This window comes from Alteromonas nitratireducens, from assembly GCF_040812025.1.
Lineage (GTDB): Bacteria > Pseudomonadota > Gammaproteobacteria > Enterobacterales > Alteromonadaceae > Alteromonas > Alteromonas nitratireducens.
In genome coordinates this window covers 115,158-230,500 of the sequence record NZ_JBFNPK010000002.1, presented here as the reverse complement: position 1 = coordinate 230,500, position 115,343 = coordinate 115,158, and the positions used below count along the sequence as shown (strand labels likewise).

The following is a 115,343-nucleotide window of genomic DNA, read 5'->3' as shown; positions in this document are numbered from 1 at the left end:
GCCAGATTTGCTTGGTTCTGATCTTGTCCATGGCCAGCGCAGAGCCGAGTACACCGCTACCGGTGTAGGGTATTCCCAGTTGCTGAAGCGTACCCTGCATGACGCCATCTTCACCACCGCGCCCATGCAGCATAATCAGCACCCGGTCGGTGCCCTTGTCCAGCAGATCAGTAATGCGGTGTTCCGCGGGGTCAAAGGCGAATGCATCCACGCCCTGTCGCAACAGCGCCTGCAGTACGGCATTACCCGACTTCAGTGATACTGCTCGCTCTGCCGAGCTGCCGCCGAACATCACTGCCACGCGGCCGAACGCATCTGGCGAATTCATTTTCATCACGCATCACTCCTGCGCTTCAATGCCTCTGGCTCCATACCGGCCGCTGCCAGTACTTTAGCCACCTGACCAATATTGCCGGCGCCCTGGGTCATCACAATATCACCGGCTTCGATGATATTTGCCAGAATGCCCGGCAGCGCGTCCGGTCCACCGGCATAAATAGGTTCCAGCTCACCCCGCTGACGGATTGAGCGACACAGCGCTTTACTGTCGACCCCATCAATGGGCGGTTCGCTGGCCGGGTAGATATCCAGCAATAACAGCACATCCACTTTTGAAAGGACATCTACAAAATCTTCATACAGGTCACGCGTTCGCGTGTACCGGTGTGGCTGATACACCATGACAATGCGGTTTTCCGGCCAGTTGGCGCGTGCGGCGGCAATGGTGGCTGCCACTTCGGTAGGGTGATGCCCGTAATCATCAACCAGCACAACCTGACCGACACTGGTGTTAAAGTCGCCGAGCATTTCAAACCGGCGTCCGATGCCACCAAACCCGGCCAGCGCGGCAACAATTGCGTCATCGTCAATGCCTTCATCCGTAGCCACACTGATTGCCGCCAGCGCGTTGAGCACATTATGTCGCCCGGTCAGATTCAGCGTCACGTCCAGCGGCGCATGATCAGGCCGGTGAACGGTAAACGACGCTTTTCCGAATGACAGGGTGACATTATCCGCCCACACGTCGTTATCAGGGTTAAAGCCATAGGTGATCACGTTACGCCCGATACGCGGACGGATAGACTGAATATTTTCATCATCGCCGCACACAATTGCTGTGCCGTAAAACGGCAGGTTATGCAAAAAATCGACGAACGTGTCTTTGACCCTGGAAAAATCACCGCCATAGGTATCCATGTGATCCGCTTCAATGTTGGTCACAATAGACACCATCGGCTGAAGGTGCAGAAACGAGGCATCGCTTTCGTCTGCTTCTGCAATCAGATACCGGCTTTTTCCAAGCCGTGCATTGGTCCCGGCGCTGTTCAGCAAGCCGCCAATGACAAACGTGGGATCGTACTCTGCCTGGGCGAATATGGTCGCCAGCAGACTGGTCGTGGTTGTCTTACCGTGGGTACCTGCAACCGCAATACCGTGACGGAAGCGCATCAGCTCCGCAAGCATCTCGGCGCGGCGAATAATCGGAATACGGGAATTCCGGGCAGCCTGAATTTCCGGGTTGGTTTCGTCAATCGCACTGGAGACGACCACCACGTCAGCGTCACTCACATTCTCAGCCCGGTGGCCTATAGTGATTGTCGCGCCGCGCTCACGCAGGCGTCCCGTCATACTGCTTTCCTGAATATCTGAACCTGAAATGCGATACCCTTCGTTCAGCAGGACTTCGGCGATGCCGCCCATGCCGGCACCACCAATACCAATAAAAAAGATATGTTTTACTTTCCGCATCTGCGGACTTTCAAACGGGGTTTTCAATACCATCAGTCCCCTGCTCCTGTCAGCGCTTCGCACTGATTTACTACATGTTCTGTCGCGTGCTCCTGCATCGCGTCTTTCGCTAAGCGCCCCATTTTCGCACAGGCTTGCGGGTCCTGCAGCCATTGCCTGATGGCCTGGCCCAGATTTTCATTAAGCACCGGCTGTGCAATCAGCAAAGCGGCTTGCTTATTCACCAGCGACATCGCATTTTTGGTCTGATGATCATCCACCGCATGCGGCAGCGGGACAAAAATGGCAGCCCGGCCGGCCGCCGCCACCTCAGCAACGGTCAGCGCCCCGGCGCGACAAACCACGAAATCTGCCCACGCGTACGCCGCCGCCATATTGTCGATAAATTCATCCACATGAACGTCGAAGCGTGCGCCGGCATACGCCGCACGGACCGCCTCAAGGTTGCCCTTGCCACACTGATGGCGCACTTCAAGGCCTTCCATCTGACTGCATACGCCAGGCACTATCTCGTTGAGCGGACGCGCGCCAAGACTGCCACCCACCACCAGCATTTTCAGCGGTTTTTCACACTGCGCTTTAGGGGAAAGTTGCATGACCGCGTTGCGTACCGGATTGCCAACCACCTCGACCTTCGGATTCGTCTCTCCAAACTGGGCTTTGGCATCAGCAAATCCCAGCAAAATACGACGTGCAAATTTTGCCAGCAACCGGTTGGTCAGTCCGGCAACCGCGTTTTGTTCATGGATGATAAGCGGAATACCGGCCAGCCAGGCCGCCACACCGCCCGGGCCACTGGCATAGCCGCCCATACCTATCACCACATCCGGCCTGATCTCTTTGACCAGTCGGCGTGCCGCAATCAGGCTCTTTAACAGGCCAAAGACACCTTTCAGCCGGGCCATCCCACTTTTGCCGCGCAGTCCCGAGACCGGAATAAAGTGAATCGGATAGCCAGCGTCCGGCACCACGTGCGCCTCCATCCGGTCTGCGGTGCCCAGCCAGTCGATGTGCCAGCCTTTTGCCCTGAGCGCATCGGCTACGGCGAGCCCCGGAAAAACGTGCCCGCCAGTACCACCAGCCATAATCAGACAGCGTTTAGTCATCGCTGGCCTCCCTGGCAACATCATCAAGCAGTTTGTTTACTGACGCTTTTGCCTGTGCATCGTCACCGGCTTTTGGCCTTGCCAGCCTGCGACGGGATGACTGCTTCATCGCCTGCATACCATCAACCCGCAATTCAAAATCAATACGCAATAGCAGTCCGACGGCCACGGCCATCACAATCAGGCTGGAGCCTCCGTAGCTGACCAGCGGCAGTGTCAGCCCTTTGGTTGGCAGGATCCCCGCGCTGGCACCAATATTAACGGCCGTCTGAAATGAGAACCAGATGCCAATGCTGTAGGCCAGATACCCGTCGAACGGGCGTCCGTTCACCAGCGCTTTGTTGCCAATACCCAGTGCACGAATGACCATCCACAGGATCAGTACCAGTACTGTACTGACACCAACAAACCCGAGTTCTTCTGCCAGAATTGCCATCACGAAGTCCGTATGCGCCTCAGGCAAAAACTCAAGCTTCTGCAGACTGTTCCCCAGCCCCTGACCAAACCAGTTACCGCGACCATACGCCATCAGTGATTGTGTCAGCTGGTAGCCTGAACCGAAGGGATCTGCCCATGGATCAAGAAACGATGTTACCCGTTTTAAGCGGTATTCTTCGAACACAATCAGCGCGACCACGGCAAGCAGCCCGACGAAAACCAGTGCAAAGAACTGCCACAATCGGGCGCCTGCCAGAAACAGCAGGCCAATTGTGGTAGCAAACATGACCACCACCGTCCCCAGATCCGGCTGTAAAAGCAGCAGCATGGCCAGCACAAAGAACACGACCAGCGGTTTAATAAAGCCTTTCAGGTTCTCGGTCACCTCTTCATAACGGCGCACCAGATACCCGGCCAGATAGGCAAAAAAGAAAAGCTTTGCCGGCTCTGCGGCCTGAACCGTAATCGGCCCCAGCACCAGCCAGCGGGTACTCCCGTTAACAGTCCGGCCAATCAGCAGCACTGCCACCAGCAGGCCTATCGCCGCCAGCAGCAAATACGGGTTGGATACCCGCCAGAAATTCATTGGCAACTGCACCACCACCATAGCGGCAATAGTGGCACCAATCAGATAAATGCCGTGGCGAATGGCGAAATAAAACGGGTTGTCAAACAGCCGATCTGCGACGGGCATAGAGGCAGACGTCACGATGACCAGCCCAATACTCATGAGCGCGACTGACAGCAGAATAAGAGACTTATCATAGTGCCCGTTATCACGGCTTTCACCATGACGCAGCGCGAACAGGGCGGAGAGGGTCTGATTTGCACTCATGCGGCCATGACCTCCTCGATAGCGTCAGCAAATACCCGCGCACGGTGTGCATAGTTATCAAACATGTCAAGACTGGCGCAGGCCGGAGACAGCAACACGATGTCATTCTCCCGGGCAGCCTCTACCGCCAGCGTAACCGCCTGTTTCATTGACGCCACCCCGACGGCTTTATCGGTCATTGCGAGAAACTGGCCGGCGTCTTTACCCATCGCGAATACCGCACTGACGTGCCGGTCGATGGCCGCTTTCAGTACGCTTAAATCGGCGCCTTTCGCATCGCCGCCGGCAATCAGAATAATCCGGCCGGTTGCCGTGGACGACAAGCCTTCGATGGCAGCGAGGGTTGCACCTGCATTGGTGGCTTTGGAGTCATCAATAAAAATCACCCCCCGGTGGCGGGCAATTTCAACACACCGGTGCGGCGCAGGCATAAACGTACTCACGGCATCCGCCGCAGCCTGAACCGACACGCCCAGTTCAACGGCCAGGGCAATCGCCGCCTGCACATTCAGCACATTATGCCCGCCCTTAAGCGGGATACGTTCCAGGCGTAACAGTGGGTGACCGTCGAGCGTAATCGCATTGTCTGCAACACCATAGCCCGCACTGACCTCATCAAGCCCGATACTGATCTGCCTCAGTCCTGAATAGTACGGTCGGGTTTCTGCCTGCCCGCGCCAGACGATAGCCACACTGGCATGATCATAAATGCGCTGTTTTGCCGCTATATAGGCCTCCATCGACCCATGACGGTCGAGATGGTCATCACTGATATTAAGAATTGTGGCGGCCTGAAGTCTGAGCGAGGACGTCATCTCAAGCTGAAAGCTCGATAGCTCGAGGACAACCGCATCCAGTGGCATCGAAAGCGTATCGAGTACCGGCAGGCCAACGTTACCGGCTTCGGTCACGCGCAAACCGGCCTGCCTGAGAATATGCGTGGTCAGTAGCGTAACCGTGGTTTTACCGTTAGAGCCGGTGATCCCGACGGCCGGTACCGACAAATACCGGGCAAACAGTTCTACATCGCCAATTACCTCGCAGCCTTTGCGTCCTGCCTGCGCCAGTACAGGGTGCTGTGGCGATATGCCCGGGCTGACCACAATCAGCGCAACGTCATCAAAGTAGTCTGCGGGCACACTGCCACGCGCCACATCGACCCGCGTGTCGGCGGGTACCGTCAGATTGTCACGGCTATCCCAGACCTTCACGAGTGCCTGTTTCGTTTCAAGGAAGCGAACGCAGGCCTGCCCGGTCAGACCGAGCCCTGCAACAACCACCTTTTTGTCGCGCAGTGTGTCATTCATTAACGTAACTTCAGTGTCGCCAGTCCTATCAGCACCAGGATGATAGAAATAATCCAGAACCGCACAATAACCCGGGGTTCAGGCCAGCCTTTTAATTCGTAATGGTGATGAATCGGTGCCATCCGGAAGATCCGCTGGCCACGCAGTTTGTATGACCCAACCTGCAGGATGACTGACAACGTTTCCATCACGAACACGCCACCCATAATAATCAGCACCAGTTCCTGACGAACCAGTACCGCCAACACGCCCAGCGTACCGCCCAGTGCCAGTGAGCCGACATCGCCCATAAAGACCTGTGCCGGGTAGGTGTTAAACCACAGAAAGCCCAGCCCCGCGCCAACAATGGCGGTACACACCACAACCAGTTCACTGGTCAGCGGTATATGGGGAATATTCAGGTATTCGGCAAAGTTTACGTTGCCGGTAACATAAGCAAAAATCGCAAACGCGCCCGCCACCAGAATGGTCGGCACAATCGCCAGACCATCCAGCCCGTCGGTCAGGTTAACGGCATTACTGGTGCCTACAATGGCGAAGTAGGTAATAACCAAAAACAAACCGCCAAGCTGTGGCATCACTTCCTTGAAGAAGGGTACCAGGAGCGATGTTTCCTGCGGCAGGGTGGCCGAACTGTAAAGGTACAGAGCCACCACAATGGCGATGGCCGATTGCCAGAAATACTTCCAGCGGGCTATCAGCCCTTTGGCATCTTTGCGGATCACTTTGCGGTAATCATCCACAAAACCAATGATGCCGTAGCCTGTTACAATGCTCAGTGTTACCCACACGTAGCGGTTCGTCAGGTCTGCCCACAACAACACACTGATGACAATGGCGGCAAGAATAAGCAGTCCGCCCATGGTCGGCGTGCCCGCTTTGGACAAATGGCTTTGCGGACCGTCATCTCTGACCGTCTGACCAATCTGCATGGTCTGTAACCAGCGGATCATTTTCGGACCAATCACGATGGCAATGACCAGCGCGGTCAGCGTACTTAAAATGGCCCGCAGCGTAAGATAAGAAAATACGTTAAACCCGGCATCAAACTGGGTCAGCCACTCGGAAAGCCAGATCAGCATGCGATTCGCTCCCGACGCCGTTCAAGCTTTCCCAGCGCAGAGGCCTCGATTGCCTCTACCACACGCTCCATTCTGGAGCTGCGGGAACCTTTAATGAGAATAGAAATATCACGCTGTTCACTCAATAGTCTGTCCTGCAGCGCATCCATAAGGCTGTCGATGTCACTAAAATGCGCCCCGTTATGCTGGTATACCGAGCTGGCTGACTGGCTCAGCACGCCCAGTGTAAAGAGCATATCGATGCCCTTCGCCTGTGCATATTTGCCGACCTGTTCGTGATAATAGCGGGACTTTTCGCCCAGCTCTTTCATGTCACCAAGCACCAGTACCTTGATACCCGAGAGGCTCGCCAGCGTGTCGATCGCCGCGTTGACTGACGCGACATTGGCGTTGTAGGTGTCATCCAGCAGCGTCACCTGAGAGCTTAAACGTTTCACGTTCAGTCGCCCTGATACCTGTTGCATCGCCATCAGACCATCACGCACATCTTCCAGTGTCGCGCCGACCTGCATGGTCAGTGCCGCTGCCACCAGCGCATTCCCGACGTTGTGAGCACCAGGAATAGACAAGTGAATATTCACTTCTCCTTCAGGACACAGCAACTGGAACGACGCACAGCCATTTAAATCCAGGGTAATGTCTTCGGCACGAAAGTCAGCATCGGCGTTTTTCTGTTCGGGTGAGAACGTCAGGGTATTCTGATAACGCAGTTTGCCCTGCCAGAATTGAGTAAACTGACTGTCCGCGTTGACAATCGCAGTGCCGTGCTCTCCCAGTCCTTTAAATATCTCGCTTTTGGCACGAGCCACGCCCAGCAGACTGCCAAACCCTTCAAGATGTGACGCCGCCGCATTCACAATGGTCGCCACATCTGGCTTAACCAATTCAGTGGTATAGGCTATCTCACCTAAGTGGTTGGCACCCAGTTCCATCACCGCGAACTCATGGTCCGGCTCAAGACGAAGCAGGGTCAGCGGCACACCGATATCATTATTGAAGTTACCGGCTGTTGCCAGCACCTTGCCACGGCGGGCAAGGATCGCGGCGCACATTTCTTTCACCGTGGTTTTACCGCTGCTGCCGGTTATCGCGACGGTCTTCGGTGCAACAACACGTTTTACTGCCGCCCCCAGTGCCCCAAGCGCCTGTTTGGTATCGTCGACATAAATCACTGGCAGCGACGTGTCCACCTGTTTGCTGGCGATCACCGCGCTGGCACCGGCTTCCTGAGCAACCTTCACAAACTCATGACCATCAAAATTTGGCCCCTGCAGCGCCAGGTAAACGGCGCCCTTGGTCAGGGTTCGCGTGTCAGTGCTGACCGCGTCCACAGTCGCATCCTCTCCGGTCAGGCGACCGCCGGTTTGCTCGGCGATCCATGTCAGAGTTGTTTTGATCATTCGCTGTGCTCCCCTTGCAAACGCGCTACGACGGCGCGCTCATTATAATTTGTTGTTGTATTTCCAATAATCTGATACGCCTCGTGGCCCTTGCCTGCCAGCACAATCAGGTCATCCGGTGCGGCATGCGACAGGCAATACCGAATTGCTTTTTCTCTGTCCGGCTCAATGACCGCGTCGTCAGGCTTAGCCAGACCGGCGAGAATATCCCGGGCAATAGCCTCAGGTGCCTCTGAGCGGCTGTTATCCGTGGTGATCACAATGTGATCGGCGTCTTTTTCTGCGGCTTTGCCCATTAGCGGACGCTTGCCTTTATCCCGGTCACCACCGCAGCCAAACACGCACCAGACCTGCGCCGTGGTATGCGCTCTGGCCGCTTCCAGTACTTTATGCAGTGCATCTGGCGTATGCGCATAATCCACAATGACATTGGCGTGACGGGCAAACGGGAAGACTTCCATGCGACCGGCCACCGGCCTTAGCTGACCGACAGCCGCAATGACATCATTGAAGCGCTCTCCCTGTGCCAGCAGCGTTGCGATGGCGCTCAATACATTGCGAACGTTAAACGGACCAAGCAAAGCCAATGCCACCCGGGCTTCTCCCCAGCTTGATATTAATGAAAACTCACACCCTGCCTGATGATATGTGACGTTTGTGGCGAAACAGTGGCGATCTGCGGGCTTCTCAGAGGCATCTCCGACAACGCCGGTCCAGACAATATCCACATGAGAGGGCGTATGCGCGGCCCAGTTCTGGCTCTCCGGATCGTCGCCATTTAGCACCACTGTCGATAATCCAGGCTGTGCCAGCAGGCGGCGCTTGGCCTCCGCATATGCTTCCATGGTGCCGTGATAATCGAGGTGGTCGCGGGTAAGGTTGGTAAACACCGCAACATCGGTTTTCACCTGTGCCAGCCTGCCCTGCACCAGGGCATGCGAACTCGCTTCAAAGGCGACATGGGCGACATCCTGCTGGGCAAAATCAGCCAGCAGATATTGCATACGAATAGCATCGGGCGTTGTCATGGAGGCGGGCGTCGGCTGCCATTGTGTATCGGCCTCTTCATAGATTCCACTGCCCAGCGTGCCAATCGCGGCACTACGTGTACCCAGGGCATGTTTGAGTTGCGAGATCAGCTGAACAACCGAGGTTTTTCCGTTGGTACCGGTCACCGCCACCGACATCATTTTCTGGGCCGGATAATCATAAAACGCAGCGGCCAGCGACGACAGCATGGCTGGCAAATCATGCAGCCAGATGATCACCGTGCTGCCGCGCATCTCGAGTTCACCATGACGCGCCGCGTCATCGGCCTGTGCCATGATAATTCTGGCGCCAAGACTGATGGCCTGGGGGATGAAATCACGGCCGTCACGTTCGTGCCCTTTAATGGCCAGAAACGCCAGCTTGGTATTTACTTCACGGCTGTCCAGCGTCAGTCCTTCAATACGAATATCCGGCGCATCCACACCGAATTTTGCCAGCAGCGCGCGCGTGCTCTGAATAAAGGCACTAACTACCACTGTTACCTCCTTTCAGCCACAGGGTTGACGTGACCTGTTTATCATCCGGGGCGATGTTCATCATCTGCAGAGCGCCGCCCATGATTGCCGAGAACACCGGTGCAGCGGTGTCGCCGGCATGGTACAAATCACCGCCCGGCTCATTAATCAGCACCACGGTAACCAGTTGCGGATCAGACACCGGCGCAACGCCGGCAAAAATATTCACGTACTCCTCACCGTAGCCGCCCGCCACCGCCTTGCGGCTGGTACCGGTTTTACCGGCCACACGGTAACCGGCAATGGCAGCCTTAACCGCCGTGCCGTCGGGCTGCGTAACACTTTCCATCATCTGCACGACCGCACGGGCATTTGCCTCACTGACAACGCGCTCTTCCCCTGACTGCCAGCCGGTTGTTTTGGGGTTTTTAATGATGGTCAGCGGGCGTTTAACACCGCCGTTCGCCAAGGTGGCGTACATGCGAGCCAGTTGCGCGGTGGTGACCGAAATACCGTACCCGAACGACAGGGTTGCCAGTTCAAACTCAGACCAGCGGCTGCGCTCGTGGAAGATACCCGCGCTCTCGCCCGGCATATTGGAGCCAGTGTCTGACATCAGCCCCATGTTGTAATAGGTATCGAGCAAAAACTGCTTGGGGACCGACAGCGCCAGTTTCGATGTCCCCATGTTACTGGAGTGCTGAATGATTTCTTCGAGCGTCAGTTCGCCGTAATTACGGAAATCTTTTACCAGACTGCCTCCCAGACGCATCCAGCCCGGATTGGTATCAATCACTTCCCCCACCTTAACGTTGCCGAATTCCAGGGCAGTCAGCACAGCCAGCGGTTTCAGAGACGAACCTGGCTCGAAGGCATCGGTGATCACACGGTTACGCATCCGGTGCGGCGACGCGTCACTGCGATCGTTCGGATTGAAGGAGGGTGCATTCACCATGGCCAGCACCTCACCGGTATGCACGTCCACCACGATGGCCGAGGCCGAGCTGGCTTTGTAATACAGCATGGCCTCTTTGATTTCTTTGTAAGCCAGTGCCTGAATACGCTGATCAATGGTCAGTGTCAGATTGCCGGCTTCTTCTCCCGAGGTAGTTTCCAGAATTTCAACCTGACGTCCTTTGGCATCACGACGAATTTTTCTGGACCCGGGCGTCCCTGTCAGCCAGTCGTTGTACATGCGCTCAAGCCCTTCGATCCCCTTATCATCCACATCGGTGATACCAATCAGCTGAGCAGCCACTTCGCCGGTCGGATAATAACGGCGGCTTTCGCGGCGCAGGTAAATACCGGGAATATCCAGCTCGTCAACATACTGGGCCATTGCCGGGGACACCTGGCGCTGCAGATAGACAAAGCGGCGTTTCGGGTTACTGACCTTTTCGCGCAGTTCATTGACGTCCTGACCCAGCACGTCAGCCAGCGCCTGCCAGCGCCGGGTCTCTGCAAAACCGTCATTGTCATGGATGACTTTTGGATCGGCATAAATGGCGCGGACCGGCACACTTACCGCCAGCTCTACCCCGTTTCGGTCGGTAATCAGGCCACGATACGCTGGCATGTTGCGGGTACGCAGCGTACGGCTGTCGCCCTGTTCAATCAGATCATCCGGCTCGATAACCTGAATATACGCGGCACGAAATGCGAGCACGGCAAATACCAGCATGACCACGGCCAGTACTACCACAAAGCGCCACTGCACCAGGCTGGGCGTGACATTCTGGCGTGCCCCTGAGCGGCCACGACGTGGTTTGTTCTGCTTCATGGTCATCGTTGTCATTTCAGCCTTACCACCACTTCTTCATCAGCCTGAGGGCGGTGCATATCCAGCTGTTTCTGAACCAGGGTTTCAATTCGGTTGTGCTCGGTTAACGCACGCTGTTCAAGCACCAGGTTTCGCCACTCCACATCGAGCTGGTCTTTCTCTTCCATCAGGTCTTCCAGCGCGATGATCTGCTGACGATTGTGGTGGGTGCTCAGGGTGACTGCCATGGCACTCCCCATAACCATTAAATACAACAAAACCCGCAGCTTGTTGCGGGTTAAATCGGAGACCAGGATTAGCAATAAGCTAAAGCTGGTTGTCTTACTCTTGCCGGCACTCATAACTTTTCGGCCACCCTGAGTACTGAGCTGCGGGCACGCACATTGTGCGCTATTTCCTCCTGCGTAGGTTTGATTGCCTTACCAATTGCTTTGAGTACCTTGTCTGCGTCTATTTCTGCCTGGGTCACCGGCAAATTATGGGGTATCGCCTTGCCCCGGCTCTGTTCACGAATAAACCGTTTTACCAGACGATCTTCCAGCGAATGGAATGAAATGACGGCAAGCCGACCACCTGGCTTTAGTACCGATACCGCGGCTTTCAGTCCGTCGCGCAATTGGTCGAGCTCCGCGTTGATGTAAATCCGGATCCCCTGAAAGGCACGTGTTGCCGGGTGCTTAAATTTGTCTTTAACCGGCACCGCATCGTCAATAATGCTGGCGAGCTGTGCTGTTCGGGCAATGGGTGTGTGCGCACGGGTACTGACAATGGCATGCGCGATACGCTTACCAAATTTTTCTTCACCGAACTCTTTGATGACCTGGGCAATATCCTGCTCTTCCGCATTCGCCAGCCATTCGGCTGCGCTCATCCCTCGCGTGGTATCCATGCGCATATCAAGTGGGCCATCCCGCAAAAAACTGAAACCACGTTCAGCGTCATCCAGTTGCGGTGACGACACCCCTAAATCCATCAGTACCCCATCAATGCAGCCGGCCAGATCACGGTCAGCCAGTTCTGTCGCCATATCGGCGAACGGCGCATGAATGATCTGAAAGCGGGCATCATCAGCGAGTGCGTTAGCTGACGCAATTGCCTGAGGATCACGATCAAACGCAATCAGTCTTCCGTTGGGGCCCAGCGCATCAAGAATCGCGCGGCTATGGCCACCACGACCAAACGTGGCGTCTACATAGAGGCCATCAGGACGGATGTCGAGTGCATCAACACACTCCTGAAGAAGGACAGAGGTGTGTTTGAAGGCCGTCTGCGTCATAGCGAGAAATCCTGCAGACGTTCAGTGAGTTCGAAGTTACCGGTGCGTTCGGTTTCCATATCAGCTTCAATCTGCTCTGCCCAGACAGCCGCATCCCAGATTTCAAATTTATTTAACTGACCGACCAGCATAACCTCTTTTGACAGTCCGGCATGCTGACGCAATGGTGGTGGAATGAGAATACGGCCGCTTTTATCCATTTCACCCTCTGTGGCATAACCCAACAGCAGGCGTTGCATACGGCGTTCAGCCGGCACCATACTCGAAAATTTACTGAGTTTTAATTCAATTTCTTCCCATTCGGGAAGTGGGTAAAGCAGCAAACAACTTTGTTGTGTATCTACCGTGCAGACCAGCTGTCCGTCACAATCATCCAGCAGGCTTTGACGATACCGGGTAGGTATAGCCAGTCTCCCTTTTGTATCCAGATTGATTGCATTAGCGCCGCGGAACATTCCCCTAGCCTTTTATTATTTTTGCTTTTCTTGTTGTTTGAGTGCTTGGTCTGCAAAACGTTGATGACTTGATCCACAATTTGCCACTTTTACCCACTGTTTGACAGTTTAGGTACCATCGATCCCCACTGTCAAGCAAAAAAGGTCGTCAAACCCGCGTCATTACTGGCTTAAACACTGTTTATATAAACAGGTGTTGATGAGAAGTCGCTGAATTTAGGATCAAAAACCGTCAGGAAAGCGAAGAAAAGAAAATGCGGAAAAATCAGAATCAGTGAAATTAACGGTGAGCAGAGACAGCACTGCGTCCTGACATTACCGGCAGCGGACGCTGCCGGATAGTCACCATGTGATTAAAAGCGGTAGGTTGCCAGCAGTGTTGCAGATCCCAGGCCGTCGTTGTCGCCGAGTTCGACCCCGAGACCGGCGCGCAGGGAGAACCCGTTGGCAAACCAGTAATCAACATCCAGCTCCAGTACATCCTGATCTGTCCCGCGTGAGCCGTTGACGTGGGTGTAAGTTGCGCCCGCACTAACCCGTGGCGAGAAGAAATACCGGCTGCTAAGCTCAAGTGATTCCCTGTCACCCACCGTCACCTCAGCACCAACGTCCCAGCCCTGGCCATTGTCCAGTTGGGTGTAACGCGCAAAGATACCAGGCGAAACTTCGTTATCGGAATAGTCTACCTGCCCGTCAAAGGTGGTATAGCTGACCTCATCACGCTGGTAAAATGCACCTGCACCAAATTGCCACTGACGGTTGACGTTATAACCGACTTTTACATCCAGTGCCTTGTCATCCCGATCACCAAGGTTTTCGTCATAATCCACATAGGTGACATCAGCTGACACCATCCACTGGCTATCCGCATACCAGGTAGCCCCAAGGTTATAGAGGTGTGTGTTATTCACGGTAAAGTACTGCCCGGAGACACTTGATACACGCTGAAGATACGGCGCAATCAACCAGGCGCTGTTATCAGCATCAAGCTCCTGCAGGTAATGGCGGTATTGCACACCAATAAAATTATCATTCTGATCTTTGAGATCACTAAAGCCCACATTCACCTCATGTCGGGGGGCAGCGATTGCGCCGGCCGATAATAGCGATAAAAAGATAATGGCTTTGTTCATACAATGTCTTCCTTGAAGAAATGGGGTAGCGTCACAAGGCGCTACCGTTTAACGACCTGACGAAGGGTAACGTATGGAAACTTAACGGAATATGAATAAAAAAAGCGATGGCAGAGCCATCGCTTTTTTCAGGACAGAAGCGCTCGCATTACTGTGCGGCAGCCTGCTCCTGTGCAGCAGCATTAGCTGCACTCAGCTGCATATTCTGAATTGGCTTGTCCGTGCTGTTAGACAATTCAACCAAACGGTTGAGCTGACCCAGTGACAACATCAGTGCATACATTGCACCCAGGAAACCGTTTTTGTGCAGTTCCAGCACCACCTCGTCAGACAGTTCAAGCAGCTTTCTTTCATTGATGCTGAACATACCAGTGACGTTGCGGGCGCTGCCGTCAACATAAGTCAGACGAATCTGAATAGGATCCAGCAGGTCCAGTTCTACCACTTTCTCTACGAAGCGCTTGGTTACCATTTCACTGTTCGCAAGCTCGCCCAACAGGTTCTGACGGTTTTGCAGGAATTCTGATGGTTCACCGGATTCAGTGAACAGACGCTCGCCCTCATCACCGAACATGTCACAGTTCTCATCGATGAATACGCCCAGCTTATCGCCGTCAGGACGCACATCAAACGGATAACGCAGGATGTTCATTGGAACATGCGGCGCTTTCCATTTGTCACCTTCGATATACATATTCTGGTTTGCTTCCATACCCAGCATAGCGACAACGTGGTAACGCTCCGCCTTAGGATCCTGAATGAAAACAATTGGCATACAGCTGCCCAATTGTGCGAATTCTCTGATAGAAGCTGCTGCCAGGTGAGTGCCACCGGCGTATTTAAAAGAGTTTTGGACCGCGATTTTTAGATCTTTATGTTTTTCTTTATCAAGCGGTACGTAGTTGATCGCCATAATACTTTCTCATATTTATTTTTTTGTGTGGAAGAAGAGTAAGGGTTTCACCTGCACATGCGTCAACAGTTGGAATCGCGATGTCGGATGTCAACTCAGAATACTTCAGTTCCACAGGTTAACAACACAGGCCGGGGAAGAAATTCCGGCGCGGCACGCAGTATCCCGTATTTGCGCGAACAAGTCACGCCCGAACGCCAACTCTGTCGGCAACTACGCCTAACCGCTTGCCTTACACCGTATTTTTTCACGCAGGCATTGTCGTTAATTGTGCATTTGCGTAGGCTGTAACCCTTGACGTTTATACCACTCTCATGGCTTAACCTATTGAGGAATCCATTTTTATGAATATGCCCCGCTCATTTACTTCACTCAGTCTGGCACTGTCAGCAGCGCTGCTGTTTACGTCACCGTTACAGGCCGCTGTGTCAGATCAGGCAATGACAATTGCGCAGGACACCATCATTGTCGACGGACATATTGATGTTCCTTATCGTGTTAATGAAAAGTGGGTAGACGTGACAAACGCGACGGAGGATGGCGATTTTGATTACCCCCGCGCTAAAGCGGGCGGACTGAACGCGCCCTTTATGTCAATTTATGTACCGGCCAGTCTCGACAACTCGCCAGCCTCAACCCAGCTCGCACATACCCTGATTGATTCGGTTGAAGCCATTGTTTCCCGAGCGCCGGATAAGTTTGCGATTGCCCGTTCGGTGGCAGATGTAAAAGCACAGTTTGAGAAAGGCCTGATTTCCCTGCCAATGGGCATGGAAAACGGTTCGCCCATTCAGGGCAGTCTGGATAATCTGAAAACCTTCTATGACCGCGGCATTCGCTACATCACGCTGGCCCATTCTCAGTCGAATCATATCTCCGACTCGTCCTACGATCTTCGTCGTCAGTGGAAAGGCCTGAGTCCGTTTGGTAAACAGCTGGTTACAGAGATGAACAACATCGGCATGCTAATCGACATATCACATGTGTCTGATGATGCGTTTTATCAGGTGATTGCACTGACCAAAACCCCGGTCATCGCGTCTCACTCCTCGTTACGGCGGTTTACCCCGGGTTTCGAGCGCAACATGAATGACGACATGCTCAAAGCACTCGCGGATAACGGCGGCGTGATCATGATTAACTTTGGCTCAGGGTTTGTCAGTCGTGAAGCACGCGAGTGGCGCAACGGGCTCACCCAGGCCCGCAACGCGTTTATCAAAAAAAACGGGGATGATGAAAAGGCACTTGAGGCATTTGAAAAGCAGTACCGTGAAACCAACCCTTACCCCTATTCCAGCCTGAGCCAGGTGCTTGATCATATCGATCATGTGGTCGAGGTCGCAGGCATCGACCATGTCGGTATTGGTTCGGATTTTGACGGTGTCGGCGATTCACTGCCAACCGGACTGAAAGACGTATCGGCTTTCCCGAACCTGGTGCAGGGTTTGCTGGACAGAGGCTATCAGCGTAACGACATTGAAAAGATCCTGAGCGGCAACGTATTACGCGTATGGTCGCAGGTTGAGGCATACGCAGACGCTCACTAAGGTTCGGCGTCGGCAGCCAGCATACGCTGGTTGCCCGTGTGTTACAGGTTACTGTCCAGAAAACTCTGCAACATCATGATCATCTGCCCGAACAGGGGGTTAGCCTGGGGCATCGCGCAGGGTTCCGATGTATTGTACAGCGACTTATTCAGCCCCATGTCATGCAACAAAAGCGTATTTACCACCAGGTCGGCATGACAAAGTGCATAGGATGCGTCAACAATAAACGACACATTGCGGCCTTCACTGTGGGCAAGCAGCGTCTCGACGCCATGCAGAGGGGTGGTGAAGTCTGCCGCTGAATGCGCCACAAACACCGGTACCGTTATCTGCTTCCCCTCTTCAAACTTCGCTCTGATCCCACTAATCATGTCCATCAGCTGCAGCCCGGCATAGCCAGCGACAGACGGGTATTTATAGGGGTTAGGGCCATGCGAGACATAGTCACCATCAACAAGCCGTGCCAGCCACTTTATTCCCCAAATTCCCGCCATGCCCTCGGCATTATCCGATAACGCCAGCGCACCGGAAAACAACAAAATACCGTCAATATCGTCAGGATGATTAAGGTAGTGGTTAACAACAAGCGTGCCACCCGCGGAAAAGCCACCGGCCACCACCTGGTCTGACAGTGAGGTCGCTATTGCCATGACATCGCTGACATGGGCCTGCCAGCGGGCTGCAAGCTCACTGTCTTTCATATCCTCATCGGCATCTCTGAGACCATGTCCTGGCAGCAAAGGCACTATCACGGTAAAGCCCTTGTCATGTAAAACCCGGGCAATTTCACGCAGATAAAAGGGAGAATCACTCAGCCCATGGACCAGCACGGCGACCCTGTCAGTGGCTTTACCGTGATGCAGGATAAACGGTGCATTGCCTTCATTACGTAACACGTCGGCACATACCGCTGTGCGGTTAAGGGAGGTTTTTGTGCAGCGTGTCAGTTGCCCGAACTCGGTCTCATAAAGTTGCCTGAATGCCGATTCTGCCTCTGACAGCGTAGCGGCCAATAACGACGATGGAAGCAACAGGAAACACAGGCTGACCAGGGTAATAATTCGCACAACGACACCTCTTTAAAACATAGCGACCGACTGCGAAACGAACTTTCGCACCAGGCGCGATCATAAAGAAAGCGGTCCGGTTGTGCCAGAGCCAGTCGTGATTCATGCCTCCCTGACAAAACGTATGAATTTTCATCCGTTAATATTATTCCCGATGCCGACACCCCGATGACGGATTACTAGGATGAAGTGGTGGTGATGCTCTCCGGGTAGCCAGTCTCCCGCTGCAACCGGCAGACATGACAACATGAGAAGGAAAATTCAATTCGTCCATAAACCAGCGTGAAAGCATGGTCTGTGGGCCACCGGTGGTGATGCCTCATCACCACGGTATTTTTTCCTTTTGTGTGCTTTTATCAACAACGACCGGTAACCCGGATTATGGACAGTGAGAGGTTGAGGACGGCATTATGATTATTCTTGTTGGTGGAGAAAAAGGCGGCAGCGGAAAAAGCTGTCTGGCACAAAACATCGCCGTTTATCTGCGCACCGAAAGGCAGGCTTCGGTACTGATGGTTGACTGCGATCCTCAGCGCACGACCTCAGACTGGATCCAGGAACGCAAAAGTAACGAGGCGCTCCCCGACATAAACTGTGTTCAGCTCTATGGAAAAATTCGTAATGAGCTGCTCAGCCTCCGGCAGTATTACGATTATGTGGTGATTGACTGCGGCGGTCAGGACAACCTGGCGTTACGCTCGTCAATGGCGGTGGCCGACCATATCCTCATCCCCCTGCGCCCCAAACGCCGCGATCTGAAAACGGTTGGCCACATGGAAGACATCCTGTCGACCTGCAAAATGGTCAACCCGGGCATGAATGCCGCCTTTGTTATCACCCAGTGTCCTTCTCTGCCCAGTCTGGCGAATCGGATCCTGGAAGCCAAAGAAGTCTGCCGTTCCTTCGACATTCCCGTTCTCAATTCCGTGACATTCAGCCGTAACATGTACGATGACTCGGAAGAGTCCGGCCAGTCGGTGATAGAAAGTGAGCCGGACGGTAAGGCCGCGCTTGAGATCCGCAGTATTATCGAAGAACTGCTCGCCAGAGGTAAGGGAGAGTCTTATGAGCCTGCTGAGTCTCAGAAAATCCACGCCGTCAGTTAGCGCACGCCGGGTTTCTGTCGACACATTTATTGATGATGCGCTGCGCTATGCGACGGGGCAGACGCAGCGTCCACCCTGCACGCAGTCCGCTATCGGCCAGGCACTGCCAGCGCGCGAACACCATTGCGCCGATGCAACATCAGCGATGCGCAGGGCAACCTTTACTCTCAGCGATGACACCATTCGGGCGTTGACATCGTTGTCCGAACAAACCGGTATATCACGGTCACGACTGATTCGGATTTGGGTCAGTGAGCAACAAGGCAGGGACTGTGAAAACCTTCTGCATGCGTCGGTACCATAACGTCACCACTGGCCGCTGGCCGCTTTTCGGCGTCAGAGTCATGCTATCTCCTGGCATGGGCGTGCTTTGTTTTTTGCTCTGCATCAGCCTGCCTGCTTACGTCACAGCACAGGACGTGTCCGGCGACGCCCTTACCACGCAACAGCACAGCACCTACCAGCTCATTATCGGACAGCGACAAAAGGGTGATCTGAATACCGCGAAAGCCACCGCTATCAGACTGCTGGAGGAGGCTCGTCAGGATGACAACCCGGTCGCGATGGCAATTGCCTACGAGCAATTGGGCCAGATACTGGATGAGCAAAATCTCTATGAGCAGGCGTTTCTTGCTTACAACAACGCGCTGGCACAATACACTCAGCTACAACAATTGCCACAACTTACCCGGGTGCTCGCGAGTATTGGCGAGAACTACCGCTATCGCGGACGATATCAGCAGGCCTTTGACTATCTGCGTCGCGCAAAAGATCTGTATATCTCACTCGACGATGATGTTGGGATGGCGCGTCAGACCATGGCTATCGGGCTGGTGTATAAAGCAGTTGGTCAGTATGACAATGCACTTCAGTCACTCAGGGACGCATTGGATATTCTGCGCGAAAATGGCCAAGTTGGCGCTATCAGTCGCTGCCTGTCACACATTGGCGATATCTATATGGAAATCGGTGATGATGAAAGCGCCCTGGTCATTCTGAATGATGCGCTTGCGATTAATCAGCAGGCTGCATTTACTGCCCAGACCGCGAAAACCAATCGCAAGCTCGGTGAACTCTATCTTCAGATGCAGCGTTACAGCGAGGCAAAATCCCACCTTGAGAAGGCCATCTCGCAGTTTTCCAGACTGGATGCGACGCTGGATAAAGAACAGGCCAACGTGGTGCTGGCCAGACTGGAACTGGCAACCGGCGATGCGGATGCGGGCTTAAACCGGCTGAACCAGGCGCTTATCAACGTACGTAAGACCGGCGAACCTCCACTTGTAACCCATATCCACCTGGCCATTGCTCAGTCATACCTGTCGCTGAACGATCCGGATACGGCGATATCACATGCGCGAGCCGGATTAACACAGGCGTCAGACAGGCAGGAACTGGGCGTACAACTGCAACTGCTGAGCGTGCTGGTAGATGCCTTTAAACAACGTGGGCAATACGCACTGGCCCTTTACGCCCTCGAACAACGTGTCGCGGTCCAGCGCGAAATAGAGACCAGCAATCATGCGATGTCGCTGCAGGATATCCAGACTGAAATTGAACTTAGCCGTCAGGCGACATCAATTGAAATGCTCAAAAAAGATCGGGCGATCTCACTGGCAAAAGCCAGAGAACGTAACCTGCAGACCTCTATGCTGCTTGGCGGCGCAATTGCATTTCTACTGGTGTTGTTTTTGTTATGGAGCCGCTTTAAGGAACGCCAGTTGACAATCACACTGCAGCGTGAAGTCAACCGCCGCACACTGGAACTCAAAACCAAGAACGAGGAACTCGAACAGGCCTATCATTCACTTGAGAAAGCCAGCCTGCGTGATCCCTTAACCGGCCTGTTTAACCGCCATTACCTGGAATCCCAGTTACCGGGTGAAATCAAGCGTTGCCAGCATACGTACGCACTGGATAAGGACCACGCCGGCGATGCCGACCTTCTCTGTTTTTTAATTGATATTGACCATTTTAAAGCGATTAACGATACCTACGGACACCTGGCTGGCGATCGCTTTCTGGTGCAGTTCGCCGACATTATTCGCGGCGTTTTTCGACAGCATGACTTGATGATCCGTTGGGGTGGTGAGGAGTTTCTGGTCATTTGCCGCCATGGACAACGCGGTACCATGCAAACCCTGGCGAGGCGTCTTCTGAGCGAAGTCAGGGCATGTACCTTTGATCTTGGTGACAACAGACATTGCAAAGCGACCTGCAGCATCGGTCTGGCACCGTTGCCGCTTGACCGGCATTACCCTTTTGAGCATGACTGGAACGCAGTATTTTCGGTGATCGATTTTTGCCTCTATGCCGCCAAATCGTCCGGGCGCGATAACTATGTCGGCCTTACCGATATCGACACCCAGGGCGAGGCGATTGGCGCTAACACCAGACTGTCCGCTATGCTGAAGCGCCAGGCAATGGTCGTCACCTCACTGAATAATCTGGCTGGCATTCACTGGCCTGATGAAGATAGCAATAATAAGACACAGGGAGAAACGCATGTTTAAACGCCAGTGCGCCTGCGGCGCGGTAACTGTCTGGATAGAAGATACTCATTGCAGCACCTTATGCCATCACGGAGCGTCGTCAGACATGCGCCCATTGTCTGACGTTACCATTGCCGAACAGGCTACCTTTGTGCTTTATGCGGACAGCCAGGCGTTGACAGTGGATGCTGATATCGGTGAACTGCACTGTCTGGATGGGGCGCCCGGCGAGCGTTATGTTATCTGCAGCCAGTGTGCTGATCCGCTGTATACGCTTGACGACGCTGGCACGGCCAGCCTGACCGCACGCTTTTATGGACACAACACACTGACCACGCAAACCCGAACGGCCTGCGCGGCACTGTGACAGAGGCATTACGCCCCTGTCTTGATATCCTCAAGATGATACTTATCGATGAGTGAATAAAGCGTAGGTCGGGTTACACCCAGTAATTCTGCCGTTTTGGAGATGTTTTTCTCTGCAGTAATAAACGCCTTACGGATAGCCCGGCTCTCGGCCAGTTCCCTGACTTCCCGCAGGTTGAACGTTTCCGGTTCGTCACTTGCTTCTACTTCACGCAGGCCAAGGTCATCAGCCTGCACTACCGTCCCCTCCGCCATGATCACAGCCGATTTCAGTTTGTTCTGCATCTCGCGGATGTTACCCGGCCAGTTATGTGCAAGCATCGCGCGTACCGCCCCTTCAGAGAAGGTTTTCACCTTGGCGTTGAACTCTTCGCGATACATATTCAAAAAGGTTTTGGCCAGCAGGATGATGTCCTGGTCGCGCTCACGCAGTGGCGGGATATGAATAGGGATCTCACCAATCCGGTAGTAGAGGTCTTCCCGGAACGTTTCACTGGCTACCATATCCTGCAGGTTCCTGTGCGTCGCACAAATCACGCGGATATCCACCGGAATTTCTGTGCGGCCACCAACGCGCTCTATCACGCGCTCCTGTAAAAATCGCAGCATCTTGGCCTGAAGTCCAATCGGCATGTCACCAATTTCATCGAGAAACAGCGTGCCTCCCTGTGCTGTTTCAATTTTACCCAGCGTGGTTTTGTTGGCCCCGGTGAATGCGCCTTTTTCGTAGCCGAATAATTCACTTTCCAGCAGGTTTTCCGGAATAGAGGCACAGTTGATAGCCACAAAAGGCTTGTCTTTACGGGGACTGTGTTCATGAATGCTGCGAGCAAAAACCTCTTTACCCGTGCCACTCTCTCCCAGCAACAGCGTGCTGATATCGGTACCGGCAATTTTTTCTGCTCTGCGCACAACCGCCTGGATGGCCTCACTGTTACCGACAATGCGTGCCATGCCCGAACGACGTTTCGCCAGAATGCGGTTTTCATGTTCCAGTTGCGCCAGGTTTTGCGCGCGCTGAACCAGCAGTTTGATGGTATCGGAGTCAATCGGCTTCTGGTAGAAGTCGTAGGCCCCCATTTCTATCGCTTTGAGCGCATTCTGTTTGTCGTTATTGCCGGTAACCACTATCACCTTGGTATTTGGCGCCAGCGACAAAATTTCTTCCAGCGTTGCCAGCCCCTCAGACGCATTGGCAGGATCCGGCGGCAACCCAAGATCCAGGGTCACCACCCGGGGTTCGTGACGGCGCAGTTGCGCAATTGCGGAGGTGCGATCATCGGCAAATGCCAGTTCAAAATCTGTCAGGCTCCACTTCAGCTGCTTCTGAATACCCAAATCATCATCAATGATGAGTACTGTATCGGTCATTGTCCCCGTCCTTACTACCCGTGATACAGGTTATTATTATGATTAATCGAGGGGAAAAGCCAGCGTAAAACAGCTGCCCTTACCCGGTTGACTCTGAACACTGAGCTTACCACCAATTGATGTCATGTAATTCTTGGCATCGTAAGCGCCTATGCCCATCCCCGCATTGCCCTTCGTGGTATCGAACGGTGTAAACAGGCGTTGTTCAATAAACGTTTCATCCATTCCGCAGCCGGTATCCTCAATCAGCACCAGCTGGCGGTTATGCACGTGATCTTTCATCAGTACAATTTCGACGCTGCCGTCGTCCGGCGTTGCCTGCTGTGCGTTGCTGATAAGGTGATACAGCACATTAGACAGTTTTTCGGGGTCGACCACCACTTCAGACTCTTCGACCAGATGGACAACCGGCGCGGGCTTATACTGCTGACAGCGGGTTTCGATAACTTTCCGGGCAAGCACGGACAACAGGTATGCCGCATCCTCGCCCCGCTCTTCCATATTTTTGTCACTCAGCTGGCGTAGCATCTTGTCCATCCGGGCCTTGGTGTGACGCAGCGTTTCGAAGGTGTCGTCGATAAATTCAGGATTGTCTTTGTGCTGCTCGGCATTGGCCAGAATCAGATCAATCTGTGCAAGCACGTTCTTCAGATCATGCAGTACGAAGGCGGACATTCTGCTGAACGCCGCAAACTGCGCATTTTCCGCAACCGCCTCAGCCGCTTCATGGTGAAAAATAAAATTCCCTACCTGATCGCGTACGGCATTCAGGTAATCGCGCACTTCCCAGTCCAGTTTCACATGTTCTGCACCAGCGGCGGCCAGCAACGCCAGTCCCCAGATTTTTTCATTCTGAAACAGCGGAATAACCAACTGGAATTCACAGCGTTTGAGTGCATCGCGATTAAGCTGAAGCCCGTTGTAGTTAAACGGGGTTATCTGGTACTCATCGATATCGACGAGCCAGCCCGTCTTCTGGCAGTACGCAGTCAGGTCTCCGAGCACGGCCTCTTCATCGTCATTAAGTGGTGATGCCTGCTCACGTGCCACCAGTTCAGCGTCATCGTTCACCATTTTTATAAGGCGGCCCGACTTGTAGTTTACAGCGCCTAACATACCGTTCAGCGCACACCGGTAGACGGTCGCATCATCGCTGCTGGTCAGCGACAGGGCTTTGGTCAGCTTGACCCATTCCACCCGGTAATCATACTGGTTGGCAAAAAAATGTTTGGTGATAAACACCTTACAACGGGTTCTGAACGCATTCGACAAAAACAGTGTTGCCAGCAGCGCCAGCGACAGCACCACCAGAATAATCTGTACCGTTGCGCCCCAACTCCCTTCTGTCAGATTAACGGCGTAACCGACAACGGCCATCAGAAACAGGTAGCCGCCGGCCACCAGCAGCAGCGAGCTGTGCAACACCACGTCCCGTGAAATAAAAATATCCACGCCCCAGTGTTTAATTCGCCGTATTGCCATTACCAGCAGTGGCATCATGGCGACATAAATATAGCCCCGCGCCGCAATATAAAGTGGCGGAACCTGACTGACCATGGTGGCATTGGCGTAAGTGACAAATTCAAAAAGATGGGTCGCCCCAAGATAGAGGACCAGCGGTTTATAGGGCCACTGATTTTCCCCTGCCTGGCGATACAGCACCTCAAGCAGAATGAGTACTTCCAGTGCGAGCACGGTCTGGAACAGAAAGCGCCAGGTGTTATCGAGCGCAACAAACTGTGGCAACAGGAGTGCAATAACCGGGGGGAGCAGGATCATGACCGTCGCGGGACGTCGCAATACCTGCCAGATATCCTGGAAATCGTCCTTGAGACAGCTGGCAATAAACAACAGCCAGATAAGTTGTTTCGACGCGTCCAGTATCAGCAAGCGGTCTACAGTCAGCGAGCCGAACAGCGCATTAATGAGCCCTAACGACCATGCCAGCGTAGCCAGGGTGGCAAGCAACAGCAGGTGTTTTGCCAGCCCGGCCTTGCGGACCGTAAACAGCAGCAGTAATAAAACCAGGTAGGCAACACTGTTTAGTCCATATCCGATATCTGAAATCATAACATCCTGCTACCTACTGCCTGTTGCTGTTGCCCGTCCGGTAATTAGCGCTTTTTAAGGATCAGTGAACCTATCGAATACCCGGCGCCAAACGAGCACAATACGCCAATATCTCCGGCTTTCAGATCAGTATGATGTTTGCCGAATGCAATGACAGAGCCTGCTGATGCGGTGTTGGCAAATTCATCCAGTACAATAGGCGCTTCCTCTGCGCTGGCCTCACGTCCAAGCAGGCGCTTGCAAATCAGGGTATTCATATTAATGTTGGCCTGATGCAACCACCAGCGCGTCACGTCCGCCGGCGTCATATTGTGGCGGGCCAGATGCTGCTCAAGGTGATCTGCGGCCATTGGGCACACTTCCTTGAATACCTTTCGGCCTGCCTGATGAAACAGCTTGTCAGGCCCGTAAGGATCGACATCCTCGGCACGTGTCATATACCCGAAATTAGACCGGATGTTATTCGAAAACTTGGTCAGCGCCTTGGTGCTCAGCACATCATACATGTGTGCCGATGAGGCGGTTTCAGCCTGTTCGAGAACCGTCGCAGTGGCCACGTCGCCAAAGATGAAGTGACTGTCTCTGTCGGCATAATTGATTTGTGGCGAGACCAGTTCCGGATTGATTACCAGCACGCAGCCGGCATTGCCCGCTGCAATCATTTCATAGGCACGGTGCATACCGAAGGTAGCCGCTGAACACGCTACCAGCATATCGAAGCCAAAGCCGTCGATACCCAGCGCTTCCTGTACCTCAATGGCGATGGCCGGATACGCCCGCTGGGTATAAGCACAGGACACAATCACCGCATCCACATCGGCGGGTGACTTGTTCGCCGCAGCAAGTGCCAGTTTGGCTGCCTCGACCGCTATTTCAGCCTGATGGGAGAGTTCATCGTCATCACGCGGCGCAATCTTCGGACGCATACGTTCAACGTCGAGTGCCCCCTCTTTCTGATAAATATAGCGCTGCCTGATACCCGAAGCCTTTTCAATAAATTCGGCACTACTGTGCGGCATCGCTTCAACAGTCCCGGCCTCAATGTCAGCCTGGTGTTTTGCATTGAATGCGTCCGCATACCGGTTGTAGCTGTCAACCAGCTCTTCGTTGGTAATACTGTGTTCGGGGTGCCATACACCCACTCCGCTTATCACGATTTGTTGCGACATCTCAGTACTCTTTATCTGTAGTTGCAGACCCCGCTACCATCGACCCGCCAGTAGTCTGGAAGGCGCAGTGGTCCGGGCGGCTGTATGCACATGTCCTGACTGAAAAAAAGCAGAAAAATAATGAAGACAAGGGCATACAGAAGTTTGCCCTAGCTTAGCGCGTTGTCGGCAAAAAGTCATGAAACAAAAACGGCGCCAATGAGGCGCCGTTTTGTCTTTTCATACTGTCTTAGTTTGGCGTAATCTGCCAGACACTGACCGTGCCGCTGACTTCATTGCCTACCAGTAACAGCGGGCTGCCGGTCGGGCTGTCTTCAGCACTGACAAACACCAGGCTTTCCGGGGCCAAATCACCAATCACATCACTCACCGTCAGGCCATCGGTCAGGTCACGGTTAATCACGTAATCGGCAAACTGGACGTCATACGGGTTGGTCACGTCATAGACAAAGATTCCGCCCATACGCTCGGTGCCAATAAAGGCATACGTACGATCACCAATCTGACCGACTGTCAGCGCCTCTGGCTCAGGACCTTTGTTCTCAGACCGTGAGTCGCCGGCATTCTCGTCATCGCCGTTGTTAAACTGCGCGCCATGCACCGACGCAGTGATGCGTTCAAGGTCATCACCCGAATCATAAACCACCAGACCATTCTGATCCCAAATGGTGAATGAGCGTGCACCATAGCTGTATGCCGCGTCGTATTCACCGTCGCCATCGGCATCTCCCATGGCCACAGTAACGCGCAGTTCATCGGCTTCACCGCCGGCCTGCAAAGTTTCCAATGCAGAGCCTGCCTCAGCAGTCAGATCTGCTATGGTGACCTCGTCAGTGTATGCCAGACAGCCGTCATCCGCGTCATAGTCCTGTCCGCCTGCAGCAGTACAGGCAGCCTCATCGGCAACGTCAAAGAAATACTCGCGGGCATCACCCTCATTGGCAGTCACCAGGAAGGTGGCACCTTTCCAGCTGTAGTTGGCAATAGTATCCGGCATGTAGACCCCGTACAGGCCATCATACTGACCAAAGCTGACCGCGTCGTTTTCCTGAACATCAATGTTCAGACCAGACCAGTTTTTAACCCCCAACCCAATGACCTCAACCGTCATTTCTTCCAGGTCAACTACGGCAACACCGTTATTTTCCTGCAACGTGACGTAAGCAAGGTCATTCTGCGCAGTAATGTATTCTGGCTCGAGATCCTGAGCAACGGTCGACGCAATAAGGTTACCGTTAATTGTGCGGCCATTCGGGTTAGGGAACATCATACCCTGCGCCATCAGCTCTGCTTCCATGCCATTGTAGGCAGTGAAGTCCAGAATTGTCGCGGTTTCTTCGGGTTCGTTGTTGGCAAGAATATTGATCACGGCAATGGAGCCTTCCGGATCAACACTGTAGTCGTTATTGGGCTCACCTTCGTTCGCCACCAGTACCTTTCCGCCGTCCGGCGTGAAGGTCACCATATCCGGTAATGCACCAACTTCAACAGCATCCAGAAATGCTGGCGCACTGTTTTCCAGCCCGTTATAGAAAAGCACATAGCCATTATCTGTCTTGGTTGCAGCCGGTACCGCAACCGCCATCAGGTTACCGCTAATGGCAATGCTGGTCAGTCCGCCCAGTGCAACACCATCGATATCCGCAGGAATATCTACCGACGCCACGGTCAGTGATACCTGGTTAATCGGATCCTCCATGACGTCTCCGCTAATGCCGTCAGCCGCAATCACAGCAATCGTGTTTGATGCGCTGTTCGTTGCGTAAATAGTTTGTGTTTCTGCGTGATACTGCACGATTTCAGCGGCGCCCTGGCTTCCCAGGAAAGCGCGGCCAACAATATCCATTGTTACGCCCAGCGATGCGTCCTGACCATCAGCGCCAGCCTGACCGTCTGCACCATCCTGACCAGCTTCACCCTGCGGTCCCTGTGCACCCTGTTCGCCTGTTGCACCGTCATCACCATCCAGTCCACAACCTGACATCGCTGCGGAAACCAGTAGGGCAAGAAGTCCGTATTTAAATTTGCTTGAGGTGACCATGTATGTTCCCTTCTTTTTTTTGATTTTTAATTCTTATTGGTTCAGGCGAGCTAAACCACTGGCAGAACAACGCAATACTGCTAAGCGCCGGAGTTGCCGCTTAAATGTAAAGCCAGTGTATGACACATTTATTAAAATAGTAAAGACGAAAATCTGAACATTCCCCGCGCCGCCAGCATGCGCAACTTGGCTGTTCCCGCTATAGGCTATAGACTAAACAGGCCGTTTCCGTTCTGCGCCCGCCCAACCTCTGTCGCCGGCGTTGTTGAACAGGGTTTGCGTTATTACGGCATTTCATCATCAATCAGGAAGACACTATGACATCATTGCTTAAACACGCGCTGACCGCCGCACTTTCACTGACACTGGTAGCCTGTGCCACTTCACCGACCGGACGAAATCAGGTGCTGCTGTTCTCAGAGGCGCAACTGTCAGAGATGGGCGCCCAGGCGTTCACCAGCATGAAAGAAGAACTGAAAGTTTCTGATAGGAAAGTACAGAACGATTATGTCCAGTGCGTCGCCGCTGCCATTGTCAAACATGTCCCACAATCTGTCTTCGGCGGCCAGTGGGAAGTGGTGGTATTTGACGATGAACAGGTCAATGCGTTTGCCCTGCCCGGCGGTAAAATCGGTGTCTACACAGGTCTGCTGAATGTTGCCAAAAATCAGCATCAGCTGGCGGCGGTGATTGGACACGAAGTCGGGCACGTGATTGCTGAACATGGCAATGAGAGAATGTCTCAGTCAACACTGATCAATATGGGTACGCAGGCGGTAGGTCAGATTCTTGCCGCCAATGAAGTTGGACAAAGCGGCACCATTATGGCGGCCATCGGCCTGGGTGTGCAGGTCGGGGTTCAGTTACCCTTCAGTCGCACCCATGAATCAGAGGCGGATCTGATTGGACTGAAGCTGATGGCCCAGTCAGGCTTTGACCCGCGCCAGTCAGTCGATTTATGGAAAAACATGGAAGCCGCCAGCAATGGGCAGCGCCCGGTAGAGTTGCTGTCGACTCACCCCTCACCGCAGACTCGCATTCAGGACTTGTCGGCAAACATGTCAGAGGCGATGAAAACCTATAGCGCCACCAAACAGCGTCCAAACTGCCAGCAATAAGACCGACCTTACTGACTGGCCGGACACAAAAAAGCCCGCATTGATGCGGGCTTTTTTTTGCGGCCGATATCAGCCGTTTTGTTCCTGTTTATGCACATGCACATCCATCTGCGGATAAGGAATCGTGATGTTTTCCTCATCGAAGCGCAGTTTAACCGCTTCGGTGAAGTCCAGCTTTAAGGCCAGAAAATCTGAGGTTTTCACCCACGGCCTGACCGTAAAGTTAACACTGCTGTCACCCAGTTCAGCCACACCAACCAGTGGCGCAGGATCGTCAAGCACGCGCTCATCCTTCTCGCACAACTCCATCAGGATAGCTTTTGCTTTGCGGATATCATCGTCATACGAAATACCAAAGACCATGTCGCAGCGGCGAGTTTCGCGGGCTGACCAGTTAGTGATGTTGTCACTGTAGATTTTGCCGTTTGGAATAATGATTTCTTTGTTATCCACCGAGGTAAAGGTAGACGTAAAGATACCGATGTTTCTGACCGTTCCGGCGGTACCCGCGGCTTCTACATAGTCACCCGCTTTAAATGGTTTAAACACCAGCAGCATGACGCCAGCAGCAAAGTTTTTCAGTGAATCCTGCAGCGACAGACCGATGGCAAGACCGGCAGCACCAAGAATGGCAACCAACGAGGTGGTATCGACGCCTAACTGGTCCAGCGAGGCGACAATCACGAACAGCATCAGGATAGCGCCAATGATTGATTCGAGGAAATCTATCAGCATCTGATCGTACTTCGAGCGCCCCATGACTTTGGTAAATATCGACAACAGGACACGAACGACTATTCTACCGATAACAAAAATCAGTATCGCCGTCGCAATATTAATGCCCCATGGAATACCGTAATCGTTGATATAGCGTTCGATGTCGCTGGTGCTGAGTAAAGAGAGTTGTTCTTCCATTATGCAATTCCTAATCGCTGTTCGCAGGTTTAAGACACAGTTAAAAGTATCAGGCTTTCCGGATACACCCAAGTTTTTACTGGTACAACAGCAGGATAGAGTCACATGAGTCAGTCCCCACGCTACCGGACCACCATCGCGAGGTCATCTCGCTTTCAGTCCGTTCCATCTCTTTTGTTACCCGACACGCTTCATCCGAAAGCCAGTAATTTTTGTCACAGTGTCATGGAATTGTCACCCTTTTTAGTTAGCATTTTACTGTCCTGAACAGATGATTATTTTTTTACTGTTTAACGTATTGAAAAGCGTAAATAAATAGCATTCATGCTGTCCTGGGCACAGGTTTTAACTGGCGAAACGTTCAGTTTCAACTAGTATTAATGGTCTCCCGACGCGGTAATACAGACATGCTGATTCACTGCTCACCAGCCATGTGTTCACCGGCACATTACTGCGTGGCGTGGACAGGTTCTGTCCGGGCAGGTTGCATTGACGCAACGACGAACACCAAGGGAAGTAAAAGACTTTAACGTAGTCTGCGATTTTTAAAGGAATAGAAAATGTTATTCATCACAGTGCTTTTTGTTATCGTACTTCTGTTACTGGCCTATTCATTATCAGGCGACAAGGGACAGAATACCGTACACGCAAGACGCCAGACTCAGGGGACGGTTGCATCTCCCCATGTCCAAAACAAACCAGCAAAAACGGCCAGCAGTCTTCTTCAGGCCAATCAGCAGTTTTAAATTTTGAGCGCGGGTGTTTGCACCCGCTGCCTTTCACCCGTTATCATCAGCATCATGTTTGTTATATGAGCCGTATTGATGCGAATCCCTCGTATATTCCATCCCGCAAATATTCCACTGGATACGCCCTTTTTACTCAGTGATGATGCCGCTCACCATGTGGCCACGGTACTGCGTCTGAAGGCCGGTCATCCGATCGTCCTGTTTAATGGGGATGGTAATGAATACAGCGGGTCGATCAGCGACGTTGCCCGTCGTCAGGTGACGGTAGAGGCTGACGCCTGCCTGTCACTGCAGAAAGAATCGCCACTGCCGTTACATCTCGGGCAAGGCGTGTCAAAGGGTGACCGCATGGACACCGTACTGCAAAAGAGTGTCGAATTAGGCGTCACAGAAATCACCCCGCTGCTGACAGAACGTTGTGCCGTAAAACTGGACGAAAAACGCTGGGAGAAAAAGCGCCAGCAATGGCAAAAAATTATCATTGGTGCCTGCGAGCAGTCGGGCCGAAACCGCCTGCCAATCCTGCATGCACCGATAGCCCTGAATCAGTGGCTGGCCGAGTCTACGTTGTCTACACGACTGGTTCTGGCGCCCGGCGCCCAGCAGTCACTGTCATCACAGCGTTACAATACTCACGGTTACCGCCTGCTTATCGGGCCTGAAGGCGGGCTTTCTGATGCTGAAATACATCAGGCCGCAGAGGCCGGTTTTAACAGCGTAGGACTGGGTCCACGCATTCTCAGAACAGAAACAGCCGCCATAAGCGCCATCAGCATTTTGCAGGCCGTACACGGCGATTTATAACACTACGAAGAACAACCTGGTGGCCGGCGTTTTTCTGACACCATTGAAAATGACCGGCAAACCACCACATTATTGCTATACGCGGGGCGGTTTTCAGTACGCTCCTTATCACCAGTCACTTTATTGAGAGAACCTGAACATGCACTACTCACTCGGCGTGGTAATGGATCCGATTGCGGCCATCAAGCCCCATAAAGACACCAGCTTTGCAATGATGCTTGAAGCGCAGCGCCGGGGCGCGGAATTGTTGTATTTTGAATTAGGCGATCTCTATATCGACAATGGTAAGGCCATGGGGGTCGCGCGTCCTGTGTCAGTTACCGACACCGACAAAGACTTTTATTCGCTGGGTGAAGCCCGGCATGTTGAACTGGGCAGTGTCGATGTGCTGCTGATGCGCAAAGACCCGCCATTTGACAGTCAGTTTCTTTACGCAACCCACATTCTGTCACTTGCAAAAGATGATGGCGCGCTGGTGGTTAACCACCCCAGAGCCTTGCGTGACTTTAATGAGAAGCTGTTTACGTCGTACTTCCCGGAGCATATCCCTGACACGCTGGTTACCAGCAAGGCCTCGCTGGTACGTGAATTCCACGCCCGGCATAAAAATGTCATCTGTAAGCCGCTTGACGGCATGGGCGGGGCCTCTATTTTTCATGTCAGAGAAGACGGCGCCAACCTGGGCGTAATTATTGAAACACTGACCGATCACGGGAAGCGATTCATGATGGTACAGCGGTACCTGCCTGAGATTAAGGACGGTGATAAGCGCGTTCTGATCGTCGACGGCGAGGTCGTGCCCTACTGTCTTGCACGTTTACCGTCAAAAGGTGAGTCGCGGGGTAATCTGGCGGCAGGGGGTACCGGCCGTCCGCAACCAGCCAGTGACAGTGATATCGCGCTGGCACAGGCTATCGCGCCCATGCTGAAGGCGCACGACATTCTGTTTGTTGGTCTGGATGTGATTGGCGATAAAATCACAGAGATAAACATTACCAGCCCAACCTGCGTAAGAGAGATTGAGGCGCAGTATGACATTAACATCATGGCCATACTGTTCGACGCCATAGAGCGTCGGCTGGCAACACGTTCAGCATCGCCAGCCGGCCCACAGTAAATTACACTGAGGACGTTATGACCGAGGTAAAAAGCCTGCAAAATCATTTTCTCATTGCGATGCCGTCGCTCGATGATCCGTACTTTTCACGTTCGCTCACCTATATTTGCGAACACAATGCCGATGGTGCCATGGGACTGGTTGTCAACCAGCCTTCCACCATGAATCTGAAGCAACTGCTTGAACAAACCGATAAGTCGCTGGACGTCAGCGATGAACATGGAGAGCAAATTATTCTTGCCGGCGGACCGGTCAACCAGGATCGCGGTTTTGTGTTGCATACCGGCAACGATAAATGGGCTTCCAGTCTGACACTGGCACCGAACATTCAGGTCACCACATCCCGTGACATCCTGACCGCCATTGGCAAACAGGAAGGGCCCGAGGACGCGTTGATCGCACTCGGATATGCTGGCTGGACAGCGGGTCAGCTCGAACAGGAAATGCAGGACAACGCCTGGCTCACCATTGAAGCCGACGAGGACATCCTGTTTCGCACACCCATTCATAAAAAATGGCAGGCGGCCGTGAACAAGCTGGGTGTTGACGTGTGGCAACTGGCACCGGGAAGTGGACATGCCTGAGGCCGGCCATCGCCGGGTCCTGGCGTTTGATTTCGGGACCAAGAGTATTGGTATTGCGGTGGGTCAGGAAATTACCGGAACCGCCTCGCCGCTAGCGGCAATCAAAGCACGCGATGGTATTCCTGACTGGGACGAACTGGCCAGGGTATTTGAGGAATGGCAGCCTGATTTGGTTGTTGTTGGCCTGCCGTTAAACATGGACGGCACAGAGCAGGAGATGACACTCCGCGCCAGAAAGTTTGCCAACAGGCTTCATAATCGCTATCGCGTCCGGGTAGAAACCAGCGACGAGCGGCTAAGTACTGCCGATGCAAAAGCGATGCTGTTTGAACTGGGCGGGTATAAAAAACTGACGAAAGATAAGGTAGACAGTGTGTCTGCCTGCGTCATTTTTTCGAGCTGGATAGAGAGTCAGTACCAGTAACGGTCAGTGTTCGGCATGCGGTGCAACAGTACCGCACTGCCAGCAGGCCTCAAACGCAGCGCCGTTAACTTCGTTACAATGACAACACACCCAGTCATCACGATTCTGGCTACTGAGTTGCTGCTGCCAGCACGACAACAATGTGGTGGCGCGTTGCCACCATGATTCATCGACCAGCCAGACTTCTCGTTGCACATCCTGCCACGGCAATTCACCCACTGCCCCACCGGCAAATTCATTCTTCACAAGATAGGGGATCCCTGCCTCATCCAGCTCGGAGCGCAGGGACTGCAGTAAGAACGGATCATCTGCCGCGTACAGCTTTTTCATCGTGCCCGTTAGTCATCCATATCAATCGACACATTCGACAGCGTACCCAGATCACTGCCATCGTTTTTATCCAGCTTAACCATAAGCCGCAGGTCGTTGGGCGAATCGGCATGATGCAGAGCCTGATCAAGATCAATCCGGCCTTCTTTATAGAGGTCATAGAGCGCCATATCGAAGCTCTGCATACCCATTTCTTTGCCTTTTTTCATGGCCTCTTTCAGACCGCCTACTTCATTACGGCGGATCAGATCAGCCACCAGCGGCGAATTGAGCAAGATTTCAATTGCTGCAACCCGGCCACGGCCATCAACAGTGGGTACCAGTTGTTGGGCCACAATGGCCCGAATATTCATGCTGAGGTCAAAGCGGAGTTTGTCGTGCTGGTCTTTCGGCGCCAGGTGCATGATACGTTCAATGGCCTGGTTGGCGTTATTGGCGTGCAGGGTCGCAACGCACAGATGACCGGTGTCAGCGAAGGACATCGCGTACTCCATTGTCTCCATTGACCGGATCTCACCAATCAGGATAACGTCCGGTGCCTGACGTAATGAACTTTTCAGCGCATCGTCAAAAGACTGCGTATCAATACCCACTTCGCGCTGTGTCACAACGCAGTTCTGATGCTCATGCACAAATTCAATCGGGTCTTCAATTGTCAGAATGTGACCGTGAGAATGCTGATTGCGGTGACCAATCAGGGCCGCCAGCGAGGTAGATTTACCGGTACCGGTTCCGCCCACAAACAGCACCAGGCCGCGCTTGGACATAATGATGTCCTTGAGTACCGGCGGCAGGCCAAGTTCATCGGCCCGGGGAATTTGCGTGACAATCCGGCGAATGACCATGCCAGCCTGATCCCGCTGCCAGAACGCCGAGCAACGAAAGCGCCCGATACCGTCACGGGCAATCGCGAAGTTACATTCACGGGTCTCATGAAACTGGTGCATCTGGTCATTGTTCATCGCCTCGTGGACCAGACTCAGAGCGCCCTCGTCGTTCAGCCTTTCATCTGTCAGCGGCGTCAGCGTGCCATTGATCTTGGCGCTGACAGGAAAGCCTGCGGTAACAAAGAGGTCAGACGCGGACCGCTCTACCATCATTTGTAAAAAGTTATCCAGCATCGCGATGCTCCTTACATGCTATTCATGGCCTGCTTATCGAGTGATTTCGCCGCTGCATCTTCGCGGGTGATGACGCCCTGTGCCACCAGTCGCTGCAGGCACTGGTCCATGGTCTGCATTCCGTGAGCCTGACCGGTCTGGATGACCGAGTACATTTGCGGGACCTTGTCCTCACGAATCAGGTTACGAATTGCCGGAATACCGACCATAATTTCGTGGGCAGCAATCCGTCCGCCCCCCACTTTCTTGAGCAGGGTCTGGGAGATAACCGCGCGCAGTGACTCTGACAGCATTGAGCGCACCATGGCTTTTTCTTCCGCAGGGAACACATCAATAATACGGTCAATGGTTTTCGGTGCAGAGTTGGTGTGCAGGGTGCCAAATACCAGGTGACCGGTTTCCGCCGCCGAAATGGCCAGACGAATGGTTTCCAGGTCACGCAGCTCACCCACCAGGATCACATCGGGATCTTCACGCAGTGCAGAGCGCAGCGCGTTGTTGAAACTGTGCGTATCCCGGTGCACTTCACGCTGGTTAATCAGGCTCATCTTATTTTCGTGCACGAATTCGATCGGGTCTTCGATAGTCAGGATATGCTCACGCTTATGACTGTTGATATGGTCAATCATGGCCGCCAGCGTGGTACTTTTACCCGAGCCGGTTGCGCCGGTAACCAGCACAATTCCGGTTGGCTGCTTAATGATTTCTTTGAAAATGGTCGGAGCCCCCAGGTCATCCAGCGTCAGGATCTCGCTGGGGATAGTACGCAACACTGCGGCCGCACCACGGTTCTGGACAAAGGCATTCACACGGAATCGGGATAAATCTTTCACTTCAAAGGAAAAATCGGTTTCGAGGTTTTCCTCGTACTCTTTCCTTTGATTGTCGTTCATAATTTCATAAATCAGCGCATGAACCTGTTTATGGTCCAGAGGCGGAACGTTGAGTTTCCGCATATCACCATCCACCCGGATAATCGGGGGCAGTCCTGCTGATAAATGAAGGTCTGACGCCTTGTTTTTTACACTGAAAGCCAATAGTTCAGTAATATCCACAACCTGTTCTCCTAAACCAAGGTGAGTAATGCAAACAATAGCAGAAAGACTGACATCCGCCCACGCGCGAATCGACCAGGCCATTGTTGATGCCCATCGTCCACCAAATTCGGTGCAATTGCTAGCGGTGAGCAAGACCAAACCCGTATCCGATATTCGCCTTGCGTATGACGCGGGACACCGTTTATTTGGTGAAAATTACATTCAGGAAGGCGTTGAAAAGATTAAAGAACTCAGCGATCTGACGGACATCACCTGGCACATGATAGGACCCATACAGTCCAACAAAACCCGGCTGGTTGCCGAACACTTCGACTGGGTACAAAGCATAGACCGGGAAAAAATTGCCCGCCGCCTGAATGAACAGCGCCCTGACTCACTGCCACCACTTAACGTCTGTATTCAGGTGAACATCGACGATGAAAACAGTAAGTCGGGTGTCAGTCCTGACGAGCTTGACGCACTGGTATCGGCGGTGTCTGAAATGAAAAACCTCACATTACGCGGTCTGATGGCCATCCCTAAGGCTGATCCCACACCGCAGGAACAGACCGAATCGCTGTCTGCACTGGCGTCATTATTTGCGCGATACCATACAAAGCTGAGCAATTTTGATACCCTGTCCGTAGGTATGAGTGCAGACCTTGAACAGGCCATCCGCCATGGTTCCACCATGGTACGGGTGGGAACGGCCATTTTTGGCCAGCGCAACAAGCCCTAGGCACAGGTCAGCATTGTTTTTAGCAATATAGAAGGATACCCATGCAACAGAAAAAATTGGCATTCATTGGCGCCGGTAACATGAGCCGGAGCATCATCAGCGGACTCATTCATTCGGGCTATAACAAGGACCATATCCTTGCGAGCAACCCGTCAACGCCAAAGCTGGACGGCCTCGCCGCCGAGTTTGGTATTCAAACGACACAGTCCAACGACGAAGCCTGCCAGTTTGCTGATGCTATTGTCCTGGCGGTGAAACCCCAGATTATGGGTGACATGTGCAAGTCATTACGGGAAAACAATGACTTGTCGGGTAAACTGTTTTTAAGTATCGCCGCCGGTCTGCCTGTGTCCCGTCTACAGGAGATGCTCGGGGGCGACTACCCGGTAGTACGTATTATGCCAAACACCCCAAGCTTACTGGGCAAAGGCATGACAGGTCTGTACGCCGACAGCACCGTGTCTGATAACAATCGCCAGTATGTGGACGACGTTATGAACAGCGTCGGCGAGACGGTCTGGGTGGACAACGAGGACGATATTAACGGTGTGATTGCCGCTGCCGGCAGCAGCCCGGCGTATTTCTTCCTGTTCCTGCAGGCTATGCAGGAAGAAGCGATGAATATGGGCTTTGACAAGCAGCAGGCCAGACTGATGGTTCAGCAGGCAATGCTGGGCGCGGCCGAAATGGTCATTCATAATCAGGACCTGGAACTGAGTGAATTACGCGCACAGGTCACATCGAAAGGCGGAACGACAGCGGCTGCGGTGAATACACTGATTGATGAAGGTTTGTCTGATATTGTGTCTAAAGCCATGCGTGCTGCGGTGGCGCGGGCTGAAGAAATGGCCAAACAACTCTGATTATTACAGGACAATGCAGTAATGAACGCAACGTACTTCCTGGTTAGCACCCTTTTTGACCTCTATCTGATGGTGGTTATCTTACGGTTGTGGCTGCAAATGGTCAGAGCAGATTTTTATAATCCGCTCAGCCAGTTTATTGTCAAAGCCACCCATCCTCTGGTGGGCCCCATGCGGCGGGTGATCCCATCGGCGGGCCGTCTCGATACCGCAACCCTGCTGCTTGCATTGATTGTCGCGGGACTCAAACTCGTTACACTGTCGTTGCTGTTTGGCGGGGCGATCAACCCGGTTGCCGTCCTTATCCTGTCAGTGGTCAGTGTGATTAAAGAAACCCTGTCACTGATGTTCTGGGTACTGCTGCTACGCGCAATCATGAGCTGGATCTCGCAGGGACAATCTCCCATTGAGTACGCGCTGTATCAGTTAACCGAACCCTTTCTGTCGCCAATCAGACGCGTTATTCCTCCGATTGGCGGGCTGGATCTGTCGGTTCTGATTGCCATTATTGCGCTGCAGTTTCTGCAACTGCTGATTCAGGACACATTTGGGCTGTACTGACTTCGCCGGAGGACACGATGCTTATGAAACAAGGTCTGCTGCCATTGCTGTTTGCACTGGTGCTACTGCCGGCAGGCAGTGCCATGGCAGAACAAAAGAAAACCCTGGGAGACTGGGATGTGCATTACATTGTGCTCAATACCCCCTTTCTGACCCCGGACGTAGCCAAAAGTTACGGTATTGTGCGCAGTAAGTTTAATGCCCTGGTCAATATCTCGGTACTTGATAAAGACACCGGCAAAGCACAGCGTGCGGCGTTATCCGGCAGTGCCACCAACCTGATTGGTACCAAGCGTGACCTGTCATTTAAGAAGGTGGAAGAAGGCGACGCTATTTATTATCTTGCCGTGTTGCCGTTTCGCGATGCCGAGACCTACCGCTTTAATGTCGACATTCAGCAGGGCGAAAAGCGTCAGACGCTGACGTTTTCCCAAAAGATGTATGTGGATGAGTAATACATCACAGGCAATAAAGATACAAAAAGCCCCGTTCAGGGGCTTTTTTGTATCGGTTAGGTGCGGTAATTTTTACGCGGCTTTCTTACGACGGTTATACGCGAACATACCAGCAGCAAGCATCAACAGAGGCAAGGTCGTCGGTGCACTGGCCTCTCTCACGATGCTGGTGTCCTCAAACTGAATTTCACTGACAAAGATCCATGCAGACAAACCGGTAAGTTGCAGGGTCAACGTATCCGTCTCTATCGCAGCAAAATCCAGCACGTATTTATTCGGGCCGGCATTCGCAATATTACCCAGACCAAAGGTCTGCGACAGCTCCGTCACAGAAACCGTCGCTGGCGCCGCCACGCCACCGAAGCCGTAAGCCCCGGCGGTCACGCCGGTCAAACGGTTAAATTCAGAGTCATCAGCATAAATAGTAATGCGATCAATGCGCGTATTCGGGTCAAACGAAAACGTGATGGTGGGTGCAGTATACAGCCAGCCGACATATTGACCGTTAATGTCGGTGCCAACAGTACCACACACTCCGGTGCTCTCTGTGTTACACCACAAATCGTTCGCAATAACACCGTCAGTCAGCTTACCCACACCGCCGGACAAAAACGCGCCAGCAGATGATGCATTCCCGCTACCGGTATAATCATCATCAAAGTAACTGTAACTGCCCTCATTACCATTGGGCATGCTATAAGCGTTAACAGAAATAAGTGCGGCGTGTGCAACGTGTGACAGTGAGGCTAAAAGACTAAAAAGAACAGCGAGTTTGAGGTGCTTCATAATACGACCCTGATACTTCGGTTTACGACATTACATGAAAGCGGCACGATACCGGCGTCAATCATGCAGCCCCTGCGCCAGACTCTGTTTAACGGTGCAGGAACGTTTGATATGACTACAAGCAAAAATCCAACCAATATATAAAAGCTTAAATATCAGTGCATTAAATACCCCTCCATTAAATGGTGTAAAATTTTTTGACAGTTTTTCCTTCTGCGCTATCAGCGATTACTATAAGCAGTGGATGTTATTATCTGACATTCAGCAGCTATCACTTTCGCAAGAAATTAATAGACAACCCGCCGATCATTTTCTAAATGATGGAGAACGTCTCCGACAAAAACGCCAGACGTAACGATAAGTTCGGATGACAACGCAGGGGCATGCCCTTATTGTATTTACAGGTTTATCGTGTTGGTAGTCTGATGGATCCCCACGCATCAAGTATTCAATTGGTCATCGTGATTTCCGTGCTGACCGCATTTTGTGCGTTTGCATGGCTACTGCTGGCAAGCCCCCTGAATATCTACAAAACGGCCAGCCGCCAGTTTGCAGTGAGTAATATGCTGATGGCGACGGGCTTTTTTCTGACCATATTTCGTGATGCCTCAACGTCTGTCACCGCCTGGCTGCTCAACGATTTGGTCCTGGTCGCTGCCTTTGTCTATTACAAAAAGGCGGTGTATACCCTGTTTCGTCTGCCTGCGTCAGGCAATTTTGACGTGGCGGTTGTATTTTCTGCGCTCACGTTAATTGGCTGGTCGCTCGCCTTCACGCCATCTGTCTCAACGCTGTCTGCCATTAACGCCATATTTTGCATGCTGGCGCTCGTTCTGACGGTCAATGCCAATGTCAGAGGGTTGCGTGATGCACTGGGATTAACCCGGGCCCTGACTCTGAGTATGCCGGCTATCGCCATCAGCGTTGTGCTGTTTATCAAAGCCTTTTCGTTAATGTTGGCACCGGATTTTGCGTCCACCTTTTTTATCCGCCCACAGGTCGACAGCCCTGACATGCTATGGGGGTATTTTATTGCTCTGCTGTTCGCCAATGCAGCGGCGTTTGGCTCTGCGCTGATGAGGCTGATCATCAAAATCCGGCAACTGGCAGACCATGACCAGCTCACCGGCCTGTTGAACCGGCGTGCCATTCAACGGGAGTTCAGTCAGTCTGCCAGCCTGCACGAGCGCGCAGGCACCCCTTTTAGTCTGCTGCTGATTGATATTGATTTTTTCAAGCAAATCAATGACGAGCAGGGTCATGAAGCGGGCGATGAAGCCATCAGGCATGTTGCGTCGCTGCTTCAGTCGACGTTTCGGCATACTGACCGTGTGTGTCGCTACGGTGGAGAGGAGTTTCTGGTTCTGCTCAACAGCTGCACGCTGGAAGAAGCTATCCGTGCAGCCGAGAAACTGCGCAGTGAAATCATGACCCGTACCTTTGTCTGGAACGGATCGCCACTGCCCCTTCGTATCAGCGCAGGCTGTGCCAGTACATCACAGGCTGTGCCCACAAAGTCACTGCTGAACATTGCTGACAAGCAGCTCTATCTGGCCAAAAACAACGGCAGAAACTGCGTCATGCCTGCACTGAGCGACATCTCAACCGATTGATGCGGCACCACAACGGCTAACAGATCAGACCAGGACTTGCCACCCGGGACGTTTGCGCCTACTCTGCCTAAAACGCAATTCAGGAGTCCTTTGATGTCTGCACAGTCAGCCTACCCGCATTTATTGTCCCCTCTCGATTTGGGCTTTACCACGCTCAGGAACCGTGTACTGATGGGTTCAATGCACGTAGGGCTTGAAGAAGAGAAAAACGGCATAGAGAAACTCGCTGCATTTTATGCAGCACGCGCCAAAGGGGGAGTCGGACTGATCGTCACGGGCGGGATCAGCCCGAATATTGCCGGCTGGGTAGCACCGTTCGCAGGCCGAATGAGCAGCGCGCGCCATGCCAGAAAACATAAAAAAATTACTGACGCCGTACATGCGGCCGGAGGAAAAATATGTATGCAGATCCTGCACTCCGGTCGCTATGGCTATCACCCGTTTGCCGTATCCGCCTCGGCGGTCAAATCTCCCATAACGCCGTTTAAACCCCGCGCCTTATCATCGCGTGGCGTACGTCGCACGATAAAAGATTTCACCCGGTGCGCTAAGTACGCACAACAGGCCGGTTATGATGGCGTCGAGATCATGGGATCTGAAGGCTATCTGATTAACCAGTTTTTCTGTCCTCGCACCAATCATCGCGACGACGAATGGGGTGGCAGTCTGGAGAACCGGGCGCGACTCGCCGTCGAAATTGTGCGTCAGACCCGGGAAGCCGTGGGTGAGCACTTTATTATCATTTATCGTCTGTCGATGCTGGATTTGGTCGAGGGAGGCGCCAACTGGGATGAAGTGGTCTATCTGGCCAAAGCCATCGAGCAAGCCGGCGCGACGCTCATTAATACAGGTATTGGCTGGCACGAGGCACGGGTACCGACAATCAACACATCGGTGCCGCGCGCCGCATTTACGTGGGTAACCGAGCGGCTGAAAAAAGAAGTGTCACTGCCGCTGATCACCACTAACCGTATCAACATGCCTGATGTGGCAGAAAAAGTCCTGTCCGACGGACAGGCTGACATGGTCTCCATGGCGCGTCCGTTTCTGGCTGATCCGGACTTTGTCATCAAGGCGGAAAACAACCGGGCCGATCTCATCAACACCTGCATAGCCTGCAACCAGGCGTGCCTGGATCATGCTTTTGAGCAAAAGCGTGCGAGTTGTCTGGTGAATCCTCAGGCCTGTTACGAAACCGAGCTTAACTTTCCGGAAGCCGCACACAAAAAAGTGATTGCGGTGATTGGCGCGGGACCCGCCGGGCTTGCCTGCGCCACCTATGCGGCATCGCGCGGTCATACTGTTCACTTATTCGAACGTGACGCAGAGATTGGCGGTCAGTTTAATTATGCCAAGCAAATACCGGGCAAAGAGGAGTTTTACGAAACCCTGCGCTACTACGCAACACAACTAAAAGAAACCGGCGTTCACCTCCACCTGAATACCCGTGCCGGCAAAGATGAACTTCGCAGCATAAACGCCGATGAGGTTGTGCTGGCAACCGGTATTGTGCCGCGCTCTCTGTCTGTTCCGGGCATCGATCACCCCAGTGTGTTGAGTTACCTCGACGTACTGCGTGACCATAAGCCTGTTGGTAAGCGCGTGGCAATTATCGGCGCCGGCGGTATCGGCTTTGACGTCGCAGAATATCTGGTAGAGAACGAGCACCTCACGCTGGAGCGCGATAAATGGCTTGCCCACTGGGGCATAGATAAGACCTACCAGCGCCCTGGAGCACTTAGCGAGCCCGCTCCGGCTGAGCCCGCCCGTGACGTCTACCTGCTGCAGCGAAAAACCAGCAAACCCGGTAAATACCTGGGTAAAACCACCGGCTGGATCCACCGTCTTTCATTACGCCACTATCACGTGAACATGATTGGCGGGGTAAGCTATGAGCGAATTGATGATGACGGACTGCACATCCGTGTTAATGACCAGCCTAAAACGCTGGCCGTCGACAATATTATTGTGTGCGCGGGACAGGAGCCGAATGCCGGGCTTCGTGACGAGCTTATTGCTGACGGATTTCAGGTACACGTGATTGGCGGGGCTGATGTCGCCGCTGAACTGGACGCCAAACGGGCCATTCGTCAGGGCGCTGAACTGGCAGCGACACTCTGACTACTCAGAACTGATCAAACATGATGACGTTGCCGTCCGGGTCTTTGAGGACACAGTGACCCGGACCGCTATCCCCCTCCACGTCTTTGTCTAACGCCACGCCCGCCTGTTTAAGATGATGCGCGATAACACGCACATCGGAGGGATTAAATGTCAGGATATTGTCTTTAAACATGCCCTCAAACAGGCCAATAATGCACTGCCCGTTCTGCATGATGAGCCACTTATCCTCAACCGAGCCACATCCCTCGTGGGCGTTGAATCCGAGTACTTCATAAAATGCTTTTGACCGGGTGATGTCTTTTACCGCAAGACTGACCGAAAACGTGCCAAGTTCCATGAGCGTATCCAAAACCAAATGACAATCAGTAAATGTAGCAGTTATCGCAAAAGCGGATCGTAACTTGCCGAAATAATAATTTTATTTAGCGGCAGATGGTGAAGAACCCATGGAATTTGCTAGCATGAAGGGGTAGTGATCGCGGTATGCTCGCTTTTTCTGCATTATGGCAGTTTCACGGAAAAATCTGCTTATCTCACAGGGAGTTCGTCCGATATAAAAAATAAATGTTTTTTCTGAGGTCACAATGGTTGCACTGTTACGACGCTTTTCACTCGGTCTTCGCTCTACACTGGCGTTTGGCCTGATTGGTTTTATCGTACTTGGACTGGGTATCTACGCGTTAGTTGAAATTAACGGGATAAACAGCCAGTTAAAGTATGTCACTACGCAGCGCATTGACAGCATGCAACTGGTTAATGATCTCGACCGTGAGTTTTTGCGCATACGCGTCCACACATCAAACATTGATGCTACTGCAGGACGCGGGAATTATGATGAATTTCTCGAAAAGCTTGACGATGCAAAGACCAGCCTGCTCAGTAGCTCCAAAAAGCTCGAGTCACTGGTACAAAGCCCTGAAGCAAAAACCCTTTTTGGTAACTATAAAAAGTTAGAAGACGATTATTTCAAGCTCAATGCCCGCTACCTTGGCTATCTGAAAGATGCTAATTATCTGCAGGCCAGTGTGACCCGTAAAACCGAGCAGCTGCCGCTGACCAATAAAATCTCCGACGCACTGGATGAGTTACTCGTCTATCAAAAAGCCATGATTCGTAAAGCAGATCAGGAATCTGATGCCGTTTCCAGCACAGCAACCACTGCCATTATCATCGCGATTGTGCTCACTCTGACACTGGTGGCTGCATTGTCGGTACTGTTTACCAAAAGTATTGTCGGCCCGATTCAGGGCGCGGTGTCCATTGCACAACAAATAAGCCAGAAAAACCTGACTAATCAGTTTGATACCGAAGGTAATGACGAGATCTCCACGCTTATTCATCAGTTACAGCTGACACAGGAGAGCTTACGCGCTGCGATTGGAGAAATTGCACAATCCTCAGACCAGCTGGCATCTACCTCAGAAGAACTCAATTCAGTGACAGATCAAGCCTCGCGCATGATTGAAGACCAAAGCGGTCAGGTTGAGGAAGCGTCATCGGCCATTGCACAGCTTACCAACGCTATTGAAGCCGTTGCCGGCGACGCCCATAAAACATCAGACTTATCTGACTTTGCCGATGAAAAAGCCCGCCACGGCAGTGAACAGGTCAGCAAATCGCTGTCTGTGATTGAAGTGCTGTCGGCTGATATGGAAACCTCGTCCGGCAAGGTGACCGAGCTGGCGAAAAAGGTCAATGACATTACCAAAGTGCTACAGGTTATTCGTGAGATTGCCGAGCAAACCAATTTGCTGGCGCTGAATGCGGCCATTGAGGCGGCACGAGCCGGCGAATCCGGCCGCGGGTTCTCAGTGGTTGCTGATGAAGTGCGCGCGCTTGCGCAGCGTACGCAGGAATCCACCGTCGAAATTGAGGACCTGGTAGATGTGATTAACCGCTCGTCGTCTGAGTCGGTAACAACGATGGAAAAAAGCACCAAACAGGCGCTTGAGACTCTGGATATTGCGCGGGCTGCCCGTAAATCACTGGAAGAGATTGCGTCTGCTGTTGAGGAAATCAAAAGCCGCAACGCGACTATTGCCAGTGCCGCCGAACAACAGGCCGTGGCATCTAAGTCTGTGGATGACAATCTGGGCAAGGTACGTCAGTTGTCAGATTCAACGGCAGCCGGTGCTCAGCAAACCAGTGCTTCTGCAGATGAGCTGGCCAAGATGGCGATTCGCCTAAAAGATCTGACCAACCAGTTCAGGGTCTGATTAACTAAAAAGCCCCGTGCTGGCGGGGCTTTTTATTATGCGGGTTCTTTTCTCAGAAACACCAGTTCGGTTGATGAACTGTCCGCCTCCGAGAACCCGTATCCATCTACATCAAACTGTTTCAGACCGTCTACCTCAGTCACTTTATTTTCTATGATGTAACGCGCCATCAGACCCCGCGCCTTTTTTGCAAAGAAACTGATGACTTTGTATTTGCCGTTTTTGTAATCCTTAAACACCGGGGTAATTACCATGCCATCCAGCGCAGATTTTTTCACTGACCTGAAATACTCATTTGACGCCAGGTTGACCAGCACGTTATCGCCCTGCGCTTTCAGCGCCTCGTTCAGTTTCTCAGTGATCGTTGTATCCCAGAATGCATAAAGATCCTTGCCCCGGACATTTTCCAGCCGGGTTCCCATTTCAAGCCGGTAGGCCTGCATCAAATCCAGCGGTCGCAACAGGCCATATAGCCCTGACAGAATACGCAGGTGTGACTGTGCATATTCCATATCCTCTTCGCTCAGACTGTAAGCATCCAGGCCGCCGTAAACGTCACCATTAAATGCATAAACCGCCTGACGCGCATTTTCCGGCGTAAACGGGGTAGCAAATTCAGCAAAGCGGTTGGCATTCAGGGTGGCCAGTTTGTCGCTGATCCCCATCAGTGACGACAACTCTGCCGGCGACAGTTGCTGACAACGGTCTACCAAAACTTGCGCGTTATCCAGCAGGTCTGGCTGGGTGGAAGACGCTACCGGTACCGGCGACGAATAATCCAGGTTTTTCGCGGGGGAAAGTACTACCAACATGGCGGGCTCCTTAATTCCTGTGACAGCGTATCCTGCCGTTTTCACTTTCTGCGTTGCAGTATACCATTGCCCCTCCCGGACAAGGAGCATGTTAGCACCGGATATTCTGATACGGCTGAACGAGTAATCCGATTACCACCCATTACGCTACAATTTTTACGGCGGGTCTGTTATAACTAGCGCTACAAAAAATCAGACTGATCCAGTCAGCAGACAATACCCTACACACAACACAGAATGAATGCGTTGCCGGCGGTTTTTCCGGCAACCGCCGCATGTTTAACTGTTAAGGTTCAATAAATACTATGAGTAATCAGCTAGCTTCGCTTCGCGAGATGACGACCGTTGTCGCAGACACCGGTGACATCGAGGCCATTAAAAAATACCAGCCGGTCGACGCCACGACCAATCCGTCTTTATTGTTAAAGGCCGCTGGCCTGCCTCAGTATGCCAGCCTGATTGATGATGCCGTGGCCTGGGCAAAGCTGCAGTCTAACGACAGCGCAACACAACTGACTGACGCGGCAGACAAGCTTGCTGTGGCGATTGGTAAAGAAATCTCTGCAATTATTCCGGGCCGCGTATCAACCGAAGTGGATGCCCGTCTGTCTTTCGACACGGATGCCACTATTGAGAAAGCGCGCCGTCTGGTACAGCTGTATCGGGATGAAGGTGTTGATAAGTCACGCATTCTGATAAAAATTGCGTCGACCTGGGAAGGAATTAAAGCCGCAGAAGTGCTGGAACAGGAAGGCATTAACTGTAACCTCACACTGTTGTTCAGCTTTGCTCAGGCTCGTGCCTGTGCAGAAGCGGGGGTGTTTCTGATTTCACCCTTTGTCGGCCGTATCCTTGACTGGTACAAGCAAAACACGGGCACCACAGAGTACGCGCCGCTGGACGATCCGGGCGTGCAGTCGGTTACCCGCATTTACAACTACTACAAAGACCATGGTTACCAAACCGTGGTGATGGGTGCAAGCTTCCGTAATATTGGCGAAATCCAGGCGCTGGCAGGCTGCGATCGCCTCACCATCAGCCCGCAGTTGCTGGAAGAGCTGGCAGGTAATAATGACCCTCTCAGCGTAGTACTTAAAGACAATGGCGCTACGCAAACGCCGGGTGATGCGCTGACAGAATCAGCATTTCGCTGGGAAATGAACGAAGACGCGATGGCCACGGAAAAACTCGCCGAGGGGATCCGCAACTTTGCCGCCGACCAGGAAAAGCTGGAAGCCATGCTGAAGGAAAAACTGGGTCAGTAATTGTCACGGGGAGGCTACTCCCCGCACACCAGGAGAATATACATCATGAGCGGACGTCAAAGCCTGCCGGAATGGAACCAACTGACGCAACTGGCACAATCTCTCCGTCAGGCGCACATGCGCGACTGGTTTGCCACCGATCCGCAGCGCGCTGAACGACTGCAGGCAAGTGCCTGTGGGTTGTTTCTGGATTATTCAAAGAACCGGGTGACTGATGACACTATGAGCGCACTCTTCGCGCTCGCAACAGCGTGCGGACTGGAAGAAAAACGCGCTGCCATGTTCGATGGCGAGATCATTAACACCACCGAACAACGCGCCGTTCTGCATACCGCATTAAGAAATCGCAGTGGTACTCCGGTAGTGGTTGACGGTGAGGATGTCATGCCTGCGGTCAGGGAAACGCTGGATAAGATGCGCAATTTCACCAACCGGATCCTTGATGGTGAACATAAAGGATATACCGGTAAACCTATTCGACAGGTTGTCAGCATCGGCATCGGTGGGTCATTTCTTGGCCCCAAAATCATGACCGAAGCACTCAAGCCTTACCAGCAGGACACGGTAAAAGTGCATTTTGTTGCCAACGTTGACGGCTGCCATATTCATGACGTGTTGTGTGGGCTGGACCATGAAGAAACCCTCATTATCATGTCATCAAAGTCCTTCTCCACGCAGGAAACACTGCAGAACACGCTATCGGCGAAGGCGTGGTTTTTAAACCAGGGGGGCTCGCAGCAGGATATTGCAAAACACTTTGTTGCGGTCTCCTCTAATGTCAAAGCAGCGACCGGGTTTGGTATCGCCGAAGACAATATCTTCCCGATGTGGGACTGGGTCGGCGGGCGCTATTCGTTGTGGTCGGCCATCGGGCTGCCCATCGCCATTGCTCTGGGTTTTGAGCATTTTGACGCGCTGCTGGAAGGCGCGTTCAGTATGGACGAGCATTTCCGTAATGCTCCGCTTGAACGCAATTTGCCGGTTATTCTGGCTATGCTGGGTATCTGGTACCGTAATTTCTTTGATGCACAGTCCCATGTACTGCTGCCCTATTATCATTATTTACGGGGCCTGCCGGCCTACATCCAGCAACTCGACATGGAAAGTAACGGCAAACAAATTACCCAGGCCGGTGAGCAGGTTGATGTGAATACTGGTCCGGTTATCTGGGGTAGCGAAGGCACCAACGGCCAGCACAGTTTCCATCAGCTGATTCACCAGGGCACCACCCTGATACCGGCCGATTTTCTTCTGCCGTTAAACGTTCCGAATCAGGATGACACCCATCACGCCATGCTGGCATCTAACTGCTTTGGCCAGACTCAGGCGCTGATGCAGGGCAAAACCTTTGAGGAATGCCTGGCAGATTTGGCCGACAGTGGCCTGGATGACGCTGAGCGCACGCGCCTGGCGCATCACAAAACCATGCCGGGTAACAAACCCAGCAACACCATTTTGTTCGATAAACTGGATCCCCGCACACTTGGCTCGCTCGTTGCTATGTATGAGCATAAGGTTTTCGTTCAGGGTGTGATCTGGGATCTCAACTCGTTCGACCAATGGGGCGTAGAGCTAGGAAAAGTACTGGGAAATCAAGTACTTGATGGGATACGAGGCACGGTGACACAGGCCAGCTTCGACACATCAACGCAACAACTGATAGACCGCTTCCGCGCCGCTAACGCACCAAAATAGCGCTTTGCACCAGTCCGACCAACCGGTTTGGTGCAATCCGGCTGGTCGGGCATCCTATGCTCCCGGATCACCTGTCGATTACCCGCCATTTGTCATCACAATGTCACAAACTGTTAATAAAAAGTAAATTTTTATATTTTATTTTCAGTTCGGCTGTGATAAAAAAATGGTCAGAGGAAGTTTTGTACGCTCTGTACGTTGTAAGTGGTAATAATAAGGAGATCCTCGTGGATAAGTCAGATCTGTTTGCCATGTTAGATATCGAAGCTAGCCCTGCAAAAACAAAAAGTAAAAAGCGGAAGTGGAGAGAGATAGAAGCGCTGCAAGATCGATTTAAACTGGAAAAAGAACTCGCTGAACTGGATTGTGGGTTCGAGTACGAGCTGGAAACACTTGAAAGATAACGAAAAGGCCGCCTGATTCATCAGGCGGCCTTTTTACTTTTCTGTGTGTACCAACGCCGGTTGTTCAGGCAGCCGTCTGTTACACCTGCCAGTTGATTGGGGTTTTGCCCCTGCGCTCCAGGCAGGCATTAGCCTGACTGAAATGCCGGCAACCAAGAAACCCGCGATGCGCTGACAATGGTGACGGGTGCGGTGCCGTCAGTACGTCATGGCGCTGTCGGTCAACTGATTTGCCCTTTTTCTGTGCGTGGCTTCCCCACAGCAAAAAAACGACGCCGTCGGTATGCGTGTTAACAGCATTAATGACCGCGTCGGTAAACGTTTCCCATCCCCAGTTAGCGTGACTGTGCGCTTTACCGCCCTCCACGGTCAGTACGGTATTTAACAGCAGTACGCCCTGTTCAGCCCACGACTGAAGATTCCCATGTTCAGGCACGGTAAAACCGGCAATGTCTGTTGCCAGTTCCTTATAAATATTCTTTAACGATGGCGGGATAGCCACGCCGGGTGGTACTGAGAAGCACAGGCCGTGAGCCTGCCCCGGCCCGTGATACGGGTCCTGCCCCAGTATTACGACTTTCACCGTCTCAAGCGGGGTTAGCTTTAGTGCATTGAACACCGCATCCGGCGGCGGATAAACCGCCACTCCGGATTGCCTGGCCTGAGTCACCCGCACCATCAGGTCATTAAAATAGGGCTTGGTTTTCTCCTCGCCCAGGGTCTCATGCCAGTCAGGCATCGCGCAGGGTCGTCAGCATAAATTGCTTGAGGGCGTCATAGTCTGCCGGTAGCGTCTCAGCCAGACTTTCTTTCCCTGATACCGCCTGCAATTCTGGCGGTAGACTGATTGGCTGACCAAGGATATTTTCCACCGTCTCACGAAATTTGGCGGGGTGTGCGGTACCCAGAAACAACCCGGTTTCACCGTCGCTCAGATCGTGATTCAGCGCACGGTAGGCAATCGCCGCATGTGGCTCACTGGTGTAACCCTGTTGCGCCAGTTGTCGTACTGCAAGATGCGTATAGTCTTCATCAACGGCTTCACCACGCAGACAGGCCTTGTCGATGTACCCTTTTTCAATCAGGGCTTCAATGCGTGGCCAGTTGTTTGGCTGACTGACATCCATCGCATTCGACATGGTGGCCTTGGTGGGTTTTGGGGCCCATTCCCCGGTTTTCAGATAACGTGGCACGGTATCATTAATGTTGGTCGCGGCAATAAAGCGCTTTACTGGCAGCCCCATAGCCTTGGCGATCATGCCCGCCGTCAGGTTACCGAAGTTACCACTGGGTACCGACACCACAATCTCGTTGCGCTGCCCGGCAGGTAACTGACTGACGGCTTCAAAGTAGTAGCAGACCTGCGCCAGCAGACGGCTGATATTTATCGAGTTTGCCGAGTTCAGATGCAGGCCATCGCGCACGTCAGGATCATCAAACGCGGTTTTTACCAGTTGCTGACACGCATCAAAATCCGACTCTACCGCTACGGTGTGAATATTCCCGCCCAGCGTGGTAAACAGCTTTTCCTGCAGCGCACTGATTTTTCCTTTGGGAAACAAAATGACCACATTGATATTGTCCAGGCCATGGAATGCGTGAGCGACCGCTGCACCGGTATCGCCTGACGTAGCGGTAAGAATCGTAATGGGTGCCCCGCCGGAAATCCTCGACAGCGTTTGCGCCATAAAACGGCCACCAAAATCTTTAAAGGCCAGTGTCGGGCCATGAAACAGCTCAAGGCAATAGATGTTATCGCTCACCTTCGCAAGCGGCGCCTCAAAGGTAAACGCACTGCTGACAATTTCTTCAAGCTGACCATTTTCAAGTTCATCTCCCAGCAGCGCACGCAAAATACGCACGCTGCGCTCGGCAAACGGCAACGCTAGCAGTTCGTCCACGTTGCTCAGTGTCGGGATCTCAGTAGGGAAATACAGGCCCTGGTGTCTGCCAAGTCCCCGTTTAACGGCCTCTGCGAACGTCGCAGTATCTGTTGGATCTTTTAGGTTAACCAGTTCCACTTCTACACTTACCTTTTAACTTATTCCGGGCGAAGAACAGCCCCCTCTGCCGGAATGCGGCAGATATGGGTAAAGCCATCCTGATTCTGAATATAGTGACTTGTCATAGTGCGGGCAACTGCCCGGGCACTGTCGTCGTCAGTGCAAATCGCAAAGACGGTCGGGCCTGAGCCGGAAATACCGAAGGCGGTCGCGCCGTCCTTCATACATTGCTCACGCACATTATCAAATTCCGGCAAAAGGGATTTTCGCCAGGGCTCAGCAATGACATCATTGACCATGGCGGTAGCCAGGTCGGTTTGCCCGCTGTGAAGTGCATGTACAAATACCGCCAGCTGGCGCCCAAACGTCAGCGTATCTGCCATCGCATAGGACGCAGGCAGAATGTTGCGGGCCTCTGCGGTCGAGACACTGATCCCGGAGTAACACACGACCACACGCCACTCCTCAATGACCGGTAACGACACCGAGATGCGCGCTTCGCCGGTCATCAGGGTAATGCCGCCAAGAAAACACGGCGCCACATTGTCATAGTGAATACTGCCGCTGATTTGCCCTTCAAGCTCGCCCATCATCAGTAAGAGCGCGCGGTCATCAAACGGTGAATCAAAATGCTGGTTCAGGGCATGAAACGCTGCGACGATGGAGCTGGCACTGGAGCCCAGACCGCTGCCGATCGGCAGATTCTTTGACAGGGTCATGGCAACCGGACTGCCCGTCCGACCTGACTTTTCCAGGTGCGACATAAAGTGCGCATAGCAGCGCGTGACAATATTGTTGTTTTCACCTGCCGGTAATTTGTGAGCAAAACGCCCTGTCACATCAAGTGAATAGTCCGGCGCGTCGGTCACACTGACCTCATCCCCCAGCAGTGAGCCATCCACCGGCGCCAGGGCGGCGCCCAGAACATCAAAGCCTAACCCCACATTACCGACAGAGGCCGGTGCATAGGCGCGTGTTGTTTTCATTACTGCTCCTTTAGCGGTTAGTGGCCACTTTGCTTCCATGGCATGGTACGCAGAATATCGGCGAATACCCCTGCTGCGGTCACCGTGCCACCTGCTCCATACCCTCTTATAACATAGGGAATCGGCTGATAGTAATCACTGCTGATGGCGAGCGCATTTTCGCCGTCCTTAACCGCACTTAACGGATTCGACTGCGGAACTTCCTGAATAGATACCGTGCAGCGATCTCCTTCGATGCTGCCAATATACCGCAGGACCTTACCCTCTGCCCGTGCCTTTTCGACACGCTCTGCAAACTGGCCATCCAGTTCGGGCAACCGGGCCATAAACTCATCAACGCTGGCACCGTCAGCAAACCCTTCCGGCAGCACCGACTCAATCTCAATATCACTTAGTTCCAGCTCCAGGTCAGCCTCGCGCGCCATGATCAACAGCTTCCGGGCCACGTCCATACCGCTTAAGTCATCGCGCGGGTCTGGCTCGGTATAGCCATTTTTTCGCGCTGTTGCGGTTGCCTCTGACAGACTCATGCCCTCTTCCAGCTTACCGAAAACGTACGACAGACTACCAGACAAAATGCCTTCAAAGCGGTGCAATACATCTCCGGCACTAAACAGCTTCTGCAGATTATCAATCACTGGCAGCCCTGCACCTACGGTGGTTTCGTATAAGTACTGGCGGTTAGTCGACAGCGCGGTGCGCTGTAGTTTACGGTAATACTCCAGCGAACCGGTATTGGCTTTTTTATTCGGTGTCACAACATGGAAACCCTGTTCCATCATGTCGACGTACTGACGGGCTATCACCTCGTGACTGGTACAATCGACAATCACCGGGTTAACCAGACTGTTGTGGTTAACGAAGTCATGCAGACGGTCGACAGAGAAAATGTCGGTGGCCTGTTCAAGCCGCGCTTTCCAGTCGCCGGACAAATCTATCCCACCAGCATCAAGCAGCAGCTTACGGCTGTTGGCAATACCGTATACATTCAGCTGCACGTTGCGGGTCAGTAGCGCAGGCTGCTGACGGGCAATCTGGCTGAGCAGCTCAGTACCGACATTGCCGCACCCCACCAGAAAAACATCGATAGTATGGCGGTCTGAGAAAAAGTTCTGATGAATCACCCGCACCGCTTTTTTCGCGCGCTTGCTTTCAATCACGGTCGAAATAGAACGCTCTGACGAGCCCTGGGCAATCGCCACATTATTGACTCTGGCCTGTGCCAGTGAGCCAAAGAAGCGGGCCGCCAGCCCTTTGGTCTGGCGCATTCCATCACCCACCAGCGTGACGATGGCCAGATCATGACGCACTTCAATCGGATCAAGCAGTTGGTTCTGCAGTTCCAGCGCAAAGGCATCTTCCAGCAGGTTCAGTGCCCGTTGTGCATCTTTGCTCTGTATACAGAAGCTGATCGAGTATTCTGACGATGACTGCGTAATCAGGCTGATGGAGATATTCGCGTTCGACATCACCTCAAAAACCCGGCTGGCCATACCGACCATCCCTTTCAGACCAGGACCCGCCACGTTGAACATGGTGATGTCGTCAAGCTGGGAAATACCCTTCACCGACGTCCAGATATCACTCGCTTCATTGCTGATCAGGGTGCCCGGCGCGGCTGGATTCAGTGTATTACGGATTAAACAGGGAATATGATGCTGGGCAATCGGCCCGATGGTTTTCGGGTGCAGAACCTTAGCCCCGAAGTAGGACAGCTCCATGGCTTCCTGATAGGTCAGCTTGTCCAGCAATACTGCGCCTTCCACCTGATTCGGGTCGGCATTGTACACGCCATCCACATCTGTCCAGATTTCACAGCAACTGGCATCAATACAGGCAGCCAGCACCGCCGCAGAATAATCAGAGCCGTTACGCCCCAGAGTGACCTTTTCGCCTGCTTCATTGGCCGCCACAAACCCGGGCATCACTAACAGTTCACTGCCATCCACCGGCACGTCAGAAAAACGGGCCTTGCTCAACGCAACATCGGCAATACTGTCCAGGTAACTGCCTTCCGCCAGCACATATTTTACCGGGTCAATAATTCGGTTTTTCACCCCTTTTGCTGACAGCACGGCAGAGAAAAAAGTCACCGACACGTATTCACCAATACTCAGCAGCCCGGCAGCCACAGGATCAGGTGCCACGCCAAGCAACCGAATGCCTTCGAGGTGCTTTTTCAGCAGCGCCAGCTGTGCTTCAACAAAGGTCGTCACTCTGGTCCGGTCGTAACCGGCTACCTGCTCAGCCAGCGCCTGATTGATGCCATTTAAGGTCGCTTCCAGCCTGGTAAACAGTGGCGCGGTATCGTCTCCTGCCGCAGCCTGTTCACACAGTGAAGACAGGGCATTGGTCACGCCTTTGGGCGCAGACAGCACGACAGCGGCCCCCTCGGTACTGTGCGTGTCCAGGCAAATCTCTGTTACGGCAAGATAGCGCGGTGCGTCAGCGAGGGACGATCCTCCAAACTTCAAGACTTTCATGTGCTGCTCCTTTCTCTGGCCTGGCCGACACCGGTTTGTGCGGTAAAAAAAAACCCGCTCTCGGTGAGGCGGGCTTCTCTGGTCTGTAAATTTAACGCACTAACCAGCGACCGCCCTCAACGAGGTGGTAATCATCATGCCGGTGGTGGTCATCATATTCGCGTTCATGGGTTCAATTTGCCGTATGGACGTCTATCTGTCAACTGCATATTCCAGCAGACAGTATTTCACTTAATGAAACAAAAAAATGCCACTTGTGCGCCAGGTGAAACAGTTGTGTCACTAAACTTTCATTTGATGACGGGCCTTTTACATGCAAATATTTACATATGTAAAAATTCACATATTTTAATTATGACACCACAGGATTTGTTCAGGTGCCTGTCAGACCCTACGCGACTGTCATTGACGCTACTCATTCGTCAGGTCGGCGAGGCGTGCGTGTGCGATCTGATCACGGCTATCCGCCTTGACCAGCCGAAGGTCTCCCGCTGTTTACGGGATTTAAGGCGGTGCGGTGTGCTGGCCGATGAGCGCCGGGGAAAATGGGTCTTTTATCGCCTGCACCCCTCACTGCCCGACTGGGCGGCAGCGGTACTTAACGCCGCAGGCGCAGCACAACAGGATACACTCCATGAATCAATGCAGAGCCTGACGGCAGTTCAGGCTGCCGCCGGGCGCTGTTGTTAACAGGAAAGCCAATGAAAATATTATATATCTGCACGCACAACCGCTGCCGCAGCATTCTCTCCGAGGCCATCACCAACCATCTGGCTGGCGACCTGATCACTGCGCGCAGTGCCGGCAGTCAGCCCGCTGGCGAAGTCCATCCGCAAACGCTGCGTTCTCTGCAGGCATCTGGAATCAGCACGGCGGAGCTTCAAAGCCGGTCGTGGGATGAATTTGAAGACTTTGCACCGGACCTGGTGATCACCGTCTGTGATTCTGCTGCGGGTGAAAGCTGTCCGCTATGGATGGGTAACACGATAAAACTTCACTGGGGGCTGGCCGACCCCTCAAAAGTGACCGGCTCAGATGCACATATCAATGCCGCCTTCGGGGACTGTATGGCTAAAATAACACAGCGCGTATTACTGATGCGCGACCAACTGGAAGCCGGCGCAGACAAAGCCGGCCTGCTGGCTGCGATTAGCGCGCAGGGCGCGCAGTAACCGCAAGTAAACGAGGACACTATGGGAATTTTCGAACGTTATTTATCCGTTTGGGTGGGGCTTGCCATTCTTGCCGGGATCATTGTCGGGCCACAGATGCCTGACAGATTTCAACGTATCAGCGAACTGGAGTATGCGCATGTCAATCTGGTCATCGCCGTCCTTATCTGGCTGATGATTTACCCGATGATGGTGCAAATCGACTTTTCATCTATAAAGGATGTCGGTAAAAAGCCGAAAGGCCTGGTCCTGACACTGGTGATTAACTGGCTTATCAAGCCCTTTACCATGGCACTACTGGGCTGGATTTTCTTCAAAGGACTGTTTGCTGACTGGGTCGACCCGCAAACCGCCTCTGAGTATATTGCCGGCATGATCCTGCTTGGTGTCGCACCGTGCACCGCCATGGTCTTTGTGTGGAGTCAGCTGACCAAAGGTGATGCCAACTACACACTGGTTCAGGTGTCGGTCAACGATGTCATTATGATATTTGCTTTTGCGCCAATTGCCGGCCTGTTACTGGGTGTTACCGATATTACCGTGCCCTGGAACACATTACTGCTGTCTGTCGTCATGTACGTGCTTATTCCGCTGGTTGCCGGTGCTATTACCCGTAACAGACTGGACAGCGCCGACAATCATCAGCGTCTCAACCGGTTTCTGGCCATCATGAAACCCTGGTCGGTGATTGGACTGCTGGCGACGGTGTTCTTGTTGTTTGGCCTGCAGGCCGAGACCATTCTGGCGCAGCCCGAGGCCATTGCACTGATTGCTGTACCGCTGCTTATTCAGACCTATGGGATTTTTGCACTCGCCTATTTTCTGGCGCGCCGCCTTAGACTGTCACACAGTATTGCCGCACCGGCCTGTATGATAGGTACCTCCAACTTTTTCGAGCTGGCGGTCGCGGTTGCGATTTCCATGTTTGGCATGCACTCGGGAGCAGCGCTGGCTACCGTCGTAGGCGTGCTGGTTGAGGTCCCTGTGATGCTGTCACTGGTGGCTTTTGCTAACCGCACAAGACACTGGTTTCCCCACAGCGAGTGATTGAACCGCCCGCGCGGTGATCCATATTTGCGTGACCGCGAATCAAAGACATTACGACTTGACGAAAGAAGAGGAAATAATGTCTGAAAAAGTGATGCTGATTACCGGTGCCTCGAGCGGCATCGGCGCTGCCACCGCACGAAAGCTGGTCGAACACGGACACAAAGTCGCGCTGCTGGCGCGCAGCGAAGATAAGCTGCAAGCCCTGGTTGCAGAACTGGGTGACGATAATGCCCTTGCCTGCCCGGCCGATGCCACCTCCTTCGCGGCGCAGCAGGATGCCGTAGAACAAACCCTGTCACGCTACGGACGGATTGATGCGGTATTTGCTAATGCAGGCACCGGCGTGTCCACGCCCGGTACCGAGGGTGGCGATGTTGAAGAGTGGGACAGACTCATCGATATCAACGTGAAAGCCCTGCTTTACACGGCAAAGGCAACATTGCCGTCATTGCGCAAAACCCAGGGACACTTATTCATTACCAGCTCTGCCGCCGGCAGAAAACCGATAAAGGGATCCATTTATGGCGCCAGTAAATGGTTTGCCTATGGGTTTGGCCTGAATCTGGCGGAGGAAATGGCTGAGTGGCACGGGCGGTGCACCACCATTTGTCCCGGCGTCGTCAACACCCCGTTTTTTGATGAGCCCAAGGAGACCAAGCTACAGCCCGACGATGTGGCTGACGCGGTATTGCATGCGCTTAATGCCAGTCCGAGAAATAATGTGCGGGAAATTTATCTGATGCCAACCTACACAGGGTAGCAAAGGCACAGCGTTATGCAGGCTCTGCCGCGCGCAGACCGTACTGACTTAAGACCTGGCCAAGCTGCATGCGATTGACCGGCTTGGCCAGAAAGTCCAGCGCCCCCAGTTCACGAACCATAGCTTGCTGGGCGGGCTGTACGTCACCGGATACAACAATGACGAATACATCCAGCTGCTGCGCTTTGATGGCCTGAAGGACCCCAATGCCATCAAGTACCGGCATGGTCAGATCAAGCAGCAACAGATCAACGGTCTGAGAGGTTAAGACCTTCAGCGCTTCGGCACCATTTTCTGCCTCAACAATGCGGTCACAAAATCCATCGGGCAATGCGCGCCTGGCCATTTTCCTCGCCAGCGCTGAATCATCACAAATCAGTACATTAAAGCTCACACTATCCTCTTTGCCTTCACCGTGCGTTGCCGGGCATCCATGCAGCGCTGAGAAAAGAAATTGCCCCGATTTCCGGTAAATAATGGCGGTAAATGGTGGCTATTTCGTTTAGCTTGTCGCATTAATCACCCAGATTATGCTAGAACGAAAGACGTGTCTACTAGGGAGCCGTTTTATGGGTGACGTTGCGCTGGCCAGAAAAGTCGCATTTTTAATTATTTCCAACTTCGACCGCAGTTATCGCTGGTTTAGCCGAATAACCCGCGGCGCACAGCAGCGTTTTGAACAGGGGCTGTGGAAAGATACCCAGATAGCCTCCCGCGAGCGCATCACAATTTATGAACAAAGTCTGGCCGACGCGGTAGCCGAGATTTACCACCTGGTCGAAGTCCATCAGAAAGATGACGTATTCTGGCAGGAGCTGAAAAAGCACTACACCCGGCTGCTCGAGGGCCATCCTCAGTTTGAACTGGCGGAAACCTTTTATAACTCTGTCATCGGGCGTATTTTTAAACACCGTAAAATTGATAACAGCATGATGTTTGTGCTGCCCAGTCGCTGCTTCCTGCCCGGTCGTGACCGTGACAAGGTCATCAACAGTTTTGACGTCACCACCACCGTGCGTCAGATGTATGAATCGATTTTTTCCCGCTATCGCTACAACGTACCGTTTGAGGATTATGAGCGAGACCTGGTGAACCTCGAAGCCGCCCTGCGCAACCGGCTGACAACCGAGCAACTGGCCAGTGTGACTGCCGTTGAAATTCTTCGTCCGACGTTTTTCAGGGGCAAAGCCGCCTACATTATCGGCCGTATCTGTATGCCCGATGAAACCCTGCCGTTTGTTATTTCATTGCAAACCAACGAACAACAGCACCTGTTTGTTGATGCCCTGCTGACCGACCGCAAAGATCTCAGCGTGGTGTTTGGCTTCGCGCGCAGCTACTTTATGGCTGACAGCCAGCATCCCGCTGAGGTCGTCGCTTTTTTGCAGGAATTACTGCCCAACAAAAAGCATTTCGAACTTTACATGGCGCTGGGGCACTACAAGCACGGCAAAACAGTGTTTTACCGCAATTTCCTGCAACATCTGGATAACTCTGATGATCAGTTCGAGGCGGCGCCCGGCATCCGTGGGCTGGTAATGATGGTGTTCCACCTGCCCTCTTATGGCGTAGTCTTTAAAATCATCAAAGACGAATTTGCAGAGAGTAAGAAAATTACCCGTGAACACGTCAAAGACTGTTACCGGCTGGTAAAAATGTCTGACCGTGTCGGGCGTATGGCCGACACCCACGAATATGTGAATTTCAGACTGCCACTGAACCGTGTCTCACCCGAACTGATGGAAGAACTGCAGGCCACCTGCGCCTCCAGTCTCGAGATCAATGGAGATGAACTCATCATCCGCCATCTGTATATCGAACGAAAAATGACACCGCTCAATCTGTACCTTGAGCAGGAACAGGATGAAGACAAACTGCACAACGCCATTAATGAACTGGGACTGTGTATCAAACAAATTGCGCTGGCCAATATCTTCCCGGGTGACATGCTGCACAAAAACTTTGGTATTACCCGTCATGGGCGGGTGATCTTCTACGACTACGATGAAATTTGCCTGATGAGCGAACGTAACTTCCGTCATCTTCCCAAGTCTGATGACCCCTACGCCCTCGATACCCTGTCTGTCGCACCGAATGATGTTTTTCCCGAACAGTTTGAACATTTTATTGTGGGAAAAAAGAAATTTAAGGACATACTCAAAGCACTGCACGGTGATTTAATGACACCAGAGTACTGGCAGCAGGTACAGCGTATTACTGCCCGTGGTGAAGTACAGAACTTCACGCCGTATAACCCTGACATGCGTTTTGACCGCACGGTAAAGCACGAATCACCAGCATAAGCGGGCAGAAGCAGCAAAAGTGATCGTTGTTGCCGGTTTAAACAGTACTACAATCAGAGAAGCGCCGACATGGCAGCATTCATCATAGCGGCAGATAACAACAATGAACGTACTCCTAATTGAAGATGACCCTACCGTGGGGAAACATATCGCGCTAGGTCTGGTTCAGGCCGGACATCAGTGCGAGACCATGACAGATGGTGAAGACGGGCTGCGTGAAGCCCGGTCTCAGCATCACGATGTTATCATTCTGGACATCATGCTCCCCGGCATGGATGGATTCTCTATTCTTGAAAGCTTACGCGCTGACAATATTCACACCCCGGTATTATTGCTCAGTGCAAAAAGCCAGGTGGACGACAAAGTGCGTGGCTTGCGAACAGGCGCTAACGACTACCTGACCAAACCTTTTGCCTTTGAGGAATTACTGGCACGGGCAGAAGGCCTTGCCCGGCCCCGCGACCCCGACAGTGCAACACAACTTCGCGTTGGCGACCTGACCCTGGACCTGCTGAACCGCAAGGTGACCCGTGGCGACACGGAAATAGAACTGCAGTCCAAGGAGTTCCAGTTGCTCGAATGCCTGCTGCGTCACCGCAATAAGGTGGTAACACGCAGCATGCTGCTGGAACACGTGTGGAATTATCATTTCGATCCACAAACCAATGTGATCGACGTGCACATCAGCCGTCTGCGCCAGAAAGTGGATAAAACCTTCAACGTGCCGCTGATTGAAACTGTTCGCGGCACCGGCTACCGGATTTCGGATCCCGCTTCGTGATAGCCATTGGTACGTTCACCCGAAGCTCAAGTTTTCGGGTGGGGGTGTTGTTAACCTCGCTGGCCACTATCGCGGTACTGTTCATCCTGTATTTCTGGCGACTTGCCAGCAGCGATATTTTTGTCCGTGAGGCCCGAGCAGCGGTCAGTGCAGAGCGCTTTGCGTTTGAGCAGGTGTATGCCAGTGGTGGCATTGAGGCGGTCATTCGGGCAGTCAGTAACCGGCTCAGTCATAACGATGCCAATGGCGTCTACCTTCTGCTTGCGCCTGATGGTGCCGCCCGTGCCGGTAACCTGTCATCAGCCAGTCTCTCCGGCATCAGCGATACCGCGTACACCCGCCTTGAGCTGCCACTGAAAGCCATCCATCGTGAAGGTTCGGGCCGCACACTGATAGACGTGCTGCTGACTCGTGTGCCACTGGGCGAACACCAGTTAGTGATTGGCCGCAATATCGACCAGATAGACCGCGCGCAATGGTTCGGCAAAACCTTTAGCTGGGTCGTCATCGGGTTACTGGCGATGGCAGGCATTCTGTCTTTTGCGGTGGCGATTTATGTCGTGAACCGCATTAACCGTATGTCGCGTACCGCCGACAGCATTATCAAAACCGGTAGCTTAAAAGAACGGCTTGAAATCGACAGTAACTGGGACGATCTCAGCCGTCTGGCGGTGATGTTTAACCAGATGCTGGATAAAATTGAAGAGGCTGTCAGCAACATCAAATCGGTCACCGACAATATTGCACACGATCTGCGTACCCCGCTTTCCCGTCTTCGTTCTACGCTTGAACAAATCGATGACCCGCAGCTTCGTCACAAGGCCACCAGCGAAGCCGACAATCTGTTGAATATGTTTAACAGTCTGCTGCGCATCAGCGACATTGAAACACGCCGACATCGGGAGGGCTTTTGCCATATTCAGCTCGACACCCTGGTTCAGGATGTGGTGGAAATGTACCAGCCTCTGGCGGAAGACAAAGAGGTTACCATCAGCGCATCGCTGGCACCCCAGCCGTTTTTTGCTGATCCCAATCTGTTATTTCAGGCCATCGCCAATGTACTGGATAATGCGGTGAAATATTCTGCCACGGGCGGGCATATTGAGATTCGGCTGCTACAGACCGGCAAACGGGTGGTGCTGGCGGTAAATGATAACGGCGAAGGCATTGCCCACAGTGACGCCACAAAGCTGGAGCGACGATTCTTTCGGGCTGAAACCAGCCGCACTACGCAGGGTAACGGGTTGGGCCTGTCGCTGGTGTCTGCCATTGTCACCCTGCACCAGGGAGAATTGTGGTTTGTGTATGACCCGCTGAATGCGGGTCATGGGCTGGGTGTCACGATGACGTTTCCGATCAGGGTTGCTTCTGCATGAAAATGGTGACTTCCGCCATCACCAGACCAAATTTGCGGATGTAGGACCGGTTCATCATCGCTGCGTCATCAAAGGCCCAGAACCAGTCATCAAAGGTCACGCGGTATGTGGTGTCATCAACCGGCAGGTCCATTTCATAGTGAAAATTAAACGCATTGCCGTAGGGTGTTCCGGTCGCAGGACCGGCAATATCCCCGGCGTTCCCCGTAAACGTTCCATCAGCGTTTTCGGTAATTTTCCAGTTGCGTGATGCCGGTCCCTCACCCACACCATAGGTAAATGTCTCGTCCAGAGTCAAAACGTTATTTTCTATGCGCCCGTCAATATCGACCACAAACCGCTGCACTACCTCGCCTGATCGGTTCTGAACAATCCCCCATGCCCGCACTTTGCCATCAAAGAAGTCCTTGATGGAAAACACCGGTTCAACCGCGGTGTAATTGTTACCATCAACTGACACCGAACAGCCTGTCAGTAGCAGCGCCGTTATGCCGGCAATCGTTAAGCGTCGCAGAAACACCATAATCATTCCTTGTTCAGATTCAGTAATTGATTTCTAAAATCGGGCTCCGAGGTTTTCTCGCTAAGCCAGATAGCAAAAAAGCGCTCAGTGAACTCTTTGTCTTCCACTTCACCGAGTAACTCGTCACCTTTGTAAAAGCGGGTATGTTGCTCTGGCGTCACGACCCCGACCAGCGTTTCGTCTTCGCCGACATCCGGAAACAACGATGCCATCAGCTCAAGCCACCTGCGCGCTTTTTGTTCGTCACTCAGCCCCTGTTTACGCATTTCCTCTATCGACTTCTCGGCAATCGCTTTACCCTCAAAGTCCCGCTGATAGGTCAGCGCCAGTGCATACGGTGTGGCCGGCCAGTCTCCCTGCGGCGCATACAGGGTAGCCTGATACACATCCCAGAAATAATAGGTAAACATGGCCTCACCTACCGGTGCGGCATTATCGACGTTGCTTACCACTACCGAAGGCATCGCACTCGCAACGTTTATTGTCAGCATCAGCGCTGCACAAGAGCGTATGAAAAACCTCACCATTGCTTGCTACTCCACAATGAACCCGATACGTTATCTGTTAATAACGCCTTTCATTTGCCATTATTACTGTCAGCCCGCAAGCGCCGATCACTCATTACCAATGATTAATTCTTCGTGCCAGAGTCGACTTTATGCCACCTGTAAGCCCTGACATGCCTTCCTGTCATCTGCCGTCACCATTAACGCCACTGTCGCCGTCGTGGAAGGGTGCAGATGCCGTCACGCTGATGGTAAAGCGCGATGACCTCATTCATCCTGTCATTTCCGGCAATAAATGGCGCAAGCTGTGGCCAGCATTTGCAGATCACACAACCCCGCCACACCATGTGATAAGTTTTGGCGGCGGTTTTTCCAACCATCTGCATGCACTTGGCTATCTCTGCCATCTGAAAGGGATTGGGTTTACTGCGATCATTCGCGGCAACTACAGAGGGCAGGAAACGCCCATGCTGCAGGACCTTATCGCCTGGGGTGCATCACTGCGCTACGTCACCAAACAGCTGTATCAGCAGCGTGAGGACACCGACTTTCTCAACACGCTGCGCACCGAATTTCCGCATTGTCTGATCATTCCTGAAGGTGGCAGTCAGCAGGCAGCGCTACGCGGTACCCGCGGCATTGTGACCGAAATCACTGCTCCCTTTGATGTGATGGTCGTGCCGGTTGCCAGCGGTGGCACGCTGGCAGGGATCATCAGTGCATTACAACCAGACCAGACTGCGCTGGGCATTGGTGTGCTGAAAGGCGAAGACTACCTGAACAGCCTGGTTACCCGTTTACTGCCACAAATGCATTCAGCCGGGTGGCACATCGAGAGCCGTTTTCACCACGGAGGGTATGCGAAAAGTACACCGGCACTGAATACGTTCTGCCATGCGTTCAGCAACGAAACCGGGATCCCCGTTGAGCCCGTATATTCAGGCAAAATGTTCTTCGCTCTCAAAGCGTTAATTGAAGAAGAATATTTTGCGCCCGGCACCCGTATTGTCGCAGTGCATACCGGCGGACTCCAGGGCGCGCGCTAAGTGATCTTCTGACCCATTCTGGTCGTTTTTAAAGACATCATTTACCTAACAAAGAGGCAGCCCTATGGTCTGGCGTACCCGCGCACTTCCACAACCGGTTCAGACACTGATCACCCGGGCGCTGACACTGTGCAAATCCCTGCTTGCACACAGCAGCCACTTTTATCCGTTTGCCGCTGTTTATGAAGAAGGCAAGGTGGGTTGTCTGTTTACCGACGATCCCAGTGATGAAGCCAGCCCCGCGCAGCTGATCGAAAAATTGCAGTGGCGCATTATCGATACCACTACAGATTCGAACAGTTACAGTACGCTGGTCTATGCCGCCACCGTTTACACGCAGGGAGATCGTCAGCTTGATGCCATCGCGGTCAATGTCACTGCCCCGGATGGCAGCGAAACCCGGCTTATTTACCCCTATTTCCGGGTCGCGGACACCGTCATGATTGCAGAGCCAATGGAGGGCTGAAAGCGGCTGAAAAATGACAATCTTTTTAGCCTTTGCAGACTGACTTTGCTTGCCTATTTACTGTTGTCTGCTAGGATTCAGCGCAATTCATTCAGTAATCCAATTCGGGGATAAATAATATGTCTCGTGTGTTAATTATTGGTGCAGGCGGCGTCGCCTCAGTAACCGTAAAAAAGTGTGCGCGTCTGCCTGAGTATTTCGATGAAATCTACCTTGCCAGCCGCACCCTGTCTAAGTGTGAAGCCCTTCAGAAAGAAGTCGGCGAAGACCGTGTAAAGGGTGTATTTGCACTGGATGCGGATAACGCAGCAGAAGTAGAAGCGCTGATTAACCAGGTCAAACCGGATCTGGTTATTAACCTGGCACTGCCGTACCAGGACCTGCCTATTATGGACGCCTGTCTGGCAACCAAAACACACTACCTGGATACCGCGAACTATGAGCCAAAAGACAAAGCAGAATTTGAATACTCCTGGCAGTGGGCATATCAGGACAAATTTAAAGATGCAGGTATCATGGCGCTGCTGGGCAGCGGCTTCGATCCGGGTGTTACTAACGTTTTCACGGCCTATGCCGCAAAACATTATTTCGACGAAGTTCACTATCTGGATATCGTAGACTGTAACGGCGGTGACCACGGTCAGGCGTTCGCAACCAACTTCAACCCGGAAATCAACATTCGTGAAATTACCCAGCGCGGTCGCTACTGGGAAAATGGCGAGTGGAAAGAAACCGACCCACTGAGCGTACGTGAAGATCTGGACTACCAGAACATTGGTGTGCGCGCTTCTTACCTGATGTTCCACGAAGAGCTGGAGTCGCTGGTCAAGCACTTCCCTACCCTGAAACGTGCCCGTTTCTGGATGACGTTCGGAGATGCATACCTCAACCACCTGCGTGTGCTGGAAGGTATTGGCATGACCAGCATCGAGCCGGTTGAATTCCAGGGCCAGAAAATTGTACCGCTGGAATTTCTGAAAGCAGTACTGCCTAACCCGGGCTCACTGGCCGAGGGCTATACCGGCATGACCTGTATCGGTACCTATATTACCGGTATGAAAGACGGTAAAGAAAAAACCATCTTCATTTACAACAACTGTGACCACGCGAAGACCAACGAGGAGTTGGGTGCCCAGGCGGTATCTTATACCACCGGCGTGCCTGCCATGATTGGCGCGATGCTGATGCTTAACGGTCAGTGGATGAAGCCAGGCGTATGGAACATGGAACAGTTTGATCCGGATCCGTTCATGGAACAGCTGAACCAGCATGGTCTGCCATGGCATATCATCGAGTGCGACGAAAGTCCGTTCAAACGATAACAGGAGCGTAGGGTCTTGACTGATCTGACAACCCGCACGGACATCCCGTCACCGTGCTACGTGCTTGAAGAGGCGAAACTCATTGCCAACCTGGAGCTGATGAAGCGGGTGCAGGATGCCTCCGGCGTCCGCATCATTCTGGCACTGAAGGGCTTTTCTATGTGGTCGAGCTTCGACATTGTGAAGCAGTACCTGCATGGCGCCACGGCCAGCTCGGTATGGGAAGCCAGACTGGCATCGGAAATGGGCAAAGAGGTGCATGCTTATGCACCAGCCTACAAGCTACAGGACATTGATGCCCTGAAAACACTGGTCAACCACCTGACGTTCAACAGCCTGACCCAATGGCAGACATACAAAGACGCCCTGCCCGGCGTGTCGCTGGGTCTGCGCATTAACCCGGAACACCAGGAAGCGGAGACGCCACTGTACGATCCGGCAGCCCCCGGGTCGCGTCTGGGTATTCGCGCCAGTGAACTGGAAGGCGTTGATCTGACCGGTATTGAAGGGTTGCACTGCCATAACCTGTGCGAGTGTGACTCGTTTGCGACCGAGCGTACGCTTAACGCCATTGAACAGCGCTTCGGCAAGTGGCTGGGGCAAATGAAGTGGCTGAACCTGGGCGGTGGTCACCTGATGACCCGCGCCGGTTACGATGTTGAGCACCTTATCCGCACGCTGTCAGACTTTAAAGCCCGCTACCCGCACCTGGATGTCATCATGGAGCCGGGCTCTGCCGTTGCCTGGCAGACCGGGCCGCTGATTGCTGAGGTGGTGGACATTGTCAGCAACGAAGGCGACATCGCCATTCTGGATATTTCTGCCACGGCGCACATGCCGGATGTGCTGGAAATGCCTTACCGGCCTGCCATCCTCAATGCCGGTTTACCGGGTGAAAAAGCCCATGACTATAAGCTGGGTGGAAACTCGTGTCTGGCCGGTGATGTTATCGATACCTACTCGTTTGACGCGCCGCTCAAGCCGGGTGACCGTATTCAGTTTGAGGATATGATGCATTACACCATGGTGAAAACCACGTTCTTTAACGGGGTGCAGCATCCTGCCATTGGTATTTTGCGCAAAAACGGGGAGTTCGATCTGGTGCGTGAATTTACCTACGACGATTTTAAAGGACGACTGTCCTGAGTAACTAAATAAGGCGGCCGTGGCCGCCTTGTTTATTACAGTACGCCGCGCCCATCAGCCAGGCCACTGTCATCCACCACGCCCTCTGCCAGCACGGTATCATCCAGACAGACCTTATACGTTGTCAGTGCCGGTGCGGTAATGTGATAGCGAAAACCGTACAGGGTGTTGTCATCCAGCCGGAGAGTGGTTGCGGTGGCGGGCGCAATTAAATCGTAGACCCCGTCATCCAGGCGCTGTTCGAAAATATCGACGACCCAATGCCCCCCCTGAATATCAATACTCAGTTCGTGCTGCTTCATGATCCCTCCTGATTAGCGTTGCCAGTATGGGTATGCAGAAACACAGGGGGAGGGATCAAAAATGACGCCGTGGTCAGGTGCTACCGCTTCGTTCCAGCCCGGCCTGGTACAAGGCGTTCTTTTTCAGATCATAGTGTTTGGCCACGATGGCGGCAGCACGCTTCAGGGGCATCTCGTCGCACAGCATATCCAGCAGTGACAAGGCCTCCGACGGCAGTGAACCTGACTCTTTTTCAGCCGGGCTGACCATCACCACAAACTCCCCTTTCTGATGCACCGGGTCGGCATTCAGCCATGCCAGTACCTCAGCCGGTGTGCCGCTGACATAGGTTTCAAAGGCCTTACTGATTTCTTTGGCAACCACAATCATGCGCCCGGGAAAATGCTGCTGCATTGCTTCAACCGTTGCGGCAATACGACGTGGCGCTTCGTAGAACACCGTTGTACCGGTGCTGTCGGCCAGTGCGGCCAGCGCCTCGCTTTTTGCCTGCGCTTTTACTGGCAAAAAGCCCTCAAAGATAAACCGGTCAGTGGGCAGACCCGATGCACTCAGTGCAGTAATCGCCGCGCACGGTCCGGGCAACGCCACCACGTTCAGCCCCTCTTCCCGGCAACGACGCACCAGCAAAAACCCTGGGTCGCTGATGAGCGGAGTACCGGCATCGCTAATCAGTGCCACCGACTCACCGTCTTTCAGGCGCTGACACAGCATAGCGACCCGCTTGTCCTCGTTGTGCTCATGCAGCGACATCGTGCGGGTAGTAATCGAGAAATGTGACAATAACCGCTGGCTGTGACGCGTATCCTCAGCGGCAATCCAGTCAACACAGCGGAGCGTGTCGATGGCACGGGCAGAGAGGTCATCCAGGTTACCAATCGGGGTTGGCACAATATACAGCGTGGCAGAATCAGTCATAACAATATGGCGGATGAGTAAAAAACACAGTGTACCACGCCACAAGGCCAGATTATTCGCTTAACCGTAGATTTTCGCCCCGGTTCAGATACACTTGGCGCTAACGGAATTGAAAGGGAGCTTGCAGTGACAGTAACCAGGTTTTTTCGCGCGTTCGGTATAAGTGTGCTTGCCACGGCGCTGGTCGCCTGTTCAGCTCAGCCAAAGCAACAGCGCGCCCCGGTCCGTCCGGTCGTTACGCAAGCCGAACCCACCGTCACAGAAACCGATACTATCGCCGACACCCTGGCCGCAGCAAAGCAGGCCTGGCTGGAAGGTGACACCCTGCTGGCAAACCGCTATCTGCTTGATTTGACCGATGACTACCTGAGCGCGGGTAATATTACCGAAGCCCGCCAGATCCTGCTCACACTGCGCGAACGCGGTATTCCTGAACAGCAGCGTAACCAGGCCGATCTCCTGACCGTCGCCGCCTACATTCATGATCCATCCGTGAAACCCTCCGCCTTACTGCCGTTACTTGAAGGCCGGGACCTACAGGGAAAATGGGCACCACGAAAGCAGCAGTTGCTGCGTCAGCTGTATCTGTCCACTGGCCAGTGGCTGGCAGCGGCGAATACCCAGCTGATGCTGGACAGTACGTCGCCGGATGTGGTGAAGAGCGTATGGGAGTGGACTAATCAGGCCTCAGAAGCCGAGCGCCGCAGTGCCGAACAGGATTACCCGTTGTTACGTCCTTATCTGGCTCTGTATAACCTGCTGGCAACCACCGGCACAAAGCAGGAAGAGGCAGCCCAGGCCCTTGAACAGTATAAACAGGTGTATCGTTCGCATCCGCTGACACTGGCCCTTCCCGGCCTGGTTACCGACCCGGCTACACTGGTGCAGCCGGATATTGACAAGCTGGCAATATTACTGCCGCTCAGCGGGCGGTTCGAAGATACCGGCACGGTAGTAAAAGACGGCATTCTTGCAGCATATTACGCACAGCTTGAGGCCGGCAGCAGTCGGCGCGCGTTGCCCACCTTACGTTTTATCGACACCCAGGATAAATCAGCCGAACAACTGCTGAGCGAGATTGGTGAAACCCGCTGGCTTATTGGCCCGCTGTTAAAAGACACACTGGATATCCTGTTGCCGGTATTGCCACCGTCAGTCACCATGCTGGCACTGAACCGCACAGACGAGGTGCAGCAAAATGAGATCCCTGACGCGCTGACCGGACAGCACCTGTTTTTCTCGCTGGCCCCTGAGGACGAGGCCTATCAGCTGGCTGATCTGGTGTTCAGCAAGGGCTATCGTGCGCCCATTGTAGTGGCATCTCAAAGTAGTCTTTATCAGCGCATGCATGATGCCTTCAGCGAACGCTGGTCGGTATTGAGTGCCCGCACTACCGGCGACAGACCCAACCTGACCACTGTCACCTTCTCTGACACCGCGTCGCTGCGCGACGGCATTACCCGCGCCCTTGACGTGGCGCAGAGTAACGAGCGCATTCAGCAGATTAAGTACATGATTAACGAAGAAGTGTACGACATGCCACGTAACCGTCAGGACATAGACGCTGTGGTGGTGTTCGCGTCGCCGCAACATACCGAGCTGCTGAACCCGATGATTGAAGCCAGCCTGCTGCCGGCAGACAATTCGCGGGTACCGGTGTATGCCACGTCACGTTCGATGGATTATGACAGCGGTAAAAACCAGTGGCGTGACCTGGAGAATGTCCGTTTTATTGATATGCCCTGGATGCTGCCCAATCCACCATGGCGCACCCTTGCTCAACAGGCAACGACCATTTGGCCTAACCGCCTGACCGCGGCACGCCGGCTGTTTGCCTTTGGTGTTGATGCCTATAATTTGCTGCCCTATGTGGCAAACCTCAAGGCGTTCCCGCAGTCATCTGTTGACGGACTGACCGGCACGCTGACGCTGGACAGAGACGGTAACATTACCCGCCACCTGCCCACCGCGATTATTCGCAACGAGCGAATACAACAAACCGGAGAGTAACACGCATGTCTGTACGCCAGGGAAGTGCGGCAGAGGATAAAGCCCAGGCCTATCTGGAAGCGCAGGGACTGGTGCTGAAGGCACGCAATTACCGCACCCGGCGGGGCGAGCTGGATTTGGTGATGCTGGACGGCGCAACACTGGTCTGCATTGAGGTAAAATACCGCGCCAGCGACCGGCACGGTCAGCCTTTTGAAACCGTTAACTACGCCAAGCAGCAGCGGCTGCGCGCCGCGTTTATGGTGTACTTAGTGAACCAGCGTCTTAATCCGGCGCATACTTCGTTACGTTTCGACGTGGTAAGCATCACCAGAAATGACCTAATCTGGCTTAAAAATGTTATTATCTGAAACCACAGTAAGCAGGACAGTTACGCGATAATGATTGAAAACATAAAAGCAAATTTTACCGAAAGCATTCAAACCAAAATTGCTGCCTCTGAAATTCTTCCTGAGGCCATTGAGAAAGCCGCCACCATGATGGTTGAAGCACTCATCCGCGGCAACAAAATCCTTAGCTGCGGTAACGGCGGGTCTGCGGGTGACGCCCAGCACTTCTCGTCTGAAATGCTCAACCGGTATGAGCGTGATCGTCCCAGCCTGCCAGCCATTGCGCTGAGCACTGACACGTCCACACTAACGTCGATTGCTAATGACTACAGCTACGACGAGATTTTTGCCAAGCAGGTACGCGCATTAGGTCAGCCGGGCGACATTCTGCTCGCCATTTCTACCAGCGGTAACTCACGTAACGTGATTGCGGCGATGGAAGCGGCCTTGTCGCGCGATATGACGATTGTTGCCCTGACCGGCAAGGACGGTGGCGAAATGGCAGGCTTCCTGAGCGAACATGACGTCGAAATTCGCGTGCCATCAAACCGCACAGCGCGTATCCAGGAAGTGCATTTGCTGGTGATCCATAACCTGTGTGAGTGCATCGACGACAGCCTGTTCCCGGCAGATCACGCGGACGCCTGATCATGAGCCGGATGCGACAGCTTGGACTCATCTCGCTGCTGCTTGGTGCGCTTTGTCTGCAGGGCTGCGTGGTCGCGGTAGGTGCTGCCGGAGCAATGGCGGCGAAAGTCGCCAATGACCGTCGTACCGTGGGTACTCAGCTTGATGATCAGAATGCCTCTTCTGCCGTGGCCTTTCAGTGGTCTAAAAGCGAGGCGCTGAAAAACGAAGCCAACCTTGAGGTAGACGTATACAACGGCATTGCGCTGCTGACCGGCCAGGCCCCCAGCCAGACCCTGATTGATGAAGCGGTCTCACTGGCCAGGCAGGTAGAGTACATCACCAAAATTCACAACCAGATACGATTAGGCCCGCCGGTTGACGCGGTAACCCAGGCAAACGACATCTGGCTGGCATCAAAAGTCCGCACACAAATTGTCGCCGACGAGCGCGTTCCCGCGCTGCAGGTAAAAGTGATTGTGCAGAACAGCGAAGTCTTCCTGATGGGCAAACTGACCAACCAGGAAGCCACAGCCGCGGTCGATATTGCGCGCAATACCACCGGCGTTGGCCGCGTTGTCCGCGCCTTCGAAATTTTATAATTCTGGTTTCTGTCAGCGTCACCTTTGACGCTGACACCGCCTCTCTTCTCTTTCCCTCGGTTTGCGACAAACACCTCTATTTTGTCGACAATATAGCCATTTTCATTTGACGAACGCAGATATGAGGTCTATATTGTCGACACTTTCAATTTGCAAAGTCAGAGTGTATGACCGTCAGTATTGGCCTTGAAGCGCCGGTAACCAACGCAGATAAAACGTTCTTCCAGTTACGAAAAGACATCGTAGAGGGTGAAATTGCGGCTGGCAGCAAATTAAGTGAGACCGAATTGTCGACAAAATACAGCGTCAGCCGGGCAGTGATCCGCGAAGCAATAAACCGCCTGGCAAGCTGTCATCTGGTCGAGCGTCGCGCCAATGTCGGTGCCCGCGTTGTCGCCCTGTCTACCGAGGGACTGATTCAGCTGTATCAGGTCAGAGAAGCGCTGGAAGGTATGGCCGCCCGGCTTGCCGCCCGCAACATGACCGACGAGGAAATTACCTCGCTGCAGCACCTTATCGACAGTCACTTCAATAATGTCAAAGACGGCGAGTCCTATTACCAGGAAGCCGGCGACGTCGACTTTCATTACCGTATTGTGCTGGGCAGCAAAAATGCCCACCTGATCAGTGTACTGATAGACGGTTTGTATCACCTGGTGCGCATGTACCGGGTGCAGCTTGGTATGGCCGGACCTCGTGTGACGCGGGCCTATGACGAACATCGTCATATTGTGGAAGCCATCATTCACCGGGATGAGGAACTGGCAGAAATGCTGATGCGACGCCATATTCTTTATTCCAAAAATAATATCGAAGACAAACTTCGCCTTTCTTACCCTAACTAACCAAAGAGCTAATATGATGAGTGCAGGAAAAAAATTCAGACAGGCACTGGCTGACAACAAGCCACTGCAGATTGTTGGTACCATTAACGCCTACACCGCCATGATGGCAAAAGCCATTGGCCATAAGGCCGTTTACCTTTCTGGCGGCGGTGTTGCCAACGCCTCTTATGGACTGCCGGATCTCGGCATGACGTCACTGAACGACGTACTGGCTGACGTACAGCGCATTACCAGCGCCTGTGACCTGCCACTGCTGGTAGACATTGACACCGGCTGGGGCGGCGCATTCAACATTGCCAAAACCATCCGCGACATGGAAAAAGCCGGCGCAGCAGCCGTGCACATGGAAGACCAGGTCGCGCAGAAGCGCTGTGGTCACCGTCCGAATAAAGAAGTGGTGTCTACCGAAGAGATGGTTGACCGAATCAAAGCGGCTGTGGATGCCAGAACCGATCCTGATTTCTTTATTATGGCGCGGACCGATGCCTTCGCCCAGGAAGGTCTGGATGCCGCCATTGCACGTGCGAAAGCCTATGTAGAGGCCGGTGCTGACGGCATTTTTGCTGAAGCGGTGCAGACCGAAGAACACTACCGTGCGTTCAGCGACGCGCTGGATGTACCGATTCTGGCCAACATAACCGAGTTTGGTAAAACCGAATTGTGGAACAAAGCAGAGCTGGGTGAATGGGGTGCCGACATGGTGCTGTATCCGCTGAGCGCGTTCCGTGCTATGAACAAGGCGGCCGAAACCGTCTACAAGAGCATTCTGGAAAACGGCGATCAGAAAGCCGTAGTCGATATGATGCAAACCCGTATGGAGCTTTACGATTATCTGGGTTACCACGACTACGAGCAGAAACTTGACGCGCTGTTTGCGAAAGACAAATAAACACAGTTAACTCACGAATTACCCTACATTTTTGAATCGGGAGACGTAAAAATGGCAAAACAACTCAGCGGTGCTGGCCTGCGTGGTCAGGTAGCAGGAAAAACAGCCCTGTCGACAGTCGGTAAATCCGGCTCAGGTCTCACCTACCGTGGTTATGACGTAAAAGATCTGGCCAACAACTGCCAGTTTGAGGAAGTGGCGTACCTTATCCTCAAAGGCAAGCTGCCCAACCAGACCGAACTGCATGCCTATAAGGAAAAACTGCGTTCTCTGCGCAGCCTGCCACAGGCACTGAAAGAAGTGCTGGAGCGTATTCCAAAAGACGCACACCCAATGGATGTGCTGCGTACCGGCTGTTCTATGCTGGGTAACCTGGAAACCGAAACCGACTTTTCGCAGCAGCAGGACGTTACCGACCGCATGCTGGCCTGTTTCCCAAGCATCATCTGTTACTGGTACCGCTTCAGCCACGACGGCGTGCGCATTGACGTTGAAACTGACGACGATTCTATCGGCGGTCACTTCCTGCATATGCTGCATGGCGAAAAGCCGCGCGAGCTCCATGAGCAGGTAATGCATGTATCACTGATCCTGTACGCCGAGCACGAATTTAATGCGTCTACTTTCACCGCCCGCGTGTGCGCGTCTACCCTGTCTGACATGCACTCATGCGTTACCGGTGCGATTGGCTCACTGCGTGGTCCGCTGCACGGTGGTGCCAACGAAGCGGCAATGGAAATGATTGAGAAGTTCACGTCACCGGATCATGCCGAGAAAGAGATGATGGGCATGCTGGAGCGTAAAGAGAAAATCATGGGCTTCGGCCACGCGATTTACTCAGAGTCTGATCCGCGTAACGAAATCATCAAGGAATGGTCAGAAAAACTGGCCAGCGATGTGGGCGACGAGGTGCTGTACCCGGTATCGGTTCGTTGCGAGGAAGTCATGTGGCGCGAGAAGAAACTGTTCTGTAACGCCGACTTCTTCCACGCGTCAGCGTATAACTTCATGGGTATCCCCACTAAGCTGTTTACCCCTATTTTCGTGATGTCACGTCTGACCGGCTGGGCCGCTCACGTCATGGAGCAGCGCGCTGACAACCGTATTATCCGCCCATCAGCGGAATACACCGGTGAAGAACTGCGTAAAGTTCCGCCTCTGTCAGAGCGTTAAGCCGCTTTCGCAGGCCGGCGACCTCTGTGTCGCCGGCTTTTTGGTATGAGGACGGCGAACCGTCCTCGCCAGCAAGGAGATTGTTATGAACCTGGATTATCGCAAGCCCCTTCCCGGCAGCAACGTCGACTTTTACGACGCGCGGGAAGCGGTTGATGCCATTGAACCCGGCGCCTATGCCAAACTGCCATATACGTCACGCGTACTGGCAGAAAACCTGGTAAGAAAATGCCCGCCAGAAAACCTGAAAGCCTCGTTAGAGCAGCTGATTTACCGCAAACGCGACCTTGATTTTCCATGGTTTCCTGCCCGCGTGGTATGCCATGACATTCTGGGCCAGACCGCACTGGTCGACCTCGCCGGTCTGCGTGACGCCATCGCCGCTAAAGGGGGCGATCCGGCCAAGGTAAACCCGGTTGTGCCTACCCAGCTGATTGTTGACCACTCGCTGGCAGTGGAGCATGCCGGTTTCGAAAAAGACGCGTTTGAAAAAAACCGCGCCATTGAAGATCGCCGGAACGACGACCGTTTCCACTTTATTAACTGGACCAAAACAGCGTTTAAAAACGTCGATGTGATCCCGCCGGGCAACGGCATTATGCACCAGATTAACCTGGAGCGGATGTCACCGGTGATCCAGAACCGTGACGGTGTTGCTTTCCCGGATACCCTGGTGGGTACCGACAGCCACACCCCACACGTGGATGCGCTTGGGGTTATCGCCGTAGGCGTAGGTGGTCTTGAAGCTGAAAGCGTCATGCTGGGCCGTGCATCGTACATGCGTCTGCCTGACATTGTGGGTGTGGAGCTGACCGGCAAACCCAAGCCGGGCATTACGGCCACCGACATTGTACTGGCACTGACCGAGTTTTTGCGTAAAGAGCGTGTGGTCTCGGCCTATCTGGAATTCTTCGGTGAAGGCGCCTCTGCCCTGACACTGGGCGACCGCGCGACCATCTCCAACATGACACCGGAGTATGGTGCCACTGCCGCGATGTTCTACATTGACGAGCAGACCATTGACTATCTGCGACTGACCGGCCGTGAAGACAAGCAGATTGCGCTGGTAGAAAACTACGCCAAGCATACCGGTTTGTGGGCGGATGACATGACAACCGCTGAATACGAGCGCGTGCTGACATTTGATTTATCCAGTGTTGACCGCACCATGGCAGGACCGTCTAACCCGCATGCCCGTTTGCCTACCTCTGAGCTGGCGAACCGCGGTATTGCCGGGGCGTGGACCGAAGAAGAAGGCAAAATGCCTGATGGCGCCGTGATCATTGCCGCCATCACCAGTTGTACCAACACCAGTAACCCGCGCAACGTAATTGCTGCCGGCCTGCTGGCCCGCAATGCCAATAAACGCGGCCTGACCCGCAAGCCCTGGGTGAAAACCTCACTGGCGCCAGGCTCTAAAGCGGTGAAGCTGTATCTGGAAGAGTCCCATCTGCTGCCCGAACTGGAGTCGCTGGGCTTTGGTGTGGTCGCCTTTGCCTGTACTACCTGTAACGGCATGAGCGGTGCGCTGGACCCGGATATTCAGCAGGAAATTATTGACCGCGATCTGTACGCCACCGCGGTGTTAAGCGGTAACCGTAACTTCGATGGCCGTATTCACCCGTATGCCAAACAGGCGTTCCTGGCATCGCCACCCCTGGTTGTCGCGTACGCCATTGCCGGTACCATCCGTTTCGACATTGAAAAGGATATCCTGGGCACCGACAAAGACGGCAACCCGGTAACCCTGAAAGATCTGTGGCCAACGGATGAAGAAATTGATGCCATTGTGTCGCAGTACGTGAAGCCGGAACAGTTCCGCAAAGTGTACGAGCCAATGTTCGACATTCGTCAGGAAGACACCAGCAACATTAACCCGCTGTATGAATGGCGTGAGATGAGCACCTACATCCGCCGTCCCCCTTACTGGGAAGGCGCGATGGATGCACCGCGCACCATGAAAGGCATGCGACCGCTGGCTATTCTGGGTGACAATATCACGACCGATCACCTGTCGCCGTCAAACGCCATTCTGCCAACCAGTGCCGCTGGTGAATACCTGGCAAAAATGGGGCTGCCGGAAGAAGACTTTAACTCGTACGCCACACACCGAGGTGACCACTTAACGGCCCAGCGCGCTACGCTGGCCAACCCGAAAGTGTTCAATGAAATGGTGGTGGAAAACGGCGAAGTGAAGCAGGGTTCACTGGCCCGCATCGAGCCGGAAGGCAAAGTGGTGCGCATGTGGGAAGCCATTGAAGAATACATGAAGCGCAAGCAGCCGCTGATCATTGTGGCCGGTGCCGATTACGGACAAGGCTCATCGCGTGACTGGGCCGCCAAAGGCGTCCGTCTGGCAGGCGTGGAAGTGATTGTGGCAGAAGGTTTCGAGCGTATTCACCGTACCAACCTGATTGGTATGGGTGTACTGCCGCTGGAGTTTAAACCGGGCACCACCCGTAAAACGCTGAAACTGGACGGTACCGAAACCTACGACGTGGCAGGCGAACCGTCACCAGGCGCCACCCTGACACTGCAAATCCATCGTCAGAACGGCGACACCCTGGATGTGCCGGTCACCTGTCGTCTGGATACTGCCGAAGAAGTGTCGATTTACTCGGCCGGTGGTGTGTTGCAGCGCTTCGCCCAGGACTTCCTGGAAGCCAACAGCTAGGAAATGCCCATTGAAGCAGGGAGGGGCACGTCCCCTCCAGGCACGCCGTGAACCCATCCATGGGGGCTCCGCTGCCGCATCCCTGCGGCAGAGGGCCTAGCGGTAACGTGCCCCTCCCTGCTTCTGGCGTATTTCACTTCGCTTTAATTTTTAGGTGGATAGACTTATGACGACGTTTGCACCCCAGGTTAAAGTACCTGCCACGTATATGCGTGGCGGAACCAGTAAAGGGGTTTTCTTTAATCTGGCTGATTTACCTGCCTCGGCGCAGCAGCCGGGACCAGCGCGTGACGCCCTGCTGCTGCGTGTTATTGGCAGCCCCGACCCCTACGGCAAACATACCGACGGGATGGGCGGCGCCACATCCAGCACCAGTAAAACCGTTATTCTCAGCAAAAGTGAGCGCGACGGTTTTGATGTTGATTACCTGTTCGGTCAGGTCTCTATCGACAAGCCGTTTGTCGACTGGAGCGGTAACTGCGGCAACCTGACAGCCGCGGTCGGCGCGTTTGCCATTCAGCAGGGCCTGGTGGATAAAAGTCGTATCCCTGATAACGGCGTCGCCGTGGTGCGGGTATGGCAGGTGAATATCAGCAAAGCCATTATTGTACATGTACCTATTACCAACGGCGAAGTGCAGGAAACCGGTGACTTTGAACTCGATGGCGTGACCTTCCCGGCCGCTGAAATCAAAGTGGCATTTAAAGATCCTGCCGACGGCGAGGGGGCGATATTCCCGACCGGCCGTCTGGTCGACACGCTGGACGTGCCCGGTGTTGGTACGCTGGAAGCCACTATGATCAATGCCGGTATTCCAACTATTTTTGTCAATGCTGAAGATATTGGTTACACCGGCACCGAGCTGCAGGACGACATTAACAGCGACAATGACGCCCTCGCCCGCTTTGAGGCGATTCGTGCACACGGGGCAGTGAAGATGGGGCTGATCAACAACATCGGCGAAGCCGCCTCACGCCAGCATACGCCAAAAGTGGCCATGGTTGCGCCGCCGCGCGATTACAAAGCCTCGAGCGGTAAAGACGTGCTGGCCGCTGATATTGATGTACTGGTACGTGCCATGTCCATGGGCAAGCTGCACCACGCCATGATGGGCACCGCAGCCGTCGCGATTGCCGCCGCTGCTGCTATTCCGGGTACCCTGGTAAATCGCGCTGCCGGCGGTAAAGACCGCGAGTCCGTTGTCTTCGGACATCCGTCCGGTACGCTGGAAGTGGGCGCAAAAGCAACTCTGGACGGTGAGCGCTGGCATATCGAAGAAGCGGTAATGAGCCGTTCAGCGAGGATCCTGATGGAAGGCACGGTGCATGTGCCACCTGAAGGGTTTTAATTTGAATTGAAAAAGGGGCGAAAGCCCCTTTTTCGTTTCAGTTGCCAGAAAAGTGTAAGCATTGATATTTATCAATATTTTACGTCGCGGATCCACACCAGACATCTATACTCATTAATTAAAAGTAAGAAAATGGATTTAAATGGAAACGCGCACACCATTCATCGCTATCGGGGCTTCTGCCGGAGGTCTTGAAGCGCTCTCGGAATTCTTCAGACATATCGATAAAACCGTCAATGCCTTCATTGTTGTAGCGCAACACCTTTCCCCTAATACATCAAGCATGCTGCATGAGCTACTTGGCAGACACTGTCAATTTCCGGTTCAACAAATTGTCGATGGAATGAAACCCAAACGAAACACCGTGCTGGTAACACCACCGAATTTTGATGTTATTTATGACAAAGGGCATTTGCTCTTGCTTCATCCCGACGCGCTAGTCAAACCCAAACCCAGTATCAACCAGCTTTTAGACTCCCTATCTTGCGCAAGTGATATTCACCCCATTGGTATCATTTTATCTGGAACCGGAAGTGATGGGGCACAGGGACTCATAAAGTTAAAAGCGGCAGGAGGCGTGGCGATAGCACAGGAGCCTGGCACCGCAAAATACAATAGCATGCCGCTATCGGCCATTGCCACTGGCATCGTTGACCATGTATTGTCACCTCAGGAAATAGCCACTCACTTACCGGAAATTATTAAAAATACGTTTAATAGCGACGAGCAAAAACAAGCGCTCTCTGATTATTACCGCATCATTGTTGAAACCCGGCGGTTGTCAGGTCTGGATCTGACGCAATACAAAACGGCGACGATTGAGCGCCAGATCCAGCGGCGAATGAAAGAAACGCAGTGTCACTCAATGTATGAATATGCTGAACTACTTTCTACAACCCCCTCCGAAGTGGTCATTTTCACCCAGAAAGTTCTCATACCCGTAACCGAGTTTTTCAGAGACAAAGTCTGCTTTGAAGCGTTAAAACAACGTCTGAGCGTTATGGTTAAAGAGCATGATAACGAGAAGCCCTTCAGAGTATGGGTGCCTGCCTGTGCAACGGGTGAAGAAGCGTATTCTATTACTATGTTATTGCTCGAGTTGAGGCATCAGCATAACCGGCATTTTGAAATTAAAATTTTTGGCACTGACCTCGATGCGAATGCGTTATCCGTAGCGAGAAAAGCAAAGTATCCGACCAGTTCGCTAGACCCTGTCCCACGCAACCTTATAAACAAATATTTCGTCATTGCAGGGAAGGAAGCCGTGTTAAACGAGATAGTTAAGTCATGCATTACCTTCTCCCGCCACAACGTTATTCAGGATCCTCCATTTTCACATATCGATGTAATCAGTTGTCGGAATTTGTTGATTTATTTCACGCCGAAACTACAGCAAAGAGTGCTCGAGACCTTCCACTATTCGCTTAACGAGCATGGCACATTATTTCTCGGACAAGCCGAAACCACAGGAGACAGCACACTCTTCACGCCAGTCAGTGCTGAGCAACGCACCTATAAAAAAGTGCAAAATAAACACGTCCATCGCAACCCAGCACTAAGAATGACAGACATAGCGCTCAGAGAGATGGATAGTATGTCGCAGCAGCCCTCATCACCTTCACCCACTCTTGAGATGCTTGCGTACAAATCTATATGCCAAGGTTCGTTTAATAGTTTTGTCGTTATAAATCAATCTAATACCGTCATTTACACGTCTGAGGAATCTAAGGCATTACTGTCATTTAACTCAGTAACTCCGACCCTGCTCATCACAGACCTTCTTCCTGCTCCACTCTGTACAGAAATAAAAGCCATGTTGTTAAAGGTGCGTCGGGACGCAGCAAAAACGGCTGGTATTGTTCATTCTCTGGAAGTCAACGGAACAAAGCGCGCCATTCAGCTTCAGATTTTTCCACTTTATCCGCACCAGTTTGATGACCTGGTGATTATTTTGGTTGATAAACCTGTTTTAGAGCTGACAGCAGGTGAAAAAAGTGACCAGGACACAACGCCTTCGCAACAACAACTGCAACACGAACTGGAAGCGACCAAAGAATCCTTACGCACGGTTATTGATGAACTCGACTCTTCCAACGAGGAATTACAAGCCCTGAATGAAGAACTTCAGTCATCGAACGAAGAACTGCAGGCAACGAATGAAGAGTTACAGACTACCAATGAAGAATTGCAGTCGACTAACGAAGAACTTTGCACGGTCAACGATGAAGTTATTCAGAAAAACTTCGAACTGGAAGCCTTGAACAGCGAGATGCATAATCTGTATCAGTCCGCAAACGCCATGTTTCTCATTCTGGATGCAGACCTCAACGTTAAACGCGCCGATCCAAAACTGGACAATATCCTGAGGCCCGATTCGCTGTCGAAAGGCAAGTACTGGAAAAATCTTGACTGGAAAATACCGCTAAAACAACTTGAAAAGCTTATCGATGCAACGCTGGAAGACAAGAAGAAACGAAAGTGTGTGACAACGGTAGGCAAAGACTTTTATCTTTCTGAAGTCTCTCCCTTCATCGTCGGATTTGATAGAACGAATGGGGTTGTACTGAGTTTTACCAACATTACCGAATTGCAGCAGCACAAACTGAAAGCCGAAACATTCTCCAAAGAGTTGGAAGAGCTGATTGACGCAAATCCGGACGGTGTCATCGCAATAAGTAAAAAAGGCATTATTACGCAATGTAATTCCCAGGCGGCAAAAATATTTGGCTATCTGCCCAAAGAACTTATTGGGCAAAATGTCAGTATTTTAATGCCAGAACATATCGCCAAAGAACATGATGACTACCTCAATCGTTATGCACGGACCGGAGAGAAACGGATTATTGGAGTACCCCGGCGATTAACGGGAAAAAATAAAACCGGGCAACTTATCCCTCTGGAGCTTCATATTGCCGAGTTCAGCAAGCCTGCCCATGAGTCAAAGTATATTTCCGTAATTCGGGATATCACACTATCGCTTGAAATTGAGAACAAGTTAAAGAACCTAGAAGAACAAGCCACTGTTACACTGGAGAACATTCACGATGCAGTGATACGGGTTGATAACAACTGGCACGTGCTTTTTGCTAACCATGAAGCTGAAAGCTGGTTCCACGCCAGCAATTACAGGAACAAGCCGCTGGGTTCTGTCATGCGGTTATTTGATCCTGTCACACATACATTGTTGCGCTATGAAGACTTACCAACCGAAAAAGGTTCCGCTGTAAAAGTACTTTTCGTTAGTGGTAATAACGAAAAAACACTGCAAATAAAGGTATATCCTTTCTCCAGGGACGAAAAAAAACCTTCCACGACACAGTACGTGCTGGTTATTCAGGATATCACGCTACAGGAACAGGTATTTCAGCGGGTTGAATGGGAGTCCAGACACGATCCGCTCACTGAATTGTATAACCGCAGTTACTTTATGAGTAAGCTCAGCGAATTACTCACCCGACTGGCCGAGCAGAATGAAAGGCGCAGCCACATTCTCATGTTTATCGACCTTGATCAGTTTAAAGTGGTAAACGACACGGCCGGTCATGAAGCCGGGGACGAGCTGTTAAAACAACTGGCGCAAGAACTCAACGCAAAGTTACGTGATCGCGATATTCTGGCGCGGCTTGGTGGTGATGAGTTCGTACTACTGATAGAGAACTGTCCGGTTCATCGTGCACAACATATCGCAGGCGATATTATTCAACATGTAGAAGACTTCCGGTTCAGCCATGAAAACAAGTTATTTCGAATTGGTGCATCAATAGGAATAACCCGATTGCACCCCTACACCTCCGCAAATGAAGTCCTCAGTCTGGCCGATCACGCGTGTTATCAGGCCAAAGAACAGGGCAGAAACAATTTCGTATTTATGGAAAGTCAGGAAGGACATCCTATCACCGCGGATATGCTGCATATTCAGGCAATAAACGACGCCCTCGAGCACAATCGATTTGAGTTCTACCTTCAACAAATAGCCCATACCCATGATGAAAATAAAAATTACTGGGAAGTGCTATTACGACTCCGGAACCAGCATGGCGAACTTGTCTCTCCCGGGTCTTTTTTACCCATAGCAGAACGTTTTAACCTTATTCATCGGATTGACGAATGGGTAATGAAACAACTCAGCGCCCAGCTTAAACAACTTGTGATTGAAGTCGGCGAGCTTTGCATCCCTCGCCTCTCTATCAACATGTCAGCACAATCGCTTTCCGGAAGACAAATCGCCAGTCAGTTTAAAACGCACTTCAGTGGTTGTGGCTTGCCCTACTCTCATTTTACGTTGGAAGTAACCGAGACCGCCGCGATCAGTCATTATGCAACAGCAAAAGCATGCCTTGATGAGCTAAGTAAGCTTGGCGTCAAAATTGCGATCGACGATTTTGGATCAGGTATGGCGTCTTTTAACTATATTCGTAAATTACCGATCGATGTCATCAAAATAGATGGCAGTATCGTTAAAGATATAGAAAACGACATTCTTGACGCGACGCTGGTTGAGTCAATCCAGAGTATTGCCGAGGTGCTTGACTGTGAAACCGTTGCAGAGTTTGTAGAAAGCGCGGCGATACATAACAAAATTAAGCAGCTTGGCGTGAATTACATGCAGGGGTATTTCGTGAAAAAGCCTATATCCTGGTCTGAGTGGACGAATGAAATAGCACAACGCGCATCGACGTAGATGTGCGAACCGTCGCCTTCAGTAAACTAGTTCGTCAGGGTGGACCGAAAACCTTGTCTCGTTAACTTTGAGAGTGCATGTCGCTCTTTCTGATCGTAATAACCGAGGTTATTCTTTACTCTCGCTCACAATGTCTTTTTTCAGGGCAAGCACAATAATAAAAATTGCACCGAAGGGCGGAAAAAAGGCGCAGAAGAAGCCGATAACGGCAGTCAGGGCGGGGTTTTCGGTTTTACGCTTCCCCAGGTAATAACCAATACCTCCCAGAATAATCGCTAAAACCAGTATGCCTTGTCCATATAGTGTGACGTTGATGTTCATACATTATCTTCCGTGACAGGGTGTTTGAGAGTAGAGCATAGCAGGCCATTCCGCCGTTGTCCGACTTGCCTGACCGCATAAAAAAGCCGACAGTCTTCTGTCGGCTTTTTACCTTACACCCGGTTAACCTCAGCTTTTCTGACTGCTGATCCAGCGGTTAATTTTCTCTTCCAGAATAGGCAGTGGCAGTGCGCCGGTGCCCAGTACCTGGGCGTGGAACGCTTTAATATCAAACTTCTTGCCCAGCGCGGCTTCGGCTTTTTTGCGCAGTTCCTGAATTTTCAGGGCGCCCACTTTATACGCCAGCGCCTGAGAAGGAATAGCGATATAACGCTCAACTTCAGCCACTACTTCAGTGCGGGTCATACCCGAGTTTTCCAGCATAAAGTCAATCGCCTGCTCGCGGGTCCAGCCTTTTGCGTGAATACCGGTATCCACAACCAGACGCATCGCGCGCAGCTGCTCGTCCATCAGTGTGCCGTAGCGATTCCATGGATCGTCAAAGAAGCCCATTTCATAGCCTAAGGTTTCTGAATACAGCGCCCAGCCTTCGACATACGCGGTGTTACCGCCAAAGCGCATAAACGCGGGCAGCGCCTCGTTTTCCTGCGCCAGACTAATCTGGAAGTGGTGTCCCGGTGCCCCTTCGTGCAGGTACAGGGTCACGTTACCGGTTGTCAGGCGGCTTGGCAGATCGTAGGCATTAAAGTAGAAGGTGCCCGGCCGCGAGCCGTCAGGCGTACCCTGCTGATATGAACCGCCGGCCTGGAACTGCTCAATGGCAGGATCATACGGTTTGATTTCCAGTGACGACTTCGGCAGCAGCGAGAAATACTCACCAATTTTCTCATCTACTTCACGGCCAATACGGTAGTAGTCTTCAGTCAGGCTTTCACGCGACTCTGGCTTGAATTTAGGATCGGTACGCACATAGTCGAAAAATTCGTTCAGTGTGCCTTCAAAGCCCACTTCATCCATAATTTCCAGTACGCCGTTTTTAATGCGCTCTACCTCGTTCAGCCCCAGAGTGTGCAGGTAATCTGCAGTCAGCGGCAGCGTGGTAGTATCCTCAATCATCAGCTCATACAGGGCCTTACCCCCTTTCATATCGCTAAGACCAATACTTTCGCGTGCAACAGGGAGGTACTCGTCACGCAGGAAGTCGCGCATGCGCTCGGTCGACGCGTAAATGGCCTGGGTGGCGGTTTCATATTCTTTGGTCAGGCGCGCTTTGTCCTCGTCGCTGAAACTGTCCGGGAAGTTTTTCACCGGGCCCCAGTACTGAGACTCTTTCATGGGAATAGACAGTTGCGTATCCAGTTGCTTGATCACGCGGTCGATGGTCAGCTTGGTTTCCAGCACGCCGGTTTCCATCCCTTCACGGAAACGTTCAATAGAGCGCTCGCCAATATCAATATAGTCTTTGTGGCGTGACAGGTTGTTTTCATAGTCTTCTACTGTTTTAAACGGCGCCGCGCCCTTGCCGCTGGCGAATGTTGGGTAGAACGTATGAAAACCGCTGAAGTGGTTTACCGGGCGCACTTCGGTCAGAGCACGCATCTCTTCGGTCGAACCTTTCAAAGACTGTTCCTGATTGTATTTGAACACGTCATAGGCGAGCTTGTCGGTGTCACTCAGCTTGCTGCGATCAATTTTTTCCAGTTCAGAAATATTCAGCAGCGTGTTGGTGCGCGATGCAATCGCCTGTGCGTCGGTCAGATAGTCTCCGAGGCGATCAGCGCGGCGCATGTCGCCACGAAACAGTCCATAAACCGGATTTAGAGCCAGGTTGCGCTCATCTGCCGCAGCAAAAAGTGCAAACAGACGGTCGTGTTCAGTTTGCTGCTGTTCGGCGGCCACGGCGTGGCCTTTTGCGTGATTGTCTGCCATCACCGGCATACCGGTGGCCGCAACCACGGCACTGCTGATTAAAAGGGTTTTAAAAAGTTTCACTGGTTCTCCTCATGCCCTGTGTCAGGGTTATCATTTTACTTACTGGCAGGCAGACGCTGCCGCCTGCTCAAAATGGGTTACTGCAGGTATCCCCTGCCCTTTACATCCAGGAACGCTTACGCGACTCCATCGCATACAACACATGATTGGCCAGCGCGTACGCAGTGTGTTCTGGCAAAAACGGGACGGTAATCGCGCCGGACGCCAGCACGAACTTTACCGTCGCCACCTTGCCGCGCCTCATCCACAGGCTTTGTCGCACGCTGATTTGCTGTAACTTGTCGTGTTTAAAGCAGCGCAAATCGCGCCCCACCAGACCGCTGCGCACATAGACATGGCGGTTGTCCCAGGCGATGCCCCAGCGCTTCCAGCGCAGCGTAAGCAGGGCAACCACCAGCGCATACACACCACTAAGTATCAGCGCAGGCTGCCAGTGCTGCTGCACCACCAACGCGGTCAGCAGCACGCTGTACGGCAAAGCCCATAGCGCTGCCCAGTGCGACAGGTAGCGACGGGTCACTGGCTGGTAGTCAGTCTGGTACATCTGATTGTCTGGCAATACTTCGCGCGCCAGCACACGCGCTTCGTCAACCGTGACCGACGGCACCAGCAGTTTGCTGGCCGACATCAGTACTGCTTTCTGACCCTGACGGGCAGTGACGTTTTGCAGGAAATACAGGTTCACGCGCTTTAGCAGGGTATCCAGCCAGTCCTGTCTGGCCGCTACCACCTGGATACGTGACGCCCGCATGCCTACTTCGTGCTTGTTCAGTAATCCGCTGCGACGAATATAGCGGTCGCCCAGGCGGGTCAGGGTATACCCGTGAAATGTAAAGATGGCGCCGGCAATGCTAAGCAGCGACAACAGCATCATCACAATCAGCACAATAGTGAGTGAATACAGCCCTACCTGCCACCAGCTTGCGGCCTGCTCGCCGGCCAGCTGCTTCAGGCTTAGCTGGTTGGCGGTCAGCCATTCGGCAATTGCGTTAGACGCGTTATCAATAAACGGGGCGGCGGCCCCCAGAATAATCCATACACGGTTATTGGTAATGCCATGGATCACCAAATCGAGCGTACTGCGGGTGTTCAGCACCTGTTCGGCAGGTGCTGACTGATTGTCTTCGGCAGGCACATCAGACCGGCTTTGCTGCTGTTGCAACACCTGGTCTTTTAAGTTGCTGGCATAGGACAGCGGCACCGCCACCAGCTCGGCTTCATCACTGGCACTGCCGGCCGTATCCAGAATAACCCGTGCATAATTGAACGGGCGGAAGTAAAAAGGCTGCTCAATTTTAACGTTCTGAATGCGCCAGAACGGCAAATTGCTGTATTTGCGTTTGAGCAGACCGCGTTTAATCTCGACGTGCTGATTCTGTACCCTGAAGCGATATACAAGAAAATTCAGCAGACCGACCACACCCAGTACTGACAGGATCATCAGCACAATAAACGGGGCCCTGCCACCAGGAATATTGTCAAGCACGTTGGCGGTCACGGCCATCGCGGGAATGATGTAAATCAGTCCCTGCGACATGTCTTTTACGCTCGACGCCATAAAATGCACAATCGAAATGGCAGACAGACGCTGCCACCCGGCGACGGTGTCTGCGCCTGATGGGGTAACTGACGGGTCTGCCGGTGACGTCATAGGCGGTTATCGTGCACTGATGTCGCGGTGATCAAGAATAAACTGACGCAGCTGCGCCGCTTTTTCATAGGGCAGACCGGGAATTTCAAAGGTATGTGAGCTGCCACCGGCGGAGTACACCTGCAGGGTAGCCAGCCCGGTCAGACGGGCAATGGGACCGCGCTTTATCTGCACATGCTGCACCCGTAGTATGGGCTGACAGACCAGCGACCGGAACACCAGTCCCGATGACAGGCTGATGTCCTGCTGGCGCACCGAGAAGCGTACCAGCGGATCGGCAAGGTAATGATAGGTTAGCCACAGCGCCCCCAGACAAAATACCACGATGCTGGCCCAGCCCGCATAGACGATCAGCGGGTCAGGCAAGGGGAAGAAAGGCTGCCGGATGGCAACCTGAATCAGCAGCAATACCAGCAGCGTTACCAGCGCCGCCACGCTCATATTAACCTGACGATAGCGCACCGAGACGGGCTCAAGCACCAGTTGCTGTAACGCGGGTAACGCCTGTTCAGACACCGCTTCATTACTGAAGTCACTGCCCTGCACGGATTCTTCCATGTTGTAGCCCTCTGTGTACACCGCCTACGGCAACCAAAATGAGACAGAGAGCCCCGTGCGGGGCGACAAGGCTTGGGTTGGGCCAGTTAGCGTCTCTGTCTCAACCGACGTGCCGTACTAATCGTCGATGTCCTGCTCACTCAGCCACTCGTGCAGCGCCTGCATGTCATGCTGAACTGCCATTTGCAGTTCTTCTACCCAGTCATGCACATTCTGCCACCAGGCCGGGTGGTCACCCTGCTGGATCTGGTTGGCGATGCGTTGCACCCGTGCGAGGCCAACAGAACCTGCTGCACCTTTGATCTTGTGTGCCTGTGAGCACACTTCGGACTTTTCATCGGCAGACAGACTAAGCTGGAGGATCTCCATGTATTCCGGCATTTTCTCCTGGAATACCTTGACGCTCGCACGCACCATATCTTCGCCTATAGTATCAACGAGCATCTGCAGCAGTTCCATGTCCAAAATGTTACTAAGTGTTTTATCCGGTGCAGGCTCCGGTTTTTCTACCACACCGTTCACTTCCAGCGGGGCGGCGGGCTCATGGAACAGCGCATTGAGCACCTCAATCACGCGGCTTTTCTTGACCGGCTTGGCAATGACATCATCCATGCCGTTTTGCAGGTACTCCTCGCGCTTTTTAATCACGTTGGCGGTCAGCGCCACAATAGGAGTCTGGCTGACCAGTTCTTCCTCGTGCAACGTGGCGGCGACTTCAAAGCCATTCATATCAGGCAACTGAATATCCAGCAGAATAAGATCGTACTGGTTGGCTCGGGCCTTTTCGATGGCCTCGGTGCCGGTTTTCGCCACATCCACGGTCTGCCCCAGCTTCTCCAGCAGCGCCTTGGCCACCATAATGTTCAGGTCAATATCCTCAACCAGCAAAATCGACAGCCCGGTCACCTGCAGCTTGGCGACCTGCATGGGCCGGTTTGAAATGTGCACAGGCAAATCTATCTCAAAGCGCGTGCCCTTACCCACTTCACTGGACACGTGAATGTCACCTTTCATCAGCTCAACCATCTGCTTACAAATAGCCAGGCCAATCCCGGTACCGGTAGCCGACTGGTGATCAGGGTGGTCAACCTGGTAATACATGGCGAAAATTTTATCCAGTTCAGATTCGGGGATCCCTACCCCGGTATCCTCAATCACAAACTTCACCATGCTCATTTCATTGTTCGGCTTCGATGCCGACACGGTCAGGCTGACATGTCCTTTCTGGGTGAACTTCACGGCGTTAAACAAAATATTCCACAGGATCTGCCGTAATCGCGTGCCATCCACTTCTACCAGTTCCGGCAGCGGATCGATAATGGTGGTTTTCAGTTCCAGCGCTTTGTCGCGCGCCAGCAGGTCTATAATACTGCTGAGTTCCTCTGTAAAGTCACGCAGCGACACCGTTTTCAGGCTAAGCTCCAGCTTGTCGCGGTCGAGCTTGTCCAAATCAATGATGTCATTAAATATGTTACCCAGTGTGATGGCACTGGCATAAATGGTACTGACCCAGTTGAACTGCTCTTCGGTCAGGTCAGAGTCGCGCAGCATGCGGCTCAGTCCGACAATGCCGTTAAGCGGAGTACGCAGCTCGTGGCTAATGGTCGCAATAAAACGGGTTTTGTCAGTGCTGGCTTTGGCCGCCGCGTTCTCAGCCTGCTTACGTTCGGTCATGTCTCGGCCGAATGACAGCAGTCCAAGGCGTTTGCCGTTATTGTCGAAAAACGGCACACGTTTCATTTCAAAGTAGCGACGACGGCCATCAGCAAAGCGCAGCCATAACTCTTCGGTAATGCTGGCATTCGACTCCAGCACCTCATGGTCGCTGGCCACAATCTGGCGGGCAAGATCTTCCTCGTACACGTCGCTGGGGGTCAGCCCCATCAGTTCTTTTTCGGTTTTGCCGGTCATCAGTTCCGCAGTACGGTTACAACCGGCAAAGCGCCCTTCTTCATTACGGTAATAAATCAGGTCGGGCGAGGCATCGATAATCGAGCGCAGCAGCGTAGACAGTCGTCGGGCCTGCTCTTCCTGCTCAGACTTGTTCTTGATCTCTTTTTCCAGGTCTTCAAATACCGCCTCGCGCTCTTCCTGGGCACGCTTACGCTGCTCTATTTCGTGGTTAAGACGACGGATATTGCTTTGCAGCTCACGGTTCAGAAATACGTCTTCCTCACGCAGGCGCTCAAGCTGATTCACGACTTCTTTCAGGTTGGTGCGTGAGTTTTCCAGTTGTTTCACCAGTTCACTGAAGAAAAACAGTACCCAGGGGGCTGACAGCATCGTCAGCACAACGGCACTGATAAAGTCATCAGGCTGCACTTCCGAGCCAAGGCTCAGCCGGATGACATACGATCCGCCCAGGGTAAACACCAGTGTCAGCGCCACAAACAGGATGCTGAGCTTTAACGTGCCAAAGTTTTTTACAAACTGGGCAAAACGTATGGCCCATGAGTCGTTAGGAGAATCTGCGTGCATAATGAATCCCTGTCTTTGATGTGGCTATCCTATCAGGCTTTCGGAATCGGGCAACCGCTCTGCACACATGATTTGACGCGGTATTCACGCGTTCAGGCTGGCCGGACGATACGCTCAAATATTCACAAATGTTAAATATTTTAACATTTGAAGCGGATTTTTATTCAAATCCAGCAAAACCTTATTTATTCAACTTTAGTATAAATATCCTAAAATTAGTGGTTTTCCACATTTTACAAACGCAAGGAAATACGCAAAAAACAAACATAACCATCTGTTTTAACAAAATAAAATTAAAAATCACGGAAACACACAAAAAGAGGACAGGATTACAGTTTGATTTTATTTAGCAATCTGGTTATTTTGTACGACCCGCAACACAATAATGCATAAAAATGCGGTAACCGACTGGACCCTCTTTTAATAATAACTAACGACAAAAGCGAAGCCGTGGAGTATGGTGATTTGACCCGCCTCCACGACGTGAACACTGTTGTGATCCGCAGCATTTGCGTATCGACAAGCAACCTACCTTGCCCAGTCAAAGGTTGAAGGAGTTTAAAATGAGCTTATACAATCCCAATGATTCCCGGGATAACTGTGGGTTTGGCCTGATTGCCCACACACAGGGCGAGCCCAGCCATCAGCTGGTAAAAACCGCCATAGAGGGACTGGACAGGATGCAACACCGCGGCGGTATTGCTGCCGACGGTAAAACGGGTGACGGCTGTGGACTGCTTTTGCAAAAGCCGGATGCGTTTTTCCACGCCATTGCCGAGGAGAACGGCTGGAAGCTGAGCAAAAAGTACGGCGTCGGCATGGTATTTCTGAGCCGCGATGCTGAACTGGCGGAGGCGGCTCGTCAGGTTGTTAATGAAGAGCTCGAAAAAGAAACGCTGGGCGTGGTTGGCTGGCGTAAAGTGCCGGTTGATCACAGCGTGCTGGGCGAACTGGCACTGACCGGGGTTCCTGAAATTGAACAGGTGTTTGTGAATGCGCCGGCAGGCTGGCGTAAGCGCGATCTGGAGCGCCGCCTTTATATGGTGCGTCGTCGCGCCGAAAAACGTCTGGCCGACGATCCTGATTTTTACGTGGCCTGTTTGTCTGGTCTGGTTACCATTTACAAAGGGCTGGTCATGCCAAAAGATCTGCCGGCCTTTTACTCAGACTTAGCCGATGAGCGCATGCAAAGCGCCATTTGTGTGTTCCACCAGCGCTTCTCCACCAATACCCTGCCGAAATGGCCACTCGCACAACCGTTCCGCTTTCTGGCGCACAACGGTGAAATTAACACTATCAAGGGTAACCGTGACTGGTCGATGGCGCGCACGGCGAAGTTTTCCACGCCGCTTATCCCTGACCTGAAAGATGCAGCTCCTTATGTGAATACTGAAGGCTCTGACTCATCGTCACTGGATAACATGCTGGAGCTGTTCCTTGCCGGCGGCATGGATCTGTTCCGCGCGATGCGGCTGCTGGTGCCACCGGCGTACCAGAATAACAAAACCATGGATGAGGACCTGCGGGCATTTTACGAGTTTAACTCGATGCACATGGAACCCTGGGATGGCCCGGCAGGCATTGTACTGACCAACGGCCGCCATGTGGCGTGTAACCTCGACCGTAACGGGTTACGTCCGGCCCGCTATGTGATCACCAAAAACGGCTTTATCACGCTGGCATCGGAAATTGGGATCTGGGATTACAAACAGGAAGACGTGATTGAAAAAGGCCGGGTGGGACCAGGTGAAATGCTGGCGGTTGATACCTACACCGGCAAGATCTGGCGTTCCAATGAAATTGACGACGAGCTCAAAGACCGCCATCCGTACCGTGAATGGCTGGACAAGCACATTCGTCGCCTGACCCCCATCGAAAGACTGGACGCCTCGCTGATTGGTCAGCGGGTGTTTGACGACGACACTATGGCGGTTTACCACAAGCTGTATAACTACAGTTACGAAGAAATTCGTCAGGTCATTAAGGTGCTCGCCAAAGACGGACAGGAAGCGGTGGGCTCGATGGGTGACGATACCCCGATGGCGGTGATGTCATCGCGCCAGCGCACCATTTTTGACTATTTCCGCCAGCAGTTTGCACAGGTTACCAACCCGCCAATTGATCCGCTGCGCGAGAACCATGTTATGTCGCTGGCCACCTGTATTGGCCGCGAGCAGAACGTATTCAGTGAAACCTCAGGCTACGCTGATCGCGTATTATTCGACTCGCCGGTGCTGATGTACACCGATCTGAAACAGCTGCGCGAGTTCAACCCCGACAACTACTATTCTGAGGTGGTTGAACTGCAGTATCCGCTGGAAGAAGGACTGAAAAAGGCCATTGAGCGGATCTGCAATGAAGTGGAATACCTGGTTAAGCAGAAACGTGCGGCTTTTGTGGTGCTGTCAGACCGCAACATTAAGCCTAACCGCCTGCCTATTCCGGCGGCCATGGCCGTGGGCGCCGTGCAGCGTCGGCTGGTTGAAAAAGCACTGCGCTGTGACGCTAACATTGTGGTGGAAACCGCCACCGCACGCGATCCGCACCATTTTGCGGTACTGATTGGTCTGGGTGCGACGGCAATTTATCCGTTCCTTGCCTATGAAACCATCGAGCAACTGGTCGACAAGGGCGAGCTCGACATCAGCGCGATGCAGGCCACCCTGAATTACCGTAAAGGCATTAATAAAGGCCTTTATAAAATCATGTCGAAGATGGGCATCAGCACCGTGGCCAGCTACCGCAGCGCCAAGCTGTTTGAAGCCGTAGGCATTAACGACGACGTGATGTCGCTATGCTTTAAAGGCGTCACCTCACGTATTCAGGGTGCAGGCTTTGAAGATTTTGAACAGGATCTGGTTAACTTAAGCCGGATTGCCTGGCTCAAGCGCAAGCCGCTGTCGCACGGCGGCTTGTTAAAATACGTGCACGACGGTGAATACCATGCCTACAACCCTGACGTGGTGACATCACTGCAACGCGCAGTGAAAAGCGGCAACTACGACGATTATCAGGTGTTTTCGAAACTGGTAAACGAGCGCGCGCCTGCACACCTGCGTGATCTGCTGGCGGTGCAATATCCCGAACAGGGGATCAGCCTGGACGAGGTGGAAAGCGAGGAAAACCTGTATCCGCGCTTTGATACCGCGGCCATGTCAATTGGTGCACTGAGCCCGGAAGCTCACGAAGCGCTGGCCATTGCCATGAACCGTCTGGGCGGTCAGTCCAACTCGGGTGAAGGCGGCGAGCATCCGTCACGCTTTGGTACCGAGAAAAACTCTAAGATTAAGCAGGTGGCATCAGGCCGGTTCGGGGTAACCCCGCATTATCTGGTCAACGCCAGTGTGATTCAGATTAAGGTGGCCCAGGGCGCCAAGCCCGGTGAGGGCGGCCAGTTGCCCGGCGACAAGGTGAACCGCTACATTGCCGAGCTTCGTTTCTCGGTGCCCGGCGTAACCCTGATTTCTCCGCCACCGCACCATGACATTTATTCTATTGAAGACTTAGCGCAGCTGATTTTCGATCTTAAACAGGTCAATCCGGACGCGCTGATTTCTGTGAAACTGGTGTCAGAGCCTGGTGTGGGGACCATTGCTACCGGTGTGGCAAAAGCCTATGCCGACTTAATAACCGTGTCCGGTTACGACGGCGGTACCGGTGCCAGTCCGCTGACGTCGGTAAAATATGCCGGTTCACCGTTTGAACTGGGCCTCGCCGAAACGCAGCAGGCGCTGATTGAAAACGGCCTGCGTCACAAGGTACGGGTACAGACCGACGGCGGTCTCAAAACCGGCCTGGATGTGGTAAAAGCTGCGCTGCTCGGCGCCGAAAGTTTTGGCTTCGGCACCGGTCCGATGGTGGCGCTAGGATGTAAGTACTTACGTATCTGCCACCTCAACAATTGCGCCACCGGCGTGGCCACTCAGGATCAGAAATTGCGGGACGATTACTTTATCGGTCTGCCTGAAATGGTCATGAATTACTTTAAGTTTATTGCCCGCGAAGTGCGTGAGATCATGGCGCAGCTGGGCGTGGCGAAATTTGACGATTTAATTGGCCGTACCGACCTGCTGAAAGTGGTTGACGGGATTTCTGCCAAGCAAAACAAACTCGACCTGTCGCCGTTGCTGGTGCGTCCAAAGGCCGGCGAGCACACGCGTCTGTTCTGTTCGCAAACCACCAACGAACCGATGGATAAGGGCGAGCTGAACGCGCGTATGCTCAAAGACGCCAAAGGGGCGGTCGCCAAAGGCAGTGGCCTGATGCTGACCTACCCTGTCCGTAACACCGACCGTTCGGTAGGCGCGCTGCTGTCGGGCGAAATTGCCAAGCAGTATGGCAACCATGACATGGAAGACATGCCGATAAAAATTCAGTTAACCGGTACTGCCGGTCAGAGCTTTGGCGTGTGGAATGCCGGTGGTCTGCATATGTACCTGGAAGGCGACGCCAACGATTACGTAGGTAAAGGCATGACTGGCGGCAAACTGGTCATTTACCCGCCGCGTAAAATCAGCTTTAAAGCCAGTGAAAGCACCATCATGGGTAACACCTGTCTGTATGGTGCCACCGGCGGCAAACTGTTTGCTGCGGGCCGTGCAGGCGAACGCTTTGGCGTGCGTAACTCCGGTGCCATTGCCGTGGTTGAAGGCATTGGCGACAACGGCTGTGAATATATGACCGGCGGCATTGTTGCGGTACTCGGCCCGGTTGGCGTGAACTTTGGTGCCGGTATGACCGGCGGGTTCGCCTACCTGCTGGACGACAACGACGACCTGCAGAACCGGGTGAACAGTGAACTGGTGGATATTATGCCGATTGATGACAAGGCCATTCTGGCTGAGCATCTGCGCGGCCTTATCAACCAGCATTATGAAGAAACCGGCAGTGAGAACTCGCTGTCGTTGCTGACAGACTTCAACCAGACGCTGTCGCGCTTCAAGCTGATCAAACCGAAGACCAGCGATGTGAAAAACCTGTTGGGTCACATCAGTCGTTCAAGCGCAGAACTGCGCATTCAGGCACAGTAGGAGGAGTCGCGCTAATGGCAAAAAATGTGTATCAGTTTGTCGATGTCGAACGTATCGACCCGCCGAAAAAGCCAATTATGGTGCGCAGGGAAGAGTTCGCCGAGATCTATCAGCCGTTATCACAGTCGCAGACGGAGGGTCAGGCTGACCGCTGCCTGGATTGCGGTAACCCCTATTGCGAATGGAAGTGCCCGGTGCACAACTACATTCCGCAGTGGCTGGCTCTGGCTAACGAGGGCCGAATTCTGGAAGCCGCTGAGCTTTCACATAAAACCAACAGTTTGCCGGAAGTCTGCGGCCGCGTGTGCCCGCAGGATCGCCTGTGCGAGGGTGCCTGTACCCTGAATGACGACTTTGGCGCGGTCACGATTGGCAGCATTGAAAAGTACATCACCGACACCGCGTTCAAGATGGGCTGGCGCCCGGACATGTCGGACGTGGTGTGGACCGACAAGAAGGTGGCCATTGTAGGTGCAGGCCCTGCGGGGCTGGCCTGTGCGGATATTCTGGTGCGCAACGGCGTAAAGCCCGTGGTATACGACAAATATCCGGAGATTGGTGGCCTGCTGACGTTCGGGATCCCGTCATTCAAGCTGGAAAAAGACGTGATAAAACTGCGCCGTGAAATCTTCACCGAGATGGGCGTGGAATTTGTTCTCAATACCGAGATTGGCAAAGACGTAACGTTCCAGACGTTGATGGACAGTTACGATGCTGTTTTCCTGGGCATGGGGACATACACCTCAATGCAGGGCGGCTTTGAGCATGAATCGGCACCGGGGGTATACGAAGCCCTGCCGTTCCTGATTGCTAATACTAACCGGGTGATGGGACTGGAAAAAGATCCGGCCGACTATATCGACATGAAAGGCAAGCGCGTGGTGGTCCTCGGCGGTGGTGACACCACCATGGATTGCGTGCGTACGTCCATTCGCCAGGGTGCCGAACGCGTGGTGTGTGCCTATCGCCGTGACGAGGCAAGCATGCCTGGCTCACGTCGTGAGGTGGTCAATGCCCGCGAGGAAGGCGTAGAGTTCATGTTTAACCTGCAGCCGCTGGACATTGAAGTAGACGCTGACGGCAACACCATTGGTGTGCGCCTGGTGAAAACCGAAATGGGTGAACCGGATGCTGCCGGTCGCCGTCGCCCGGTCGAAATTGAAGGCTCTGAGCATGTGCTTGAGGCTGACGCCGTGATCATTGCGTTTGGATTTCAGCCAAGCCCGGCCAATTGGTTTGCCGACTTTGGCATCATTCTGGATGACAAAGGCCGCGTCGTGGCCCCGCGCGGCGGCAAATTTGCCTACCAGACCGCTAATCCCAAAATTTTTGCCGGCGGCGACATGGTACGCGGCAGCGATCTCGTGGTCACAGCCATTGACGAAGGCCGCAAAGCCGCTGACGGTATTATGGATTATCTGGGCGTATAACCCACTTATCACGCCATGCATTCGCATGGCGTGATAGTATAGTCGAAATCCGGTCTGGCACACATTCAAAGCTGGGGTTGGTGTGATACAGTTGCCTTCACCTTCTTACATCTCTCTTGTCTCCCCCTCATATGCCCGAAAATAACAGGAATACGTTCATCAGCGTTGACCATCACGTCGTAAACGCAGACGCACTGGCGGTTACAACAAAGATGAAATGCGCACAACACGTAACCGGTAGTGAAAGGAAACACCGTTGAAAAAAGCATTACTCACCTGTTTATCACTGACTGCCTTGTTGTGTTGCTACGCGGTGCACGCTGCCACAGAAACACCGGCTCCCGTGAAGCGAACGCTGAACAACGATATGACGTTAAACTGGCACAGCACACCGGGAGAGGCGAAGACGCTCTCTGAGGTGTTTTCTAAGGGCATGGTGTACGGCCGGCTTCGTTCCAACCTGTTTTACTGGGACCAGCAAAACGAAACGGCAAGCAGACAAACAAACCGCGCCAATGGACTTGGTGGAAGCATCATTTTCAAAACCGCATCACTCAATGGTTTGAGTGCAACCGTGGGTTTCTATACAAGCCAGAGCGCCGCCTTTTTCAGAGAGGACCGGGATGATGTGCTTTTGGTCCGGGCCGGCAAAGACACCTTTGACCGCAATAAAGTACTCAGCGGCGGAGAGTTTGGTATCACTAAGGTCGGTGAGGCGTATCTTCAGTACCAGGCCGGGAACACACGGATTATTGCCGGCAGACAGTTGTCTGAGAGCATGCTGACGGGCTCTAATGACGCCAAGATGATCCCCAACGTGTTCGATGGGGTGAGTCTTATCAATACGGATTTGAAAGACACTACCCTGCGCCTGTCCTATTTTACCCGCCAGTCGCTGCGGGACCATACCCGCAGCCATGATGTGATTGCGTGGGATGTTTTAAACCAGAATGATGATTCTGGTGCAAACCAAAGCCTGACGCCCGAACTGGTCGGTACTGACAACACGCTCATCGTTGCGCAGCTTGATAACCGCAGCATTGAGCACCTCCACCTGAGACTTAACTATACCGGTGTGCCGGATGTGTTTTACACACTGGGCGCAGAAGTAAATTATGCCTTCCCGCTGGAAGATAACTGGGTGGTTACCCCTGGACTTCGCTACCTTGCTCAGTTTGATGACCTGAACACAACGGGTGACGTTGCTCACCTGGGTGGCGCGGGCCGCGCTGACGGATTTGGCTACCGCGACCCTGACGGTCTTGATAGCGGCCTGCTCAATGCCCGTATTGATGTTAAAAAAGGAAACTTCCAGCTTCGTTTTGGTTTTTCAAAGGTTGACGACAAGGCAGATATTATTGCCCCGTTCAGAGGCTTTCCCACCGGAGGTTACAGTCGGGCGATGGCGCAGGTTAACTGGTGGGCAAACACCCGAACTTATATGGTCCGGGCAGATTATAAGCTCACGGGTTTTGACCCCCTTCATGGCATGAAGGTACTTGCCCGTTATGCCTTTCAGGACTTTGACGACAACAAAGACTATGTACCTGCCGACAGTAATGTGCTTCACATCGACCTGGTGAAGCAACTTACCGACAGTCTGCACGCCCGGCTACGCTTTGGGTTTGTCAGCGCGCGCGACGATATTGAGCGGGTCAACCTGGGGGGAGAAAAATACGATGGCTCGTACAACGAATATCGTTTCGAGCTGAATTATCTTTTCTGAACAACGGACAAGAAATGTTTACTGGTAAACATACCCCCCCGACAACACGTATACCTAAAACCTTACGTGCACCATTGCGTATTTGCGACCTGCCCCCTACTATAAATGCATGCAATCATTAGGAAAGTTATCTGTCATGTCATTACACCGTCATTTGCGTGTCGCCCTCGGTTTAGGCGCAATATTGGCAGCCACGGGCGTGGTCGCTCAGGAAGAACCCGCACTGTCACAGCCTGATGTGGTGCCGTGTGTCAGCGTTTTTCATGATGTGGTGGTGCCTGATGATGCAACGCAGTGCCAGATCTTTGATGATGAACTGCCTGCGTCCATGGTGTTTTTCTCCCCTCGCAGCAATGACGAGGTCATTGCCTACTACACCGACGCCATGCCTGCGCTGATTGCCCAGGCCCCGGTCAGTGAGCGCACCCTGCTGGTCACCGAAGACGGCATGATGCGGGTTGTTGTTTCGCCCGACGCCAAAGGCAGTCAGGTCGATATTCTGGTAGCCGGTCACTAAGTCTTTCCCTGCCAGATCTCCGATCTGGCACTTCCTTTGCAGTTCCATTCTGTAACTCCCCAAGCGTGGGGAAAGCGTCATTTTTCTGACGCCGCATTCCTGTTTTAGATTGTGAGGATTACGATGGAACTGGCAATTATTCTGATGATGTTACTGATTGTGGTGGCGCTGGGCGCCATGAAATTGTCGGACAACGGCATGACCTTTCCCTTTCGCCGAAAGCCACAGTTGTTTACTCCGGTTGAACACACCTTTCTGAAACTCATTGAACAGGCTGCCGGGAATGAGTTCCGGATTGTTTGCCGGGTACGGTTAAGCGATCTGCTTACGGTTCACCAGCAGACAGACAAAAAAACGGCGGGTCAGGCGCTCTCACGTGCGTCCGCACGACAGCTCGATTTTGTACTGTGTGATAAGGACAACATGCGTCCTATTCTGGCGATTGATTTGGTTCACAGCCAGGGTAAAGACGGTTACAAAACGCAGAAAGACTGGTTTGTCACAGGGGCACTCGATGCGGCGGGCCTGCCACATGCCCGCATAAAAGTGAAGTCGGGCTACAGCGTAGAAGATATCCGCGAATGTCTGGAAGCGAAACTGGTCTCTTACCGTCGACTTCAGCAGAAAATGGCGCAGACGCCTACGCACAACCCGGAACCGCCTAAGCGCCCAACCCGGCCACTGCGTTCCAGTCGTCCTGCCGCAGCCTGATTCCGGTCAACATTTTCACTTCCCAGGGGCAGCCACGCGCTGCCCCTGTCAGTTTGTCTGAATTCCCTTTACAATTGCGGCCATTATTTTACTGACCAGTGCACGCGTTTCCCCTTGTGCGCTGGCCCTTGAGGAAAGACAGAATGAAAAAAATTGGTATTTTGGGCGCAATGGATGAAGAAGTTGCGCTGTTGAAATCGTCACTTGAGAACACCCAAACCATTACCTGGAAACACCTGACCTTTTACGTGGGTGAACTTCACGGCCTGGAGGTTGTGCTGGTGAAATGTGGTATTGGAAAAGTGGCTGCTGCACTGGCTACCACCGCACTGATTGAAAAATTTGCCCCGGATGCGGTGGTCAACACCGGCTCGGCCGGCGGGTTCGATACCAGTCTGAACATTGGGGATATTGTGATTGCAGGCAGCGTGATCCACCATGATGTTGACCTGACCCACTTTGGTTACACACTCGGCCAGCCTGCCGGTATGCCTGAAAAGTTCATCTGTGACAGCGCACTGGTTGAAGCGGCAGAAAGTGCGACCGACGCGATTCCTGACATTCAGTCCAAGCGCGGGCTGATCTGCACCGGCGACGCATTTATCGGCAGTGACGAAGCGGTTGCAGCACTAAAAGAAAAATTCCCGGCAATGAGCGCCGTAGAAATGGAAGGCGCGGCAATTGGTCAGGTCTGCCATATGCTGGACGTGCCGTTTGTGGTTATCCGCTCACTGTCGGATATTGCAGGCAAGACCTCCTCCGTCAGCTTTAAAGAATACCTGGACACTGCCGCCCGTCATTCAGCACAGCTGGTGATGGGTATGATTGGACGGCTTGCCGGACATTGACCTCCATGCCGGCCATTTTCAGTCACTCTGCCTACCAGCCACTGATTGTGCTGCTTTTTGCAGTCGCGCTGGATGTGCTCTGGCGATGGCCTGCATCGACACACCCGATGACGCTGCTGCGCTATCTGGCGCAACAAATGCGTAAGAAGGTCTGTCCAACACCGCACGATCCACCACTTCAGCACACCATTTCCGGTTCACTCGGGGCGTTTATGCTGATTGTGCCGGTGGTGGTGACCATTGGCATGCTTATCTACATGGCACAGTACCCGTTTTTCTTTGAAGCGCTGGTGATGGCCTGTGTGCTGGATTTTCATCAGGTACGTTATCAGTATCAACTGGTGCTGCGCACCGTCGGTCAGGATAAGAAAATGCTGGCCAGAGAGCGGGTCAGTGGCCTGGTTGCCCGGGACTGTTCCCGTCTTACCGATATTGGCATTGCCAAAGCGGCGATCGAGGCGTTGCTGCTAAAATTCTACTACCTGTATTGCGGTGTCATATTCTGGTTTATGGTTGCCGGGCCAGTGGCAGCACTGGTATATCGGATGGTGCTGGAACTTGCCTGGCAATGGAATACCCGTCAGCCGGGACTGGGCCGCTTTGGCAGACCGGTCAGGCAGCTCGCCATATGGACACGCACTGTGCCCGCGTTTCTTGCTGCCACTCTGATGCTGCTGGTAACCTCTCCCCTGTCAGGCATTCGCGCCGCCCGGCAGGCGAACCAAAAAGACACGACGTCGCTGTTACTGGCGTTGTTTGCCGGCAGCCATGGTTTCCGGCTTGGCGGTCCCGCCTATTACGCTGACCACAAAATACGTGGATTAAGGGTCGGTGGTCAGCGGGACGTCCGCTATTCCGACATGATATACAGCCAGCGCGCTATTTATCGCGCCATGGTGCTGGTTGTCACTATCAGCAGCCTGTTGCTTTGGCTTGTGGCCGAACTCTCGCCACCGGGAGGATAACTGTGCGCGTCATCTGGCTGGCTCTTTTACTGCTCATTTCCGCACCGGTTTTCGCCGAACAGCGCATCGTAACACTGGCACCTCACCTTACCGAATGGGTGTACAGCTTAAATGCGGGCGACAGTCTGGTCGCCGTAAGCGACTACAGTGATTATCCAGAGGCAGCCAAAGCGCTGCCGCGGGTAGCCGATTACCAGGGAGTCGATTTTACTGCTATTGCAGCGCTCGCCCCTACCCTGATTCTGGCCTGGGAAGGTGGCAACCGGCCACAGGATATTGCCAGATTGAAATCCCTTGGTTTTGACGTGTTTGCTACCACCATTCGCAGTCCCGAAGACATCGCCACACACATCATATCACTGGGAGAAAAGCTGAACCGCAGCGACCTGGCGAGAGACAAAGCCGCACAGTTTTTGACTGACATGCACGCGCTGGCCGCGCACTACGCAGAGCGCCCACGTGTTACTGCGTTTTATTACAGCTGGACAGCACCATTGATGAGTGTTGGACCGCATGCGTGGGCAAGTACCCTGCTGTCGGTTTGCGGTGCAGATACCGCCTTTGCCGATTCGCCGGTAGACTATCCGCAGGTAAGCGTGGAACAGGTATTGCGTCGTCAGCCCGACATTCTGATCAGTGCCACGGCACGTCCGCTGGACAATGAGCAGGCGTTCTGGCGCCCTCACCGTGCAATGCTGACATCGCCACTGATTCAGACCAACCCGGATATTATGAGCCGCTTTACCTTGCGCCTGCCCACGGCGCTCGGTCATTTATGCCAGCAGATTGACACTGTGCGTTGAATCCGCTGCGCCAATTGCTGTGCGGGCTGATTAAACTGCGGTACCATTACGGTCTGTGATCACCGGAGGTTAGAATGCGATTTATCGTTGCCCTTGTATTATTTCCGCTGTTACTGACACTGTGCTTATCGGTGTCCTGCACCCCTGCAGCAAGTGCATCATCAACCATCACTGCGTCGCCATTTTTACTTGAACAGGTTGAAAAAGGCGAGTGGCTGTTACTGGATGTTCGCACTCCTGAGGAATTCAGCGAGGGACATATTCCGGGCGCAATCAATGTCCCTCATGATGAGATTGACGCCTACCTGTCATCACTGACCCCGGACAAAGACAAAACCGTCGTGGTCTACTGCCGTTCGGGACGGCGGGCAAAACTGGCTATTGAGCACCTCGAGGCACAGCAGTTCAACAACGTGCAGCATCTGGAAGGTGACATGCTCGGCTGGAACGAGGCACGCCTGCCGGTAGAGAAGATGTAACCACCTGAGTAAGGAAACTGCTCGGCGATTTTGCTACACTGCGTCGCTTTATTTGATTATTTCAGTAACTGACGAGGGCTTATGAAAATCGATATCGCCACACCCGCGATGTTGTTTCCGGCAATTTCATTGTTATTGCTGGCCTACACCAACCGATTTCTGACGCTGGCCACCGTTATCCGTAACTTTACCAAAGACGATGATGACGAGAACTCGCGCGCGCAAATCAAAAACCTGCATAAGCGGGTTGAGCTTATCAAGCGCATGCAAATAGCCGGCGTAGGCAGCTTTTTATTCTGCACTCTGTCCATGCTGACCATTTATATGACTTATCAGGAACTGGGCAACGGCCTGTTCGGCCTTGCCTTGCTGTTTCTGCTGTATTCCCTGTGGATGTCAGTCAGAGAGTTGCTGATCTCCTCCGAAGCTCTCGATTTCCATCTTAAAAGTATTCAAAAAGAGAAACCGGGCCATGCCAACAGAAGACGTTTTTGATTATCAGCCGCTGGCACCTGAGCACTTTGAACGCGTCATTACACTGGGTAACGAGGTTCAGGGTGACGGCTACCTTACCCCTGAGTCGCTGGATGACATTTATCAGCGCGGCTGGCACAACGCGATTAACGCCAGTTATGTCGCATTGAAGGGCGATCGGGTTGTCGGTTTCCGACTAACCTACGCACATGACAAATGGGACCATGATGAGTGGTGCACGCCGGATGCGTGGCCGGTGGACCCCGCGAGAGTATGCTATTTCAAATGCAACACTGTCGATCCGGCTTTTCAGGGTAGCGGTATTGGCAGTCGCATGCTGGCGTTATCCATACAGCAGGCCAAAGCCCAGGGTGCACAGGCCGGACTGGCGCATATCTGGCTGGCCAGCCCGGGGAACAGCGCGTTCAGATATTTTTCGAAAAACGGCGGTCAGCTTATTAAAAAGCACCCGAACAAATGGCGCTACTCGTCCATCCATGAAGGCTATGATTGTCCTGTCTGTCCCGGTTACTGCGAGTGCGAGGGCGCTGAGATGCTGCTGGTGTTCCGATGAGCTTTGACCCCCTGCTATCACGCGTCACCCCACATACGCCGCGCCCTCACAGCTACTGGCTGTCTACCGCAGCACTGCCAGAGCACGCACCACTCAAGAAAGACTGTCGCACCGACTTTCTGGTGATTGGCGGCGGTTATACCGGCCTGTCCGCCGCACTGACACTGGCAGAAGCTGACCAGAATGTGATGCTGATTGATGCCCACGACGTCGGCTTTGGCTGCGCGGGGCGCAACGCCGGGTTCGTGCTGACGGGCACTGGTCGCCTTGGCGCCGACGCTATTGCGAAGAAATGGAACGCGACCGTAGCCGAGGGCATGCAGCGCGAATTTGAGCAGGCGGTAACACTGCTTAATGCGCGTATCAGCCAGTATGGGATTGACTGCGATGCCATGCACGGGCCATATATTAAAATTGCGCATTCCCGTAAACATGCTGCACGGCTTGAAGCCTCGGTGCAAGGTACGTCAAACACATTTGTCAGTGCCACGGCACTTAATGACATCCTGCGCATTCAGGGCAGTTACGGTGCGGTGATTCAGGACGGACAGACCGTCAACCCACTGAAACTGGCCGCCGGACTGGCGCGTGCAGCCGTATCGCGTGGTGCAACACTCTATGGCGGTACACCGGCACTGAACCTGCAGCGTCATACTGACCATGTGGTAGTCACCACTCCACACGGCAGCATTAACGCGAAACATGTGCTGATTGCCACCAATGCGTACACGCCGCCCACCTTTGATAAAGCGGTAGACTCCCGACAGTTTCCTGTGCAGTCCAGTATTCTGGTGACGTCCCCGCTGACCGAAGCGCAGCAACAGGAAACCGGGCTGAATCGTCCTATGAGTATGATGGACACCCGCATGATGAAGTACTACTACCGCACGCTGCCCGATGGTCGGCTATTGTTTGGCGGGCGCGGCGCCGTGACTGGCAAGCATGCCAGCGCCAGCAGTGAAAAACAGCGGTTAATGCGCGCCATGCTAAACAGCTTCCCTGCGCTTAACGGTATTAGCATGGATTACTTCTGGAGCGGCTGGGTAAGTGTGTCTCTGGATAGTCTGCCCCGCATTTACACAGAACCCGATGCGCCCGTGGGCTATGCGATGGGCTATTGTGGCTCGGGCGTGTCATTCGCCGGTCTGGCAGGCACGCGCCTCGCGCAGCGTATGCTGCAGGGGCAAAGCGCAGAGCAGTGTGACCACACCCTGCCGCTTTACAGCTCGCCGCTGCCGCGCTATCCGCTTGCCGGACTTCGCCGCTTAGGGTTACGAGCGTTGTACACCTGGGCAAAGTTCGCCGAGTAAAGGTGAGTACACCGCCACTTTCTGCGGAAAGGGACTTCAGGATGACTGCGTGGCAGAGGTGCTGCCTCCGGAAACACGCCGTGAACCCATCCATGGGGGCTCCGCCGCCGCGTCCCTGCGGCGGAGGGTTTCTTCCGGCAGCACCTCTGCCACAGATTCATTATGAAGCGCCTCAGCCAAGCATACATCCGGCATATCCGGCTCAAGCTCCTGACGCCGGGCATTCAACGTGTTGTCTTCAGGACAGGGTCACGCGGGCAAATTTACGCTTCCCGACCTGATACACGTTTTCGCCTTTTTCGTTAAGCACCAGACGGGTATCGCTGACTTTGTCACCGTTAATTTTTACCGCACCCTGCTTAATCATGCGCATGGCATCTGACGTTGAGGCAACCAGACCGGCTTCTTTAAGCAAATAGCCAATGGCCATCCCTTCATCGCCAAGCTTCAGCGTTACTTCCGGCATCTCATCTGGGATCGCATTTTTCTGAAAACGCTGAATGAAGTCCTGATGAGCGGCTTCGGCTGCCTCGTCACTGTGGAAACGTGCAATCAGTTCTTTGGCCAGCAGGATCTTGATGTCACGCGGGTTCTCGCCGTTTTCCATTCGCGCTTTAAGATCGGCAATTTCTTCCAGCGGGCGGAAGCTCAGCAAATCAAAATAACGCCACATCAGCTCATCAGAGATGGACATGATTTTGCCAAACATCTCGTTAGGCGTGTCGGTGATGCCAATATAGTTGTTGAGCGACTTGGACATCTTCTGTACGCCGTCAAGCCCTTCGAGTAGCGGCATCATCAGGATAGATTGCTGCGACTGCCCCTGATCTTTTTGCAGTTCACGCCCCATCAGCAGGTTAAAGCGCTGATCGGTACCACCGAGCTCGACGTCGGCTTCCAGTGCGACAGAATCCCAGCCCTGAACCAGTGGGTAAAGAAATTCGTGGATAGCGATAGGCTGACCATTGTTATAGCGCTTTTTAAAGTCGTCACGCTCAAGCATGCGGGCAACGGTCTGGCTCGCCGCCAGACGAATCATACCGTCAGCACCCAGCTCGTTCATCCATTCGGAGTTAAAGCGGATTTGCGTCTTTTCAGGGTCAAGAATTTTGAATACCTGCTCCTGGTACGTTTTGGCATTTTCCAGCACCTGCTCTTTGGTCAGCGGCTTACGCGTCACGTTCTTGCCGGTAGGATCGCCAATCAGGCCAGTAAAATCACCAATCAGAAAGACAACCTTGTGGCCAAGTTGCTGAAACGTACGCAGCTTGTTAATCAGCACGGTGTGCCCTAAGTGCAGATCTGGCGCTGTCGGATCAAAGCCGGCTTTGATAGTCAGGGGCTTGCCTGACTTAAGCTTTTCAATCAGGTCCTCTTCAGGGAGGATTTCGTCCGTGCCGCGCTTAATTTCAGCGAATGCTGTCTGCCAGTCTGTCATTGGTTCACTTCACTTCGTTTTTTGTCCAGGAATTAAGGGGCGTTATTTTACGCATCACAGGGAACCATTGAAAGCTTCCGGGCTCAAAAACTGGCGTTGAAACAAAAATGCGCCGATAACCATAACAACAGGCCACGACGAAAGTGTAATGCGAGCAGAACGAGAAAACCGTGAAACAATATGGTATGGTGAGCACGTATTCAGCAGAAAGTCGTGGTTAACCGCGATATTCTCAGGGTAGGTAGTAAGATGAGAATGCATTTCGATAACCTGGTAGCCACACTTAAACGGTTGCCCAATCCTCACAAAGCCGGGCTGGCTGTTGCCTCCGTCGTTGTCGGCGGATTGCTGCTGTTACCCTCAGAGCCCGTTGAAGCCAGTCGTCATGCTGAAGCCATGGAGCTGGATACCGGTGTACGCTACCCGCTGGATATTGCCGTTAACAGTGCCGACACCCTGCTTTTGCTTGAAGATGACAGTCAGTGGCAAACCTATAAAGTGCGCAGTGGCGACACCCTCGCCAAAATTTTCAAACGTGCTGGATTCAGTGCGCGTGATGTCTATGACGTAACCCACTCTGGTGAAATGGCCAAAACTCTGGTTACGCTGCTGCCTGGCGATGAACTGTCATTCAGAACCGGCGAGAACGGTGAGTTTGCCGGTTTACGCTACAAGCTGTCACCGACTGAAACGCTGCATATCAAACCTGCCAATGATGACGCGGCAGACAAACCACTGGTTGCAGACATCGAAACCCGTGATGTCGAAATTCGCTATAACTTTGCCCAGGGTGAAATTGATTCCAGTTTCTGGAATGCGGCCATCGATGCGGGCATGACCAGTAACCAGATTATGAGCCTGGCCGGTATCTTTGGCTGGGACATCGACTTTGCCATGGAAATTCGTCGTGGCGACACCTTCAACGTAATTTTTGAAGAGCAGTATATTGACGGCGAATTTGTCGGCTACGGTGACATTGTGGCTGCCGAGTTCGTCAACCAGGGCGAGCAGTTCCGGGCTATCCGCCATGAAGACGGTCGTTATTACACGCCGGAAGGCCGCTCGATGCGTAAGAGCTTCCTGCGCGCGCCAATTAATTTTAAATATGTCAGCTCCAACTTCACCAAGTCCCGGTTCCACCCGGTTCAGAAACGCTGGAAAGCCCACCGTGGCACCGACTATGTCGCTGCTGTAGGAACGCCGGTCATGGCGGCCGGTGATGGCCGCGTGATCAAGTCGGCCTATGATAAATACAATGGCCACCACGTATTTATTCAGCACGGAGAGCGATACACCACCAAATACCTGCACTTTAAAAAACGCGCAGTGAAGGTGGGTGATACGGTGAAACAGGGGCAGACAATTGGCTACCTTGGCAGCACCGGGCTGGCCAGTGGTCCGCATGTGCACTATGAGTTCCTGGTCGACGGGGTGCATCGCAATCCTCGCACCGTGGAACTGCCTAAGGCCCGTCCCATTGCGGCTGACGAACGCGACGTGTTTATGGAAATCGCTGCCAAGCGCGAGGCCCAGTTGGATAACACCAAGCGGATCATGCTGGCGATGAAATAACCCATGGGCCTGTACATTGGTGTGATGTCTGGCACCAGCATGGACGGTGTCGATGCAGTGCTCTGTGATATCAGCCAGACAGGATGTATTACCCGGGCGCAAGCCTCTGTTCCCTATCCGCCACACTTATTGTCGCGCCTGCACGCATTGTGCGAATCTGTGTCATTCGACATCACACTGTTAGCGCAAACCGACCGGGAAGTGGCGCTGTGTTTTGCCGACGCGGTAAACACACTGCTTGCACAAACCGGCCTGACGCCCTCCTCTGTCCGGGCGATTGGCTCACACGGACAGACGATTCGTCATTATCCTGACCTGACGCCGGGCATCACCCTGCAACTGGGCGACCTGAACACGCTGGCCGCGCAGACGGGTATTGCCACCATCGGTGACTTTCGGCGAAAGGACATTGCCCTTGGCGGTCAGGGCGCGCCACTGGCTCCTGCTTTTCATGCCTTTCAGTTTCAGGCCAATGACCGCTATCGCGTGCTGGTAAACATTGGCGGCATCGCCAACATCTCGGTATTGCCACCTGCTGACACAGCGTCAGACATCATCGGGTTTGATACCGGACCGGGTAATACACTGATGGATGCCTGGTGCAGAACGCACCGTAATCAGCCCTATGATGCCAGTGGCAACTGGGCACGCAGCGGCACAGTACACCCGCAATTACTGGCGAGCCTGCTGGGCGACAGCTACTTTTCACAGCCTGCGCCCAAAAGTACCGGACGTGAGCGATTTAATCCGCACTGGCTGAACACTGCTCTGGCGTCGCTGGATGACGTCCCAAAGCCCGAAGACGTACAGGCTACCTTGCTGGCACTGACTGCAGAGTCGATTGTCAGCGCTATTGCCGGTGTACTTTCTGCAGACCGCGAAGCAGACATTGTCGTCTGTGGTGGTGGTGCCTTTAACCAGACGCTGATGCGTGCCATTGAACAACTCATGACAAAAGCGCTGCCGCACGCGCAGCTGTTAACGACCGGCGATCTTGGTATTGATCCACAATCGGTCGAGGGCGCGGCCTTTGCGTGGCTGGCATGGGCATATGAGAATAACCAGGCCGGTAACCTGCCGGCGGTCACCGGCGCCAGCCAGCCTGCTGTTTTAGGGGTGTATTGCCCGGCACCATGATGACGATAACGAGAATACTATGACATCTTCCCTGTTTACTCCTTTTGTTTTGCCGTGCGGCCAAACTGTAAAGAACCGCATTGTTAAAGCCGCAATGGAAGAGAATATGGCCGAAGCCGGTCAGCAGCCAGGCAGGGCGTTATTCACGCTTTACCAGCGCTGGGCTGACGGGGGTGCCGGCATGATCATCACCGGCAATGTGATGGTCGACAAACTGGCCATGACCGGACCGGGCGGCCTGGCACTGGAGGATGACAGCCACCTTGATGCTTTTCGCACACTGGCAGAATCCGGCAAGCGCAACGGCGCACGTCTGGTAATGCAGATTAACCACCCGGGAAGACAGGTGTTTGCAGCACTGAAAGGAAAAATGATTGCTCCCTCGGCGGTTGCCCTGAACATGGGAAAACACTCGCATCTTTTCGGTACGCCCTCCCCCATGACGGCGGATGACATTAACGATGTAAAACAGCGTTTTGTTACTACAGCGCTGCTTGCCAGACAGGCCGGGTTTGACGGTGTACAAATTCATGCTGCCCACGGTTATCTGCTGTCACAGTTTTTGTCACCGCTGACCAACCTGCGTGAGGATGAATGGGGCGGCACGATTGAAAACCGCGCCCGGTTGCTGCTGGATATCGTACGTGCGGTCAGGGAAGCGACCGGTAATGACTTCATCCTTGCGGTAAAACTCAACACCGCTGATTTTCAGCGCGGTGGTTTTGACGTAGATGACGCGAAAGCTGTTGTCAGCCTGCTGGAGGCCACCCGATGTCTTGACTTCGTTGAACTGTCGGGCGGCAGTTACGAGTCACCGGCAATGCAGGGACGTACCAGGGATGACCGCACGCTGGCGCGGGAAGCGTACTTCCTGGAGATGGCTAAAGACATCGCCGACATGACCCGGTTACCGCTGATGACGACCGGCGGGATAAGCCGCAGAGAAACTGCAGAAACGGTGGTTAACAGCGGTATTGCCCTGGTTGGCATTGCCAGTGCACTGGCATTCACGCCGGATTTGCCTAAGCGCTGGCAGAGCGCATCTGCCCCGCCTCCGGCCCACCTGCCTCACGTTACCTGGAAAGACAAAACACTCGCCGGTCTCGCTACCATGGCGATCATCAAACGCCAGCTACGTCGCCTCGGCGCAGGTCGCAGCAGTGCAACGTGGCTGTCTCCCGTGGTCAGCCTGATCATCGACCAGGTAAGAGCAAAGAAACTGGCCAAACGTTACCGTGAAACGGTCAGCCAGGTGACGCAATAAGCAAGGGGGTTATGTCAGGTTGTCGGGCAGAAACGGCACGCTGGCATAAAACGCCCTGACGGGCTCCATGTCCACGGCAATCCCCTGTTCGCTCAGCCAGCGCGCGGCCGACGTAATGTCATCAAAAAACGCGTGGTTGATGCCGGCGCGTGTGTAACAGTCACTGAGCTGCTGCCTGATGGTGGTAATGATGTCAGAGTCACAGATCACCAGCGCCAGCGCGGTCAGGCCAGCCTCCCGGCGAAGTGAGGACTGTTTCACGAAAATATCAAACGTAGAGGGCGGCATAATGGCTTCACCTGCCAGGCAGCTGATTTGTCCCCATGGCTGGGTTTTATCAACCTCCAGAATCAGACGCCCAACGACCTTAGAACCGTTTTTCATTGCCTCGTCGTTCCATGGACCTCTGGCTGCAAATGCGATGACCTGCCCTAATAGTGAACAGGTTGACTTGCCATGTTCTATCACTACTTCAATCTCGGCTTGCACAGGCGCTGGATTACGCCTGACTTAACAACTTTTTCACATCAACAGTTTGCCCAAAAGTCACCGACTTGTGAATAACCCAGCGCTGATTTTTTAGAGGTATCGACATGACACACGGGTATTGACCAGATGAATACTTCTCTATTCACAACTTCAAGCGCCCGTTTTCGCGCATTACACTAAGATTAAGCGGATGTCGTGTTGCGGAGAAAAACAATGACGGGTTTTACCTTTACTACGGTACCAAAGATGATTTGCATGCCCGGTGCAGTTTCAGCGTTACGTGATGAACTGGCGCTACTGGGTGTCACGCGCCCGCTGCTGGTTACCGATAAGGGGATCGTGGCCGCCGGTCTGCTAGCACCGGTCGAATCGGTATTGTCTGAAACCCACAATGTGGCAGTATTTGATGCCGTTATTGCCGATCCACCAGAAGAGGTGATTGAACAGGCGGTGGAAACCGCACTGGCTCATAACGCCGATGGCATCATTGGGCTGGGCGGTGGCAGCTCCCTGGACACCGCCAAAGTCATAGCCCGGCTTGCCTGTCTGCAGGAACCCGGAAATCAGCAAACCCTCAGTGAACTTTACGGTGTTGACCAGGTTCGCGGTTGCCGTTTACCGCTGGTATTAATTCCGACAACAGCCGGAACCGGCTCTGAGGCAACCCCTGTCGCGGTTGTCACCACCGGCAATACTACCAAAGCAGGGGTGGTATCGGCCCTGCTTTTACCGGACGTAGCACTGCTTGATGCGACACTGACCACTGGCATGCCAACCCCGGTAACCGCGGCCACTGGTATTGACGCCATGGTGCATGCCATTGAGGCGATCACCAGTAAGGTCAAGCGTAATCCTTACTCGCATACACTGGCGATGAAAGCTCTGGCGCTGCTATCGCAAAACATTGAGCAGGCCTGTTCGGCACCGGATGACCTGGCGGCCAGAGAAGCGATGCTGCTGGGTGCCTATATGGCCGGCCAGGCCTTTGCCAATGCGCCGGTGGCGGGTGTACATGCGCTTGCCTACCCGCTTGGCGGACATTTTCATATTCCTCATGGCCTGAGTAACGCGCTGGTGCTGCCACATGTATTGCGATTTAACGCCCAGGCAGCCCTTGCAGACTATGCCGAAATCGCTGACTGCGTGATCCCCGGACAAGGCCAGACCGCCGGCGAGAAGGCCGCTGCGCTGGCTGACTACTTCCTTGCACTAAGTGGCAAGCTGGGGCTCCCTCAGACGTTGTCTGCGTGTAATGTGCCGGCAGAGATGCTCGATACCCTGGCAGACGATGCTATGCTGCAAACACGGCTTCTGGTGAACAACCCGGTGCCCATTGAGCGCGCAGATGCCCTGCGTATTTATCAGCAGGCGCTGTAACGTTACAGCGCCGCGTACCAGTCACAAAATACCGGCCACTCACCTTATAGCAATTCGCTATGGCTTTGTGCGTTTTGCTCTATTCGGATGACTTGAATCAATCCGTCTTTGCCCTGATTGAGTAACTATTGCATCAATGGCGGCAGTCATGCCGCTCTTGCGTACAACGCACTTATTAGTGAAACAAGGAGACGTCATGTCAGATTCACCGTTGTTTACACCGCTTAAATGGGCGGGATTCACGTTAAAAAACCGCATGGTCCTGGCGCCATTAACCCGTGGGCGTGCGGGTCCGACCCGGGTGCCGAATAAAATTATGGGTGATTACTATGTCCAGCGCGCGGGTGGCGGCCTGCTGATTGCAGAAGCAACGGCCATTTCAGAAGAAGGTAACGGCTGGGTAAACTCACCGGGGATCTACACCGATGAGATGGTTGAAGGCTGGCAATCCGTGACCCGCCGGGTACATGATGCCGGTTCACGCATCATTCTGCAGTTGTGGCACACCGGCCGGGCGTCACACAGCGACTTCCATGATGGTGAACTGCCCCTATCGGCCTCGGCAGTAAAAATTAACGGCGACGAAATTCATACACCGAAAGGCAAGAAGCCCTATGAAGTCCCTAAGGCGATGACAAAAGAAGACATCGCACGGACCGTACAGGACTACAAACAGGCCGCCATCAATGCCAAAGCCGCAGGGTTTGACGGTATTGAAGTTCACGCAGCCAATGGCTATCTCATTAACCAGTTTCTGGATGGCCGCAGTAACCAGCGTGATGACGAGTACGGTGGCAGTATTGAAAACCGTTACCGCTTTTTAGGCGAAGTCATGGATGCTGTGCTGTCAGTCTGGCCGGCTGAACAGGTAGGTGTCAGACTGTCACCCAATGGCGTATTTAATGATATGGGCGCCGATGATTACCGTGAACTGTTCTCGTATGTTGCCGGACAGCTCAATGCCCTGAACATTGGTTACCTGCATGTGATGGACGGTCTGGCATTTGGTTTCCATGACCGCGGCGAGCCAATGACGCTGTCAGACTTTCGTGCGCTGTTCAATGGCGTGATCATCGGCAACTGCGGCTACACCCAGGAAGATGCTGAGACACGACTGGCTGACGGCGACGCCGATCTAATCGCATTCGGACGTCCGTGGATCACTAACCCGGATCTGCCGACCCGCTTTGAAAAAGGCTATCCGCTGGCTGCATTTGATGATCCGTCGACCTGGTATGGCGGTGGTGCAGAAGGTTACAGCGACTTCCCAACCTACGAAGAGGCGACCGGAAAAGCGTCGCTGAACAGCCTGAGCTAGCCAGTTATCGGCGATGCCTGAGCAAGGCATCGCCTGCTGTTTTAGTGTGTGTTGCGCAACGCGTCACTTAGCGGCAGAGAGGCCAGTTTCTCCAGACAGGCCATCCAGCCGTGCTGATGCTGGTCGCGCTCAGCCGCATTCATGAAGCCGCTGTGTGTCAGCGTGACATGCGTCGTGTCTTTGTCCTGTTCATCAAAACGAATGTCTACTGCGGTAATGACTGATTCTTCCTGGTTGTCTTCCCAGGCCCATGAGAAGGCAAGGTGCTCATTGGTCACAATGTGCGTGTACTGCCCTGTCAGAGCGTACTGCTGTCCCGAGGTTTCGAGCAGCACAATCCGGTAACGCCCGCCCTCGCGAAAGTCTGACATGACCTGCGACACCATGACATCGCCAGGCGCAAACCACTGCATGAGCAACTCAGGTTTATGAAATGCGTCGAAAACCGGTGTCAACGCGGCGTGAAATGTCGCATTTAAAGTGAAGTGGAACATACCGATACCCTGCCTGACCGATGGTAATTCTGAGTCTACAGGGTATCGGCCAAAGACGCTATTTATCCAGCAGACTCTGCATTGACGGCGCATCATCAAAACGCTGCTGACACACCTCGGTACTCATGGTGGCATACAGCTTGTCGACGTCTGCCGGAGACATGAAG

General features: G+C 53.2%; 103 protein-coding genes (2 of these 103 cut by a window edge). 59 read left to right on the top strand and 44 right to left on the bottom strand.

Annotation, left to right across the window (positions count from 1 at the left end; genetic code table 11):
* The 14 genes from AB1N33_RS03625 to AB1N33_RS03560 all read right to left on the bottom strand — a co-directional run.
* On the bottom strand, nt 1-334 hold the beginning of the coding sequence (locus tag AB1N33_RS03625) for a D-alanine--D-alanine ligase (protein ID WP_411270227.1). 617 nt of this gene lie to the left of the window's left edge; only the first 334 of its 951 coding nucleotides appear in the window; the start codon lies at nt 332-334; the stop codon falls past the left edge of the window.
* Entirely contained in the window at nt 334-1,782 is a 1,449-nt protein-coding gene (murC, locus tag AB1N33_RS03620; protein WP_411270174.1) for a UDP-N-acetylmuramate--L-alanine ligase, read from the bottom strand. Before murC ends, AB1N33_RS03625 begins: the two co-directional genes overlap by 1 nt.
* Complete coding sequence (murG, locus tag AB1N33_RS03615; RefSeq protein WP_411270173.1) at nt 1,782-2,855, bottom strand: undecaprenyldiphospho-muramoylpentapeptide beta-N-acetylglucosaminyltransferase; 1,074 nt, start codon at nt 2,853-2,855, stop codon at nt 1,782-1,784. The genes murC and murG overlap by 1 nt, the downstream gene beginning before the upstream one ends.
* Nucleotides 2,848-4,128 (bottom strand): cell division protein FtsW, encoded by a 1,281-nt coding sequence (ftsW, locus tag AB1N33_RS03610; RefSeq protein ID WP_411270172.1) that lies wholly within the window; start codon nt 4,126-4,128, stop codon nt 2,848-2,850. The genes murG and ftsW overlap by 8 nt, the downstream gene beginning before the upstream one ends.
* The gene (murD, locus tag AB1N33_RS03605; RefSeq protein ID WP_411270171.1) at nt 4,125-5,435 is read right to left on the bottom strand and encodes a UDP-N-acetylmuramoyl-L-alanine--D-glutamate ligase; all 1,311 of its coding nucleotides are present in this window, start codon (nt 5,433-5,435) and stop codon (nt 4,125-4,127) included. The genes ftsW and murD overlap by 4 nt, the downstream gene beginning before the upstream one ends.
* Complete coding sequence (gene mraY, locus AB1N33_RS03600) at nt 5,435-6,517, bottom strand: phospho-N-acetylmuramoyl-pentapeptide-transferase (RefSeq protein ID WP_411270170.1); 1,083 nt, start codon at nt 6,515-6,517, stop codon at nt 5,435-5,437. Before mraY ends, murD begins: the two co-directional genes overlap by 1 nt.
* Nucleotides 6,511-7,917, bottom strand: a complete 1,407-nt coding sequence (locus AB1N33_RS03595; protein ID WP_411270169.1) for a UDP-N-acetylmuramoyl-tripeptide--D-alanyl-D-alanine ligase — start codon at nt 7,915-7,917, stop codon at nt 6,511-6,513. Before AB1N33_RS03595 ends, mraY begins: the two co-directional genes overlap by 7 nt.
* The gene (locus AB1N33_RS03590; protein WP_411270168.1) at nt 7,914-9,443 is read right to left on the bottom strand and encodes a UDP-N-acetylmuramoyl-L-alanyl-D-glutamate--2,6-diaminopimelate ligase; all 1,530 of its coding nucleotides are present in this window, start codon (nt 9,441-9,443) and stop codon (nt 7,914-7,916) included. Before AB1N33_RS03590 ends, AB1N33_RS03595 begins: the two co-directional genes overlap by 4 nt.
* A complete protein-coding gene (locus AB1N33_RS03585; RefSeq protein ID WP_411270226.1) occupies nt 9,433-11,208 on the bottom strand; it encodes a penicillin-binding transpeptidase domain-containing protein in 1,776 nt (591 codons plus the stop codon). The genes AB1N33_RS03590 and AB1N33_RS03585 overlap by 11 nt, the downstream gene beginning before the upstream one ends.
* A 5-nt stretch (nt 11,209-11,213) precedes the next feature.
* On the bottom strand, nt 11,214-11,543 hold the full coding sequence (gene ftsL, locus AB1N33_RS03580; RefSeq protein ID WP_411270167.1) for a cell division protein FtsL: 330 nt from the start codon (nt 11,541-11,543) through the stop codon (nt 11,214-11,216).
* Nucleotides 11,540-12,478 (bottom strand): 16S rRNA (cytosine(1402)-N(4))-methyltransferase RsmH, encoded by a 939-nt coding sequence (gene rsmH / locus AB1N33_RS03575; protein WP_411270166.1) that lies wholly within the window; start codon nt 12,476-12,478, stop codon nt 11,540-11,542. Before rsmH ends, ftsL begins: the two co-directional genes overlap by 4 nt.
* Nucleotides 12,475-12,933, bottom strand: coding sequence for a division/cell wall cluster transcriptional repressor MraZ (gene mraZ, locus AB1N33_RS03570; protein ID WP_411270165.1), 459 nt, complete (start codon nt 12,931-12,933; stop codon nt 12,475-12,477). Before mraZ ends, rsmH begins: the two co-directional genes overlap by 4 nt.
* Before the next feature lie 353 nt (nt 12,934-13,286).
* Nucleotides 13,287-14,066, bottom strand: coding sequence for a hypothetical protein (locus AB1N33_RS03565; protein WP_411270164.1), 780 nt, complete (start codon nt 14,064-14,066; stop codon nt 13,287-13,289).
* 148 nt (nt 14,067-14,214) lie between these two features.
* A complete protein-coding gene (locus tag AB1N33_RS03560) occupies nt 14,215-14,979 on the bottom strand; it encodes a SapC family protein (RefSeq protein WP_411270163.1) in 765 nt (254 codons plus the stop codon).
* A gap of 350 nt (nt 14,980-15,329) precedes the next feature.
* Between AB1N33_RS03560 and AB1N33_RS03555 the strand changes: the two genes are divergently transcribed.
* Entirely contained in the window at nt 15,330-16,526 is a 1,197-nt protein-coding gene (locus tag AB1N33_RS03555) for a dipeptidase (protein ID WP_411270225.1), read from the top strand.
* Nucleotides 16,527-16,567: 41 nt separating this feature from the next.
* Here the strand turns inward: AB1N33_RS03555 and AB1N33_RS03550 are convergent, their stop codons facing one another.
* Nucleotides 16,568-17,593, bottom strand: coding sequence for an alpha/beta hydrolase (locus AB1N33_RS03550; RefSeq protein WP_411270162.1), 1,026 nt, complete (start codon nt 17,591-17,593; stop codon nt 16,568-16,570).
* Nucleotides 17,594-18,003: 410 nt separating this feature from the next.
* Here AB1N33_RS03550 and AB1N33_RS03545 point away from each other — a divergent pair, with 410 nt between their 5' ends.
* From AB1N33_RS03545 to AB1N33_RS03530, 4 genes are read left to right on the top strand one after another with little or no spacing between them, the layout of a single operon-like run.
* Entirely contained in the window at nt 18,004-18,699 is a 696-nt protein-coding gene (locus AB1N33_RS03545) for an AAA family ATPase (RefSeq protein ID WP_411270161.1), read from the top strand.
* Entirely contained in the window at nt 18,659-19,003 is a 345-nt protein-coding gene (locus AB1N33_RS03540; protein WP_411270160.1) for a ribbon-helix-helix domain-containing protein, read from the top strand. Before AB1N33_RS03545 ends, AB1N33_RS03540 begins: the two co-directional genes overlap by 41 nt.
* Before the next feature lie 40 nt (nt 19,004-19,043).
* Nucleotides 19,044-21,212: a tetratricopeptide repeat-containing diguanylate cyclase gene (locus tag AB1N33_RS03535; protein ID WP_411270159.1), complete on the top strand. Its 2,169-nt coding sequence runs from the start codon at nt 19,044-19,046 to the stop codon at nt 21,210-21,212.
* Nucleotides 21,205-21,558, top strand: coding sequence for a hypothetical protein (locus AB1N33_RS03530; protein WP_411270158.1), 354 nt, complete (start codon nt 21,205-21,207; stop codon nt 21,556-21,558). Before AB1N33_RS03535 ends, AB1N33_RS03530 begins: the two co-directional genes overlap by 8 nt.
* 8 nt (nt 21,559-21,566) lie before the next feature.
* On the opposite strand, the gene prsR is transcribed toward AB1N33_RS03530, so the two are convergent.
* From prsR to AB1N33_RS03510, 4 genes are all read right to left on the bottom strand, one after another.
* Nucleotides 21,567-22,928: a PEP-CTERM-box response regulator transcription factor gene (prsR, locus tag AB1N33_RS03525; RefSeq protein WP_411270157.1), complete on the bottom strand. Its 1,362-nt coding sequence runs from the start codon at nt 22,926-22,928 to the stop codon at nt 21,567-21,569.
* 42 nt (nt 22,929-22,970) lie between these two features.
* On the bottom strand, nt 22,971-24,998 hold the full coding sequence (gene prsK, locus AB1N33_RS03520) for an XrtA/PEP-CTERM system histidine kinase PrsK (protein ID WP_411270156.1): 2,028 nt from the start codon (nt 24,996-24,998) through the stop codon (nt 22,971-22,973).
* Nucleotides 24,999-25,042: 44 nt separating this feature from the next.
* Nucleotides 25,043-26,167: a beta-ketoacyl-ACP synthase III gene (locus tag AB1N33_RS03515; RefSeq protein ID WP_411270155.1), complete on the bottom strand. Its 1,125-nt coding sequence runs from the start codon at nt 26,165-26,167 to the stop codon at nt 25,043-25,045.
* Nucleotides 26,168-26,396: 229 nt separating this feature from the next.
* On the bottom strand, nt 26,397-28,208 hold the full coding sequence (locus tag AB1N33_RS03510; RefSeq protein ID WP_411270154.1) for a choice-of-anchor I family protein: 1,812 nt from the start codon (nt 28,206-28,208) through the stop codon (nt 26,397-26,399).
* A gap of 317 nt (nt 28,209-28,525) precedes the next feature.
* Here AB1N33_RS03510 and AB1N33_RS03505 point away from each other — a divergent pair, with 317 nt between their 5' ends.
* Nucleotides 28,526-29,326: a M48 family metallopeptidase gene (locus AB1N33_RS03505; RefSeq protein WP_411270153.1), complete on the top strand. Its 801-nt coding sequence runs from the start codon at nt 28,526-28,528 to the stop codon at nt 29,324-29,326.
* A 69-nt stretch (nt 29,327-29,395) separates the two neighbouring features.
* On the opposite strand, the gene AB1N33_RS03500 is transcribed toward AB1N33_RS03505, so the two are convergent.
* On the bottom strand, nt 29,396-30,241 hold the full coding sequence (locus AB1N33_RS03500; protein WP_411270152.1) for a mechanosensitive ion channel family protein: 846 nt from the start codon (nt 30,239-30,241) through the stop codon (nt 29,396-29,398).
* Between the two features lie 560 nt (nt 30,242-30,801).
* Between AB1N33_RS03500 and AB1N33_RS03495 the strand changes: the two genes are divergently transcribed.
* The 5 genes from AB1N33_RS03495 to ruvX all read left to right on the top strand — a co-directional run bounded on the left by AB1N33_RS03495 (nt 30,802) and on the right by ruvX (nt 33,919).
* The gene (locus AB1N33_RS03495) at nt 30,802-30,987 is read left to right on the top strand and encodes a hypothetical protein (RefSeq protein ID WP_411270151.1); all 186 of its coding nucleotides are present in this window, start codon (nt 30,802-30,804) and stop codon (nt 30,985-30,987) included.
* Between the two features lie 78 nt (nt 30,988-31,065).
* Nucleotides 31,066-31,794: a 16S rRNA (uracil(1498)-N(3))-methyltransferase gene (locus tag AB1N33_RS03490; RefSeq protein ID WP_411270150.1), complete on the top strand. Its 729-nt coding sequence runs from the start codon at nt 31,066-31,068 to the stop codon at nt 31,792-31,794.
* Nucleotides 31,795-31,933: 139 nt separating this feature from the next.
* The gene (gene gshB, locus AB1N33_RS03485; RefSeq protein ID WP_411270149.1) at nt 31,934-32,911 is read left to right on the top strand and encodes a glutathione synthase; all 978 of its coding nucleotides are present in this window, start codon (nt 31,934-31,936) and stop codon (nt 32,909-32,911) included.
* Nucleotides 32,912-32,928: 17 nt separating this feature from the next.
* Nucleotides 32,929-33,495 (top strand): YqgE/AlgH family protein, encoded by a 567-nt coding sequence (locus AB1N33_RS03480; RefSeq protein ID WP_411270148.1) that lies wholly within the window; start codon nt 32,929-32,931, stop codon nt 33,493-33,495.
* Entirely contained in the window at nt 33,488-33,919 is a 432-nt protein-coding gene (gene ruvX, locus AB1N33_RS03475) for a Holliday junction resolvase RuvX (RefSeq protein WP_411270147.1), read from the top strand. Before AB1N33_RS03480 ends, ruvX begins: the two co-directional genes overlap by 8 nt.
* Before the next feature lie 3 nt (nt 33,920-33,922).
* On the opposite strand, the gene AB1N33_RS03470 is transcribed toward ruvX, so the two are convergent.
* From AB1N33_RS03470 to AB1N33_RS03460, 3 genes are read right to left on the bottom strand one after another with little or no spacing between them, the layout of a single operon-like run.
* On the bottom strand, nt 33,923-34,249 hold the full coding sequence (locus AB1N33_RS03470; protein ID WP_411270146.1) for a putative signal transducing protein: 327 nt from the start codon (nt 34,247-34,249) through the stop codon (nt 33,923-33,925).
* An 8-nt stretch (nt 34,250-34,257) separates the two neighbouring features.
* The gene (locus AB1N33_RS03465) at nt 34,258-35,370 is read right to left on the bottom strand and encodes a PilT/PilU family type 4a pilus ATPase (protein WP_411270145.1); all 1,113 of its coding nucleotides are present in this window, start codon (nt 35,368-35,370) and stop codon (nt 34,258-34,260) included.
* Nucleotides 35,371-35,381: 11 nt separating this feature from the next.
* Complete coding sequence (locus tag AB1N33_RS03460) at nt 35,382-36,425, bottom strand: type IV pilus twitching motility protein PilT (protein ID WP_411270144.1); 1,044 nt, start codon at nt 36,423-36,425, stop codon at nt 35,382-35,384.
* Between the two features lie 28 nt (nt 36,426-36,453).
* Here AB1N33_RS03460 and AB1N33_RS03455 point away from each other — a divergent pair, with 28 nt between their 5' ends.
* The 4 genes from AB1N33_RS03455 to AB1N33_RS03440 are packed head-to-tail and all read left to right on the top strand — an operon-like array spanning nt 36,454 to nt 39,025.
* Nucleotides 36,454-37,146 carry a YggS family pyridoxal phosphate-dependent enzyme gene (locus AB1N33_RS03455; RefSeq protein WP_411270143.1) on the top strand — a complete coding sequence of 231 codons (693 nt, stop codon included), beginning with the start codon at nt 36,454-36,456 and terminating at the stop codon, nt 37,144-37,146.
* A 41-nt stretch (nt 37,147-37,187) separates the two neighbouring features.
* Nucleotides 37,188-38,009 carry a pyrroline-5-carboxylate reductase gene (proC, locus tag AB1N33_RS03450; protein WP_411270142.1) on the top strand — a complete coding sequence of 274 codons (822 nt, stop codon included), beginning with the start codon at nt 37,188-37,190 and terminating at the stop codon, nt 38,007-38,009.
* Between the two features lie 21 nt (nt 38,010-38,030).
* On the top strand, nt 38,031-38,570 hold the full coding sequence (locus tag AB1N33_RS03445; protein ID WP_411270141.1) for a YggT family protein: 540 nt from the start codon (nt 38,031-38,033) through the stop codon (nt 38,568-38,570).
* A 17-nt stretch (nt 38,571-38,587) separates the two neighbouring features.
* Nucleotides 38,588-39,025: a DUF4426 domain-containing protein gene (locus tag AB1N33_RS03440; RefSeq protein ID WP_411270140.1), complete on the top strand. Its 438-nt coding sequence runs from the start codon at nt 38,588-38,590 to the stop codon at nt 39,023-39,025.
* A 72-nt stretch (nt 39,026-39,097) separates the two neighbouring features.
* Here AB1N33_RS03440 and AB1N33_RS03435 read toward each other — a convergent pair whose 3' ends face one another.
* On the bottom strand, nt 39,098-39,811 hold the full coding sequence (locus tag AB1N33_RS03435) for a PEP-CTERM sorting domain-containing protein (RefSeq protein WP_411270139.1): 714 nt from the start codon (nt 39,809-39,811) through the stop codon (nt 39,098-39,100).
* A 383-nt stretch (nt 39,812-40,194) separates the two neighbouring features.
* Here AB1N33_RS03435 and AB1N33_RS03430 point away from each other — a divergent pair, with 383 nt between their 5' ends.
* Nucleotides 40,195-41,424, top strand: coding sequence for a GGDEF domain-containing protein (locus AB1N33_RS03430; protein ID WP_411270138.1), 1,230 nt, complete (start codon nt 40,195-40,197; stop codon nt 41,422-41,424).
* 93 nt (nt 41,425-41,517) lie between these two features.
* Nucleotides 41,518-43,545: an oxidoreductase gene (locus AB1N33_RS03425; RefSeq protein ID WP_411270137.1), complete on the top strand. Its 2,028-nt coding sequence runs from the start codon at nt 41,518-41,520 to the stop codon at nt 43,543-43,545.
* A gap of 4 nt (nt 43,546-43,549) precedes the next feature.
* On the opposite strand, the gene AB1N33_RS03420 is transcribed toward AB1N33_RS03425, so the two are convergent.
* On the bottom strand, nt 43,550-43,885 hold the full coding sequence (locus AB1N33_RS03420; RefSeq protein ID WP_411270136.1) for a VOC family protein: 336 nt from the start codon (nt 43,883-43,885) through the stop codon (nt 43,550-43,552).
* Nucleotides 43,886-44,132: 247 nt separating this feature from the next.
* On the opposite strand from AB1N33_RS03420, the gene AB1N33_RS03415 reads away from it, so the two are divergent.
* On the top strand, nt 44,133-45,764 hold the full coding sequence (locus tag AB1N33_RS03415) for a methyl-accepting chemotaxis protein (RefSeq protein WP_411270135.1): 1,632 nt from the start codon (nt 44,133-44,135) through the stop codon (nt 45,762-45,764).
* Nucleotides 45,765-45,799: 35 nt separating this feature from the next.
* Here AB1N33_RS03415 and yaaA read toward each other — a convergent pair whose 3' ends face one another.
* The gene (gene yaaA / locus AB1N33_RS03410) at nt 45,800-46,576 is read right to left on the bottom strand and encodes a peroxide stress protein YaaA (RefSeq protein WP_411270134.1); all 777 of its coding nucleotides are present in this window, start codon (nt 46,574-46,576) and stop codon (nt 45,800-45,802) included.
* A 305-nt stretch (nt 46,577-46,881) separates the two neighbouring features.
* Between yaaA and tal the strand changes: the two genes are divergently transcribed.
* From tal to AB1N33_RS03395, 3 genes are all read left to right on the top strand, one after another.
* Nucleotides 46,882-47,841: a transaldolase gene (tal, locus tag AB1N33_RS03405; RefSeq protein ID WP_411270133.1), complete on the top strand. Its 960-nt coding sequence runs from the start codon at nt 46,882-46,884 to the stop codon at nt 47,839-47,841.
* Nucleotides 47,842-47,886: 45 nt separating this feature from the next.
* A complete protein-coding gene (pgi, locus tag AB1N33_RS03400; protein WP_411270132.1) occupies nt 47,887-49,536 on the top strand; it encodes a glucose-6-phosphate isomerase in 1,650 nt (549 codons plus the stop codon).
* 227 nt (nt 49,537-49,763) lie between these two features.
* Nucleotides 49,764-49,940, top strand: coding sequence for a DUF3545 family protein (locus AB1N33_RS03395; protein ID WP_411270131.1), 177 nt, complete (start codon nt 49,764-49,766; stop codon nt 49,938-49,940).
* 79 nt (nt 49,941-50,019) lie between these two features.
* Here the strand turns inward: AB1N33_RS03395 and ung are convergent, their stop codons facing one another.
* From ung to thrA, 4 genes are read right to left on the bottom strand one after another with little or no spacing between them, the layout of a single operon-like run.
* Nucleotides 50,020-50,679, bottom strand: coding sequence for a uracil-DNA glycosylase (gene ung, locus AB1N33_RS03390; RefSeq protein ID WP_411270130.1), 660 nt, complete (start codon nt 50,677-50,679; stop codon nt 50,020-50,022).
* Nucleotides 50,672-51,961, bottom strand: a complete 1,290-nt coding sequence (gene thrC, locus AB1N33_RS03385) for a threonine synthase (protein ID WP_411270129.1) — start codon at nt 51,959-51,961, stop codon at nt 50,672-50,674. Before thrC ends, ung begins: the two co-directional genes overlap by 8 nt.
* 20 nt (nt 51,962-51,981) lie before the next feature.
* Entirely contained in the window at nt 51,982-52,929 is a 948-nt protein-coding gene (gene thrB / locus AB1N33_RS03380; protein ID WP_411270128.1) for a homoserine kinase, read from the bottom strand.
* 17 nt (nt 52,930-52,946) lie between these two features.
* Nucleotides 52,947-55,412, bottom strand: a complete 2,466-nt coding sequence (thrA, locus tag AB1N33_RS03375) for a bifunctional aspartate kinase/homoserine dehydrogenase I (protein ID WP_411270127.1) — start codon at nt 55,410-55,412, stop codon at nt 52,947-52,949.
* Between the two features lie 405 nt (nt 55,413-55,817).
* Between thrA and AB1N33_RS03370 the strand changes: the two genes are divergently transcribed.
* The 4 genes from AB1N33_RS03370 (at nt 55,818) to AB1N33_RS03355 (ending at nt 58,394) form a co-directional block, all read left to right on the top strand.
* Complete coding sequence (locus tag AB1N33_RS03370) at nt 55,818-56,102, top strand: metalloregulator ArsR/SmtB family transcription factor (RefSeq protein WP_411270126.1); 285 nt, start codon at nt 55,818-55,820, stop codon at nt 56,100-56,102.
* 11 nt (nt 56,103-56,113) lie between these two features.
* The gene (locus AB1N33_RS03365) at nt 56,114-56,584 is read left to right on the top strand and encodes an arsenate reductase ArsC (protein ID WP_411270125.1); all 471 of its coding nucleotides are present in this window, start codon (nt 56,114-56,116) and stop codon (nt 56,582-56,584) included.
* Nucleotides 56,585-56,605: 21 nt separating this feature from the next.
* Nucleotides 56,606-57,631, top strand: coding sequence for an ACR3 family arsenite efflux transporter (gene arsB, locus AB1N33_RS03360; protein WP_411270124.1), 1,026 nt, complete (start codon nt 56,606-56,608; stop codon nt 57,629-57,631).
* A gap of 79 nt (nt 57,632-57,710) precedes the next feature.
* Complete coding sequence (locus tag AB1N33_RS03355) at nt 57,711-58,394, top strand: SDR family oxidoreductase (RefSeq protein ID WP_411270123.1); 684 nt, start codon at nt 57,711-57,713, stop codon at nt 58,392-58,394.
* Between the two features lie 13 nt (nt 58,395-58,407).
* Here AB1N33_RS03355 and AB1N33_RS03350 read toward each other — a convergent pair whose 3' ends face one another.
* Nucleotides 58,408-58,788 carry a response regulator gene (locus AB1N33_RS03350; protein ID WP_411270122.1) on the bottom strand — a complete coding sequence of 127 codons (381 nt, stop codon included), beginning with the start codon at nt 58,786-58,788 and terminating at the stop codon, nt 58,408-58,410.
* 175 nt (nt 58,789-58,963) lie between these two features.
* On the opposite strand from AB1N33_RS03350, the gene aceK reads away from it, so the two are divergent.
* From aceK to AB1N33_RS03335, 3 genes are all read left to right on the top strand, one after another.
* Nucleotides 58,964-60,697: a bifunctional isocitrate dehydrogenase kinase/phosphatase gene (gene aceK, locus AB1N33_RS03345; RefSeq protein ID WP_411270121.1), complete on the top strand. Its 1,734-nt coding sequence runs from the start codon at nt 58,964-58,966 to the stop codon at nt 60,695-60,697.
* 103 nt (nt 60,698-60,800) lie between these two features.
* On the top strand, nt 60,801-61,478 hold the full coding sequence (locus AB1N33_RS03340) for a response regulator transcription factor (protein WP_411270120.1): 678 nt from the start codon (nt 60,801-60,803) through the stop codon (nt 61,476-61,478).
* Nucleotides 61,475-62,854 (top strand): sensor histidine kinase, encoded by a 1,380-nt coding sequence (locus AB1N33_RS03335; RefSeq protein WP_411270119.1) that lies wholly within the window; start codon nt 61,475-61,477, stop codon nt 62,852-62,854. Before AB1N33_RS03340 ends, AB1N33_RS03335 begins: the two co-directional genes overlap by 4 nt.
* Here AB1N33_RS03335 and AB1N33_RS03330 read toward each other — a convergent pair.
* Both AB1N33_RS03330 and AB1N33_RS03325 read right to left on the bottom strand, forming a co-directional pair.
* Nucleotides 62,835-63,377 carry a DUF3833 domain-containing protein gene (locus tag AB1N33_RS03330; protein ID WP_411270118.1) on the bottom strand — a complete coding sequence of 181 codons (543 nt, stop codon included), beginning with the start codon at nt 63,375-63,377 and terminating at the stop codon, nt 62,835-62,837. The two genes, AB1N33_RS03335 and AB1N33_RS03330, sit on opposite strands and share 20 nt — an antisense overlap.
* A 2-nt stretch (nt 63,378-63,379) precedes the next feature.
* Nucleotides 63,380-63,868: a chalcone isomerase family protein gene (locus tag AB1N33_RS03325; RefSeq protein WP_411270117.1), complete on the bottom strand. Its 489-nt coding sequence runs from the start codon at nt 63,866-63,868 to the stop codon at nt 63,380-63,382.
* A 167-nt stretch (nt 63,869-64,035) separates the two neighbouring features.
* On the opposite strand from AB1N33_RS03325, the gene AB1N33_RS03320 reads away from it, so the two are divergent.
* From AB1N33_RS03320 to nspC, 4 genes are all read left to right on the top strand, one after another.
* Nucleotides 64,036-64,929, top strand: coding sequence for a 1-aminocyclopropane-1-carboxylate deaminase/D-cysteine desulfhydrase (locus AB1N33_RS03320; protein WP_411270116.1), 894 nt, complete (start codon nt 64,036-64,038; stop codon nt 64,927-64,929).
* Nucleotides 64,930-64,993: 64 nt separating this feature from the next.
* Nucleotides 64,994-65,395: a hypothetical protein gene (locus AB1N33_RS03315; RefSeq protein ID WP_411270115.1), complete on the top strand. Its 402-nt coding sequence runs from the start codon at nt 64,994-64,996 to the stop codon at nt 65,393-65,395.
* Between the two features lie 119 nt (nt 65,396-65,514).
* Entirely contained in the window at nt 65,515-66,717 is a 1,203-nt protein-coding gene (locus tag AB1N33_RS03310) for a saccharopine dehydrogenase family protein (protein WP_411270114.1), read from the top strand.
* A 15-nt stretch (nt 66,718-66,732) separates the two neighbouring features.
* Nucleotides 66,733-67,863: a carboxynorspermidine decarboxylase gene (gene nspC / locus AB1N33_RS03305; protein ID WP_411270113.1), complete on the top strand. Its 1,131-nt coding sequence runs from the start codon at nt 66,733-66,735 to the stop codon at nt 67,861-67,863.
* 35 nt (nt 67,864-67,898) lie between these two features.
* Here the strand turns inward: nspC and AB1N33_RS03300 are convergent, their stop codons facing one another.
* Both AB1N33_RS03300 and rsmI read right to left on the bottom strand, forming a co-directional pair.
* Entirely contained in the window at nt 67,899-68,165 is a 267-nt protein-coding gene (locus AB1N33_RS03300) for a hypothetical protein (protein ID WP_411270112.1), read from the bottom strand.
* 73 nt (nt 68,166-68,238) lie between these two features.
* Complete coding sequence (rsmI, locus tag AB1N33_RS03295; protein WP_411270111.1) at nt 68,239-69,081, bottom strand: 16S rRNA (cytidine(1402)-2'-O)-methyltransferase; 843 nt, start codon at nt 69,079-69,081, stop codon at nt 68,239-68,241.
* Between the two features lie 126 nt (nt 69,082-69,207).
* On the opposite strand from rsmI, the gene AB1N33_RS03290 reads away from it, so the two are divergent.
* The 10 genes from AB1N33_RS03290 to AB1N33_RS03245 all read left to right on the top strand — a co-directional run bounded on the left by AB1N33_RS03290 (nt 69,208) and on the right by AB1N33_RS03245 (nt 84,259).
* Nucleotides 69,208-71,091 (top strand): penicillin-binding protein activator, encoded by a 1,884-nt coding sequence (locus tag AB1N33_RS03290; protein WP_411270110.1) that lies wholly within the window; start codon nt 69,208-69,210, stop codon nt 71,089-71,091.
* A 5-nt stretch (nt 71,092-71,096) separates the two neighbouring features.
* Entirely contained in the window at nt 71,097-71,441 is a 345-nt protein-coding gene (locus AB1N33_RS03285; protein ID WP_411270109.1) for a YraN family protein, read from the top strand.
* A 30-nt stretch (nt 71,442-71,471) separates the two neighbouring features.
* Nucleotides 71,472-72,068, top strand: coding sequence for a phosphoheptose isomerase (locus AB1N33_RS03280; protein ID WP_411270108.1), 597 nt, complete (start codon nt 71,472-71,474; stop codon nt 72,066-72,068).
* Nucleotides 72,069-72,079: 11 nt separating this feature from the next.
* On the top strand, nt 72,080-72,649 hold the full coding sequence (dolP, locus tag AB1N33_RS03275; protein WP_411270224.1) for a division/outer membrane stress-associated lipid-binding lipoprotein: 570 nt from the start codon (nt 72,080-72,082) through the stop codon (nt 72,647-72,649).
* Nucleotides 72,650-72,816: 167 nt separating this feature from the next.
* Nucleotides 72,817-73,494: a GntR family transcriptional regulator gene (locus AB1N33_RS03270; RefSeq protein ID WP_411270107.1), complete on the top strand. Its 678-nt coding sequence runs from the start codon at nt 72,817-72,819 to the stop codon at nt 73,492-73,494.
* A gap of 16 nt (nt 73,495-73,510) precedes the next feature.
* Nucleotides 73,511-74,383, top strand: a complete 873-nt coding sequence (prpB, locus tag AB1N33_RS03265; RefSeq protein WP_411270223.1) for a methylisocitrate lyase — start codon at nt 73,511-73,513, stop codon at nt 74,381-74,383.
* Between the two features lie 51 nt (nt 74,384-74,434).
* Entirely contained in the window at nt 74,435-75,556 is a 1,122-nt protein-coding gene (prpC, locus tag AB1N33_RS03260; RefSeq protein ID WP_411270106.1) for a bifunctional 2-methylcitrate synthase/citrate synthase, read from the top strand.
* An 85-nt stretch (nt 75,557-75,641) separates the two neighbouring features.
* Nucleotides 75,642-78,230, top strand: coding sequence for a Fe/S-dependent 2-methylisocitrate dehydratase AcnD (gene acnD, locus AB1N33_RS03255; RefSeq protein ID WP_411270105.1), 2,589 nt, complete (start codon nt 75,642-75,644; stop codon nt 78,228-78,230).
* A 166-nt stretch (nt 78,231-78,396) separates the two neighbouring features.
* Nucleotides 78,397-79,578: a 2-methylaconitate cis-trans isomerase PrpF gene (prpF, locus tag AB1N33_RS03250; protein ID WP_411270104.1), complete on the top strand. Its 1,182-nt coding sequence runs from the start codon at nt 78,397-78,399 to the stop codon at nt 79,576-79,578.
* A 142-nt stretch (nt 79,579-79,720) separates the two neighbouring features.
* Nucleotides 79,721-84,259, top strand: a complete 4,539-nt coding sequence (locus AB1N33_RS03245; RefSeq protein ID WP_411270103.1) for an EAL domain-containing protein — start codon at nt 79,721-79,723, stop codon at nt 84,257-84,259.
* Between the two features lie 108 nt (nt 84,260-84,367).
* Here AB1N33_RS03245 and AB1N33_RS03240 read toward each other — a convergent pair whose 3' ends face one another.
* From AB1N33_RS03240 to arcB, 5 genes are all read right to left on the bottom strand, one after another.
* Nucleotides 84,368-84,580, bottom strand: a complete 213-nt coding sequence (locus tag AB1N33_RS03240; protein WP_411270102.1) for a hypothetical protein — start codon at nt 84,578-84,580, stop codon at nt 84,368-84,370.
* 129 nt (nt 84,581-84,709) lie between these two features.
* Entirely contained in the window at nt 84,710-86,533 is a 1,824-nt protein-coding gene (locus AB1N33_RS03235; protein WP_411270101.1) for a DUF885 domain-containing protein, read from the bottom strand.
* A gap of 100 nt (nt 86,534-86,633) precedes the next feature.
* Nucleotides 86,634-88,184 (bottom strand): PH domain-containing protein, encoded by a 1,551-nt coding sequence (locus AB1N33_RS03230; RefSeq protein WP_411270100.1) that lies wholly within the window; start codon nt 88,182-88,184, stop codon nt 86,634-86,636.
* Nucleotides 88,185-88,190: 6 nt separating this feature from the next.
* The gene (locus AB1N33_RS03225) at nt 88,191-88,742 is read right to left on the bottom strand and encodes a PH domain-containing protein (protein WP_411270099.1); all 552 of its coding nucleotides are present in this window, start codon (nt 88,740-88,742) and stop codon (nt 88,191-88,193) included.
* A gap of 117 nt (nt 88,743-88,859) precedes the next feature.
* The gene (gene arcB / locus AB1N33_RS03220) at nt 88,860-91,220 is read right to left on the bottom strand and encodes an aerobic respiration two-component sensor histidine kinase ArcB (RefSeq protein WP_411270098.1); all 2,361 of its coding nucleotides are present in this window, start codon (nt 91,218-91,220) and stop codon (nt 88,860-88,862) included.
* Nucleotides 91,221-91,783: 563 nt separating this feature from the next.
* On the opposite strand from arcB, the gene gltB reads away from it, so the two are divergent.
* The 12 genes from gltB (at nt 91,784) to AB1N33_RS03160 (ending at nt 106,087) form a co-directional block, all read left to right on the top strand.
* Nucleotides 91,784-96,250, top strand: coding sequence for a glutamate synthase large subunit (gene gltB, locus AB1N33_RS03215; protein ID WP_411270097.1), 4,467 nt, complete (start codon nt 91,784-91,786; stop codon nt 96,248-96,250).
* Nucleotides 96,251-96,264: 14 nt separating this feature from the next.
* A complete protein-coding gene (locus AB1N33_RS03210) occupies nt 96,265-97,680 on the top strand; it encodes a glutamate synthase small subunit GltD family protein (protein WP_411270096.1) in 1,416 nt (471 codons plus the stop codon).
* A gap of 256 nt (nt 97,681-97,936) precedes the next feature.
* Complete coding sequence (locus AB1N33_RS03205) at nt 97,937-99,406, top strand: OprD family outer membrane porin (protein WP_411270095.1); 1,470 nt, start codon at nt 97,937-97,939, stop codon at nt 99,404-99,406.
* Nucleotides 99,407-99,542: 136 nt separating this feature from the next.
* On the top strand, nt 99,543-99,923 hold the full coding sequence (locus AB1N33_RS03200) for a hypothetical protein (RefSeq protein WP_411270094.1): 381 nt from the start codon (nt 99,543-99,545) through the stop codon (nt 99,921-99,923).
* A gap of 123 nt (nt 99,924-100,046) precedes the next feature.
* Entirely contained in the window at nt 100,047-100,634 is a 588-nt protein-coding gene (locus tag AB1N33_RS03195) for a DUF2726 domain-containing protein (RefSeq protein ID WP_411270093.1), read from the top strand.
* Between the two features lie 143 nt (nt 100,635-100,777).
* A complete protein-coding gene (locus AB1N33_RS03190; RefSeq protein WP_411270092.1) occupies nt 100,778-101,482 on the top strand; it encodes a 5'-methylthioadenosine/adenosylhomocysteine nucleosidase in 705 nt (234 codons plus the stop codon).
* A gap of 5 nt (nt 101,483-101,487) precedes the next feature.
* Nucleotides 101,488-102,447 carry a cobalamin biosynthesis protein CobD/CbiB gene (locus AB1N33_RS03185; protein WP_411270091.1) on the top strand — a complete coding sequence of 320 codons (960 nt, stop codon included), beginning with the start codon at nt 101,488-101,490 and terminating at the stop codon, nt 102,445-102,447.
* 2 nt (nt 102,448-102,449) lie between these two features.
* Nucleotides 102,450-103,250 (top strand): cobalamin-binding protein, encoded by an 801-nt coding sequence (locus AB1N33_RS03180; protein ID WP_411270090.1) that lies wholly within the window; start codon nt 102,450-102,452, stop codon nt 103,248-103,250.
* A 74-nt stretch (nt 103,251-103,324) separates the two neighbouring features.
* Nucleotides 103,325-103,729 (top strand): rhodanese-like domain-containing protein, encoded by a 405-nt coding sequence (locus AB1N33_RS03175; protein ID WP_411270089.1) that lies wholly within the window; start codon nt 103,325-103,327, stop codon nt 103,727-103,729.
* A gap of 81 nt (nt 103,730-103,810) precedes the next feature.
* A complete protein-coding gene (locus AB1N33_RS03170; protein WP_411270088.1) occupies nt 103,811-104,224 on the top strand; it encodes a DUF2721 domain-containing protein in 414 nt (137 codons plus the stop codon).
* Nucleotides 104,202-104,777: a GNAT family N-acetyltransferase gene (locus AB1N33_RS03165; protein ID WP_411270087.1), complete on the top strand. Its 576-nt coding sequence runs from the start codon at nt 104,202-104,204 to the stop codon at nt 104,775-104,777. The genes AB1N33_RS03170 and AB1N33_RS03165 overlap by 23 nt, the downstream gene beginning before the upstream one ends.
* Entirely contained in the window at nt 104,774-106,087 is a 1,314-nt protein-coding gene (locus AB1N33_RS03160) for an NAD(P)/FAD-dependent oxidoreductase (protein ID WP_411270086.1), read from the top strand. The genes AB1N33_RS03165 and AB1N33_RS03160 overlap by 4 nt, the downstream gene beginning before the upstream one ends.
* 238 nt (nt 106,088-106,325) lie before the next feature.
* Here AB1N33_RS03160 and tyrS read toward each other — a convergent pair whose 3' ends face one another.
* Nucleotides 106,326-107,525, bottom strand: a complete 1,200-nt coding sequence (gene tyrS, locus AB1N33_RS03155) for a tyrosine--tRNA ligase (RefSeq protein WP_411270085.1) — start codon at nt 107,523-107,525, stop codon at nt 106,326-106,328.
* Between the two features lie 249 nt (nt 107,526-107,774).
* Between tyrS and AB1N33_RS03150 the strand changes: the two genes are divergently transcribed.
* Genes AB1N33_RS03150 through AB1N33_RS03140 form a run of 3 tightly spaced genes read left to right on the top strand, consistent with a single transcriptional unit; the run spans nt 107,775 to nt 111,498 of the window.
* The gene (locus tag AB1N33_RS03150) at nt 107,775-109,097 is read left to right on the top strand and encodes an OapA family protein (protein ID WP_411270084.1); all 1,323 of its coding nucleotides are present in this window, start codon (nt 107,775-107,777) and stop codon (nt 109,095-109,097) included.
* 3 nt (nt 109,098-109,100) lie between these two features.
* Nucleotides 109,101-110,234: an anhydro-N-acetylmuramic acid kinase gene (locus tag AB1N33_RS03145; protein ID WP_411270083.1), complete on the top strand. Its 1,134-nt coding sequence runs from the start codon at nt 109,101-109,103 to the stop codon at nt 110,232-110,234.
* 19 nt (nt 110,235-110,253) lie between these two features.
* Complete coding sequence (locus AB1N33_RS03140) at nt 110,254-111,498, top strand: NADH:flavin oxidoreductase/NADH oxidase family protein (protein WP_411270082.1); 1,245 nt, start codon at nt 110,254-110,256, stop codon at nt 111,496-111,498.
* Nucleotides 111,499-111,507: 9 nt separating this feature from the next.
* Here the strand turns inward: AB1N33_RS03140 and AB1N33_RS03135 are convergent, their stop codons facing one another.
* A complete protein-coding gene (locus AB1N33_RS03135; protein WP_411270081.1) occupies nt 111,508-111,987 on the bottom strand; it encodes a hypothetical protein in 480 nt (159 codons plus the stop codon).
* 213 nt (nt 111,988-112,200) lie between these two features.
* Here AB1N33_RS03135 and AB1N33_RS03130 point away from each other — a divergent pair, with 213 nt between their 5' ends.
* Complete coding sequence (locus tag AB1N33_RS03130) at nt 112,201-113,364, top strand: iron-containing alcohol dehydrogenase (protein ID WP_411270080.1); 1,164 nt, start codon at nt 112,201-112,203, stop codon at nt 113,362-113,364.
* A 196-nt stretch (nt 113,365-113,560) separates the two neighbouring features.
* Nucleotides 113,561-114,682 carry an alkene reductase gene (locus AB1N33_RS03125; protein ID WP_411270079.1) on the top strand — a complete coding sequence of 374 codons (1,122 nt, stop codon included), beginning with the start codon at nt 113,561-113,563 and terminating at the stop codon, nt 114,680-114,682.
* Nucleotides 114,683-114,723: 41 nt separating this feature from the next.
* On the opposite strand, the gene AB1N33_RS03120 is transcribed toward AB1N33_RS03125, so the two are convergent.
* Nucleotides 114,724-115,176, bottom strand: a complete 453-nt coding sequence (locus AB1N33_RS03120) for an SRPBCC family protein (RefSeq protein ID WP_411270078.1) — start codon at nt 115,174-115,176, stop codon at nt 114,724-114,726.
* A 58-nt stretch (nt 115,177-115,234) separates the two neighbouring features.
* Nucleotides 115,235-115,343, bottom strand: partial view of a trans-sulfuration enzyme family protein gene (locus AB1N33_RS03115; RefSeq protein WP_411270077.1) — the end only. 1,670 nt of this gene lie beyond the right edge of the window; only the last 109 of its 1,779 coding nucleotides appear in the window; its start codon lies off the right edge, out of view — the gene reads right to left on this strand; its stop codon occupies nt 115,235-115,237.

Bases quoted from the DNA above. Each gene is read 5' to 3' on its own strand.
- AB1N33_RS03420 (WP_411270136.1), bottom strand. From the start codon at position 43,885: ATGGAACTTGGCACGTTTTCGGTCAGTCTTGCGGTAAAAGACATCACC.
- AB1N33_RS03545 (WP_411270161.1), top strand. From the start codon at position 18,004: ATGATTATTCTTGTTGGTGGAGAAAAAGGCGGCAGCGGAAAAAGCTGT.
- AB1N33_RS03165 (WP_411270087.1), top strand. From the start codon at position 104,202: ATGCCAACAGAAGACGTTTTTGATTATCAGCCGCTGGCACCTGAGCAC.
- AB1N33_RS03435 (WP_411270139.1), bottom strand. From the start codon at position 39,811: ATGAAGCACCTCAAACTCGCTGTTCTTTTTAGTCTTTTAGCCTCACTG.
- AB1N33_RS03555 (WP_411270225.1), top strand. From the start codon at position 15,330: ATGCCCCGCTCATTTACTTCACTCAGTCTGGCACTGTCAGCAGCGCTG.
- AB1N33_RS03540 (WP_411270160.1), top strand. From the start codon at position 18,659: ATGAGCCTGCTGAGTCTCAGAAAATCCACGCCGTCAGTTAGCGCACGC.
- AB1N33_RS03595 (WP_411270169.1), bottom strand. From the start codon at position 7,917: ATGATCAAAACAACTCTGACATGGATCGCCGAGCAAACCGGCGGTCGC.
- AB1N33_RS03310 (WP_411270114.1), top strand. From the start codon at position 65,515: ATGTCTCGTGTGTTAATTATTGGTGCAGGCGGCGTCGCCTCAGTAACC.
- AB1N33_RS03315 (WP_411270115.1), top strand. From the start codon at position 64,994: ATGGTCTGGCGTACCCGCGCACTTCCACAACCGGTTCAGACACTGATC.
- ftsW (WP_411270172.1), bottom strand. From the start codon at position 4,128: ATGAGTGCAAATCAGACCCTCTCCGCCCTGTTCGCGCTGCGTCATGGT.
- murG (WP_411270173.1), bottom strand. From the start codon at position 2,855: ATGACTAAACGCTGTCTGATTATGGCTGGTGGTACTGGCGGGCACGTT.
- AB1N33_RS03515 (WP_411270155.1), bottom strand. From the start codon at position 26,167: ATGTCGCAACAAATCGTGATAAGCGGAGTGGGTGTATGGCACCCCGAA.
- AB1N33_RS03285 (WP_411270109.1), top strand. From the start codon at position 71,097: ATGTCTGTACGCCAGGGAAGTGCGGCAGAGGATAAAGCCCAGGCCTAT.
- AB1N33_RS03170 (WP_411270088.1), top strand. From the start codon at position 103,811: ATGAAAATCGATATCGCCACACCCGCGATGTTGTTTCCGGCAATTTCA.
- AB1N33_RS03145 (WP_411270083.1), top strand. From the start codon at position 109,101: ATGGGCCTGTACATTGGTGTGATGTCTGGCACCAGCATGGACGGTGTC.
- mraY (WP_411270170.1), bottom strand. From the start codon at position 6,517: ATGCTGATCTGGCTTTCCGAGTGGCTGACCCAGTTTGATGCCGGGTTT.
- AB1N33_RS03560 (WP_411270163.1), bottom strand. From the start codon at position 14,979: ATGGCGATCAACTACGTACCGCTTGATAAAGAAAAACATAAAGATCTA.
- AB1N33_RS03230 (WP_411270100.1), bottom strand. From the start codon at position 88,184: ATGACGTCACCGGCAGACCCGTCAGTTACCCCATCAGGCGCAGACACC.
- AB1N33_RS03120 (WP_411270078.1), bottom strand. From the start codon at position 115,176: ATGTTCCACTTCACTTTAAATGCGACATTTCACGCCGCGTTGACACCG.
- prpB (WP_411270223.1), top strand. From the start codon at position 73,511: ATGAGTGCAGGAAAAAAATTCAGACAGGCACTGGCTGACAACAAGCCA.
- AB1N33_RS03415 (WP_411270135.1), top strand. From the start codon at position 44,133: ATGGTTGCACTGTTACGACGCTTTTCACTCGGTCTTCGCTCTACACTG.
- gltB (WP_411270097.1), top strand. From the start codon at position 91,784: ATGAGCTTATACAATCCCAATGATTCCCGGGATAACTGTGGGTTTGGC.
- pgi (WP_411270132.1), top strand. From the start codon at position 47,887: ATGAGCGGACGTCAAAGCCTGCCGGAATGGAACCAACTGACGCAACTG.
- AB1N33_RS03430 (WP_411270138.1), top strand. From the start codon at position 40,195: ATGCCCTTATTGTATTTACAGGTTTATCGTGTTGGTAGTCTGATGGAT.
- ftsL (WP_411270167.1), bottom strand. From the start codon at position 11,543: ATGAGTGCCGGCAAGAGTAAGACAACCAGCTTTAGCTTATTGCTAATC.
- AB1N33_RS03340 (WP_411270120.1), top strand. From the start codon at position 60,801: ATGAACGTACTCCTAATTGAAGATGACCCTACCGTGGGGAAACATATC.
- AB1N33_RS03510 (WP_411270154.1), bottom strand. From the start codon at position 28,208: ATGGTCACCTCAAGCAAATTTAAATACGGACTTCTTGCCCTACTGGTT.
- tyrS (WP_411270085.1), bottom strand. From the start codon at position 107,525: ATGACAGACTGGCAGACAGCATTCGCTGAAATTAAGCGCGGCACGGAC.
- AB1N33_RS03240 (WP_411270102.1), bottom strand. From the start codon at position 84,580: ATGAACATCAACGTCACACTATATGGACAAGGCATACTGGTTTTAGCG.
- acnD (WP_411270105.1), top strand. From the start codon at position 75,642: ATGAACCTGGATTATCGCAAGCCCCTTCCCGGCAGCAACGTCGACTTT.
- tal (WP_411270133.1), top strand. From the start codon at position 46,882: ATGAGTAATCAGCTAGCTTCGCTTCGCGAGATGACGACCGTTGTCGCA.
- AB1N33_RS03355 (WP_411270123.1), top strand. From the start codon at position 57,711: ATGTCTGAAAAAGTGATGCTGATTACCGGTGCCTCGAGCGGCATCGGC.
- prsK (WP_411270156.1), bottom strand. From the start codon at position 24,998: ATGATTTCAGATATCGGATATGGACTAAACAGTGTTGCCTACCTGGTT.
- thrB (WP_411270128.1), bottom strand. From the start codon at position 52,929: ATGAAAACAACACGCGCCTATGCACCGGCCTCTGTCGGTAATGTGGGG.
- AB1N33_RS03585 (WP_411270226.1), bottom strand. From the start codon at position 11,208: ATGACCATGAAGCAGAACAAACCACGTCGTGGCCGCTCAGGGGCACGC.
- AB1N33_RS03210 (WP_411270096.1), top strand. From the start codon at position 96,265: ATGGCAAAAAATGTGTATCAGTTTGTCGATGTCGAACGTATCGACCCG.
- AB1N33_RS03535 (WP_411270159.1), top strand. From the start codon at position 19,044: ATGCTATCTCCTGGCATGGGCGTGCTTTGTTTTTTGCTCTGCATCAGC.
- AB1N33_RS03280 (WP_411270108.1), top strand. From the start codon at position 71,472: ATGATTGAAAACATAAAAGCAAATTTTACCGAAAGCATTCAAACCAAA.
- AB1N33_RS03140 (WP_411270082.1), top strand. From the start codon at position 110,254: ATGACATCTTCCCTGTTTACTCCTTTTGTTTTGCCGTGCGGCCAAACT.
- AB1N33_RS03190 (WP_411270092.1), top strand. From the start codon at position 100,778: ATGAAAAAAATTGGTATTTTGGGCGCAATGGATGAAGAAGTTGCGCTG.
- rsmH (WP_411270166.1), bottom strand. From the start codon at position 12,478: ATGACGCAGACGGCCTTCAAACACACCTCTGTCCTTCTTCAGGAGTGT.
- murD (WP_411270171.1), bottom strand. From the start codon at position 5,435: ATGAATGACACACTGCGCGACAAAAAGGTGGTTGTTGCAGGGCTCGGT.
- AB1N33_RS03445 (WP_411270141.1), top strand. From the start codon at position 38,031: ATGAACGCAACGTACTTCCTGGTTAGCACCCTTTTTGACCTCTATCTG.
- ung (WP_411270130.1), bottom strand. From the start codon at position 50,679: ATGCCTGACTGGCATGAGACCCTGGGCGAGGAGAAAACCAAGCCCTAT.
- AB1N33_RS03470 (WP_411270146.1), bottom strand. From the start codon at position 34,249: ATGAAAAAGCTGTACGCGGCAGATGATCCGTTCTTACTGCAGTCCCTG.
- arcB (WP_411270098.1), bottom strand. From the start codon at position 91,220: ATGCACGCAGATTCTCCTAACGACTCATGGGCCATACGTTTTGCCCAG.
- AB1N33_RS03325 (WP_411270117.1), bottom strand. From the start codon at position 63,868: ATGCTGACAATAAACGTTGCGAGTGCGATGCCTTCGGTAGTGGTAAGC.
- AB1N33_RS03225 (WP_411270099.1), bottom strand. From the start codon at position 88,742: ATGGAAGAATCCGTGCAGGGCAGTGACTTCAGTAATGAAGCGGTGTCT.
- AB1N33_RS03330 (WP_411270118.1), bottom strand. From the start codon at position 63,377: ATGGTGTTTCTGCGACGCTTAACGATTGCCGGCATAACGGCGCTGCTA.
- AB1N33_RS03495 (WP_411270151.1), top strand. From the start codon at position 30,802: ATGTTATTCATCACAGTGCTTTTTGTTATCGTACTTCTGTTACTGGCC.
- AB1N33_RS03185 (WP_411270091.1), top strand. From the start codon at position 101,488: ATGCCGGCCATTTTCAGTCACTCTGCCTACCAGCCACTGATTGTGCTG.
- gshB (WP_411270149.1), top strand. From the start codon at position 31,934: ATGCACTACTCACTCGGCGTGGTAATGGATCCGATTGCGGCCATCAAG.
- prpC (WP_411270106.1), top strand. From the start codon at position 74,435: ATGGCAAAACAACTCAGCGGTGCTGGCCTGCGTGGTCAGGTAGCAGGA.
- AB1N33_RS03500 (WP_411270152.1), bottom strand. From the start codon at position 30,241: ATGGAAGAACAACTCTCTTTACTCAGCACCAGCGACATCGAACGCTAT.
- AB1N33_RS03440 (WP_411270140.1), top strand. From the start codon at position 38,588: ATGCTTATGAAACAAGGTCTGCTGCCATTGCTGTTTGCACTGGTGCTA.
- dolP (WP_411270224.1), top strand. From the start codon at position 72,080: ATGCGACAGCTTGGACTCATCTCGCTGCTGCTTGGTGCGCTTTGTCTG.
- thrA (WP_411270127.1), bottom strand. From the start codon at position 55,412: ATGAAAGTCTTGAAGTTTGGAGGATCGTCCCTCGCTGACGCACCGCGC.
- AB1N33_RS03200 (WP_411270094.1), top strand. From the start codon at position 99,543: ATGTCATTACACCGTCATTTGCGTGTCGCCCTCGGTTTAGGCGCAATA.
- mraZ (WP_411270165.1), bottom strand. From the start codon at position 12,933: ATGTTCCGCGGCGCTAATGCAATCAATCTGGATACAAAAGGGAGACTG.
- AB1N33_RS03125 (WP_411270079.1), top strand. From the start codon at position 113,561: ATGTCAGATTCACCGTTGTTTACACCGCTTAAATGGGCGGGATTCACG.
- AB1N33_RS03320 (WP_411270116.1), top strand. From the start codon at position 64,036: ATGCCACCTGTAAGCCCTGACATGCCTTCCTGTCATCTGCCGTCACCA.
- AB1N33_RS03300 (WP_411270112.1), bottom strand. From the start codon at position 68,165: ATGAAGCAGCACGAACTGAGTATTGATATTCAGGGGGGGCATTGGGTC.
- AB1N33_RS03365 (WP_411270125.1), top strand. From the start codon at position 56,114: ATGAAAATATTATATATCTGCACGCACAACCGCTGCCGCAGCATTCTC.
- AB1N33_RS03480 (WP_411270148.1), top strand. From the start codon at position 32,929: ATGACCGAGGTAAAAAGCCTGCAAAATCATTTTCTCATTGCGATGCCG.
- AB1N33_RS03565 (WP_411270164.1), bottom strand. From the start codon at position 14,066: ATGAACAAAGCCATTATCTTTTTATCGCTATTATCGGCCGGCGCAATC.
- AB1N33_RS03490 (WP_411270150.1), top strand. From the start codon at position 31,066: ATGCGAATCCCTCGTATATTCCATCCCGCAAATATTCCACTGGATACG.
- murC (WP_411270174.1), bottom strand. From the start codon at position 1,782: ATGGTATTGAAAACCCCGTTTGAAAGTCCGCAGATGCGGAAAGTAAAA.
- AB1N33_RS03425 (WP_411270137.1), top strand. From the start codon at position 41,518: ATGTCTGCACAGTCAGCCTACCCGCATTTATTGTCCCCTCTCGATTTG.
- AB1N33_RS03175 (WP_411270089.1), top strand. From the start codon at position 103,325: ATGCGATTTATCGTTGCCCTTGTATTATTTCCGCTGTTACTGACACTG.
- ruvX (WP_411270147.1), top strand. From the start codon at position 33,488: ATGCCTGAGGCCGGCCATCGCCGGGTCCTGGCGTTTGATTTCGGGACC.
- rsmI (WP_411270111.1), bottom strand. From the start codon at position 69,081: ATGACTGATTCTGCCACGCTGTATATTGTGCCAACCCCGATTGGTAAC.
- AB1N33_RS03150 (WP_411270084.1), top strand. From the start codon at position 107,775: ATGAGAATGCATTTCGATAACCTGGTAGCCACACTTAAACGGTTGCCC.
- AB1N33_RS03455 (WP_411270143.1), top strand. From the start codon at position 36,454: ATGCAAACAATAGCAGAAAGACTGACATCCGCCCACGCGCGAATCGAC.
- prpF (WP_411270104.1), top strand. From the start codon at position 78,397: ATGACGACGTTTGCACCCCAGGTTAAAGTACCTGCCACGTATATGCGT.
- yaaA (WP_411270134.1), bottom strand. From the start codon at position 46,576: ATGTTGGTAGTACTTTCCCCCGCGAAAAACCTGGATTATTCGTCGCCG.
- arsB (WP_411270124.1), top strand. From the start codon at position 56,606: ATGGGAATTTTCGAACGTTATTTATCCGTTTGGGTGGGGCTTGCCATT.
- proC (WP_411270142.1), top strand. From the start codon at position 37,188: ATGCAACAGAAAAAATTGGCATTCATTGGCGCCGGTAACATGAGCCGG.
- AB1N33_RS03465 (WP_411270145.1), bottom strand. From the start codon at position 35,370: ATGCTGGATAACTTTTTACAAATGATGGTAGAGCGGTCCGCGTCTGAC.
- AB1N33_RS03270 (WP_411270107.1), top strand. From the start codon at position 72,817: ATGACCGTCAGTATTGGCCTTGAAGCGCCGGTAACCAACGCAGATAAA.
- AB1N33_RS03130 (WP_411270080.1), top strand. From the start codon at position 112,201: ATGACGGGTTTTACCTTTACTACGGTACCAAAGATGATTTGCATGCCC.
- AB1N33_RS03505 (WP_411270153.1), top strand. From the start codon at position 28,526: ATGACATCATTGCTTAAACACGCGCTGACCGCCGCACTTTCACTGACA.
- prsR (WP_411270157.1), bottom strand. From the start codon at position 22,928: ATGACCGATACAGTACTCATCATTGATGATGATTTGGGTATTCAGAAG.
- aceK (WP_411270121.1), top strand. From the start codon at position 58,964: ATGGGTGACGTTGCGCTGGCCAGAAAAGTCGCATTTTTAATTATTTCC.
- AB1N33_RS03530 (WP_411270158.1), top strand. From the start codon at position 21,205: ATGTTTAAACGCCAGTGCGCCTGCGGCGCGGTAACTGTCTGGATAGAA.
- AB1N33_RS03245 (WP_411270103.1), top strand. From the start codon at position 79,721: ATGGAAACGCGCACACCATTCATCGCTATCGGGGCTTCTGCCGGAGGT.
- AB1N33_RS03195 (WP_411270093.1), top strand. From the start codon at position 100,047: ATGGAACTGGCAATTATTCTGATGATGTTACTGATTGTGGTGGCGCTG.
- AB1N33_RS03160 (WP_411270086.1), top strand. From the start codon at position 104,774: ATGAGCTTTGACCCCCTGCTATCACGCGTCACCCCACATACGCCGCGC.